This is a genomic window from Acinetobacter sp. PFS20 (genome assembly GCF_052261015.1).
GTDB lineage: Bacteria > Pseudomonadota > Gammaproteobacteria > Pseudomonadales > Moraxellaceae > Acinetobacter.
Window position 1 is genome coordinate 2,998,183 of the sequence record NZ_JBPVZE010000001.1, and the last position, 115,343, is coordinate 3,113,525.

The 115,343-nt window shown below is 38.9% G+C and carries 112 protein-coding genes; 41 read left to right on the plus strand and 71 right to left on the minus strand.

Features of this window, described 5'->3' with window-relative positions; all coding sequences use genetic code 11:
- Positions 1 to 105 precede the first annotated feature (105 nt).
- The gene (locus tag ACS125_RS14080; protein WP_443272826.1) at positions 106 to 936 is read right to left on the minus strand and encodes an alpha/beta fold hydrolase; all 831 of its coding nucleotides are present in this window, start codon (positions 934 to 936) and stop codon (positions 106 to 108) included.
- Between the two features lie 328 nt (positions 937 to 1,264).
- On the opposite strand from ACS125_RS14080, the gene ACS125_RS14085 reads away from it, so the two are divergent.
- Positions 1,265 to 2,161 carry a hypothetical protein gene (locus ACS125_RS14085; protein WP_004792095.1) on the plus strand — a complete coding sequence of 299 codons (897 nt, stop codon included), beginning with the start codon at positions 1,265 to 1,267 and terminating at the stop codon, positions 2,159 to 2,161.
- Positions 2,162 to 2,214: 53 nt separating this feature from the next.
- Here the strand turns inward: ACS125_RS14085 and ACS125_RS14090 are convergent, their stop codons facing one another.
- The 3 genes from ACS125_RS14090 to abaQ are packed head-to-tail and all read right to left on the minus strand — an operon-like array spanning position 2,215 to position 6,114.
- Entirely contained in the window at positions 2,215 to 3,789 is a 1,575-nt protein-coding gene (locus tag ACS125_RS14090) for an aldehyde dehydrogenase (NADP(+)) (protein ID WP_443272828.1), read from the minus strand.
- A gap of 11 nt (positions 3,790 to 3,800) precedes the next feature.
- On the minus strand, positions 3,801 to 4,799 hold the full coding sequence (gene araD1 / locus ACS125_RS14095) for an AraD1 family protein (protein WP_443272830.1): 999 nt from the start codon (positions 4,797 to 4,799) through the stop codon (positions 3,801 to 3,803).
- 10 nt (positions 4,800 to 4,809) lie between these two features.
- A complete protein-coding gene (gene abaQ, locus ACS125_RS14100) occupies positions 4,810 to 6,114 on the minus strand; it encodes a multidrug efflux MFS transporter AbaQ (protein ID WP_443272832.1) in 1,305 nt (434 codons plus the stop codon).
- Between the two features lie 169 nt (positions 6,115 to 6,283).
- On the opposite strand from abaQ, the gene ACS125_RS14105 reads away from it, so the two are divergent.
- The gene (locus ACS125_RS14105; RefSeq protein WP_443272834.1) at positions 6,284 to 8,017 is read left to right on the plus strand and encodes an IlvD/Edd family dehydratase; all 1,734 of its coding nucleotides are present in this window, start codon (positions 6,284 to 6,286) and stop codon (positions 8,015 to 8,017) included.
- Between the two features lie 83 nt (positions 8,018 to 8,100).
- Positions 8,101 to 8,817: a FadR/GntR family transcriptional regulator gene (locus tag ACS125_RS14110; protein WP_002113901.1), complete on the plus strand. Its 717-nt coding sequence runs from the start codon at positions 8,101 to 8,103 to the stop codon at positions 8,815 to 8,817.
- Positions 8,818 to 8,885: 68 nt separating this feature from the next.
- Here the strand turns inward: ACS125_RS14110 and ACS125_RS14115 are convergent, their stop codons facing one another.
- A complete protein-coding gene (locus ACS125_RS14115) occupies positions 8,886 to 9,680 on the minus strand; it encodes a TorF family putative porin (RefSeq protein ID WP_443272836.1) in 795 nt (264 codons plus the stop codon).
- A gap of 81 nt (positions 9,681 to 9,761) precedes the next feature.
- Positions 9,762 to 10,676 (minus strand): LysR family transcriptional regulator, encoded by a 915-nt coding sequence (locus ACS125_RS14120; RefSeq protein WP_130119255.1) that lies wholly within the window; start codon positions 10,674 to 10,676, stop codon positions 9,762 to 9,764.
- A 100-nt stretch (positions 10,677 to 10,776) separates the two neighbouring features.
- On the opposite strand from ACS125_RS14120, the gene ACS125_RS14125 reads away from it, so the two are divergent.
- From ACS125_RS14125 to pcaD (ACS125_RS14155), 7 genes are all read left to right on the plus strand, one after another.
- Positions 10,777 to 11,883 (plus strand): muconate/chloromuconate family cycloisomerase, encoded by a 1,107-nt coding sequence (locus ACS125_RS14125; RefSeq protein WP_238611486.1) that lies wholly within the window; start codon positions 10,777 to 10,779, stop codon positions 11,881 to 11,883.
- Between the two features lie 23 nt (positions 11,884 to 11,906).
- Entirely contained in the window at positions 11,907 to 12,197 is a 291-nt protein-coding gene (catC, locus tag ACS125_RS14130; RefSeq protein ID WP_003651954.1) for a muconolactone Delta-isomerase, read from the plus strand.
- A gap of 160 nt (positions 12,198 to 12,357) precedes the next feature.
- Positions 12,358 to 13,278, plus strand: coding sequence for a catechol 1,2-dioxygenase (gene catA, locus ACS125_RS14135; protein WP_061875030.1), 921 nt, complete (start codon positions 12,358 to 12,360; stop codon positions 13,276 to 13,278).
- A gap of 134 nt (positions 13,279 to 13,412) precedes the next feature.
- Positions 13,413 to 14,084: a 3-oxoacid CoA-transferase subunit A gene (locus tag ACS125_RS14140; protein WP_004792078.1), complete on the plus strand. Its 672-nt coding sequence runs from the start codon at positions 13,413 to 13,415 to the stop codon at positions 14,082 to 14,084.
- 18 nt (positions 14,085 to 14,102) lie between these two features.
- The gene (locus tag ACS125_RS14145) at positions 14,103 to 14,756 is read left to right on the plus strand and encodes a 3-oxoacid CoA-transferase subunit B (protein ID WP_004792017.1); all 654 of its coding nucleotides are present in this window, start codon (positions 14,103 to 14,105) and stop codon (positions 14,754 to 14,756) included.
- Between the two features lie 419 nt (positions 14,757 to 15,175).
- Entirely contained in the window at positions 15,176 to 16,390 is a 1,215-nt protein-coding gene (gene pcaF, locus ACS125_RS14150; protein ID WP_443272840.1) for a 3-oxoadipyl-CoA thiolase, read from the plus strand.
- A 10-nt stretch (positions 16,391 to 16,400) separates the two neighbouring features.
- On the plus strand, positions 16,401 to 17,180 hold the full coding sequence (gene pcaD / locus ACS125_RS14155; RefSeq protein WP_443272842.1) for a 3-oxoadipate enol-lactonase: 780 nt from the start codon (positions 16,401 to 16,403) through the stop codon (positions 17,178 to 17,180).
- A 62-nt stretch (positions 17,181 to 17,242) separates the two neighbouring features.
- Here pcaD (ACS125_RS14155) and ACS125_RS14160 read toward each other — a convergent pair whose 3' ends face one another.
- From ACS125_RS14160 to ACS125_RS14220, 13 genes are all read right to left on the minus strand, one after another.
- Positions 17,243 to 18,730, minus strand: a complete 1,488-nt coding sequence (locus ACS125_RS14160) for an NAD-dependent phenylacetaldehyde dehydrogenase (protein WP_443272844.1) — start codon at positions 18,728 to 18,730, stop codon at positions 17,243 to 17,245.
- 33 nt (positions 18,731 to 18,763) lie between these two features.
- Positions 18,764 to 19,981: a hypothetical protein gene (locus ACS125_RS14165; RefSeq protein WP_443273989.1), complete on the minus strand. Its 1,218-nt coding sequence runs from the start codon at positions 19,979 to 19,981 to the stop codon at positions 18,764 to 18,766.
- A gap of 143 nt (positions 19,982 to 20,124) precedes the next feature.
- Positions 20,125 to 22,440 (minus strand): primary-amine oxidase, encoded by a 2,316-nt coding sequence (gene tynA, locus ACS125_RS14170; protein ID WP_443272846.1) that lies wholly within the window; start codon positions 22,438 to 22,440, stop codon positions 20,125 to 20,127.
- 209 nt (positions 22,441 to 22,649) lie between these two features.
- Positions 22,650 to 23,564 (minus strand): transcriptional regulator FeaR, encoded by a 915-nt coding sequence (gene feaR / locus ACS125_RS14175; RefSeq protein ID WP_443272848.1) that lies wholly within the window; start codon positions 23,562 to 23,564, stop codon positions 22,650 to 22,652.
- Between the two features lie 198 nt (positions 23,565 to 23,762).
- Complete coding sequence (locus tag ACS125_RS14180; protein ID WP_443272850.1) at positions 23,763 to 24,719, minus strand: p-hydroxyphenylacetate 3-hydroxylase reductase component; 957 nt, start codon at positions 24,717 to 24,719, stop codon at positions 23,763 to 23,765.
- A 45-nt stretch (positions 24,720 to 24,764) separates the two neighbouring features.
- Entirely contained in the window at positions 24,765 to 25,718 is a 954-nt protein-coding gene (locus tag ACS125_RS14185) for a PDR/VanB family oxidoreductase (RefSeq protein WP_443272852.1), read from the minus strand.
- Positions 25,719 to 25,752: 34 nt separating this feature from the next.
- A complete protein-coding gene (locus ACS125_RS14190) occupies positions 25,753 to 26,490 on the minus strand; it encodes an SDR family NAD(P)-dependent oxidoreductase (protein WP_443272854.1) in 738 nt (245 codons plus the stop codon).
- A 10-nt stretch (positions 26,491 to 26,500) separates the two neighbouring features.
- Entirely contained in the window at positions 26,501 to 26,986 is a 486-nt protein-coding gene (locus ACS125_RS14195) for an aromatic-ring-hydroxylating dioxygenase subunit beta (RefSeq protein ID WP_443272856.1), read from the minus strand.
- A 10-nt stretch (positions 26,987 to 26,996) separates the two neighbouring features.
- Entirely contained in the window at positions 26,997 to 28,274 is a 1,278-nt protein-coding gene (locus ACS125_RS14200) for an aromatic ring-hydroxylating oxygenase subunit alpha (protein ID WP_443272858.1), read from the minus strand.
- Positions 28,275 to 28,303: 29 nt separating this feature from the next.
- Entirely contained in the window at positions 28,304 to 28,831 is a 528-nt protein-coding gene (locus ACS125_RS14205) for a nuclear transport factor 2 family protein (protein ID WP_443272860.1), read from the minus strand.
- A 10-nt stretch (positions 28,832 to 28,841) separates the two neighbouring features.
- The gene (locus ACS125_RS14210; RefSeq protein ID WP_443272862.1) at positions 28,842 to 29,201 is read right to left on the minus strand and encodes an IacB protein; all 360 of its coding nucleotides are present in this window, start codon (positions 29,199 to 29,201) and stop codon (positions 28,842 to 28,844) included.
- A gap of 25 nt (positions 29,202 to 29,226) precedes the next feature.
- Complete coding sequence (locus ACS125_RS14215) at positions 29,227 to 30,375, minus strand: acyl-CoA dehydrogenase family protein (RefSeq protein ID WP_443273991.1); 1,149 nt, start codon at positions 30,373 to 30,375, stop codon at positions 29,227 to 29,229.
- 36 nt (positions 30,376 to 30,411) lie between these two features.
- Positions 30,412 to 31,521 (minus strand): amidase, encoded by a 1,110-nt coding sequence (locus ACS125_RS14220; RefSeq protein ID WP_443272864.1) that lies wholly within the window; start codon positions 31,519 to 31,521, stop codon positions 30,412 to 30,414.
- 149 nt (positions 31,522 to 31,670) lie between these two features.
- On the opposite strand from ACS125_RS14220, the gene ACS125_RS14225 reads away from it, so the two are divergent.
- The 3 genes from ACS125_RS14225 to ACS125_RS14235 all read left to right on the plus strand — a co-directional run bounded on the left by ACS125_RS14225 (position 31,671) and on the right by ACS125_RS14235 (position 35,270).
- The gene (locus ACS125_RS14225) at positions 31,671 to 32,138 is read left to right on the plus strand and encodes a MarR family winged helix-turn-helix transcriptional regulator (RefSeq protein WP_009392094.1); all 468 of its coding nucleotides are present in this window, start codon (positions 31,671 to 31,673) and stop codon (positions 32,136 to 32,138) included.
- 417 nt (positions 32,139 to 32,555) lie between these two features.
- A complete protein-coding gene (locus ACS125_RS14230; RefSeq protein ID WP_100193540.1) occupies positions 32,556 to 33,905 on the plus strand; it encodes a spinster family MFS transporter in 1,350 nt (449 codons plus the stop codon).
- A gap of 108 nt (positions 33,906 to 34,013) precedes the next feature.
- The gene (locus ACS125_RS14235; protein ID WP_443272868.1) at positions 34,014 to 35,270 is read left to right on the plus strand and encodes an OprD family outer membrane porin; all 1,257 of its coding nucleotides are present in this window, start codon (positions 34,014 to 34,016) and stop codon (positions 35,268 to 35,270) included.
- 36 nt (positions 35,271 to 35,306) lie between these two features.
- On the opposite strand, the gene ACS125_RS14240 is transcribed toward ACS125_RS14235, so the two are convergent.
- Genes ACS125_RS14240 through ACS125_RS14255 form a run of 4 tightly spaced genes read right to left on the minus strand, consistent with a single transcriptional unit; the run spans position 35,307 to position 39,144 of the window.
- On the minus strand, positions 35,307 to 36,050 hold the full coding sequence (locus ACS125_RS14240) for an SDR family oxidoreductase (RefSeq protein WP_336002680.1): 744 nt from the start codon (positions 36,048 to 36,050) through the stop codon (positions 35,307 to 35,309).
- Between the two features lie 15 nt (positions 36,051 to 36,065).
- Positions 36,066 to 36,764 carry a histidine phosphatase family protein gene (locus tag ACS125_RS14245; RefSeq protein ID WP_443272870.1) on the minus strand — a complete coding sequence of 233 codons (699 nt, stop codon included), beginning with the start codon at positions 36,762 to 36,764 and terminating at the stop codon, positions 36,066 to 36,068.
- Positions 36,761 to 37,882: a phosphotransferase family protein gene (locus ACS125_RS14250; RefSeq protein WP_443272872.1), complete on the minus strand. Its 1,122-nt coding sequence runs from the start codon at positions 37,880 to 37,882 to the stop codon at positions 36,761 to 36,763. The genes ACS125_RS14245 and ACS125_RS14250 overlap by 4 nt, the downstream gene beginning before the upstream one ends.
- Before the next feature lie 17 nt (positions 37,883 to 37,899).
- Positions 37,900 to 39,144, minus strand: coding sequence for an acyl-CoA dehydrogenase family protein (locus tag ACS125_RS14255; RefSeq protein ID WP_443272874.1), 1,245 nt, complete (start codon positions 39,142 to 39,144; stop codon positions 37,900 to 37,902).
- Positions 39,145 to 39,232: 88 nt separating this feature from the next.
- Here ACS125_RS14255 and ACS125_RS14260 point away from each other — a divergent pair, with 88 nt between their 5' ends.
- Together ACS125_RS14260 and pcaU are read left to right on the plus strand one after the other, a co-directional pair.
- On the plus strand, positions 39,233 to 40,153 hold the full coding sequence (locus tag ACS125_RS14260) for a LysR family transcriptional regulator (protein ID WP_004792040.1): 921 nt from the start codon (positions 39,233 to 39,235) through the stop codon (positions 40,151 to 40,153).
- Positions 40,154 to 40,195: 42 nt separating this feature from the next.
- A complete protein-coding gene (gene pcaU, locus ACS125_RS14265; RefSeq protein ID WP_004792039.1) occupies positions 40,196 to 41,008 on the plus strand; it encodes an IclR family transcriptional regulator PcaU in 813 nt (270 codons plus the stop codon).
- Positions 41,009 to 41,102: 94 nt separating this feature from the next.
- Here pcaU and ACS125_RS14270 read toward each other — a convergent pair whose 3' ends face one another.
- The 20 genes from ACS125_RS14270 to ACS125_RS14365 form a co-directional block, all read right to left on the minus strand.
- The gene (locus tag ACS125_RS14270) at positions 41,103 to 41,969 is read right to left on the minus strand and encodes an MBL fold metallo-hydrolase (RefSeq protein WP_443272877.1); all 867 of its coding nucleotides are present in this window, start codon (positions 41,967 to 41,969) and stop codon (positions 41,103 to 41,105) included.
- Between the two features lie 4 nt (positions 41,970 to 41,973).
- Positions 41,974 to 42,387: a DUF6691 family protein gene (locus ACS125_RS14275; protein ID WP_034596192.1), complete on the minus strand. Its 414-nt coding sequence runs from the start codon at positions 42,385 to 42,387 to the stop codon at positions 41,974 to 41,976.
- 4 nt (positions 42,388 to 42,391) lie between these two features.
- A complete protein-coding gene (locus tag ACS125_RS14280) occupies positions 42,392 to 42,805 on the minus strand; it encodes a YeeE/YedE family protein (RefSeq protein WP_004792036.1) in 414 nt (137 codons plus the stop codon).
- A 134-nt stretch (positions 42,806 to 42,939) separates the two neighbouring features.
- Positions 42,940 to 43,398, minus strand: a complete 459-nt coding sequence (locus ACS125_RS14285) for a DUF6438 domain-containing protein (protein WP_080645698.1) — start codon at positions 43,396 to 43,398, stop codon at positions 42,940 to 42,942.
- Positions 43,399 to 44,049: 651 nt separating this feature from the next.
- Positions 44,050 to 46,479 (minus strand): glucose/quinate/shikimate family membrane-bound PQQ-dependent dehydrogenase, encoded by a 2,430-nt coding sequence (locus ACS125_RS14290; RefSeq protein ID WP_443272880.1) that lies wholly within the window; start codon positions 46,477 to 46,479, stop codon positions 44,050 to 44,052.
- 81 nt (positions 46,480 to 46,560) lie between these two features.
- Positions 46,561 to 47,880, minus strand: coding sequence for a carbohydrate porin (locus tag ACS125_RS14295; RefSeq protein WP_238611504.1), 1,320 nt, complete (start codon positions 47,878 to 47,880; stop codon positions 46,561 to 46,563).
- A gap of 69 nt (positions 47,881 to 47,949) precedes the next feature.
- Positions 47,950 to 49,404, minus strand: a complete 1,455-nt coding sequence (locus ACS125_RS14300) for a NosD domain-containing protein (protein ID WP_443272882.1) — start codon at positions 49,402 to 49,404, stop codon at positions 47,950 to 47,952.
- A gap of 19 nt (positions 49,405 to 49,423) precedes the next feature.
- Positions 49,424 to 50,251 carry a type I 3-dehydroquinate dehydratase gene (gene aroD / locus ACS125_RS14305; protein WP_443273993.1) on the minus strand — a complete coding sequence of 276 codons (828 nt, stop codon included), beginning with the start codon at positions 50,249 to 50,251 and terminating at the stop codon, positions 49,424 to 49,426.
- A 69-nt stretch (positions 50,252 to 50,320) separates the two neighbouring features.
- Positions 50,321 to 50,950 carry a protocatechuate 3,4-dioxygenase subunit alpha gene (gene pcaG, locus ACS125_RS14310; protein WP_443272884.1) on the minus strand — a complete coding sequence of 210 codons (630 nt, stop codon included), beginning with the start codon at positions 50,948 to 50,950 and terminating at the stop codon, positions 50,321 to 50,323.
- 14 nt (positions 50,951 to 50,964) lie between these two features.
- A complete protein-coding gene (gene pcaH / locus ACS125_RS14315) occupies positions 50,965 to 51,690 on the minus strand; it encodes a protocatechuate 3,4-dioxygenase subunit beta (protein ID WP_016137964.1) in 726 nt (241 codons plus the stop codon).
- A gap of 10 nt (positions 51,691 to 51,700) precedes the next feature.
- Positions 51,701 to 52,114, minus strand: a complete 414-nt coding sequence (gene pcaC / locus ACS125_RS14320) for a 4-carboxymuconolactone decarboxylase (protein WP_005306044.1) — start codon at positions 52,112 to 52,114, stop codon at positions 51,701 to 51,703.
- Positions 52,115 to 52,129: 15 nt separating this feature from the next.
- Positions 52,130 to 53,485 (minus strand): MFS transporter, encoded by a 1,356-nt coding sequence (locus ACS125_RS14325; protein ID WP_443272887.1) that lies wholly within the window; start codon positions 53,483 to 53,485, stop codon positions 52,130 to 52,132.
- A gap of 42 nt (positions 53,486 to 53,527) precedes the next feature.
- A complete protein-coding gene (pcaD, locus tag ACS125_RS14330) occupies positions 53,528 to 54,313 on the minus strand; it encodes a 3-oxoadipate enol-lactonase (RefSeq protein WP_216984962.1) in 786 nt (261 codons plus the stop codon).
- Positions 54,310 to 55,668: a 3-carboxy-cis,cis-muconate cycloisomerase gene (gene pcaB / locus ACS125_RS14335; protein WP_443272889.1), complete on the minus strand. Its 1,359-nt coding sequence runs from the start codon at positions 55,666 to 55,668 to the stop codon at positions 54,310 to 54,312. Before pcaB ends, pcaD (ACS125_RS14330) begins: the two co-directional genes overlap by 4 nt.
- A 2-nt stretch (positions 55,669 to 55,670) precedes the next feature.
- Positions 55,671 to 56,882 carry a 3-oxoadipyl-CoA thiolase gene (gene pcaF, locus ACS125_RS14340; protein ID WP_443272891.1) on the minus strand — a complete coding sequence of 404 codons (1,212 nt, stop codon included), beginning with the start codon at positions 56,880 to 56,882 and terminating at the stop codon, positions 55,671 to 55,673.
- A complete protein-coding gene (locus ACS125_RS14345) occupies positions 56,879 to 57,547 on the minus strand; it encodes a 3-oxoacid CoA-transferase subunit B (RefSeq protein ID WP_443272893.1) in 669 nt (222 codons plus the stop codon). Before ACS125_RS14345 ends, pcaF (ACS125_RS14340) begins: the two co-directional genes overlap by 4 nt.
- An 18-nt stretch (positions 57,548 to 57,565) precedes the next feature.
- Entirely contained in the window at positions 57,566 to 58,237 is a 672-nt protein-coding gene (locus tag ACS125_RS14350; RefSeq protein WP_443272895.1) for a 3-oxoacid CoA-transferase subunit A, read from the minus strand.
- Positions 58,238 to 58,577: 340 nt separating this feature from the next.
- On the minus strand, positions 58,578 to 59,294 hold the full coding sequence (gene ispD / locus ACS125_RS14355; RefSeq protein WP_238611511.1) for a 2-C-methyl-D-erythritol 4-phosphate cytidylyltransferase: 717 nt from the start codon (positions 59,292 to 59,294) through the stop codon (positions 58,578 to 58,580).
- Positions 59,260 to 59,649 carry a cell division protein FtsB gene (gene ftsB, locus ACS125_RS14360; protein WP_004643028.1) on the minus strand — a complete coding sequence of 130 codons (390 nt, stop codon included), beginning with the start codon at positions 59,647 to 59,649 and terminating at the stop codon, positions 59,260 to 59,262. The genes ispD and ftsB overlap by 35 nt, the downstream gene beginning before the upstream one ends.
- 315 nt (positions 59,650 to 59,964) lie before the next feature.
- Positions 59,965 to 62,157 (minus strand): TonB-dependent siderophore receptor, encoded by a 2,193-nt coding sequence (locus tag ACS125_RS14365; protein WP_443272898.1) that lies wholly within the window; start codon positions 62,155 to 62,157, stop codon positions 59,965 to 59,967.
- Positions 62,158 to 62,526: 369 nt separating this feature from the next.
- Between ACS125_RS14365 and ACS125_RS14370 the strand changes: the two genes are divergently transcribed.
- Together ACS125_RS14370 and ACS125_RS14375 are read left to right on the plus strand one after the other, a co-directional pair.
- A complete protein-coding gene (locus tag ACS125_RS14370; protein WP_443272900.1) occupies positions 62,527 to 63,207 on the plus strand; it encodes a hypothetical protein in 681 nt (226 codons plus the stop codon).
- A 308-nt stretch (positions 63,208 to 63,515) separates the two neighbouring features.
- Positions 63,516 to 64,193 carry a DUF421 domain-containing protein gene (locus ACS125_RS14375; protein WP_004792006.1) on the plus strand — a complete coding sequence of 226 codons (678 nt, stop codon included), beginning with the start codon at positions 63,516 to 63,518 and terminating at the stop codon, positions 64,191 to 64,193.
- Positions 64,194 to 64,269: 76 nt separating this feature from the next.
- On the opposite strand, the gene eno is transcribed toward ACS125_RS14375, so the two are convergent.
- From eno to ACS125_RS14390, 3 genes are all read right to left on the minus strand, one after another.
- The gene (gene eno, locus ACS125_RS14380; RefSeq protein ID WP_004792004.1) at positions 64,270 to 65,559 is read right to left on the minus strand and encodes a phosphopyruvate hydratase; all 1,290 of its coding nucleotides are present in this window, start codon (positions 65,557 to 65,559) and stop codon (positions 64,270 to 64,272) included.
- Positions 65,560 to 65,620: 61 nt separating this feature from the next.
- Positions 65,621 to 66,478 (minus strand): 3-deoxy-8-phosphooctulonate synthase, encoded by an 858-nt coding sequence (gene kdsA / locus ACS125_RS14385; RefSeq protein ID WP_003652054.1) that lies wholly within the window; start codon positions 66,476 to 66,478, stop codon positions 65,621 to 65,623.
- Between the two features lie 30 nt (positions 66,479 to 66,508).
- Positions 66,509 to 68,146 carry a CTP synthase gene (locus ACS125_RS14390; RefSeq protein WP_004792002.1) on the minus strand — a complete coding sequence of 546 codons (1,638 nt, stop codon included), beginning with the start codon at positions 68,144 to 68,146 and terminating at the stop codon, positions 66,509 to 66,511.
- 223 nt (positions 68,147 to 68,369) lie between these two features.
- Between ACS125_RS14390 and ACS125_RS14395 the strand changes: the two genes are divergently transcribed.
- Positions 68,370 to 68,843: an internalin gene (locus ACS125_RS14395; RefSeq protein WP_443272904.1), complete on the plus strand. Its 474-nt coding sequence runs from the start codon at positions 68,370 to 68,372 to the stop codon at positions 68,841 to 68,843.
- Between the two features lie 243 nt (positions 68,844 to 69,086).
- Positions 69,087 to 69,932, plus strand: coding sequence for a metal-dependent hydrolase (locus tag ACS125_RS14400; protein ID WP_217487284.1), 846 nt, complete (start codon positions 69,087 to 69,089; stop codon positions 69,930 to 69,932).
- Between the two features lie 63 nt (positions 69,933 to 69,995).
- Here ACS125_RS14400 and ACS125_RS14405 read toward each other — a convergent pair whose 3' ends face one another.
- From ACS125_RS14405 to ACS125_RS14420, 4 genes are all read right to left on the minus strand, one after another.
- Positions 69,996 to 71,090, minus strand: a complete 1,095-nt coding sequence (locus tag ACS125_RS14405) for an alpha/beta fold hydrolase (protein WP_443272907.1) — start codon at positions 71,088 to 71,090, stop codon at positions 69,996 to 69,998.
- A gap of 19 nt (positions 71,091 to 71,109) precedes the next feature.
- Positions 71,110 to 71,826: an SGNH/GDSL hydrolase family protein gene (locus ACS125_RS14410; RefSeq protein ID WP_443272909.1), complete on the minus strand. Its 717-nt coding sequence runs from the start codon at positions 71,824 to 71,826 to the stop codon at positions 71,110 to 71,112.
- A gap of 38 nt (positions 71,827 to 71,864) precedes the next feature.
- The gene (locus ACS125_RS14415) at positions 71,865 to 72,272 is read right to left on the minus strand and encodes a nuclear transport factor 2 family protein (protein WP_151962978.1); all 408 of its coding nucleotides are present in this window, start codon (positions 72,270 to 72,272) and stop codon (positions 71,865 to 71,867) included.
- Positions 72,273 to 72,344: 72 nt separating this feature from the next.
- Positions 72,345 to 74,369 carry an NADPH-dependent 2,4-dienoyl-CoA reductase gene (locus ACS125_RS14420; RefSeq protein WP_238611516.1) on the minus strand — a complete coding sequence of 675 codons (2,025 nt, stop codon included), beginning with the start codon at positions 74,367 to 74,369 and terminating at the stop codon, positions 72,345 to 72,347.
- A 135-nt stretch (positions 74,370 to 74,504) separates the two neighbouring features.
- Between ACS125_RS14420 and ACS125_RS14425 the strand changes: the two genes are divergently transcribed.
- Positions 74,505 to 75,065: a PadR family transcriptional regulator gene (locus ACS125_RS14425; protein ID WP_443273996.1), complete on the plus strand. Its 561-nt coding sequence runs from the start codon at positions 74,505 to 74,507 to the stop codon at positions 75,063 to 75,065.
- 2 nt (positions 75,066 to 75,067) lie between these two features.
- Positions 75,068 to 75,985 (plus strand): alpha/beta fold hydrolase, encoded by a 918-nt coding sequence (locus ACS125_RS14430; protein WP_267530542.1) that lies wholly within the window; start codon positions 75,068 to 75,070, stop codon positions 75,983 to 75,985.
- A 47-nt stretch (positions 75,986 to 76,032) separates the two neighbouring features.
- On the opposite strand, the gene ACS125_RS14435 is transcribed toward ACS125_RS14430, so the two are convergent.
- The 6 genes from ACS125_RS14435 to argC all read right to left on the minus strand — a co-directional run bounded on the left by ACS125_RS14435 (position 76,033) and on the right by argC (position 82,476).
- Positions 76,033 to 77,088, minus strand: coding sequence for a 3-deoxy-7-phosphoheptulonate synthase (locus ACS125_RS14435; RefSeq protein ID WP_005306109.1), 1,056 nt, complete (start codon positions 77,086 to 77,088; stop codon positions 76,033 to 76,035).
- Between the two features lie 423 nt (positions 77,089 to 77,511).
- On the minus strand, positions 77,512 to 77,874 hold the full coding sequence (locus ACS125_RS14440) for a YnfA family protein (RefSeq protein ID WP_005306112.1): 363 nt from the start codon (positions 77,872 to 77,874) through the stop codon (positions 77,512 to 77,514).
- A 3-nt stretch (positions 77,875 to 77,877) separates the two neighbouring features.
- Positions 77,878 to 80,154 (minus strand): ATP-dependent Clp protease ATP-binding subunit ClpA, encoded by a 2,277-nt coding sequence (gene clpA / locus ACS125_RS14445; protein ID WP_005306114.1) that lies wholly within the window; start codon positions 80,152 to 80,154, stop codon positions 77,878 to 77,880.
- 9 nt (positions 80,155 to 80,163) lie between these two features.
- Entirely contained in the window at positions 80,164 to 80,577 is a 414-nt protein-coding gene (clpS, locus tag ACS125_RS14450; protein WP_002121129.1) for an ATP-dependent Clp protease adapter ClpS, read from the minus strand.
- A 9-nt stretch (positions 80,578 to 80,586) separates the two neighbouring features.
- Positions 80,587 to 81,345, minus strand: a complete 759-nt coding sequence (locus tag ACS125_RS14455) for a DUF6776 family protein (RefSeq protein WP_081399502.1) — start codon at positions 81,343 to 81,345, stop codon at positions 80,587 to 80,589.
- 75 nt (positions 81,346 to 81,420) lie between these two features.
- The gene (gene argC / locus ACS125_RS14460) at positions 81,421 to 82,476 is read right to left on the minus strand and encodes an N-acetyl-gamma-glutamyl-phosphate reductase (RefSeq protein ID WP_081402179.1); all 1,056 of its coding nucleotides are present in this window, start codon (positions 82,474 to 82,476) and stop codon (positions 81,421 to 81,423) included.
- A 184-nt stretch (positions 82,477 to 82,660) separates the two neighbouring features.
- Here argC and ACS125_RS14465 point away from each other — a divergent pair, with 184 nt between their 5' ends.
- Positions 82,661 to 84,184 (plus strand): hypothetical protein, encoded by a 1,524-nt coding sequence (locus ACS125_RS14465; protein WP_174739011.1) that lies wholly within the window; start codon positions 82,661 to 82,663, stop codon positions 84,182 to 84,184.
- Here ACS125_RS14465 and ACS125_RS14470 read toward each other — a convergent pair.
- Together ACS125_RS14470 and rpiA are read right to left on the minus strand one after the other, a co-directional pair.
- Entirely contained in the window at positions 84,181 to 84,861 is a 681-nt protein-coding gene (locus tag ACS125_RS14470; RefSeq protein ID WP_443272913.1) for a YgjP family zinc-dependent metalloprotease, read from the minus strand. The two genes, ACS125_RS14465 and ACS125_RS14470, sit on opposite strands and share 4 nt — an antisense overlap.
- The gene (gene rpiA, locus ACS125_RS14475) at positions 84,861 to 85,532 is read right to left on the minus strand and encodes a ribose-5-phosphate isomerase RpiA (protein ID WP_004791976.1); all 672 of its coding nucleotides are present in this window, start codon (positions 85,530 to 85,532) and stop codon (positions 84,861 to 84,863) included. Before rpiA ends, ACS125_RS14470 begins: the two co-directional genes overlap by 1 nt.
- Positions 85,533 to 85,633: 101 nt before the next feature.
- Here rpiA and ilvA point away from each other — a divergent pair, with 101 nt between their 5' ends.
- From ilvA to ACS125_RS14490, 3 genes are all read left to right on the plus strand, one after another.
- Entirely contained in the window at positions 85,634 to 87,181 is a 1,548-nt protein-coding gene (ilvA, locus tag ACS125_RS14480) for a threonine ammonia-lyase, biosynthetic (protein ID WP_171293568.1), read from the plus strand.
- Between the two features lie 145 nt (positions 87,182 to 87,326).
- Positions 87,327 to 87,977 (plus strand): potassium channel family protein, encoded by a 651-nt coding sequence (locus tag ACS125_RS14485; RefSeq protein WP_004791972.1) that lies wholly within the window; start codon positions 87,327 to 87,329, stop codon positions 87,975 to 87,977.
- Positions 87,978 to 87,994: 17 nt separating this feature from the next.
- Positions 87,995 to 89,332: a TrkH family potassium uptake protein gene (locus tag ACS125_RS14490; RefSeq protein ID WP_443272916.1), complete on the plus strand. Its 1,338-nt coding sequence runs from the start codon at positions 87,995 to 87,997 to the stop codon at positions 89,330 to 89,332.
- Positions 89,333 to 89,370: 38 nt separating this feature from the next.
- Here the strand turns inward: ACS125_RS14490 and ACS125_RS14495 are convergent, their stop codons facing one another.
- From ACS125_RS14495 to ACS125_RS14505, 3 genes are all read right to left on the minus strand, one after another.
- Entirely contained in the window at positions 89,371 to 90,522 is a 1,152-nt protein-coding gene (locus ACS125_RS14495; RefSeq protein WP_443272918.1) for a phospholipase A, read from the minus strand.
- A 20-nt stretch (positions 90,523 to 90,542) separates the two neighbouring features.
- A complete protein-coding gene (locus ACS125_RS14500; protein WP_443272920.1) occupies positions 90,543 to 93,482 on the minus strand; it encodes an insulinase family protein in 2,940 nt (979 codons plus the stop codon).
- Positions 93,483 to 93,733: 251 nt separating this feature from the next.
- Positions 93,734 to 95,827, minus strand: a complete 2,094-nt coding sequence (locus ACS125_RS14505; protein ID WP_443272922.1) for a TonB-dependent receptor — start codon at positions 95,825 to 95,827, stop codon at positions 93,734 to 93,736.
- 237 nt (positions 95,828 to 96,064) lie between these two features.
- Here ACS125_RS14505 and ACS125_RS14510 point away from each other — a divergent pair, with 237 nt between their 5' ends.
- The 8 genes from ACS125_RS14510 (at position 96,065) to ACS125_RS14545 (ending at position 101,740) form a co-directional block, all read left to right on the plus strand.
- Entirely contained in the window at positions 96,065 to 97,069 is a 1,005-nt protein-coding gene (locus ACS125_RS14510; RefSeq protein ID WP_296517293.1) for an adenosine kinase, read from the plus strand.
- 16 nt (positions 97,070 to 97,085) lie between these two features.
- Complete coding sequence (locus tag ACS125_RS14515; RefSeq protein WP_003652095.1) at positions 97,086 to 97,394, plus strand: Rieske (2Fe-2S) protein; 309 nt, start codon at positions 97,086 to 97,088, stop codon at positions 97,392 to 97,394.
- 25 nt (positions 97,395 to 97,419) lie between these two features.
- Positions 97,420 to 98,028, plus strand: coding sequence for an OB-fold-containig protein (locus ACS125_RS14520; protein ID WP_004791961.1), 609 nt, complete (start codon positions 97,420 to 97,422; stop codon positions 98,026 to 98,028).
- A gap of 377 nt (positions 98,029 to 98,405) precedes the next feature.
- Positions 98,406 to 98,600: a cytochrome oxidase putative small subunit CydP gene (gene cydP, locus ACS125_RS14525; protein WP_003652097.1), complete on the plus strand. Its 195-nt coding sequence runs from the start codon at positions 98,406 to 98,408 to the stop codon at positions 98,598 to 98,600.
- Positions 98,600 to 100,186 (plus strand): cytochrome ubiquinol oxidase subunit I, encoded by a 1,587-nt coding sequence (locus ACS125_RS14530; protein ID WP_049836858.1) that lies wholly within the window; start codon positions 98,600 to 98,602, stop codon positions 100,184 to 100,186. The genes cydP and ACS125_RS14530 overlap by 1 nt, the downstream gene beginning before the upstream one ends.
- The gene (gene cydB / locus ACS125_RS14535) at positions 100,183 to 101,328 is read left to right on the plus strand and encodes a cytochrome d ubiquinol oxidase subunit II (protein WP_151962990.1); all 1,146 of its coding nucleotides are present in this window, start codon (positions 100,183 to 100,185) and stop codon (positions 101,326 to 101,328) included. The genes ACS125_RS14530 and cydB overlap by 4 nt, the downstream gene beginning before the upstream one ends.
- Positions 101,329 to 101,338: 10 nt before the next feature.
- Complete coding sequence (cydX, locus tag ACS125_RS14540) at positions 101,339 to 101,440, plus strand: cytochrome bd-I oxidase subunit CydX (protein ID WP_002120988.1); 102 nt, start codon at positions 101,339 to 101,341, stop codon at positions 101,438 to 101,440.
- Entirely contained in the window at positions 101,441 to 101,740 is a 300-nt protein-coding gene (locus ACS125_RS14545; protein WP_174741842.1) for a cyd operon YbgE family protein, read from the plus strand.
- 12 nt (positions 101,741 to 101,752) lie between these two features.
- Here the strand turns inward: ACS125_RS14545 and ACS125_RS14550 are convergent, their stop codons facing one another.
- From ACS125_RS14550 to ACS125_RS14575, 6 genes are all read right to left on the minus strand, one after another.
- A complete protein-coding gene (locus ACS125_RS14550) occupies positions 101,753 to 102,277 on the minus strand; it encodes a GNAT family N-acetyltransferase (protein ID WP_443272927.1) in 525 nt (174 codons plus the stop codon).
- Positions 102,278 to 102,356: 79 nt separating this feature from the next.
- The gene (locus tag ACS125_RS14555) at positions 102,357 to 103,028 is read right to left on the minus strand and encodes a YccT family protein (protein ID WP_443272929.1); all 672 of its coding nucleotides are present in this window, start codon (positions 103,026 to 103,028) and stop codon (positions 102,357 to 102,359) included.
- A gap of 220 nt (positions 103,029 to 103,248) precedes the next feature.
- Entirely contained in the window at positions 103,249 to 103,845 is a 597-nt protein-coding gene (locus ACS125_RS14560; RefSeq protein ID WP_004791948.1) for a nitroreductase family protein, read from the minus strand.
- A 188-nt stretch (positions 103,846 to 104,033) separates the two neighbouring features.
- Positions 104,034 to 105,146 carry a signal recognition particle-docking protein FtsY gene (ftsY, locus tag ACS125_RS14565; protein ID WP_443272932.1) on the minus strand — a complete coding sequence of 371 codons (1,113 nt, stop codon included), beginning with the start codon at positions 105,144 to 105,146 and terminating at the stop codon, positions 104,034 to 104,036.
- Positions 105,147 to 105,266: 120 nt separating this feature from the next.
- Complete coding sequence (locus ACS125_RS14570; RefSeq protein WP_005306180.1) at positions 105,267 to 105,593, minus strand: hypothetical protein; 327 nt, start codon at positions 105,591 to 105,593, stop codon at positions 105,267 to 105,269.
- Positions 105,594 to 105,697: 104 nt separating this feature from the next.
- On the minus strand, positions 105,698 to 106,057 hold the full coding sequence (locus ACS125_RS14575; protein WP_004791942.1) for a hypothetical protein: 360 nt from the start codon (positions 106,055 to 106,057) through the stop codon (positions 105,698 to 105,700).
- A gap of 216 nt (positions 106,058 to 106,273) precedes the next feature.
- Here ACS125_RS14575 and ACS125_RS14580 point away from each other — a divergent pair, with 216 nt between their 5' ends.
- The 3 genes from ACS125_RS14580 (at position 106,274) to ACS125_RS14590 (ending at position 107,789) form a co-directional block, all read left to right on the plus strand.
- On the plus strand, positions 106,274 to 106,507 hold the full coding sequence (locus ACS125_RS14580) for a hypothetical protein (RefSeq protein ID WP_003652111.1): 234 nt from the start codon (positions 106,274 to 106,276) through the stop codon (positions 106,505 to 106,507).
- A 332-nt stretch (positions 106,508 to 106,839) separates the two neighbouring features.
- Positions 106,840 to 107,214: a DUF2750 domain-containing protein gene (locus ACS125_RS14585; protein ID WP_004791939.1), complete on the plus strand. Its 375-nt coding sequence runs from the start codon at positions 106,840 to 106,842 to the stop codon at positions 107,212 to 107,214.
- 143 nt (positions 107,215 to 107,357) lie between these two features.
- Positions 107,358 to 107,789: a CBS domain-containing protein gene (locus tag ACS125_RS14590; RefSeq protein WP_004791938.1), complete on the plus strand. Its 432-nt coding sequence runs from the start codon at positions 107,358 to 107,360 to the stop codon at positions 107,787 to 107,789.
- Between the two features lie 51 nt (positions 107,790 to 107,840).
- Here ACS125_RS14590 and ACS125_RS14595 read toward each other — a convergent pair whose 3' ends face one another.
- Entirely contained in the window at positions 107,841 to 109,049 is a 1,209-nt protein-coding gene (locus tag ACS125_RS14595; RefSeq protein ID WP_191900197.1) for an aspartate aminotransferase family protein, read from the minus strand.
- Positions 109,050 to 109,276: 227 nt separating this feature from the next.
- Here ACS125_RS14595 and grxD point away from each other — a divergent pair, with 227 nt between their 5' ends.
- Entirely contained in the window at positions 109,277 to 109,618 is a 342-nt protein-coding gene (grxD, locus tag ACS125_RS14600) for a Grx4 family monothiol glutaredoxin (RefSeq protein ID WP_004643080.1), read from the plus strand.
- A 47-nt stretch (positions 109,619 to 109,665) separates the two neighbouring features.
- Here grxD and ACS125_RS14605 read toward each other — a convergent pair whose 3' ends face one another.
- A complete protein-coding gene (locus tag ACS125_RS14605; protein ID WP_443272936.1) occupies positions 109,666 to 109,989 on the minus strand; it encodes a hypothetical protein in 324 nt (107 codons plus the stop codon).
- Between the two features lie 244 nt (positions 109,990 to 110,233).
- Between ACS125_RS14605 and ACS125_RS14610 the strand changes: the two genes are divergently transcribed.
- Positions 110,234 to 111,133 carry a LysR family transcriptional regulator gene (locus ACS125_RS14610; protein WP_004791928.1) on the plus strand — a complete coding sequence of 300 codons (900 nt, stop codon included), beginning with the start codon at positions 110,234 to 110,236 and terminating at the stop codon, positions 111,131 to 111,133.
- 42 nt (positions 111,134 to 111,175) lie between these two features.
- Here ACS125_RS14610 and map read toward each other — a convergent pair whose 3' ends face one another.
- Positions 111,176 to 111,970, minus strand: coding sequence for a type I methionyl aminopeptidase (gene map / locus ACS125_RS14615; RefSeq protein ID WP_174730121.1), 795 nt, complete (start codon positions 111,968 to 111,970; stop codon positions 111,176 to 111,178).
- A gap of 354 nt (positions 111,971 to 112,324) precedes the next feature.
- Between map and brnQ the strand changes: the two genes are divergently transcribed.
- The 3 genes from brnQ to ACS125_RS14630 all read left to right on the plus strand — a co-directional run bounded on the left by brnQ (position 112,325) and on the right by ACS125_RS14630 (position 114,758).
- Positions 112,325 to 113,626, plus strand: a complete 1,302-nt coding sequence (gene brnQ, locus ACS125_RS14620) for a branched-chain amino acid transport system II carrier protein (protein WP_004791923.1) — start codon at positions 112,325 to 112,327, stop codon at positions 113,624 to 113,626.
- Between the two features lie 190 nt (positions 113,627 to 113,816).
- On the plus strand, positions 113,817 to 114,230 hold the full coding sequence (locus ACS125_RS14625; protein ID WP_004791921.1) for a GlcG/HbpS family heme-binding protein: 414 nt from the start codon (positions 113,817 to 113,819) through the stop codon (positions 114,228 to 114,230).
- Between the two features lie 273 nt (positions 114,231 to 114,503).
- Positions 114,504 to 114,758, plus strand: a complete 255-nt coding sequence (locus ACS125_RS14630; protein ID WP_004791919.1) for a hypothetical protein — start codon at positions 114,504 to 114,506, stop codon at positions 114,756 to 114,758.
- A 25-nt stretch (positions 114,759 to 114,783) separates the two neighbouring features.
- On the opposite strand, the gene ACS125_RS14635 is transcribed toward ACS125_RS14630, so the two are convergent.
- Entirely contained in the window at positions 114,784 to 115,239 is a 456-nt protein-coding gene (locus ACS125_RS14635) for a hypothetical protein (protein WP_004791917.1), read from the minus strand.
- Positions 115,240 to 115,343: the final 104 nt, after the last annotated feature.

The following is a 115,343-nucleotide window of genomic DNA, read 5'->3' on the forward strand; positions in this document are numbered from 1 at the left end:
CAATACCTTTTAGTATTTCTATATTTAATATTTTGAATTTATTAATTTTTTATATAAAAAAAGAGGCACTCATTAGGCCTCTTTTTTAAAGTTTAAAGCTTTAAATTATTCGCGAATAAATGCCAATAAGTCAGCGTTAATCACATCATGGTTAACGGTTAACATGCCATGAGAAAAACCTGGATAGATTTTGAGTTGGCTATTTTGAAGTAACTCAGCAGATTTCACGCCAGAAGTTTTATAAGGCACGATCTGATCATCGTCACCATGCAACACCAAAACAGGAACCGTGATTTTCTTTAAATCTTCAGTAAAGTCAGTTTGTGAGAATGCCACAATACCGTCGTAATGTGCTTTTGCACTGCCTGTCATGCCTTGGCGCCACCAGTTAGAAATGATGCCTTCAGATGGCTTCGCATCAGGTCGGTTAAAACCATAAAACGGACCTGATGGAAGGTCACGGAAAAATTGCGCGCGGTTTGTAAGAACTTGATTTTGCAGGTCATCAAAAACTTCTTTTGGTAACCCTTCTGGATTATTTTCAGTTTTAACCATAAGCGGCGGTACTGCGCTGACAAGCACAGCCTTTTTAACGTTTTCTTGGCCATGACGCGCAATGTAGTGAGCTACTTCACCACCACCCGTTGAGTGACCAATATGAATTGCATTTTTAATGTTCAGATGTTTAACCACTTCTGCGACATCATCTGCATAGTGGTCCATATCATGACCATCCCACACTTGACTTGAACGCCCATGCCCACGTCTGTCATGAGCAACTACACGAAAACCTTCTTTAAGGAAAAAAAGCAACTGTGTATCCCAATCATCTGAACTTAAAGGCCAACCATGATGAAAAAATAAAACTTGGGCATCGCGTGGTCCCCAGTCCTTATAAAAAATTTCTACACCGTCTTTTGTTGTTACATATCCCATCTTTGTTCTCCTGCTGAAAACTGTTTATAGATTCGTTATAAAAGTTTGAATATTTATACTAAGCTTGAAGTTAACTTTAAGGTCAATCATCTTAAATCATATTTTAAGAATAAAATTTATATGAAGACTCTACTCAACTTTGTATCTTTTTAATCTTGAATTGTTTTTATTTTATTTCTTCTAAATGTCAAAGATTTGACATATCAAAATTAAAGCCTTGACCTTAAAGCTAGCTTTAATCTTATAGTGCCCACATTGGCTATTAATTAACATGCTGGATATGGACAACAGTAGCTACTCGGTCATTAAATATTAAAGGTGAACTCTCATGAATATAAAACAACAGTTTACTGAGGTTGAGTTTGGGCAACAAAAAGTCAAAGTACCCAAAGATGGTTATTACGACCGTTTTAGAATGAACCCTGATCTAAACGAAGTCGCTCAAGACCCTGCTGCGGGCAACATCGATTTTTTCCGCCATATTCCTAAAAAAATTGTAGAGTCACGTGTAGGTCCTGTCTGGGCACCTAACTTTTATTATCGTAGTGCAAATGTACAGCTTTTAATGCTTGCTCCAATTAAGCTCATTAAGGCAAAACTTCCTGCGGCTTTAACTCCATTACAACCATTTCCGGGTTATGGGTTGGTCGCTGTTACGTTCTTTACCTATTCAGTTTGTGATAACGACCCTTATAACGAAGTGTCGATTGCGATTGTTGTACGTCAACCTAATGCTCGTGGACCACATATTGCAGAGTTGATGAAATCGATGCGTCAACGTCATTTTTATGCGCATGTTTTAGCTTTACCTGTCGATACGGAAATTGCCAGAGTTCGTGGTGTATATGGTTACCAACTTCCAAAATGGCTGACTAAAATTGATGTCAACATTAGTTCAAAAGAAGTTCAAGCGAAAATTTTCGATGTTAATGGAAAATTAGATTTAAGCTTGAAAACCTTAGTACCGACTTTAAAACATGTCGCTTCTGAAACACATATCAACAAAGCCACTATGTTACATGTTGTTGATGGGAAATGGCATCAAACAGAAGTTCAGTCCAACATTCTTTCTTTCGCGCAAAAGCTTTTTCCAAAGAATGTTCAACTCGAGAAAAATGAAGGGCCTTTAACTACATTGCTAAATGAGCTAGGTGCCTCAAGAATTCTCCGCTTAGATGTTATTGAAGATGCTCAAGTCGTGCTTAATTTGCCTACTCCGCTATAGATTTATTTTTAGGATATGAAAAGAGACCAACTAGTGGTCTCTTTTTTATTTTATTAGATCGCTTCTTTGGTCATCTCACCATTGACCAGTCTTAAAATCTGCAATGGGTTGCTGTCTTTTAAGGCTTCCGGCAATAAACTTTGCGGGTAGTTTTGGTAACAGACTGGGCGTAAATAACGGTCAATTGCTAAAGTTCCAACAGAGGTGCCTCTTGCATCAGAAGTCGCTGGGTATGGTCCGCCGTGTACCATCGCATCACACACTTCAACACCCGTTGGGTAGCCATTGATGAGTAATCGGCCTGCTTTTTCCTCTAGCACAGGAACCACATCTGCAAACTCGGTTAAGTCTGCTTCATCGGCAATTAAAGTTGCAGTGAGCTGACCATTCATGCTTTGTAAAGCTTGAAGAAGTTGGGCTTTATCTTCAACTTCAATTACCACTGTCGCTGGCCCAAAGATTTCTTCTTGCAGAAGCTGATCACCTGCAAGTAATAGCTCCACATCAGCTTTAAATAGTTGTGGCTGTGCCTGATTGCCTTGCTGGGTTTGACCTGCCAAGTGTTTAATACCTTGATGCTGGGTTAAATGCTCAAGACCTGCTGCATAGCTGGTTAAAGTACCTGCATTCAACATGGTTTGTGCAGGTTTACCACCCATAATTTCGGTTAGGTTACTAATGAGCTGGCTAAATTCAGCTGATTTAATACCTAAAATTAAACCCGGGTTGGTACAGAACTGACCACAGCCTAAAACAACTGAGTCGGCCAAGTCCTGCGCAATTTTATCGCCACGGTTTTTCAAGGCTTCGGGCAGCATCAGCATCGGGTTGATACTGCTCATTTCAGCAAACACTGGAATCGGTTGTGGACGGGCTGCGGCCATGTCACATAAAGCTCTGCCACCGCGAAGAGAACCAGTAAAACCCACAGCCTGAATTAAAGGATGCTTAACCAGTGGTTCACCCACACCATTACCATAGATCATGTTAAATACACCTTTAGGCATATTTGATTTTTCTACGGCACGTTCAATTGCCTGAGCCACAAAGTCTGCTGTCGCCATGTGACCACTATGCGCTTTCACCACTACAGAGCAGCCTGCGGCGAGTGCCGAAGCAGTATCGCCACCCGCAGTTGAAAAAGCGAGTGGAAAGTTACTTGCCCCAAAGACTGCCACAGGGCCAACACCGATTTTAATCTGGCGTAGGTCTGGACGAGGTAAAGGCTGGCGCTCAGGCAAAGCTGTATCAATACGTGCACTTAAAAAGTCACCACGGCGCAACACTTTAGCAAACAGGCGCATTTGCCCACTGGTACGGCCCCGTTCACCTTGCAAGCGTGCAAGTGGCAAAGCGGTTTCTTGCGAAATAGTCTCTAGAAAATCGGTGCCCAAGGCATCGAGCTCATCGGCAATATTTTCTAAAAAAACAGCACGCTGTTCAGGAGACGTATGGCGGTAAGTCTTAAACGCTTGACTTGCAGCTTCACAGGCTTGATTCACCTCTTGCTCAGTTGCATGGTGAAACTCATAAGGCAAAGCCTCGCCAGTTGTTGCATTCACACTTTTTAATAAAGTTGTACTTTGTGCACTACGTGAACCGCCAATAAAGTTGTGTCCAATGACCATTTTTATATTCCTTAGAGAGTAATAACTGAACCGATTGATAGCTCTGCTTGTGTATGAGCAAGTTTGTTTTTAAGAGGGAGACCGAACTCTTTCATCTCTATTTCAAACTCATCGTTGACTTGCGCTTGAATACCATCAGCAAAAGATAGAGTCGCTGTACCGAAATAATGGATATGAACATCCCCTGCTTTTAAGAATTGTTGATACTTAAAGTGGTGATATTCCAGATTTGCCAAGCTATGGCACATATTATCCTCACCCGACAAAAACTCTTTTTCCCAAATAATTTGTCCATCACGGCGCAAGCGGCTGGTTCCCACTAAATGTTTCGGTAATTCGCCTGTTCGTAAAGCTGGACCAAAACTACAAAAACGTAATTTTGAATGGGCCAGATATAAATAATTACGATGCTCCATTACATGGTCAGAATATTCATTACCCAATGCAAACCCGATTCGGTAAGGCTTTAAGTCTTCTCCAATCACATATAGGCCTGCGATTTCAGGTTCTTCGCCACCGTCTTCAGCAAATGGAGGTAAAGGTAATTCCGCTCCCGGTCTCACCACAATTGAACCGTCACCTTTATAGAACCATTCTGGCTGCGCACCGACCTGACCTTCTGGTGGACGACCCTTTTGTAGTCCCCATTGAAATATCCGCATAGTGTCAGTCACTGAGCTGTCATCGCTTAAATTTTGCTGATGCATTTTGTCGCGTGCTGATGCAGAACCTAAGTGTGTTAAGCCTGTGCCGGAAATTAAACAATGTGTTGGATCTGGATGGTCTAAAGGCGGCAGTACCTTTAAATCTGCTAATAAAGATGAATAATCATAGGTCTCTGATTCAAACCCTAATGTCTCAACTTGTTGCTCAAGTGAAACTTTATTGCGGATTGTCAAAAGTGCTAAATCACGAACCGATTGAATATTTTTAACCGGATATGCCATGTTGCCTTCTACTTTGGCAACGGCACGTTGATTTGCACGATTTTCAAATTGAATAATTTGCATGTTTTATTCCTTACAAAGGCTTTTGAATATTCACTGTTTGAGTTTTTTGACGTTCGAGCTTGGCATAGACGATGTAAGTCAAAATCAGACCAAAAAGCATGACGATAGATAAGAAATACAAGCCTGCAGCCATATTTCCTGTGTATTCTTTTAAAAGTCCGATGCCAAATGGCCCAACATAGCCACCTAAATTTCCGACAGAATTGATTAAGGCAATGCCAGCCGCTGCACTTGCGCCTGTTAGGAAACGGCCCGGTAATGTCCAAAACACAGCAGTTGATGAAAATAGGCAGAACGCAACCACAGCCAAAGCAGCCAACTGCATGACTGGAGAATTGAGCCAAGCACTTAAAAACATTGCACAAGCGCCCAGTGCGTAGAGAAAACTTAAATGTCCATAGCGATCATTTAGACGATCGGTACTACGTGGAATAATTAATAATCCAATAATTCCAAAAACGTAGGGAATGCTAGATAAGAACCCAATTTGAAGATCAGTACCGCCTCCAAACTGCTTGATAATAGAAGGCAACCAGAGATTTAAACCGTAAATACTTAAAGTCACTGGTAGGTAATACAATGCTAATAAAAGCACACGTTTGTCTTTTAAAGCATGAAGTGGATTGGCATGTCGAGTTTGATCGTATTCGGCCTCATCTTTAATAAGTTCATTTTTAAGCCATTGTTTTTGTTCAATGCTTAACCATTTCACTTTATCAATATTATCTGGTAACCAAAGAAAGGTAGGTAAAGCCAATAAAACCGCAGGTAATCCAACTGCCATAAATAACCATTGCCAACCATGTAAGTTTGCAATGCCATCCATTCCAAGTAATAGACCAGCTAAAGGCCCCGCAATCATCATGGCAATGGGTTGTGAAAGCACAAACATTCCCATAATTTTTCCGCGATGACGCACGGGATACCACTGAGTAATCAGGTATAAGACACCCGGAAAAAAGCCCGCCTCGGCTACACCGAGTAAAAACCGTAAGAGATAAAAGCTTTTTGGTCCCTCAATGAGCGCCATTGCCATGGTGATTAAACCCCATGTCAATAAAATGCGGGTAAACCATTTACGTGCACCAAATTTGTCTAAAAGCAAATTACTTGGAACTTCAAACAGAAAATATCCAATGAAAAATAAACCTGCTCCTAGACCATAGGCTGCATCACCAATTCCGACATCTGCACCCATGTGCAAATGGGCAAAACCAACGGCGGCACGATCAATGTAGGCCACTAGATATAGTATGACTAATGCAGGTATCAGCTTAAACGTGACCGTCCGTATTACATCCTTTTCGAAATCCATGTTCGACTCCATTTCCTATTATTTACTTATAGAGCATCTTGCTCGTAAATTATCCTTTCAATTTAAAATATAGTAATACTATTTAAATTTCAAACCTTTTAAAAATAAAATTTATGGTGTATTTTTGGTTTAATTAATTTAAATAGTAATACTATATAGGGAAATTTGTATGAATAACAAACAAGCTCTTCGTTCAGCTGCCTGGTTTGGTACAACGGATAAAAATGGCTTTATGTATCGTAGTTGGATGAAGAACCAAGGAATTCCAGATCATGAGTTTCAAGGTAAACCGATTATTGGGATTTGTAATACGTGGTCTGAACTCACACCATGTAATGCCCATTTTCGAAAAATTGCCGAACATGTAAAAAAAGGGATTTTAGAAGCTGGCGGCTACCCTGTTGAGTTTCCTGTGTTTTCAAATGGTGAGTCGAATTTACGACCTACCGCCATGTTTACCCGTAACTTAGCCAGTATGGATGTAGAAGAAGCTATCCGAGGTAACCCTATTGACGGTGTGGTGTTGCTAACAGGTTGTGACAAAACCACACCTGCATTATTAATGGGGGCCGCAAGCTGTGATATTCCTGCCATTGTAGTAACTGGTGGGCCAATGCTGAATGGTAAGCACAAAGGTAAAGATATTGGTGCTGGTACCATCGTTTGGCAAATGCATGAAGAGTTAAAAGCAGGCAAAATCGATTTAAATGAATTTCTTTCTGCCGAATCTGGTATGTCACGCTCGGCTGGTACATGTAATACCATGGGCACCGCTTCTACAATGGCGTGTATGGCAGAAGCTCTAGGTACTTCTTTACCACATAATGCGGCTATACCAGCGGTAGATTCTCGCCGTTATGTCTTAGCTCATCTTTCTGGCATGCGTATTGTTGATATGGTTCATGAAGATTTACGTCTGTCTAAAATCTTAACCAAAGAAGCTTTTGAAAATGCCATTAAAGTCAATGCAGCTATTGGTGGTTCAACCAACGCCGTGATTCACTTAAAGGCAATTGCTGGACGTATTGGGGTTGATTTACAACTTGATGATTGGAACCGTGTCGGCCGTGGCATGCCAACTATTGTTGACTTGCAGCCTTCGGGCCGTTTTCTCATGGAAGAGTTCTATTATAGCGGTGGCTTACCAGCCGTAATCCGTCGTATGGGCGAAGCCAATCTCTTACCACATCCACAAGCTTTAACCGTAAATGGTCAAGGCATTTGGGAAAATTGCCAGCAGTCACCTATTTATAACGATGAAGTGATTCGAAAAATAGACAACCCAATTCGCCACGATGGCGGCATGTGCATTTTACGCGGTAATTTAGCCCCTAAAGGTGCAGTGCTTAAACCGTCTGCTGCAACACCAGAACTAATGAAACATCGTGGTCGTGCAGTCGTATTTGAAAACTTTGATGATTATAAAACCCGCATTAATGATCCAGATCTAGATGTCGATGAAACTTGTATTTTAGTCATGAAAAATGCTGGTCCTAAAGGCTACCCGGGCATGGCTGAGGTTGGAAATATGGGACTACCTCCAAAAATTTTAGCCAAAGGCATTACCGACATGGTTCGTATTTCCGATGCACGTATGAGCGGTACAGCTTATGGCACGGTAGTGTTACATGTTGCCCCTGAAGCTATGGCTGGTGGGCCTTTAGCCGTAGTTCAAAATGGTGACTTTATCGAACTTGATGCTTATGAAGGGAAACTTCACTTAGAAGTCAGTGATGAAGAACTTAAGCAACGTCTTGAAACCTTAGCACCTCCAGCTCCACCAAGTTTTATTGGCGGCTACCGTAAACTCTATGTAGAACACGTTTTACAAGCAGACGAAGGTTGTGATTTTGATTTCTTGGTCGGCTGCCGTGGCTCTGAAGTTCCGCGTCATTCTCATTAATATTTGTTCTTGAAAAAGATGATCTTGTTAAAAGACAAGGTCATCTATACCATAGGATATTCAACGTGTCGTAATAGTAAAATATGAGTAAAGCTGACTATAAAAATCCTATTCCAAGCAAAAGCCAACATGCATTAATTGTTCAACAATTGGGATTAAAAATTGTTTCTGGAGAAATCTCGGAAAATGAAAAGCTCCCGAGTGAAGTTGATTTATGTGAGGAATATAAAGTCAGCCGCCCTGTCTTTCGCGAAGCAATTCGTGTTTTAAACGCTAAAGGCTTAACTTACTCAAGACCAAAAATTGGAACTGTAGTAAGGCCTAAAGAAGAATGGCATTTGCTCGATCCGGATGTATTGTTTTGGTTGATTCAAACGACGCCTGAACATGAGTTTTTTAAAACCCTTTCTACCGTACGACGCGTTTTGGAACCTGAGCTTGCTTATATTGCGGCAAGTACGGCAAACGAAGAAGATATTGAACGCATTAAACATGCCTATGATGGGATGGAAAAAGCGACAACAGTTGAAGAATTTATAGAGCCAGATATTCAATTTCACTTAGCAATTGCTAAAGCAACCCATAATGATTTGCTGGCTTATATGTCGAAAATGCTAGTTTTACCTTTACAACAATCAATTCAAGTCACCAGTCTACGCCCAAATTTACAAGGCCATTCGTTACCTAGACATAAAGCGATTTTAACCGCAATTGAAAATAAAGATCCGCTTTCTGCTCGCCATGCTTCACTTGTTCAGCTGGACGACACCAAAATGGCTTACGATTTAATTAAAAAATAATTTTTATATATTCATTACTTAAAGCCTGATAATTCAAAATAAAGCTATCAGGCTTTTTTATTTATAAATTAGAACACTTTTTTAACTGAGACAGTAAATGTCGAATCAATCGGGTTTGAAATGGGTGCATCGGGTTCACCATTACTATACTTCTTATAGAACCCATCTTTATCCCAAGCTTTGGTATAGGCTAAACTAGTAGTCCAGCCATCACCTAAATCTTTAATCAGCTCGACTTTCATATCCTGAAAATTAGCTTCCGAGAAATTTTTAATTCTTTCATAGCCATAATGAGCACCAAAAATCCAAGTCTCATTGATAGGCTGAGTAAAAGTTAGATCTAAATAAGTTGTTCCTCGTGAACGTTTACCTGCTGGGCCACCCATCGTATCGGAGTTATAGCCTGCATAATCTGGGGTATAGGTAATATAATATTTAAATGTCAAAGGTCCATAACCAATTTGAGGTACAATTTCGCCATAGTTATAACTGGTACTCCCCGTTTCAGGCGTGCTTTCAGCTCCCGGATAGTAGTAATAAAAAACCGTCATTCCGGCCGAAAACTTATCGAAAGTTTTGATATAACCTGTATAAAAATCCCACTCAACTGAAGCATCTCTAAGATAGTTAGAACTTACATTCGATGCCCAAGTTCCCACAAATAATCCATTTGGATTGGTATAATCGAAACCTATTTGTAATGCCGGCTTGCCCCAAGTTTGTTGAAAACCACGTGATATATATTGACTTGCGAAGGTGACATTAGCACTGTATGGAGAAATTTTTTCTTGTTCATTTAATTGTTCAGCATGTACAACACCAGTAGATATAATGAGAGAAGCTATCCCTAAAATTTTTCTCATTCAATAATTCCTTTTAAATATTACCTATAATCTTAAAGTTTTAAAATAACATGATAATTCAATTTAAAACGTATTAAAAAGTTATAAATTTAGATTTCTCGACACTTCTTCTTGGCTATAGATCTCTTCAATACAATCTAAAATTTTAGGAATATAAGAACTTTGGTCCATGTTGCGCATGGATAGAGAAATAGGACTATAAGCTTCTAAGTCCAAGATATTTAAATAAGTTAAATTCTTCATTCCAATGTCACAGGCGCTTTCAGGAATAATACAAATACCCTCTCCAGATGCCACTAAGCCAAGTGCCATATGAATTTCGCGGACTTCAGTCAGTTTGGCAGGAACAAGACCTAATTTGGTAAATAAAGCTTGAATAGTGGTCGAAAAATTCGGCTTAGGTGTGGTTGGATAAGAAAAAATTGTCTCATTAATAATTTGAGATAAATAAATTCCTGACTCTTGCAACTCACTTAAAGGATGTTTTTTATGAATCGCCAGTTTTAATTTTTCTTTTCGAAGTAAAAGTCTCTTAATGGCAGGATCACTAATTGGCAATCGGCCAAAACCTAAATCAATTTTTCCTAACTTTAAAGCCTCGACCTGATCTCGTGTACCACATTCAATAAGCTCGACATGAATATCAGGGTTTTTTTGTCTAAATAGATAAATGACCTGCGGTAATCGCCCATAAAGAAGCGAACTCACATAACCTACTTTAACGACGTTCTCGACTAACTTCATTTTTTTAGCCATCGAAGCAGCTTGAGCCGTATGCGTTAAAATCTGAACAGCATGTTGGTAAAAAAACAGCCCTGCCTCTGTCACTTTTAATGGACGTGAGCCTTTCACAAACAAATCAATACCCAATTCTTCTTCTAGTTTTTTGATTTGTCGCGTGAGAGGTGGCTGGGCAATAAAAAGCTTCTCAGCCGCTTTTGTGAGACTTTGTTCTTCCACAACGGTAACAAAATAACGTAGATGTCTTAATTCCATTAATATACCTTTTTAGTATCTTAAAATACCGTTCTATATCTATTTTAGGCTATTACATTCTTCTATGGTATGTAAACAAGTTTGAAATAGTTGAAACTTCATGTATAGAACCATAGAAACCATACTTGTGGATATTCCAACTATCCGTCCTCACCAGTTGTCTGTGACCACCATGCGCACTCAGACTTTAGTGCTCGTTAAAATTACGACCATGGATGGTATTGTCGGTTGGGGTGAAGCGACCACCATTGGTGGACTGAACTATGGTGAAGAAAGTCCTGAAAGTGTCAAAGCCAATATTGATACTTACTTTGCACCATTACTCGCATCAGTTAAAGATTTAAATGTGGCTCAAACACTAAAACTGATTCGTAAGAATATTAATGGTAACCGTTTCGCGAAATGTGCCATTCAGACCGCCCTACTTGATATTCAGGCAAAACGACTAGGCGTGCCATTAAGTGAAGTTTTAGGTGGCCGTCTGCGTAATAGTTTACCTGTACTTTGGACGCTCGCGTCTGGCGACACAGAAAAAGATATTGCTGAAGCTCGCAAAATGATTGAGCTAAAACGTCATAACACGTTCAAACTCAAAATCGGTGCACGACCTTTGCAACACGATGTTGATCATGTGATTGCAATTAAAAAAGCATTAGGTGCAGATATTAGTGTACGTGTCGATGTAAATCGTGCATGGTCAGAGCTGGAATGTATTCAAGGTATTCAGCAACTCCAAGATGGCGGGATTGATTTAATTGAACAACCTTGCGCTATTCAAAATACTGAAGCGCTTGCTCGTTTAACACGCCGTTTTGATGTCGCAATCATGGCTGATGAAGCTTTAACTGGTCCTGACAGTGCGTACCGTATTGCAAAAAGTCATGGTGCAGATGTATTTGCGGTGAAGATTGAACAATCAGGTGGTCTGATCGAAGCATGTGAAGTTGCCAAGATTGCAGGTTTGGCTGGAATCGATCTTTATGGCGGCACCATGCTTGAAGGTCCTGTAGGTAGCATTGCTTCTGCTCATGCGTTTGCAACCTTTGAAACATTAGCGTTTGGTACTGAATTATTTGGTCCATTATTGCTTACCGAAGAAATTTTGAAAGAACCGCTACGCTACGAAAACTTTGAATTGCACTTGCCAACGGCTCCAGGCTTAGGTATTGAAATTGATGAAGATAAAGTCGAGAAGTTACGTCGTTAAGGCAACAGGATAAGGAGTTTCCCATGTTATTTCATGTACGTATGGATGTGCATATTCCACTTGATATGCCAGCCGACAAAGCAAATGAAATTAAGGCCGTTGAAAAGGCTTATTCGCAAGATTTGCAACGCCAAGGTAAATGGCGTCACATCTGGCGAGTTACAGGCCAGTATTCAAACATCAGTATTTTTGATGTCGAGAGCAATGAAGAATTGCACAACATTTTACAGGGATTACCACTTTATCCTTACATGAACATCGAAGTGATGGCACTCAATCGCCACCCTTCTTCCGTTCGTGATGATGATTCGTAATCCAAAAGATTTTTTTAAATGTGATCCCTGAAGTCCATTTAAAAACCAAGCAGATTATTCAGAAGGTAACAAGGAATGTGGCGGCACTTATTCGCTAGCAAAACAAAATGCCCGCAACGCTGCCACCCAAAACCGTATTGCATACTTAAGGAGCTTTAGTATGAACCGTCAACAAATTGATGCGCTTGTAAAACAAATGAATGTCGACACTGCAAAAGGCGAAGTCGATGCACGTGTTCAACAAATTGTAGTGCGCCTTCTCGGGGATTTATTTCAAGCCATCGAAGATTTAGACATCCAACCTTCAGAAGTATGGAAAGGTCTGGAATATTTTACCGATGCTGGTCAAGCAAACGAACTTGGACTTTTGGCAGCTGGCTTAGGTTTAGAGCACTATCTTGATTTACGTGCAGATGAAGCGGATGCAAAAGCTGGTGTTACAGGTGGCACACCTCGTACCATCGAAGGCCCACTTTACGTAGCGGGTGCGCCTGAATCGGTTGGTTTTGCACGTATGGATGATGGTACTGAAACAGGCAAAATCGATACCTTAATTATTGAAGGTACTGTGACTGATACTGATGGCAATATCATTGAAAATGCTAAAGTTGAAGTATGGCATGCCAACAGTTTGGGTAACTACTCATTCTTTGATAAGTCACAATCTGACTTCAACTTACGCCGTAGTATTTTGACTGATGCTGATGGTAAGTATGTGGCATTAACCACAATGCCAGTAGGTTATGGTTGCCCTCCAGAAGGTACAACTCAGGCCCTTCTTAACAAGTTAGGCCGTCATGGTAACCGTCCATCTCACGTTCACTACTTCGTTTCTGCACCAGGTTACCGCAAGCTTACAACTCAATTCAACATTGAGGGTGATGAGTACTTGTGGGATGACTTTGCCTTCGCAACTCGTGATGGCTTAGTTGCAACAGCAGTTGATGTAACTGACCCAGCTGAAATCCAACGCCGTGGTTTAGATCACGCTTTCAAACACATCACATTTAACATCGAACTTGTTAAAGATGCTGCTGCCGCTCCTTCAACTGAAGTTGAACGTCGTCGTGCTAGCGCTTAATTGAAAGTATATGTGAGTTGAAAGTTCGCTTTTGACTCACAAAATTTATTCCATTTATTACTACCCTTAAGAATTTAAATAAATTTTTAGCGGTAGTAATACATCACGTTACCTCATGCTCTAAGGTTTCTCACATGATTGACAAAAGTAAGTCCTCACTAAGCGAGGCACTATCGCAGATTAAAGATGGTGCAACCATTCTGATTGGTGGTTTTGGTACCGCAGGACAACCCGCTGAACTCATTGACGGACTCATTGAACTGGGTATTAAAGATTTAACAATTGTCAGCAATAACGCCGGTAATGGCGATTATGGTCTGGCTAAACTGCTTAAAGCCGGTTCGGTTAAAAAAGTAATCTGTTCTTTCCCGCGTCAGTCAGACTCTTATGTGTTTGATGAACTGTACCGTGCCGGAAAGGTCGAGCTTGAAGTGGTACCACAAGGTAATCTGGCTTGTCGTATTCAGGCAGCCGGTATGGGATTAGGTGCTGTGTTTACCCCAACAGGTTTTGGAACACTTTTAGCTGAAGGCAAAGAAACCCGTGAGATTGATGGGAAAGATTACGTACTTGAATATCCGATTAAGGCTGACTTTGCCTTAATTAAGGCTTACAAGGGCGACCGCTGGGGCAATCTGGTTTACCGTAAATCTGCACGTAACTTTGGCCCGATTATGGCGATGGCTGCGGATGTCACGATTGTTCAGGTGTCTGAAGTGGTTGAACTCGGTGGCTTAGATCCAGAACATATCATCACCCCAGGTATTTTTGTACAGCATGTTGTACAAGTAGCGCCCGCACAATAAGCAATAAGGAGAAATAACATGAGCTACCAGAAACTCAGCCGTGACCAGATTGCAAAACGTGTGGCACAAGATATTCCAGATGGTGCCTATGTGAACTTGGGTATTGGTTTACCAACCAAGATTGCAAGCTACTTACCTAACGACAAAGATATTTTTCTTCATTCTGAAAATGGTTTGTTGGCTTTTGGTCCACCGCCAGCGGCAGGTGAAGAAGACCCTGAACTCATTAATGCGGGTAAAGAGTTTGTGACCATGCTTGAAGGCGGCAGCTTTTTCCACCATGGCGACTCATTTGCCATGATGCGTGGTGGTCACCTTGATATTGCCGTGCTTGGCGCCTTTCAGGTGGCAGCAAATGGTGACTTGGCCAACTGGCACACAGGTGCACCGGATGCAATTCCTGCGGTAGGTGGTGCGATGGATTTAGCTGTAGGTGCTAAAAAAGTATTTATCACTACTGACCATGTGACCAAGCAAGGTGAGCCAAAGATTGTGGCTGAGCTGAGCTATCCAGTTACGGGTAAACACTGCGTTGACCGTATTTACACCGACCTGTGTGTGATTGATGTGACCAAAGATGGTTTAAAGGTGATTGAGAAAGTGGAAGGTCTTAGCTTTGATGAGTTACAGGCTTTAACTGGTGCAACTTTGATTGATGCCACTCAAGGGTAAGGTTTGCATAGCCAAAAACTATTACACAGTATTCACTATGGTGACAGGCGACATGGATGTCGCCCGTTGGACAGGGAGGCAAGGAAGCCTCCTCTGTTCAACAAAGGTTTTTGTTACTTTTGACCTTTCAAAAGTAAGGTATCGCTTATGCAACAGACTTACGGATATCACAGTAGATTACAGCCGTGATGCTATTCGTTGATATGAAAACTTATAAATCATCACAACAGGGTCTTATCTGTTTAAGCCAGATGCCACCAGCTAATTCGTGTCACTTTTTTAAAAAAGTAACCAAAAACCTTTGTTACTCAGACACAACCTCCCTGTTGTGCTGAGCAACACGGCGACATCCATGTCGCCACCACGAAATACTTACGGAGAATGGCTAAAAAGGCCTGAAGTAAAGGACAAAAGTTAGAATGAAAAACGCTTATATCATCGATGCCATCCGTACTCCATTCGGCCGTTATGCCGGTGGTCTTGCTCCTGTCCGTGCCGATGACCTTGGCGCTGTACCGATTAAAGCTTTAATCCAGCGTAACCCGAATGTAGATTGGGAACAGGTCGATGATGTGATCTATGGCTGTGCTAACCAAGCCGGTGAAGACAACCGTAACGTGGGCCGTATGTCAGCACTGCTTGCAGGTTTACCGTATCAAGTACCAGCAACCACCATTAACCGTTTGTGTGGTTCTTCACTCGATGCAATTGCCATTGCTGCCCGTGCCATTAAAGCCGGTGAAGCAAACTTGGTGATTGCAGGTGGTGTAGAAAGCATGAGCCGCGCACCCTATGTGATGGGTAAGTCCGACAGTGCTTTTGGCCGTAGCCAGAAGATTGAAGATACCACCATGGGTTGGCGTTTCATTAATCCTAAACTTAAAGAATTGTATGGTGTAGACACCATGCCCCAGACTGCCGAAAACGTCGCTGAACAGTTCAACGTTAATCGTGCAGATCAGGATCAGTTTGCCTTGGTGAGCCAACAACGCACCGCAAGCGCGCAAGCCAAAGGCTTTTTTTCTAAAGAAATCGTGGCAGTTGAAATCCCTCAGCGTAAGGGCGATGCTGTTGTGATTGATACCGATGAACATCCGCGTGCATCAACCACGCTAGAAGCTTTAAGCAAACTTAAACCTGTTGTCAAAGCAGATGGTTCTGTGACTGCGGGCAATGCTTCAGGCATTAACGATGGTGCAGCAGCTCTGCTGATCGCTTCTGATGAGGCAGTTCAAGCTTACAACTTAAAACCGCGTGCCAAGATCGTTGCTTCAACAGCAGTAGGTGTAGAACCACGCATTATGGGTTTTGCTCCGGCACCAGCCATTAAAAAATTACTTAAACAAGCCAACCTGACTTTAGAGCAGATGGATGTGATTGAGCTGAATGAAGCCTTTGCTGCACAGGCTTTGGCAGTTACTCGTGATTTAGGTTTACCAGATGATTCTGACAAGGTAAATCCAAACGGTGGTGCAATTGCTTTGGGTCATCCACTTGGTGCATCAGGTGCACGCTTAGTCACTACAGCCCTAAACCAGCTTGAGCAAACAGATGGCCGTTACGCCTTGTGTTCAATGTGTATTGGTGTAGGTCAAGGTATCGCATTGATTATTGAACGTGTTGAAGCACTTTAAGGAGAAATAAATGCCATCTTTTCAATCTGCCGATGCACAAATTAACTATCAAACCTTTGGCGAACCGTCTTCCCCTGCTCTGGTGTTTTCCAATTCTTTGGGCACCAATTATGGTATGTGGCAAAAACAGTTTAATGAGTTAAAAGATCAATTTTTTGTGATCTGTTATGACACACGTGGTCACGGTTCATCATCTACACCTGACGGCCCATACACTGTAGAGCAATTAGGTGAAGATGTTGTCCGTTTACTTGATCATCTAAATATTACTAAAGCTGCTTTTTGTGGTATTTCAATGGGCGGTTTAACTGGGCAATGGCTTGCAATTCACTACCCTGACCGCTTTAGTCATGTCATTGTGGCAAATACTGCCGCTAAAATTGGGCAAGAACAGGCATGGCTTGATCGTGCAAAATTAGTGCGTGAGCAAGGTTTACAACCGATCGCAGCTACAGCAGCTTCGCGATGGTTTACAGATCCCTTTATCCAAAGTCATGCTTCAATTGTCAACAACCTGTGTAACGACTTAAGTGCTGGCAGCGCAATCGGTTATGCCAATTGTTGTGAGGCTTTGGCTAAAGCGGATGTCCGTGAGCAGTTAAAAGACATTAAAATTCCAGTACTGGTGATTGCTGGAACCCAAGACCCTGTAACAACCGTTGCAGATGGTCAATTTATGCAGCAACGCATTCCACAATCAAAACTTGCAGAAATAGATGCTTCTCATATTTCAAATGTAGAACAGCCCGAAGCTTTTAATAAAATCCTAAAGGATTTTTTATTAGGTTAATTTAATGATTCAAAAAATGGCCTATAAAGGCCATTTTTTATATCTGCATTTACTTCTTTAAATTAATACCGAATCATAACCGATTTTAATTCGGTGTAATCTTCAATAAATGCATCAGAAAACTCTCTGCCAATTCCTGAAGCTTTTACCCCGCCAAATGGAACAGATGGATCTAAGAACGTATGCATATTGACCCACAAGGTTCCTGCTTCAATCTTAGGAATTAAACGCAAAGCTTTAGATAAGTCATTTGTCCAGATACTAGCGGTTAAACCAAAGCGCGACTGATTCATCAGTTGAACGAGTTCTTCATCAGTTTCGAATGACATTACCCCAACTACTGGACCAAAAGTTTCCTCTGAAAATAAAGGATCATCCGTATTTTTAAAGGATATTAAAGTCGGCTGTACAAAATACCCTGTCTGATCTAAAGCCTCACCTCCAGCAATAATCTGGTTGTTGGCTTTAGCTATCTCTAAATAATGTTTCACTTTATTAAAATGTGGCTGATTAGAGAGTGGACCAAACATACTTTCCTCATCCATAGCCGAGCCAATTTTGAAACTAGAGAGTGCTTTAGAGAGTTTCTCGACAAGTTCATCATATTTTGTACGGTGTACAAAAAAACGCTCTGGGGATGCACAAACTTGGCCTTGATGTACAAAAGTTGCTTGCAATAAAGTCGGTAAAATCTCATCAATATTTGCATCGGCTAAGATAGCTATGGCATTTTTACCGCCCAACTCTAGACTAACACGGGTTAAATCGCTGCTCATCGCGAGTTTACCAATGGCAATGCCTGTTGGTACTGAACCTGTAAATGAGACTTTCTTAACGAGTGGCGACTCAATTAAATATTGTCCTGTATCGCCCTTACCTGTTACTACATTAATCACACCCGCTGGAATACCTGCTTCAATGGCAAGTTCAGCTAAACGTAATAAAGATAAGCTGGCAAACTCACTCGGTTTAAGCACAATGGTGCAGCCAGTTGTTAAAGCTGAACCAATTTTCCATACACCAATCATCAGTGAAAAATTCCAAGGCACAATCCCTGCAACCACGCCAATTGGTTGTCTTAAAGTAAAGGCTGTATATTTCTCACCTTGCATAGAAGGAATAGAAGGTTGCATGGTTTGACCATTAATTTTAGTTGCCCAACCAGCAAAATATCTTAAGAAAATAACAGATTGTGCAACTTCAAGATGACGGGAAATATTGATAAGTTTTCCTGTAGACAACGTTTCGAGCTGTGCAAGTTCTTCACCATGTTGCTCAATTAAATCTGCCAACTTATTTAGTTTAACGCCACGTTCATACGGCGTAGTTTCAGCCCACGCATTTTGAAAAGCATGTTCAGCACTTTTCACGGCATTTTCGACATCTTGTTGACTACCAATACTAATTTGAGCAACAACTTGTTCAGTCGATGGATTTACAATATCCACTTTATCTAAATGCTCGGCAGCAACTAATTTTCCATCAATAAAATGTCCATGTTGACGTGCCATAAATTGCTGCACATTTTGTAAAATCTGAACTTCACTCATTTTTATTTCTCTCAATTCATTTAAAAGGATCTATTAATAGATGTATTGCAGAATTAACTGTGCATACACATTAGTTTTGTCATCGTAGTTTTGAGTACCGCCACTATGGATATCGTGTTTCGGTTTATAGAGTCCTACTAAAGGAATAACATTGAATTTTTTATTAACAGACCAAACCGAAAACACATCTAGTTCATGTCCATCTACATTAGTTAAAGATTCATTAACTGTTTTGAACTTATAGGCCAAAGCACCTAACATAAAGTTTTCTTTTAGATTCATACTGTAAGAAACTTGATGAATATCTGCATTTTTATTGAATGGACTAGCATAGTTTCCGGCAACTTCGCCCTGAAACCATGTACCGAAGCCGACTGTATTTCCATAAAACATAGGGTCGTATTGGTCTGAAAAATGGCTAAAACGATAGCCTAATGAGGGGGTATATTTTGAAGATAAAAAGTTATAGTTCAGTGCTAAGTAACCAGCATTTTCTTGGCTATCTTTTTTGTCTTGAACCACAAACTCAGTTTTAACTTGTAGCTCTGGTAAAGGCTGATAATTAAAACGTAAAGCATAGTTTTTGAGATCTTGTCGCCCTGAAACGTGTTCAGCATCTTTAAGGTCTAATACGTTTAAGTAAGTGAACCCAACGCCCTTATCTTTAAGTTGATACATCAAATCAGTTACAAACAGTTCTGGTGAAAATTGTGCTTTGTTGTTTGATTTTAAATAAGCCAACTTTAGCGTTGTATTCTCTTGCGGTTTGTATTGAAGCAAAGTCGTAAAATCAAAGCTTCGACGAGCTGCTAGATAATATGCACCGCCCCGATCGAGTGTGCCATCCGCAGGCACTTTACCGAGGTTTAACGCATCACCCGCAATAAAGAACCCATCACCAATCATGATATTTTGCCGACCAATACTTAAATCATAGGTCGTTAACTCATCTTTATTGGTGCCGTCTTTAAAACCAATGATCCATTCATTCACATCTGTTTTACGTTCTTTGCCATTACTATTTTGGCCTGCGTCGCCATCACCAAATGTTGCCGAACTAATACCACTCAAACTTGCATAGAGCTGATTGTTTTTAAAGGTGTATTGTCCTTTAGCACCATATTTAAGATGACCTTCTTGCCAATTGACTCTTTCATCATCTAGGTTTTCGCCGTTATAGCTTTTACCGCTACTAAAGACCCCAAAAGTTGCTTCAAAAGTTGGTTTAATTTCAAACTCGCCAGCATGCACAGTTGAAAAAAATGAGACAAAGAGAGTCCCTCTCATAACTTGAGAAAGTAGAGTTTTCATACAAAATTCCTTTTTTGTGAATGGTCTACCAGACGCTAAGAGTGGGTAACCAATTCGTTACCCATCTCGCGTGATACACGTCTTTAGTGATGGTCGTGCTGCGTGTTTTGCTCTTCTTCACCCAAGTTCAAAGTCGGCGTATTGTCAAAAAAGTTCCACGGTTTGATCAGTGTATTCACCCACTCTGTCGGCATGATTGGCCATTCTTCTGCACGTGCCACATGGGTTGTGCCTGTTGTCATCCACACCACAAGATCTTTATTTTCAATATTTTCATTGTTGCCAATGAACTGACCTAAACCTGTGTCATGAGTCGAACGGTTTGAATATTTCCCTTCAGGGTAGCGTTCGTCTGGATTGTACTGAGTCACCCAAATTTGCTTATCCATAAAGTTCAAACGTTTAAATAACCATTCATCTTTAGAAAAATTAGCACCCTTCGCCACAGGGTGTGTTCCACCTGCAAAAGGAATGAGCTGGTAAGAAACCGGATTACCTAATTTATTTTCCTTGTTGAAATTCGTGAGTAAGCGAATGGTAGACGGATCAAATTTTTCAGCCGCATTCTGCTCATTGGTAATAACTTTACTGTCAATTTGCATTGTACTTGTACGCACACCGCCTCGATCATTGGTCTTCACCACAGGGTCCATATGCATGAAACTATTATTTTCGCCATCTACATCCATATCTAAGCGGAAGTTATAGATATGTTGATGTGTTGTACCCACAATATTATGGTCAATTAAGGTGCCATATTTGGTGTCTTCTTTCGCAGTACTGTCATGCATGGTTCGTGCTTTAACGCCTTTAACCGCTTCAATACCTGTAGCACCCGCATTAATGCCAATCACGCCATTTTGAGCAAATACCCAGTCAAACATGTAATCGTAGTTACCCACTGTACTAATCCAGCGCACTACAAGTTCACGGCGTGCTTCACTTGCATCTTGATCACCAAATATTTCTTGGTGTTTATATTCAGGGCCAGCATAGCGCTCAAAAATTGCAATCGCATTTGGAATAACTTGTGGCTGGCCTTTATAGTCTGCAATCACCGCATCAAGTAACACCGCATTTTCTGGTGCATCGGTCCCAAGTTGAATGGCTGATGTGAGTGTTCCCATTCCGTACTCACCAGAGTCCAGATAAGACTTAAAGTACCATCCCATGTCAGGGTCACCATATGGAACCACCATTCCACCAAGGTTACCTTCATACATGACTTTACGTTTTACACCTTTATCTTTATACGTCACGGTTGAAAGTTGCAGGCCAACACGTGAATCTAATGCAACATGGAAACACCAATTACCCCAATGTACTGTTTGTCCTGTAATAGAAAAGTTCTTGCCTTCGGGTTCACTAATATTCAACGGTTTGATTTTCGGTGGTTTGGTATTTTTAGTGGCATAAGGTCGATCCGTCATGGGAACTGGAATCATGGCTCCTTCTTCGATTTTAATAATTTTTTCTTTATCTAAATCAACCACAGCCACCAAGTTTTCAATTGGATGTGCCCAATAGTTACCATCACCAGTATCTAGATACGACACAACTTTTAAAACATTAAGTTGTTTATCCAAGCCATCTTTACCACCGAAATATCCCACGGTTAATGGATTGGTAATGACTTTCTTAACATCGGTTACACCACGTTTGCGTAAAGCATCCTGATATTCTTTACTCGCTTCAATCACACGCTGTACTGTTTCAAAGTTATCAAGCAAAACCATTCCATGAGTGTCTTTAAGTACATTCCATTTTGTGACTTGCTGAGTATTAAGATTAACTTCACCTTCAATCGCTTGTTTGCCTTTTAACAAAATGAAAGATGCAATTCGAGCGTCTTTATATTCTTTGTGATTAATAAAGTAATCCCAAACTTTTGCTTTTTCTGGCTCTTTTAGCTTTAACTCGGCAAAACGCATATTTTTATAGGCGTATTTTGAGCGGTTAATCACATCAAATGTCTTTTTAATTTCGTCAGAATTTAAACTATTGAGCGGATGAAACGTATTTTCAACTTTAAAAGTTTGATCTAAACCAGACTGAAATACTTCATTAAAGAAGTCTTTTCCGATCACAGGTTTATTATCTTTAATTAATAGTGGGACGCTTAATTTTAGAGGTTTTCCATTCACTAAAACCTGATTTGAATTTGGCTTAGCTCGAACCACCATAGAGCCTTTGGTAATCATATAAGTATTGGTAAAATCGTCTTTGACAACTTTAGCGCCTTGCTCACTCATGTTTTGATAAAGTGAGACCATTTCGGCATGTCCACCATGAGCAAACGCTTGAGTATTGAGTCCCCAAAAGCTTGCAGCGATTGATAAGTTAAGTGCCAATATTTTTTGTATATCATTCAATAATCGTTGTTTACGCATTGGTTTCATCCTTTTCATCTATCCCTGAACTATCTGAATCAGACAGTTAAAATGCACTTTCCTGTGAGTGAAATTCGTTAGACCAACTTAATAGTTTTATAGTTATTAAGCTTATCTAACCTGCTCTAATGAATTTAATTTCAACACAGTTACATAGGGCTAGCTTGTTCAAGAATGACGTCGAATTTGTCTAAAAATGACATTGAGAGATGAAAATTTTAAACCGACATACCCTCTCTAAATTCTTTAGGAGAAATACCATAAGTCTTTTTAAAAATTTTTGAGAAATGAGCGCCATCCCAAAAACCCCATTTCAAGGCAACTTGGGTAATTGAGCTTTGTTTATTTCTTTTATCAAGCAAATCTGCTTTGACTTTTTCTAGGCGTTTGAGCTGTATATATTTGTTAATAGATAAATTTTCTTGAAGAAATAGACGGTAAAGATGACGTAGTGATACACCGATATGCTCTGCAATTAATTTAGGGGTTAGATCGGGTTTTGCTAAGTTCTCAATAATATAACGCTCGGCTTTTTCCATCAGGTTATTGGAGCTATTAATATTTTTATAATTAATTGTGGGTTTGATTAAGGCAATTAGCGCATCTTCAAAAGCGTTACCATCTTCGGTTGCATACCAAAGTTTGATATTTTCAGGAGACATATTTTTCAAAATATTCTTGAGTAAAAAACCACTCATATTTTGCGTAATCAGTTTTCCAAAATATTCGGTACTAATATTTTCTTTAAGTAATTTTTCACGCGACAGGTGTACTGAAATCTGACTCACCAAGCCTTGCGGATACATCGAAATTGTTTCGACTGGGTCGACCAAGACAATATCGCCTTCATTCAGGCTTAGCGTTTCATTTTTATACTCGAGCAGCATTTTTCCCGAATACTGCAAAATCAAAAAACAAAAACGATTATTCACTCGATCGATTTCATCGGCTTTTCGGACAATTTTATTTGCATTGTTTTTGATAAAAGCAATTTCGGTATCACCCAATAAAAAGCATTGAACTTCACCAATGAATAAATTACGGGTTCCGTCAAAATCGGTTTCAAAATTGCCGCACACACTTTTAATATGGTGCGTCCATGTGAGTAATGCATCGCTTACATATTGGTTCATCCCTTACCTCTCTATACATGTGCAACCGCTCAAAATTTTGCGTTTGTGGTTGTGCACTGTCTTGGCTTATTTGCAATCATGTTTTATTGATAAACAAATTGTGTGCCAAAAATTCCTTATCCTTGGAATTGTTTTGATGATAGTCAGCTAGATGTGAAGAAGCTGATAAATCAATTCAATTTATCAGCTTAATGGGACTTATGCTACTCCTGCAAAATCTCGCAGCATGGTAATAAAAATATCCTTTTGTTCCTCAGAATACTTTTTAAACACCTCATTTTGGTGGCTATCGGCAATATCAAACAAATATTGTGCCGTTTGTTTACCTTTCTCGGTCAGTGCGTATAAATTATCGTGATCAACCAATAATCCTTCAAATTTTAGAATTTCAGCCGATCTTTCAACTTCTTGCATTGGCATAGCAATATCTCGCGGTAAATCTTCCTTACTTGAAGCAGTACCACTGGCTAAAACGAGTAAAAGACGTGATTCACTGGTACGAAAACCAGAAGCCATTTGCTTAGGGATATAGTCGGTTTGATACGCTTTAAAAGCACGACTCATCAAATAGCAGACATTATTATATAAGTGCCCATAATGTGTTTGGTCTACGCCGTTCTCTTCAGTTTGCTTAACTTGAAGGCTTGGATGCGGCATAACACAAGAATATGCACCTTGATGGTATACCAACGGGCTTCGGCCTTGGTCATGGAAACGAACCACTTTACCAACAATAATCCAGTGGTCACCACCTTCAATAACCTGATAACGTTCGCACTCAAACACTGCTGAACAATTTTCTAAAATTGGTGTATTTCCGGCACCTAGTTGAAAGTTTGTGTCTGCAAATTTATCAATATTGCGTCTCGAAAACTTATTAGACAGCTCAATTTGCGTACCCGATAAAATATTGACTGCAAAATGTGTTGCTTCTTCAAATACTGAAAAACTTGAAGATTTTTTATCAATGCTCCATAAAATAAGTGGGGGATCGAGTGATACCGAGTTAAAACTATTTGCGGTTACACCGACTTTCTCACCTTGTGCATTTTGTGCGGTAATAATGGTAACGCCTGTTGCAAAATTTCCTAATGCCCGTCGGAACTGTAGCGGATCGACCGTAAACTCATCTATTTGTTGTAATACATTCATCATCTTTCTCCTAAACCTTCTCTTACATCCATATAAATCGCGAGAGCATTAGATATCTAAAACTAGTCTCGGTGTTTTAGAGCGCGAACAGCACACCAATATTTGTTCATTGCTGGCTTTTTCTTCATCAGTAAAATAAACATCTCGATGGTCAGGTTCGCCTTCAATCACATCGCACATACAGGTTCCGCATACGCCTTGCTCACAAGACATTTCAATCTCGATGCCTTCTTTAGCCAAAGCCTGCAAAATGGTTTCACCTGCTTCAACCATAATGATTTTTCCACTACGCTCAGCCACCACCTCAAATGAATCTCCAGATGTGTCGGTTTCGACTTGGAAATATTCTTTGTGGATTTGCTGCTCAGGAAAATTGTGAGTCGTAGCAAGGTTAATCACCCAGTCCATAAAACCGACTGGACCACAGGTGTAAATATGGCTCTCAAGATCAATATCTTTAATGGCAGATTCAAAAAATGCTCTATGGCTTGCGCCTTCGGATTTAAAATGGAAAGTTGTGTATTTTGCTAACTCACCATTTTTAATTTCATCAACAAAAGCACAGTGTTCAGGGCTAGCACCACAGTAGTGAAGCTCAAATGATTCGCCTTCGTGTGCAAGTTGATATGCCATCGTAATTAATGGCGTAATCCCGATACCACCGCCAATCAATACACTATGTTTGGCTTTTAAAAGTGGAAATAAATTTTTTGGCTCACTCACCTGAATTTGCATGCCATCTTTAATTTCATCAAAAGCCGACACCGATCCACCACGAGATTCAGGGTCACGTAAAATTCCAAGGCGGAACTTACCTTCGTCATTTGGATTTTGGCAAAGTGAATATTGGCGCACCATGCCATTCGGTAAGTGCACATCAATATGCGCACCCGCTTCAACTTTTGGCAATGTGGTAGAAGTTGCAGATTCAAATTCCATAACTGCAATATTTCCACCTTCAACATGGCGATTTTTAACGACAACATCATAAAGTGTAGTCATGATTTAACTCCCTTTTCATGGTTAAGCTCGTGGCTTAACGCATGAATAAACCACCGTTAATATCCCATGTTGCACCAGTCACAAACCCAGCATTTGGACTCGCGAGCAAGCCACAAGTTTCAGCAATAAAATGCATACTTCCTAAGGCTTTAACCGGAATATTCTGGATGAACTGTTCCATTTTTTCGTCTGACACCACGCTATGAACAATCGGTGATTCCATTGGTCCCGGTGCAACCGCATTAACCGTTACCCCTTTTGCCGCAAACTCTTTGGCAAAGATTTTGGTTAAAGTCACAATGGCACCCTTGGTTGCCGCATAATGTGCACCCGTTGCAGTACCGCCATTTTGCCCCGCCAAAGACGCCAGATTAATGATGCGTCCATAGCCTTTTTGAGCCATATATTGGCCAATAATTTGACAAGCCTGAAAGGTGCCGCGTTGGTTCACTTGGGTCACCCAATCAAAGTCCGCTGCGGTAATTTCTAATACTGGCGTTGCTTTGGTGACGGTGGCATTGTTAATCAACACATCAAGTTTAGAAAATTTCTCTTCAATCCATTGCACCGCTGCGTGAAAATCTGTTTCGACCGAAATATCTAATTTCAAGGGAAACATATTTTGTGCATATTGACTTTGTGCCTTGGCGTTTTCGGCTTTTTCAAGCGTACTCGCTGACAAAACCACTTGATGGCCTTGGCTCGCAAAATATTCTGCAATGACATTACCGAGTCCAGAAGCAGCACCTGTCACTAAAACAACTTGTTTCATGTTACTGCTCCTAAAGAATGTAGCTAATACCGGCTAAGGTATCTGTTGAGTTAACCAAGTTAATGATTTTACGGTTAATCTTAAACCCAGTGGCAGCATCACGACTCAAATGGTAAGTAATATCTGCTGTGTAATGCTTGAGGTTTTCTTTACGGAACTCACGTAAATTTTGAGCACAGCGTAAAACGATTTCATTGTCTTGCTCTTGAATCACACGTACGCGTGAAATGCTGCGTACGGTATTTGCCTTAGGCGCTGTAGAAATTGCTTCACCATTTTCTAGACGCTCTACACGTAAAGTACGCATATGATTATCGTCATAGGCATAATTTAAGTTGTTTTCGTAGTCGGTTAGGTTTGGATCAATCGGAATGATATAAACGCCTTTTTCATTCCATAAGTTAAGCCATTCACGGTATTCACTGTGATCTAACATGTCAGCTTCAGCCCAAATGAAAGCAGTGACTTCATTTAATAATTGCAGATTCATATTCATTGCTCTCTCCTTAAGCCGTCATCATCTTTTTCCACTGCTGATAGGCTGCACGCATACCTGTTTCAGCACTGACATCACTTTTTAAGCCATCTTCGGTTTTGACTTCGCCCGGTAAACCACGGTTCAACATGATCCATAAATCATTACCTGCATTGGCGCCGTGTTGTACGCGTTCCCAAGCTTCAGAGTCATCTGGTGTACCAAAACCAAACGGACCTTGGAAATGTTCATGCAAACGTAGGCGGTATTGATTGGCAATTTGTGGTCCACCATCCATGGTAATCACCGAGTGATGAATTTCTGTTTCAGCAACTGAAATTGGCTGTAACACACGGAAGAACGCCATTGAACATGCAATATTCGGGAATAAATTTAAGTTAAAGCCAGAACCACCAACTGCACGAACAATACGGCGTACTTCTAATTCTTCATGACCTTCGTCACGCAAAGCTTGAGCCAAGTCTTCAAAACGCTCTTGAATTGGTCGTTCCATGAGTTCTTCGTCTAAATCGACCAGTTCAGGAATCATCACCATCACACTGTGGCCATTACCTAAGTCTTCAACAAAACCCGGTTGGTTTTCAAAGTTAAAGAGTTCTCCGGTTTTTTCATCGACAGAACTTAAGAATGACTTGTGTACCAACGGGAAATGATAGGCATCGGTCGTATTTTCAAGCTGGATTTTCCAGTTACCCGGGAAACGGAAACGGTGTTCACCCAACACTTTAATTGGATAACCCGCACCTTGTTTCATAAACAGGTCAATCCATTTTTTTGCTGGCCCAAGAAACTCTTCAAGCGGCTGAATGTCTTCTTTAAATGAAGCGAAGATCATGCCGTTATATTCTTCTACACGTAGGCTCACCAACGGTAATTCTGATTTATCTAAACAATCGCCGTAGCTTTCCGGTGATGGTACACCGCGTAAACTACCGTCAAGTGCATAACTCCAACCGTGGTACGGACATACAAAACTGTTGGTTTTACCTTTTTTATGTTCGCATACGGTTGCTGCACGGTGACGGCAACGGTTTAAAAGTACATGGACTTTCTTTTTACGGTCACGTACCGCAACAACAGGCTGTTTACCGATGTTGATGGTTTTATAGCTTCCACCTTCTGGAATTTCGCTGGCATGAGCAACCCAAACCCAAGTGCTATAAAAGATTTTTTCCATTTCTTCATCAAAAATGCGTTCATCTTTATAAAGAGAGGTATGGGCACGGTCACTTTGAACCAAAGCATCGTAATCAATGCCAATGTTATGCGTTGGGATAATACTGTTCATATCAATAGTCCTTTTAAATATGTCCTGGGTCATTCCTGGGAAGGTACCGGTAATTCAGCTTCACTGTGCCAATGCGATACGGGACGACTGAAAATATTCTGTGTCTGGAAATGTTTAATTTTCCATGTTGCATCTGCTTGCTTTTGAAACTTCACATTGAGCTTTGCTGCATTCAGATGACTACGGCCATCTTTAAACGTTGAAGTTTGCAACATGAGCCAAGAAGCATTTGCATAGTCTTGATTTACATAAATTTGTTCTGAATTTACAAAGTGTGCATTCATAACAAAGTGAGATTCTTTTTGGGTATAGCTTTTAAACATGTCGTAAATCGACTGCCAAGAATCATAACGGCCAAAAGATTTGGCATATTTCTCACCAATACCTTCCCAAATACAGTCTTGATCAAAAAGATTCATTAACTCATCAAGATCTGTATTTGCGTTTAGCTCGTCACAGATTTCCATATAACGGTTTAGACAGTTACGGATCGCGTTGTGCGCTTCTAACTGTTCTAGTCGCTCTAAGATTTCTACCATATTCACTTTGTCAGTCATTGCGGTCGCCTTAACGTTGGATAATCAATTCGCGTCCAACACGAGCTTCAACTTTGCAATATTTCCAAAGTTTGTATGGCCCTTCACCCACCACCGTCGTTCTAAACAAGTTACAAGCCGCGTGTACGGTTTCAATATCCGGAACATCTGCAAGCAAGTAGGTTGTCCAAGGCCAGCCCGCACTTGGGCCAACCATGCTTTGGTCATCATCAAGATTTCCAAAAACATGTACGCCCGGTAAGTCATGAATGCCATTCCACATTTCACCAAAAGCGGCCCAAACTGCTTTTGCTTCAGCTGGCTCTGCGTCAAAAAAGTTTTGGTTAATACCCATGCAGAACAAAACGCGTAATAATTTTTTAGCTTCCATCTCAATATCCTTTTAAAAATTAAACTTATAAATAACCTGGGGTTGGCTTTAACCCGAAACTGATTGAGCCTGCATTTTGTAAAGTCGCATCGCCCATAAAGGCATGCTGAGTCACCACGTTGGTGTCATTTACAAAACGGCTAAACGGATTGTTGGTATAGATTGCTGTCATACCCGCGAGCATTTGCATTTTTCGGGTCACTTTGGCGCAAACTCGAGCTGCATGGGTACATGCCAGACGCATATCGCTAATTTGTTCAGCAGTGGCTTCACGCCCAGCAATAATTTCATTCCAGACAATATCCATGGTTTGATAAAACCAAGATTTTGCAGCCTGAAACTCTGCATCAGCTTGAGCAAACTCATATTGAGTCACTGGGCGGTTTGCAATTTCTGACCCACCTGTAATAGATGCTTTGCCCGGCGCTAATTTTTCAAATTCTTCTAATGCAGCAGCAGCAACACCAATACCTACCACAGTTAATACTTGAGTCGCTAAAGACAGTGACGGATATTTAAAAAATGGCTCGCTGAGTTTTGAAGGTTCACCACGGACAAAGGTCCATTTCTTTTCGACCAATACATCTTCGACGACTAAGTCATGGCTTCCCGTACCTTTTAGGCCAACGGTGTCCCAAGTCATTTCAATTTTAGCTTTTTTCGCAGGCATCACTGCCATGCGTGGTAAGCCCTGCATTTCATTGTTTTTAAGTGGTGAAATCCCCACACCAACAATGTCGGCCCCCATGCAGCCACTTGAGAATTTCCAACGTCCACGAACCACAACACCTTCATCAGTAATTTCAGCAGGTTGTGGTGGAAAAATACCTCCAGCAAATACCACATCTGGTCCGTTTTGGTACAATTCTTTAAGCGTTTCTTCTGACAAACTTCCTAAATAAGCAGGGCTCATGCCGAAACTTGCTACCCAGCCCACCGAACCATCAGCTTTAGATAAAGTTTCGATCAATTCGCAAAACTGCCGTGGTGACCATTCTTCACCACCAAAACGTTTAGGCACCAAGGCACGGTAAACACCAATTTGTTTAAGTTTTTCGATAATATCTTGGCTCACGTAGGCCTGATTATCGAATTCACCTGTACAGGCACGCTCACGTATTTCTTGGCACAAAGCATCTAAGTCAACTGCTTTGTCTTGAGAAGCAAACTCCATTTTAGACAACTTATTCATCATCTAACTCCTTGTAATTTATTGCATTGCATCAACACAAAATTTAGCTATAGCGCATAATTGCTCATCTTTTTGATGCTTTGATACGATCTGTAGGCCCACAGGTAACCCTTCACTGGTTTCAAGTGGCACTGAAATAGCTGGATGTCCTGATAAATTAAATGGTCGAACTAAACCCGTAAGATTTAAAAAAGCGACTGTGTTTTCAGCTTCAGAAACTTTCGGTGGAATTTGTGGAAGTGTCGGTAAAACCAATGCATCATATTTTTCTAGTAGTGCATCAAGTTCTTGGATCAGCTGCGTTTTCACAACTTCTGCTTGTTTCACTTGCTCTAAAGTTGTTGCGGCAGCTTTTAATAAACGACCATTTACATCAGAACCAACTAACCCTGTTTGAGTTAACTCACCAAAAGCTTGCCAATTTTCATAATTAATAATCTGCATGCCTGCATCAAAAGCAGCTTCAAAATGTTCAACTTTTTCTAAAGTGGTCTGTAAATTGGCTTTTTGAAGTGCTTGATAAATACAGTTCCAAACAACCTCATCTGCTTGTACATCCAGCACAGCGAGTTTCGGTGTGCTAATACATGGGGTAGGGTTAAAAGTTGGATCAATAATTTGCATGGCTTTTTCAATCATCTCGACTGAATTTGCAAAAGGGCCAACACAATCTAAAGAACTTGACGGTGGATAGACGCCTTTTCTGCTCACGCGACCGAAAGTCGGCTTTAAACCAAAAACTCCACAACACGCAGCGGGCATACGGATAGAGCCGCCCGTGTCTGTTCCTAAAGTAAAGTCAGCTTGCTTTGCAGCAACTGCTGCGGCCGAACCACTCGAAGATCCACCAGGAATAAGTTCAGGATATTTAGGATTAACAGGTGTACCAAAAGCGTGGTTAATACCTGTAATACCAAAAGCCAATTCGTGCAAATTTGTTTTCGCAATAATTTCACAGTCAGCTTTTAAAATGTTTTTAACCACCTCAGCATCATCTTGAGCAGGTTCAACATTTAGTAAAGCTCGACTACCAGCAATGGTTTTTAGACCTTGAATATCAATTGTGTCCTTGACCATCACCTTGAGCTTGCCACTTCCTTTATGCACGCTTTGGCTAATAATATTCATTCACTTTTCCATGTATTTTTATATATTAATTAAAATATGAGAAAATTTAATGGAATTGTCAAGTATTTTTTATAATTTGTTCTCAAGGAAATATGCAAAATTTTGTTTATAATAGGATTACCCTTTTTTCACTAAGTTATTGCTTAGCTATGCTTGATCATTTAGAACAATTTCTTCCTAATAAAGAACCGTCGAGTATTCAAAACTTCCCTTTTTTTTGGGTTTCCCAAGTGAATGGAAAATATTCACAACTCATTGAAAAATCAATAAAAAAACTAGGTATTGATAATACACGCCGTAAAATCATTTTAAGTACTAATGCTTTGGGTGAAGCCAGTATTACCGATATCGCTAATCTTTCTACCTTAAAGTTAACGACAGCAACAAAAGCTGTATATCGATTAGTAGAAGATGGAATTGTCGAGGTCTACTCTTCTACCACCGATGAACGAATTTCGATGGTGAAATTAACGGCCAAAGGTGTTGAGCTGGTTGAACAGATTAATCAAATTAGTGTGGTCACCTTAGCAGGCATCCTGAATGCCTTTTCAGAAGATGAACTTCACAATTTAAATCACCAGTTAAAAAAATTATTTGACCTCATGCCATCAAGTTAATTATTTGACTTGATATCGGGTTAGATACGCTCAAGAGCAGCATGAAAATAGTTCTTCTTTTCTCGCTGCTCTTTATTAAAAATAAGTTTTAATATTAAAAAATAAATAAAAATCAGTCTCTTAATTTAATAAATTATTACTATCTGTTTACTTAACATACTTTTTAGGTATTCTAACATACTTAATAAGTAATGGAATTTTACATATAAAAAGAAAATAATAATTCCATGATCTTTAAAATCCCATTAACTCCTAATTGGGTTTAGACGCACTCTTCCGGTCTGAACGAGACCAAATTACTCATTTCTAGCCTATTTATTATTCTTATCTAAAAGGGGGAAATATCGAAAACTTCAGAGGAATAATAAAAGTTAGATATCAATTTTTTTAAGCGTTTTATACATAAGGATTAAGTGTATGAACCAAAGTAATATCGCTGTTGAAAGGACACAAAAGAAAAGCAATGCGTATGCATGGTATGTCGTCACACTTTGTATGTTGGCATATATATTTTCATTTATTGACCGCCAAATTCTGGCGCTGATGATTGAACCCATTAAAGCAGATCTCCAACTTTCAGATACACAATTTAGCCTGTTACATGGCCTTGCCTTCTCACTGTTTTACGCTGTTATGGGTTTACCCTTAGCTTATATTGCCGATCGTTTTTCACGACCAAAATTGATTTCAATCGGGATTATTGTTTGGAGCCTAGCAACGGCAACTTGTGGTTTAAGTAAAAACTTTATTCAACTGTTCTTGAGCCGTATGGCGGTCGGTGTGGGTGAAGCTGCGTTATCTCCAGCTGCTTATTCAATGTTCAGCGACATGTTTAGTAAGGACAAACTAGGCCGCGCGGTCGGGATCTATTCAATTGGCGCTTTTTTAGGGGGCGGTATCGCCTTTTTAGTTGGTGGTTATGTCATTAACTTGCTTAAAGGCGTGACACTCATTGAAGTTCCATTATTAGGGGCACTCAAGGCATGGCAAATTGCCTTTTTTGTAGTAGGTTTACCCGGCATCATTATTGGTCTGCTATTTATTCTGACCGTTAAAGACCCAGCACGTAAAGGCCAACAGCTCAACCAAAATGGACAAGTTGACCAAGTCAAATTTTCACAATGTCTTCAGTTTATTAAAAAACATTCGAAAACATTTGCTTGTCATTATTTAGGTTTTACCTTTTATGCGATGGCGCTATACAGCCTGACTAGCTGGACACCTGCATTTTATATTCGAAAGTTTCAACTTGCACCGACAGAAACAGGTTATATGCTCGGCACAATTCTGTTAATTGCAAATACCTTAGGTGTGTTTTGTGCAGGTTGGCTAAACGACTGGTTTATTAAAAAAGGGCGTCAAGATGCACCGATGTTCACAGGTGTGATTGGTATTGTTGGCCTGATTATTCCAATTGCATTTTTTACCCAAACAGATCAACTTTGGCTTTCAGTCAGCTTATTGATTCCTGCAATGTTCTTTGCGTCTTTCCCTTTAGTGATTTCAGCAACTGCTTTGCAAATGTTAGCCCCAAACCAATTTAGAGCACGCCTTTCTGCCCTCTTCCTTTTGGTGAGTAACTTAATTGGACTCGGTATTGGTACAACATTGGTAGCCATTATTACAGATAAAGTTTTTGGTAGTCCGTTAATGGTGGGTTCTTCTTTGTCTATTGTGGGTGGTCTGTCGTGTGTACTGGCTTTAATTCTGCTTTTTAAAGGCTGCAAATTTTTTAGTGAAAGTATGAAACTTGAAAAATTAAATTAATAGGTCTCACAAATTGCAAAATGTACTCTCTAACTAAACGCTTAGAGAGTACCGAAATATTCAAAATTACGTAGTGCCGAGGACTGGCATACATCTGGGAAATGGATTATGGAATTATTTCACCGTTTTAAACCACACACTTTAGCTGTTGCTACTTTATTACTTATGTGCAGCAGCTCATGGGCTGCAAATCCGAATCAGCAAACCGAAGATGAATGGAAATTCACTTTAAAAAATGCATATATCAATCGTGATTTTGATAATGATGCCTTAAAAGATACTGGCAGCTGGTCTCAGGCAGCATCTTTATTTTATAAATCAAAAATGCATGACACTCCGTTAATCATAGCAGATAAGCCAATCACGATTGGGGCCGATGCTTCTGTCCAATACGCCGTGCGCTTAAGTTCAGACAAACATGTAGCCGACACAGTTTTGCCTTTTAATAAAGAAACGCAATCTCAGGCATCGGACTATTTAAAATACGGTGCGACTTTAAAGCTGGGTTACGACAGAACTCTTTTAAGTATCGGTGAACTCTGGCTAGATTTACCTGTAACGGCAGTAGATGCCAGTCGTCAGTTACTCACTTCATATTGGGGAACTAATCTTAAATCGCAAATTTCAGACCAGCTTTACGCAGAAATTGGCCGAGTGGAAAAAGTATCTCCACGTAATGAAGAAGACTTTAAAAAGTTTTCATTTACTGCAAATGGAATTACCAAAGAATCTGATGGCCTTAACTACATTGACCTGCGATATCAATTCACGCCGTCTTTAAAGGGTGAATATTACTTCGGTAATTTGGAAGATCTGTATAACAAGCATTATGTTGGACTTGAACATACGTGGAAGCAGCCAACTTTTGCCCTCACCTCTAAGTTTAAGTACTTTAATGCAAAAGATGACGGCAATACCTTTGATATTGATGCGCAGAACATTGGATTACTTGAAACCGTTAAAGTAAAAAACCATACCTTTGGTTTAGGTTACCAACAAATTATTGGTGAATCGGCTTACCCCCTACCAGATGGTTTCTTGCCAGAAACCTATTTCATTAACTGGAATACAACCGGATTCTTTAAAGAAGATGAAAAGTCTTACCATGTGATGTACGGTTATGACTTTAAAGATTATGTACCGGGCTTAAATGCGATGGTTAAATATGTGTACGGACATGACTTCAAAGCAGCCAACGGTGAAAAGAACCATGAAACTGAATCGAATGTGATTTTAAACTATGCGTTCCAGCAACCTTTCTTAAAAGGCGTTGCTCTGCAATACATTCGTATTGATTACAACGTTAAACACGGCAATGACTTTGGTGAAGACCGCTTTTTTGTCAATTACACCAAAAAATTCTAAATAAAAATTACCCCCTAAAGTTTAGGGGGTAATTTTTTAACCTAATTTATTGACCAACTTTAGAGGTAAAACTTTCATAGCAATACTCATAGGTAACCATGGCCACTGCGGTACATACGCTTTCACTGGTTGTTTTTCAATGGCTTTGACCAAAGCTTTACATCCAGTTTTGGTATCGACTTCAAAAGGTAGATGTTTAGCACCCTCATTCATTTCGGTACGGATGTAACCCGGAAAAATTGTAGAAACTTTAATTGGTGTATCCAATAATTCAGCACGAATACCTTCGGCCAAGTGAGCAACCGCGGCCTTACTGGCTGCATAAGTCGATAAGTGTTTTGGTAATCCGCGCATAGCACTCATGGATGACATCACCACCAAATGACCGGCGTTTTGTGCTCTAAAAATTTCAACCGCTGCTTCACATTGCGCTAAAGCAGAAATAAAGTTCGTTTCAGCAGTTGCCTTATTAATTTCAAAATTACCTTTACCAATGCGGCGGCCATTTCCGACTCCAGCATTTACAATAATACGGTCCAAATAGCCAAATTCTTGTTTAAAGGCGCGAAATACTTCAAAAACCTGATCGTAATTGGTGACATCGAGACTTTTTGCAATGACTTTAATACCGTACTCATTTTCAAGTTCAGTTTTTAAATCTTCCAATCTGTCTAAACGGCGTGCACAAATTGCTAAGTTATAGCCTTTGGCTGCAAATTCATGAGCCATACCCGCACCCAAACCTGAACTTGCACCTGTAATTAAAATTGTCTTTGCCATGCTTTTATCCTTATTTTAAATCCATGTCAGTAAATCTGGACGCTCAGCTTTTATAAAATGATGTTCATTTAAACTTAAAACCTGAGCTTCATTTCCAACCAAACGCAAAGTGGTGAGGCTTGTATTAGCAATTGCCCAATTCAAAGCAAAAGTTCGATTGGGGCTAAGTTCAAGCAGTTTTCCAATTGCTACAGAAATCACACCACCAGAAGTAAAAACAACTGCATAGCGAGGCTTGGTTTTTGCCAATTCATCACAAAGTTGCTGTAATGCTGTTTCAACTCTTTCTTTAAAGTGCGGCCAAGACTCATCATACTCATGATGAAAATCACCATCTGTCCATCGTCCAATGGCACCTTCAAATATTTTGGCAAGATAAGCACGTGGGTTTTGTTCTTGTGCAACATCAGCTTTTAAAAGTTCAGGCTGTTCAAAACGCGGTTCATAGCGGGCAAAAACCTGCTGATGATTAAACTCATTCCATAAATTATTATGATGAATTACCGCATCTGGAAAGCATTCATTGAGTGCGAGCTTTGCAGTTTGTTCATGGCGCTGCATAGTTCCCGCAACTACATACGGTTGTTCTTTCAATATTTGCTTAAAATAACGACCTAACAAAGTTGTTTGAGCTTCACCATTTTCAGACAGTTCATCGTAGTTACTTTTACCAAATGATGCCTGTCCATGTCTTACCAGATAAATTGTGGTCATCTTCTTAAAATACCCTGTATTTTCTGTAGAGATTGCTGAGCAAATTCTGATTCTTGCAATTTTTGCTGCGCGATAAGTTTTAAAGCTCGGATATGTAGTGCATGAATGACAATCCAGAAATCTTTAAAAGCAGGATTTCGGGTTTGTTTATGGTAATAACGGTAATAGATTTGCTGAGCAATCACGGCTAAACGGAATACACCAAACACTTCATAAAAAGCCCAGTTTTGAGGCTCCAATCCTGTTTTTTGCAAATAATAGTCAACCACTTCTTTTCGAGAGAACATTCCCTTTAAGTGAGTCGGCTGACGGCGTGTTGATCTAAAAATCATGTTATCCGTAGGCTCAACCCAGTAAGCCAAAGCGCTGCCTAAATCCATTAATGGATCACCCAAGGTCGCCATTTCCCAATCGAGCACACCAATCACTTCTGTTGGATGCTCTAGATCTAAAATCACATTATCAAATCGCCAATCGTTATGAATAATACAAGTCGTAGAGTCTTGAGGGATATTATCGTTTAGCCATTTTCGAACATATTTAAATGAAGGAACGTTGATTGTGCGGACTTTCTCGTAACGTTTATCCCATCCTTCAACTTGTCTACGGCAATATCCTGTACCTTTGCCAAGTTCAGCTAAAGGCGTGTTCTCATAAGGAACTTGATGTAGCTCAATCAACTTATCAATGACATTTACACAAAGCTCATGAACATCTTCTTCATTAAAACCAAGTTCAGGCGGCAGTTTTGCACGAGGAATAATGCCTTCAATGCGTTCCATAACATAAAAATCACAGCCAATGACCGATTCATCCTGACAAAGTGCCACCATTTTAGGAAGCACTGGATAATAAGGCGCAAGATTTTTCTGCACCATATATTCACGGGCCATATCATGAGCTGACTTCGCTTTTGTTCCTTTTGGGGGACGCCGTAAAATTAAATCGGTATTTTCATACTTTAAACGATAAGTCCAATTCGACGCTCCACCTGTATATTGAGTAACAACTGCTGGACCAACCAACTCAACACCTTGGCTTTTTAACCAGTTTTCAACTGCCCCAATATCAAGCTCTTCACCTTCACGCACTTCACCGCCTATATCAATTACCGACATATTCACTTCCTTTAAACTTATACTTTCTTATGACGACCGAAATAACCACGTTTGGCCAACTCTAATTTGGCAATCATGCCTTTATGTACTTCATCTGGACCATCAGCTAAACGTAAACTGCGTGCTTGGGCAAAGAAACCTGTTAATGGTGTATCTCTTGAAACGCCTGCACCGCCATGTAGCTGAATTGCCATGTCGACTACTTTTTCTAAAACGCTCGGAGCGACCACTTTAATTGCAGATATTTCTGTTAAAGCAGCCATATTTCCTAAAGTATCCATTTTATAAGCAGCATACAAGGTTAAAAGTCTAGCTTGATCTATGGCGACTCGCGCATCGGCTACACGTTCGAGGTTTCCACCAAGTTTTAAAATTTCTTTGCCAAACGCCGTTCTAGACATGCCTCGATCAATCATGAGTTCTAGAGCTTTTTCAGCAGCTCCAATACAGCGCATGCAATGGTGAATACGTCCTGGTCCTAAACGACCTTGGGCAATTTCAAAACCTTGGCCCGCACCACCAATAAAGTTTTCGATAGGCACTCGAACATTATTAAAATGAACTTCACCATGTCCATGCGGTGCATCGTAGTCACCAAACACAGGTAACATCCGCTGAATTTCAACACCTGCCGTATCAATCGGTACTAAAACCATAGAGTGTTGATGATGACGGTCTTTGGTTTCATCTGGAGTATGCGCCATAAAAATAATGACTTTGGCATTTGGATCACCTAAGCCAGACGACCACCACTTTTTGCCATTTAAAACAATTTCATTACCGTCAATGAGTGCAGTCGCTTGCATATTGGTTGCATCGCTTGACGCAACATCTGGTTCAGTCATGCAAAAAACCGAACGAATTTTTCCGTCCAATAAAGGTTCTAACCATTGCTTTTTTTGCTGCTCACTGCCATAGCGCCATAACAATTCCATATTTCCCGTATCTGGTGCATTACAGTTAAAAACAGTGGGTGCCAATAAGCTGCGGCCTGTTAATTCAGCTATGTGCGCATATTCTTGAACAGTTAACCCTGCACCCAGCTTTTCATCGGGTAAAAACATATTCCAAAGACCAGCTTGCTTTGCTTTAGATTTCAAATTTTCTAAAAGCTCAGGCCATTGCCATTTTTTCCAGTTTCCATCTGGATTTAACTCGTGAACTTCTTCCCAAAATTTTGCTTCGATAGGTTCTATTTCTTCTAAAATAAATTTTCTTGTTCGCTCAGTAAAATCCTGAGCTTTCTTGGAGAGTTCAAACATTCTTTTTCCTTTACATCATTATTTGGTCTTTACATCAACATAACTTGAAATTTAATATGAATGAAATGATTTTATTAAATAACACCTCATGAATAATATTCATAACCTGCATGGCCTAGACTTAAGTTTTTTTCACCGGATTGATATCAATTTATATCCGCTATTTATCGCAATTTATGAGCAAAAAAGTATTTCAAATGCGGCAAGCAGTCTCAATATTACGCAGTCAGCAGCAAGTCATGCTTTACAACGACTACGCCAACAACTTGAAGATGATGTATTTATACGTGTAGGCAATAAAATGTCTGCAACGCCTTTTGCAGAACAGATTTATCCAACTGTTAAGCAAGCACTTTTAACGATTCAAAATATTAGCCAACAGAAACATGTCTTTGATCCAACCAGTTTAAAAAGCTTAAAAATCGCCGTTCATGATGAGATTGAACCGATTATTCTTCCAAGGCTTGCTCAACATTTTCAAAATCTTAATTTAGATTTGCAGTTTGTCAGTATGAAGCTAGATCGAAAACATATTATGGCTGACTTGGCAACGCAGCAGCTCGATTTCGTGATTGACCTAGAACAATATTTATCTCCAAAAATTACCTTTGATCATTTGGTAACAGATGAGTTCGTCATTTGCAGTCAACTTAAAGAAGTCGATTTATCGAGTTATATCAGTGGTCGACACATTGGGGTTTCGTCACGCCGTACGGGCGCTTTGCTTGAAGATATTTATTTAAATCAACACCAAAAAATTTCAAGAAATGTATTTATGCGCTGTCAAAATTACTCAACGGCACTACAAGTTTTGGGAGCTCAAGCCAACGCAATATTGACCATGCCTCGTATGATTTTGCAGCATTTATCCTATAGTCCTGAAATTTGCTTACATTCTCTGCCTTTTGAGATAACCAATATTAAAATGGGTATGTTTTGGCACGAAGATTTAAGGGATAATTTAAGACATCAATTTTTGCGACATGAAATTATTAAACTTTTTCAGTAAAGCAAATTGATTGACTAAGCTTCTATCGTACAAGGACCAGTAATGAGTAAAGATGAACGGATAATCCAGAATCAGGACAACAAAAAAACGATTCGTCATGAAGATTACATTGCTGGCATCGGTAAAGGCATGTCAATCTTAGATAGCTTTAGCAGTAATCAACATCGCCTAAATATTTCTATGGCTGCTGAAAAAACTGGACTTACCCGAGCGGCAGCAAGACGTCATTTATTAACTTTAGAATATTTAGGTTATCTTGAGTCAGATGGGCACTATTACTATTTAACCCCGAAAGTTCTTAAATTTTCAGGAGCTTATTTAGGTGCAGCTCAACTTCCAAAAGTGTCTCAGCCTTTATTAAATCTGTTAACTAACCAAACTTCACTTATTTATTCGGTGATGGTACTTGATGGTTATGAAGCCATTACCATTGCCCGTAGTGCTGCCCACCAACAAACTGACCGTGTAAATCCATATGGTTTGCACTTAGGTAACCGCCTGCCTGCTCATGCGACATCTGCGGGTAAAATTTTATTGGCACATTTAAGCCAACAAGAACAATTGGACTGGCTTCAAAAATATCCTCTCCAACGTTTAACTAAATATACGCATGTCGAAAATGATAAGTTTTTAGAGTTACTACAAGAGATTCGAGAACAAGATTGGTGTTACTCACGTGAAGAACACGAATTAGGTGTTCATGCGCTCGCTGTACCAATTTATGGACAAGACTTTAAAGTTGTTGCAGCTTTAAATATTGTCTCTCCGACCATGAAAACAACTGAAGAATATTTAGTTCAACATATTTTGCCGCTATTGCAAGAGACTTCGCGGGACTTAAGACAAGTTCTTTAAATTTTACTTAGGCTATTTTGATAGGATAAATTTCATTATTCGCTTAGGCTATTTAGAGCATGAATACGATTCAAAATAAATGCTTAGGCTATTTCTAGAAGTAGTTGAAAGGAATTTTCAAATAACGAATGCCGTTTGATTCTGACTCCGGAAAATTTCCACCGTTCATATTAATTTGAATTGAAGGCAGAATTAATTTTGGCATTGCCAAAGTTGCATCTCGTTCTTGACGCATTTTTATGAATGAGTCTTTGGAAACACGTCGGTTTAAATGAATATTGCTTTGCTTTTGAGTTTTAATATCTGTTTGACAGACATATTCATCACGGCCTTCGGGTTTATAGTCATGGCATAAGAACATACGCATGTTATCAGGAAGTGTATAAAGCTTTTGTACAGAATCATAAAGTGCAGCCGCACTTCCTTTCGGAAAGTCGCATCTCGCTGAGCCATAATCGGGCATAAATAGAGTATCACCCACAAAAACAGCATCATCAATTACATAGCTGAGACAAGCTGGTGTATGTCCTGGTGTAGGAATGTTATATGCTTCTATATTCCCTATTTTAAAGTGCTCATTATCTTCAAATAGATAGTCAAAAGGCTGATTTGCATTGATTTGTTTAAAGTCAAAATTATAGATAGCCGAAAATGTTTCCTGTACAACAGAAATTTTCTTGCTAATTGCAACTGTACCGCCCAATTTAGATTTTAAATATTGGGCTGCGGTCATATGGTCGGCATGGACATGAGTTTCTAAAATCCATTGCACTTTAAAGTTTTGAGCCAAGACATAATCGACAATCAGATCAGCATTAGTTGTTTTTGTAGTTGCTGAAGCTGCATCGTAGTCAAGCACACTATCAATAATAGCGCATTGACGAATCGCTAAATCTGCAACAACATAGCTAAAAGTATTGGTGTTTTCATCAAAAAAATCTTTTACTAGAGGTTGTTGCATAGGTTTAATTTCCTTTATTTAAGACTCGGTAAATAAACATTCCCGATAACATGGCCACAATAAAATAAAGCGCTTCAAAATGTCCTAATCCAACAAGCGTTAAAGCGGGCGCTGGACATATCCCTGCTATTCCCCAGCCTATACCGAAAATAAAAGCACCAACAATTAACCTTTGGTCAATCTGTGTATTCATTGGTAATTGAATTTTCTCATTAAAAAGCGTTTTAGGGCTTTTCATCGCCTTTTGAAATGGAATAAATGCCACAGCAATCGCGCCTAACATCACAAACATTAAGCTAATATCCCACTGCCCAAAGATATCTAAAAAACCTAATACCTTTTCAGGATTAGACATGCCAGAAATCATTAAGCCTAATGAAAACAAACCACCAAATATAAAAGCTAAAATGTTTTTCATAGGATTACCCCAGCACATGACGAATAATATAAACGGTTAACATGCCAGCAAACATAAAAACTGCTGTAGCTATCATGGAGCGTTTTGATAGCCTGCTCATCCCACAAATACCATGACCACTTGTACAGCCTGATCCTAGTCGTGTCCCAAAGCCAACAAGTACACCTGCTAAAATAAGTGCAAATGTATTGGCTTTAATTTCAATTTCAGGCTGATAAAAATAGCCATATATGAAAGGTGTAATGACGAGTCCGGCAATAAACCAGAATGCAGAATTTTTAAAAGTATCTTTAGTAGGATTAATGACTTGAGCAAGCAATCCACTAATTCCAGCGATACGGCCATTTATATATAAATAGCCAACTGTTGCGATTCCGAGTAACAAACCACCTAAAAAGGCATAGACAATATTTGACATATAACACTCTTAACAATATATGTTTTTATAATGTGTATTATACGCTTATTCCTTTAGAAATACTTAAAATAAAACTTTTGAGTTTATAATTCTTCTTAACAAGAAAAAGCCCCAAGGTTTTGGGGCTTTTGTCATTAAATTAGATCTTTAATGCCTAATTGTTCTGGCAGTTTTTCCATGACTTTATTTAATCTATTATTTGCAGGAGACATACAACCTGTGTAATGGCTTAATTTTGTTTCCGTGCCATTTGGTTGAATCCATGAAATGTAATAGCTAGACATATCAGTTGCTGTTTGCTGACAACCCGCAGTTTTAGATTGTGTGCCTGTTTCAGGACGATAAGCTTTTAGATCATCTGCAAGTTTTTTATAGTCTTTTACGCTACCTTGAATTTCTTTAACACCAATAGCTTTAGTGTATTGCTTGCCTTCAAAACGAATTAAACCTGTAGGTGTTACTTCTACAGAATAGATTGGGCATGCACCAAAGCATGGGCTAGAAGCATAACGAATTGTTTCTTGTGTATTCGGTGCTTGCTGAACAGAAGCACAACCCATCAAAGCTAAACCAGATAAAGTTGCAAGAACCAAAAATCTCATTACATCACCTATTATTATCAAGTAGGTTTAATTTAACAAATCATACACTTCTTGTCATTAAAGACTATTTTATGTGATTGTTTTCATAAATTTATATGTCTTAATGCTTAGACTATTTTTATAATAATCAAATATTACGATTTCAATCACATAAAAAAAGGCCCATCTTGCGATGAGCCTTAAGCCAATAAAAGCTTAAATTCCTGAAATACAAATTATTACTGGGTAGTAATAACCTGCGATGACTATTCTAACGTAATGCTATAAATTATATAAATATAATATAAATATATATTTACGCTTGTTTTTTCAGCAAAAAAATCCTACTTTTCAGGACTAAAAAGTCAATAATGTTTATTTCTAATTAAAATTCACAACTTTAAGTTAAACAAAACTTAACAAACAAAGAAGATTTATTTATAGGTAAAACATTGTGAAAAAACATCTAATCGTTCGGCTACATCTAGTGTTCAAGCATTATCAATCTGAGGAATATTTTAGGTTTTGCAATGAGTTAAAACACTTTTTTACTATTTGGTAAAGCTATCTAGTTAAAACAATAGAATTTACTCAATCATTTTAATATAAAAAATATATTAAAGTTAAAGGCAAAAGAAGAATGCTCTTCTTTTGCCCATTAAGTTACTTATCTAAACTATAAGCGATTACATAATCACCATGATCAGGAGACTGGCGAGCTCCGCCTGCCGTAACAACAACATATTGTTTACCTGTTTTTGGTGAAACATAGCTTATTGGGGTGCCTTGGCTACCTACTGGCATACGTGATTTCCACAGTTCATTACCTGTAGATGAATCAAACGCACGTAAGTAGTAATCTTGTGTTGCAGCAAAGAAAACCAAACCACCTTGAGTTGCCATCGGCCCACCAATTGTTGGCATACCGATCGGTGCTTTTAAGCCCATTTTGATGCCCATAGGTCCTGTGTCTTCAACCGTACCCAGTGGGACTTGCCATACGACTTGACGTGTTTTTAAGTCAATCGCAGTCATCGTACCAAATGGTGGTTTTTGACAAGGAATGCTTAAAGCAGACATAAAGCGGTTTTTATTTACTTTATATGGTGTGCCTTTCATTGGTACAGCACCCATACCTGTGTTTACTTTCTCTCCACCATTCGCCTGAATCTTAATATCTTCAGGAGTTTGTTCCATGAGTTGCACCCATAATCCAAGACGCATATCGTTTACGAACATGTAACGATGAGTTGGATCAAATGCAATACTTCCCCAGTTCATGCCACCTAAAGAGCCTGGGAAACTTAATGAAACGTCAGTACCAGGTGCAGTAAATAAACCTTCGTAACGCATTGACTTAAAGTTAATACGGCACATAAGTTGGTCAAACGGTGTAGCGCCCCACATATCTGACTCAGTCAAGGTTTGATTACCAATTTGAGGCATTTCAACTGAACGCGGTTGAGTTGCGCTGTATTGCTCATCCGGAATATTGGCAGGCTTAACTGGCTGCTCAATCACTTTAGTCAGCGGTTTACCAGTTACGCGGTCAAGCACAAAGAATTGACCTGATTTGGTTCCAATGACAACAGCAGGTTTAGTTGTCCCATCTTTTAACGGGAAGTCGACTAGACTCGGTTGCATTGGTAAGTCAAAGTCCCATAAATCGTTATGAACAGTTTGATATACCCACTTTTCTTTACCGGTTGTCGCATCAAGTGCCAAAACAGAAGTATTGTATTTATGATCTAACGGATTACGGTTACCACCCCAAATGTCAACAGATGAACTACCCATAGGTAAGAACACCGTATTCATTTGCGGGTCATATGACATTGCAGCCCAAGAGTTTGCCGAACTACGTTTATAGGTTTCACCCGGTTTAAGAACATAGTTAGGATCTGGATTACGTGCATCAAACGCCCAGCGAAGTTTACCCGTAATAACGTCATAACCACGGATAACACCACCCGGCATATCTGCTGCTACGTTATCGGCAATACGGCTACCCACCACAATGGTTGTCCCAGCAATAGTCGGTGCAGAAGTCACTTCAAAACGTGGAGCTTTAGTTCCAGCTCCCAGACCTTCTAACAGATCAACCGTTCCATTTACACCAAAATCAGCACAGCGCTGACCGTTATCTGCATTGACTGCAATTAAACGACCATCAGGTGTATTGGTATATAAACGGCGTGGACATGCTGTATTGGTTGCAACTGTGGTTACTGCATTTGCACCAGCCAAAGTTGGTTGTACAAGTGGCTTGGTCGAATCAAAGTATGCGACCCCACGGCAACGCTCCCAAGCATCGGCTTTAGAGTTCACTTCAGCTTTCCAGAGTTGTTTACCCGAGTCAGCATCTATCGCAAAAATGTTGTTATGTGGTGTACATAAAAAAACTTTATTTCCAACTTGTAGCGGGGTCATTTGGTCTTCTGCACCATTACCACTACCTGTTGTAAAATCACCTGTTCTAAAACGCCAAGCTTCTTTTAATTTATGAACGTTATCTCGGTTAATTTGATCGAGAGCAACAAAGCGACTACCACCTGCATCATTTCCATAATTTTCCCAATTCACCTGCTTTTTAGCAGGGTCAACTGGTACTAAAGGCAGCTTTTCACCTGAACTTGCTACTGTTGGATGCGGTTGGAACATTTGATAGAACGCAATCAACATACCGACAACAACTAACCCACCCACTGCATAAGATGAGGAGGCCAAACTAGTTTGAAATTGGTAACGTCGAATTGAAGGCAAGGTAAATAACAATGCGGCAAAAAGACCCGCAGGAAACATTAACCGCGAAAATAACGGCCAAAATTCCCATCCAGCATCAACAAATGACCAAATGACTGTGCCAACAAAAACAGCCGCAAAAATCCAGACACCAAGTGCCTTTTTACGAAAAATACTAAACGCAGAAATGGTAATTAACAGTCCTGCGACTAGGAAATACCAAGATCCACCTAATGAAACTAGCTTGCCACCGCCTACGATGTAAAAAACACCAGTAGCCAATAAAACTAGGCCTAATAGAAAACACCATATTTTGAATAAGATATGAAACTTAGAATCTGACTCAGACATAGATCCTACTCCACATATACTGAACACAATAGTTCAAGCATTTGGGCCAGTTAAACCATGTCTAACCAGCCATCAATATTGTTAAAAATTGACTTTGACACTTAAGCCCGCGACCCAAGCATCATCGACTGCTTTTACACCAGCAGGTTGATGGATATATTGAATGTTTGGACGTAACATAACGGCCGGAGACCATTGATAGGTATAGTTCAACTCAACATTTAGTTCGTCGTCTTGAATTGGAATATAGTCAGATGCAAGTGCATCGTAGTTATAATATCCACGACTTTCGTTTGTTGCGATCTGCTTATCTTTAGCGCGATCATTGACCACATAATTGGCAATACCAAAACCAATCGAGTCATTTGGACGGCTATCAAATGGCCCCTTATACCAAAGAGCAAGTTGTTGCGTACTTTGGACAAAGGTGGTCGCTTTATCGTTCACCACACCGTTCACACTGATATATAAACCACGCTTAGGGTCTTCGCCTTTATGCGTAAGTTGTTGTTGTGCATTAATCCAGAAACTTTGTTTCCCGTCATGAACTTTATCCGCAGTTTTAATATCATTCGCTTCTGCGGTTGAGTACAGCGCACCTACTTTATATTCACCCGGTAAGCCATTAAATGCAGCAAGTTTTGGTTTCCATGCAAGCTCAACGGGTATGGTTGCACCCTTCACGTTGTTCATATCCAGATTAAAACCATCACTATTTGATTCGGTTTTAATGTTATCTGGGTTTACTTCATACACACCAACACCCAGAGTCCACTCAGGGGCAAATTGATATTTAACGTTTGTCGCCCAAACACCGACTGGCGAGTTGTACCAAATTGAACCGATTGATTTTCCTAACTGCCCACCGCAAAGCAATAAATTCTGGAACTCGCATTGAGAACTATTAAAGTCTTCTGACATACCCATACGACCAAATTTGACCTGTACAGTATTATCAGCAAAGCCTTTTTTCACCCATGCTTGAGATAAACGCCAGATTTTACCTCGACCATAAATTTCTTGAGCATTGCCTAACTGGCTAGAACGTGGGTCTTTAATACGTTCTAGCGTAAGTGCATTACCGTCACGTTTAGTCACGACTAGGCTCGCTGTTGTATCTTTCCATCCAGCAATCTTTTCTAAATCGAAGTTTGCACCTAAAGAAAGCTGCGCAGCATTTTCAAAAGTATTACTGTCGTTGTATCCACCATCTAAATTTGTGGCGGCTTGGCTCATGATAGAAGCTGTAAATTTATAACCCTGTTGTTCTAACTGTTGGCGTTCACCATTCCAATCACCTAGCAACCATTGTCTGTCTTGTGACCATGGTTCATTCGCAAGCGCAAATTGGCTACCTATTACAGCGATTGTTAACACACTCAGTTTCATTACATTTGGCATTTCAAGTCCCTTTTATCATTTCTATATTTCTATGCTGCGCCTCGGTTTGAGGCGCTTCCCTTATTGTTGTTATTTAATTTGTACGGCCGAACTAAGTTCAGACGTCGCTCCAAAGCGATCAGTTACATTTGCTGTAATTGAGGCAACTTTTACAGTTGGCTTCCAATTCGCTTTTGCATTGCCTTCGGCATCTGTAGCAACGGTAACAGCTCCTAAATATTGCTCAGCTTCTTTTGATGCCGCATTTTGATTTCCAAAGAACTCCACTTGATAGCGTTGGTTTGGTAAACCATTAATTTCTACAGCCACTGAACCTTTATTAGCGGTTAACTTAGGTGTTTTAATACCCTGATTCGGCTGAGCATTACAGTTTTGTTGGTTTGGCTGCGTACATGTTTTTTGTTGTTTAGATGGATCAACAACTACACCACCACCACGAGAACCGACAAAACCTTCGTGTTCAAGTGCAGGCACACCAAATACAATGGCTCCTAAACGCTGATTAGGTACACATGAACCGCCAGCTTCACAGCGTTTAATATCTTTACCATTGTCCCAAATCAGGTTTTTAGTCAAAGTAATTTTTGCGTTTGCATCTTTTTCAGACCTGATCGCAACACCAATACGGTTACCATGCACTTTATTGCTATCGAGAATGTTTCCATCACCCGTCATGTTAAAACCAATCGAATTATTGGTCAGTTCGTTATAGGCAATATAGTTACGCTTACCCCAGTTAATCTGTAAGCCATCTGAATAGTTTTCAAATTTATTACCCACTACGGCATTGTCATTGCCCCACAAAATTTCAATACCTTGTGATGGCTCTGGGTTTGCTTTCGTTGAAACAAAATGGTTATTCGCAATTAAGTTAAACGCAGCACCACGTGTCATCTCTAGACCATCACCATTGTCTTGGAAGATGTTGTCTAGAACTTTGTTGTTATTGGTCGTGGTTGCAGTTGGGTTACCTTGCCCATCATCGCCAGTAAGCATGACACCAGCACCGCCATAGTTATTACTAATACGGTTATGTTGAATAAGGTTATTGCTTGAACGGTTAACCAAAACACCAATACAGAAACGATGAATGTCTAAACCTTTTAAAGTGACATTGTTAACGTCACGTAGTACCAACCCCGGTAAAGTCATGGTACGTACATTAGTTCCGTACTGTTCAGGGTTTGCACCTGGGCAAGCTTTTGCCCCTTCGCCTTTAATATAGTTTGAACCATCAATTGCGATATATTCACCAGTTTTATCCCATACGGTACCAATGATTTTGACGGGTGCTTTAATTTCAGGAAGTGCACTATTTAATTTAATCGCATAAGGTGCTTTGCCTACCGCCTGAATCAAGATCTCGCTTGCTTCGCTTGAATTTGCATTAGCTTGTTCAATTGCCCAGCGTAAAGAACCTTTATTGCTATCATCCTGATAACGGTCAACAACATAAGTTTGTGCCGCAGCCATTCCTGAAACCATCAAACCTAATGCAAGAGTAGTTAAACGTAATGTATTCATTTCATCATGTCCTTATGATTTATGGGTTTGTTGGTTGAACGGTTTTTAAAATCTGTTTGAGCTTAGTTACATCAATTTGACCCGGTGCAGATGCTTCACCAATCATGCCAAAACTATAACTTCCACCCATATTGGCAGTCGCAACACGAGAAATCGTACCAAGTTGTCCCATCGACATCGTTAACAATGGTTTAGTGGTTTGCTGACTTACTTTTAAAGTTGCGTTCATTAAAGTGAAAACGTCTTGTTTAGATTTTGGCATTACTGCTATTTTGAGAATATCTGCGCCCATTTGGTCTTGTTTTAACAAGCGTTTTTCAATTTCATCTTGGCTTGGTGTTTTTTGAAAGTCATGATTAGACATCACCACTAACACTTTCTTTTGATGTGCTTTTTGAACAATCTCTGAAACTACTTTTTGATCACGGAACATTTCTACATCCAACCAGTCCATGAACGGACTTTTTAAATAAGCCTGATAAGTCTTGCCATAATCAGCATCACTAATTTCAAGCTGTCCACCTTCGTTTTTAGTGCGAATTGTGGCAATCATCGGCTTATTGCCTAATATCTTTTTCAATTCATGACCCAAAGCAATCACTTGTTTTGTATCACTCGCAAAACTGAGTAAATCGATACGGAACTCTGCCAAATCAGCATCTGCTGTATTTGCAATGACTTGAGCTTGCGCTAAAGCTTGTTCTTTAGTTTTTGCTGTAATCGGAACAATCGTTTTAACAGCTGTAGTTGCAGGTTGTGTTTGAGTAGCTAAAGCAACAGGTTCAGCATTTGCCTGTGCTGTAAAAAATGGGAGTGCAAGCAAACTTAAGCTTAATAATGTTTTCATGTTCATATCATTCATCCTTAAAAAGGCTACACGCATCCATGGCCGATCATGTGTAGCCTTAGGTGCTTCTTAAATATCAAAAAATACTGTTTCGTTATCGCCTTGAATACGAATATCAAAGCGGTAAACAATTTCACCATTTTCTTCAAAGCGTTTTGCAATAAGCGTCTGACGACGCGGTGCCCACTCAATGCTATTTAGAATTGCATCATTGCCATTTGCTTTGGCTTCATCTTCAAAATAAACACGTGTGTGAAGACCTAAGTTAATACCGCGAGCGAAAATCACTAATGCAATATGAGGTGCCTGAGTTGAACCTTTGCGACCTGCTGTAGCACCCGGCTTAATTGTATTAAAGCTCCAGATACCTGTTTCAAAGTCAGCACCTGTACGGCCCCAACCCTGAAATGCAGGATCAGCTTTTTGCTCACGCGTATCTGCCTGACTTGGGTAAATACCATTCGCATCAGCTTGCCAAATTTCGATCAGCACGTCGCGCAGCGGTAAACCTAATCCGTCAAATACCTGACCTTCAAGACGAATACGCTCGCCTTTGGTTTGGTCTTGTACTAACTGGTTATTAAAGTTGTTTTCAAACACTTCAATATTTGCTTGTTGTGGCAACAAACCAATGTGAACGTAAGGACCACCTGTTTGAGATGGAGTTTCTTTTAATTCCTGAAAATTCCAGTTATTCATGCTCGTGCTCCCGATTAAGTCAAATCATTTTCGAAGTAAGTCGCTCGACGTCCACGTAAAGTGATGTCAAAACGGTAACAACGGCTATCTGCTTCGATAAAGTTGTTTTTATCTTCTAGTGCAATCAATGCACGACGTTGATCTTCAGAAGGAATCGTTTTTAAAATCGGGCAAGTGTCAATGAGCGTATCGCCTTCAAAATAAAACTGCGAAATTAGGCGCTGAGCCCAACCATCAGCAATTAAAGAGAAGTGAATATGAGCTGGGCGCCATTCATTAATACGGTTACGCCACGGATATGGGCCTGGTTTAATGGTACGGAAGATATAAAAACCATTTTCGTCAGTTAATGTACGACCACAACCACCGAAGTTAGGGTCCATTGCACCAATAAATTTGTCGTTTGGATGGCGATAACGACCAGAAGCATTGGCTTGCCATACTTCTAAAAGTGCATTTTTTACAGGACGACCAAACTGGTCACGGACATAACCATGAACAATGACACGCTCACCAATTGGTAAACCATCTTTGGCATAGTTCAAAATCAAATCATTATCTTTTGGGCCAAACAAATTTGAAGAAAAATGCGGTGAAGTAACTTCAGTTAAAGTCTCATTAATAGAAATCAATGCATTTTTTGGCGAACGTAAAACACTTGTCTTATAACCTTCCGCATATGCAGGTGGATGGTCTTCTGTATTACGTTGGGCGTAAGCACCCCAGCTATGTTGTGACATCTTTATCTCCTTAATCCTGTTCTTTTGCTGCAACTGAGTTGACTTCTATTCCCAACTCTTTAAAGACTTCTTCGGCCATATGCATTGCAGCATTTGCAGCAGGTAAACCTGCATAGAGTGAGCTATGTAAGATCAACTCTTTTAAATCTTCTTTGGTTACACCATTGTTGAAGCAAGCACGTAAATGCATGCGCAGTTCATCTTCACGGCCAAGTGCCAATAAAATTGCGATCGTCACTAAACTACGTGTATGACGCGGTAGGCCCGGACGAGACCACACCTCGCCCCATGCGTAACGGCTAATAAAGTTTTGAAAATCTTGGTTAAAGTCATTTAAGTTTTGCAAAGACCGACCAACATGCTTTTCACCTAAAACTTCAGTCCGAACTTCAATGCCTTGTTTATAGCGTTGTTCATCATTCATTGTGATAGACCTCTATTAAGTTGCATCGGTATGCGCAACAAGTGATTTAACAAATACAGCAACAGCCGCAGCAGTTGCTGGAATTAGTAATAAACTGAGAATGGCAGTAAAGGACCAATCATTGCCGAGTAATACAGCCCCAATCCAAGCACCAAATACCGCACCGAAACGTCCAATACCTGTCATCCAAGAAACACCCGTTGCACGGCACTGCGTTGGATAGAAACGAGCACTTAAAGCTGGCATTGAAGATTGCGCACCATTAATCGCGATACCTGCGCAAAGAACGAGTACAGCAAGCAATGTTGAGTTTCCTAAGCTTTGACCCACAGCAATCGCAAATAGACCCGCAGCAAAGTAGAAAATGGCAATGACTCGGTTCGGGTTAAATTTGTCCATCGCCCAACCAATAAATAGCGCACTTACCACACCACCGAACTGGAACAATCCACCAATAAATGCAGCACGCTCCATTGAAGCACCTGTTTCACGCATGAGTGTCGGTAACCAGCTTGTAAGCAAGTAAACAACCACTAAGCCCATGAAATAGGTCAACCAAAGTAAAAGTGTTCCTTTTGCATATGGTTTAGAAAACATAATTCCAAAGACATTTTTCTTTTGAGCTGTTTCAGTTTTCTCTTCAGGTACGTGAAATGCAGTCGCATTTTGAACTTGAGTTGGCGCGATATGATTTAAGATCTTGCGTACTTTTTCAGGGTTCTTACCTTTAACAATTAAAAAGCGGTAAGACTCAGGTAAGACAAAAATCACTAAAACCATTAAGATCAAAGGTGACCAGCCGCCAAGTAAAAATAGACTGTGCCAACCGTAGGTCGGGATGAGCCAGCTACTAATAAAGCCACCTGTTGCCATACCTAAGTTGTAACCACAGAACATACATGTCACGAGCAGTGAACGGATGCGTGTTGGACAGTATTCAGAGAATAATGTGGTGGCATTTGGCATCGCTGCACCCAAACCAATACCTGTCAAAAAGCGTAAAACGACAAGACTATCTAAGTTGGTTGAATAAGCAGACGCCAAAGTAAAACCGCCAAACACAAGCATCGAAAAAGCTAAAACGATTTTTCGTCCAAAACGGTCAGCTGTTGGGCCAGAAACCAAAGCTCCAATAATCATTCCACCAAGTGCAGCACTCATCACTGGGCCTAACTGAGAGCGATCAACACCCCAGTCTTGAGCCAAAGCTGGAGCGATAAAACCCATTGCAGCAGTATCGATACCATCAGTAAAAATAATTAAGAAACAGATGATTGCGATCATCCATTGATACTTACTGAGTGGAGCATCATTAATTAATGCTTGAGCATCGATACTTTTATTTGGTGCAGCGTAATCCTGAGACGCCATATTTGCCTCCTTAAGGCCAATTCCTTTTAAACGACTAAGCTATTAGATTTGCTGAATAAACCTAGTCAATTCCTGAGTAAATCTTTGCGGTTGCTCAATATTAGAAAGATGAGATGCTTCCAATTTAGCAATTTGACTGTTCTTAATAGCATTCTGCATAAACTCAGCATCTGCCACTGTTGTCACTGGATCTGCCGTTCCTGCAATGAGCAATACCGGCACTTGGATTTGTGTAATTTCATCTCGTAAATCAGCATGTGCTAAAGCACGACACGCATTGGCATAACCTTGTGCTGGTGTGTTTGCTAGACTTTGAATGGTCGTTTGTGCAACCACATTATGTTGATAGTCAAATTTTTCACTAAACCAACGTGTATGCGTGGTTTTAACCAATTCAGCCAGTCCATTTTGTTCTACTGATTCTGCGCGACTCAACCATGCCTCAGCCTGTCCAATTTTTGCCGCTGAATTTGCGACAGTAATGCTTAGAAAGCGCTCTGGGTAATGGATAGCTAACCAAAGCCCTGTAATTCCACCCATTGAAATGCCACAAAAATGAGCTTTTTCAATATCTAAGGCATCTAAAATATCAGCAACATCTTCACCTAAATTTTGTAAAGATGATTCAGCAATCACATCACTTTCGCCATGACCACGTGTGTCGTATGTAATGACATTAAAATGACTTTTAAGCTCATCTACTTGTGGCTGCCACATTCCATGATCTGTTCCTAACGAGTTAGATAACACAAGTGCTGGAGCATCTTTTAATCCGTCGGTATATACAGCGAGCTGTTTACCTTGTCGATTGGTTATAAGCTGTTTCACTTTATGTCTCCTCCTTGTGCTTCTTGCAGAACAGCATCAATTTGAGCTTGAATGTTGCCCAAATAGTTTTCTGCTTTAAATATTTCCAAAATTTCTGTTTGACTAAAATGTTCTTTTACTTCATCTAACTGATTAACAACCTCAGATAAATGCTGCTTTTGAGCCACGGCTGTTTTACAAGCTGCTTCAACAAGATGATGTGCATTTAAACGTCCAATTTTTGGAGCAAGTGCCATCATCACAGCTTCTGCCATAATCAACCCGTTGGTACAGTCAAGGTTCTGCTGCATATGCTCAGCATTAACTTCGAAACCTTGTAAAACTTCACCAGTGCGACTTAAAGCACCCGCACAAAGCTGAAAAATTTCAGGGATTGCCAGCCATTCTGCATGCCATGCGCCTAAGCTACGCTCATGTTCCTGCACCATGCTTTGATAGATACTAGACATAAGTGCTGGCACACGATTTGCTGCTGCAAGTACTGAAGCTGCTGCAACTGGATTACGTTTATGTGGCATGGTTGATGAACCACCACGACCCTTTGCAGTTGGTTCAAACAATTCTGCAATTTCAGTTTGCATCATGAGTGACCAATCACGTGCCATCTTGCCTGTATTCCCAACAATCATGCCAAGCACACTGGCGATTTCTACAATACGGTCGCGCTCACCATGCCATGTGCTTGTCGGTACAGTCAGATTCAATTGCTGAGCAAATGCATTTACCACAAGTGAACCTTGATCTTGCAAAGAAGCCAGTGAACCCACAGCTCCACCTAACTGAGCAGTAAGTACACGTGATTTCATTGCTTGGATACGGTCTAAATCACGTTTAAAAGCAGAAGCCCAACGAGCAAGCTTATGTCCTAAAGTAATTGGCAAAGCCTGCTGCAACCATGTACGCCCAATCATGACTTGATGACGATATTGCTTAGCTTGTTCTAACGCACTCGCATAGCATTGTTTAAGTTGTGCTTCCACAATATTCAACGCATCACGGCATTGCAAAATACAAGCTGTATCTAAAATATCCTGACTGGTTGCACCCCAATGCACATAACGAGAAGCATCTTCATCAACATCTTTAACAATTGCTGTAAGTTGTTTTACAAATGGAATTGCAATATTTCCAGCTAAGCCAGTTGCTACAGCCAAAGCTGAAAAATCAAACTTATCTAATGCCTGCTCAGCTACTTGGGCAATGGTATTAGCTGCATTTTGAGGAATCACGCCAACTTTTGCCTGTGCTTGCGCTAACGCAACTTCAACCTGAATCATGTATGTGATTAAAGATGAGTCACTAAAAATGTCAGTGACGTCTTTTTGATAAAACAAGCTGGCATATAACTGGCTCATAATTAGACTCTCTCAATAATCAAAGCAATCCCTTGGCCTACACCAATACACATTGAACACAAGGCATAACGACCACCTGTTTGTTCAAGCTGGTTTAAGGCTGTAGTCACGAGGCGTGCGCCTGATGCACCAAGCGGATGACCCAAAGCAATGGCACCACCGTTTGGATTTACCTTGTTGCTGTCGTCTAGCAAGCCTAAATGACGGGTGACTGCCAAAGCCTGTGCAGCAAAGGCTTCATTCAGCTCAATTACATCCATCTGCTCTAAAGTCAGGTTGACTTGTTTAAGTAGTTTTTTAATGGCTGGCGCTGGAGCAAAACCCATAATACGTGGTTCTACACCCACTGCTGTTGAAGCAATGATCTTGGCACGTGGTTTTAGGTTGTAGGCCTGAACTGCATCATCAGAAGCAATCAGCAGAGCGGCTGCACCATCGTTAATACCTGAAGCATTCCCCGCAGTCACAGAACCATCTGCTTTGACAACAGGTTTAAGTTTGCTTAAAGCTTCAAGCGTGGTTGATGCACGTGGATGCTCATCAGTATCAATCACAACAGCATCACCCTTACGCTGAGGGATTTCAACTGCCACGATTTCTTTAGAAAAAAAGCCTTTGGCTTGCGCGCTTGCGGTGCGTTGTTGGCTCACCAAGGCAAACTGGTCCTGATCTACACGATTAACGTTGAACTGTTCAGCCACGTTTTCGGCAGTCTGGGGCATGGTATCTACACCATATAATTCTTTAAGTTTAGGGTTAATGAAACGCCAACCCATGGTGGTGTCTTCAATCTTCTGGCTACGGCCAAAAGCACTGTCGGACTTACCCATCACATAAGGTGCACGGCTCATGCTTTCTACACCACCGGCAATCACCAAATTCGCTTCACCAGCTTTAATAGCACGGGCAGCAATAGCAATGGCATCGAGTGAAGAACCACACAAACGGTTAATGGTGGTTGCCGGTACTTGATACGGTAAACCTGCAAGCAGTGCTGACATACGGCCGACATTACGATTATCTTCACCAGCCTGATTGGCACAGCCATAGATCACATCATCGACCTGTTCCCAATCTACATTCGGGTTACGCTGCATGAGGGCTTTAATTGGAACAGCGCCAAGGTCATCGGCACGGACGGGTGCAAGGCCACCGGCATAACGGCCGAATGGAGTACGGATGGCATCGATGATATAAGCGTTTTTTAATGTCATTTCCCTACTTCCTTACCTTGAGTCGCATCAATCAAAGTTGCACCCGTTAAAGCCTGTAACTCATCAAAGCTAAGACCGTCTACTTTCTCAAGTACCTTTAAACCATCTTGGGTCACATCAATCACACACAGGTCTGTGTAAATACGGTCAACGCAGTTTTTTCCAGTTACTGGATAGCTCAGCTCAGCCACAATCTTCGGTTCACCTTGTTTGGTCACATGGTCTGTGGTGATAAATACTTTTTTAGCACCAACCGCTAAATCCATCGCACCGCCTACAGCAGGAATCGCATCTGGTGCACCTGTGTGCCAGTTCGCCAAGTCACCATTGGCTGCAACCTGAAAGGCGCCAAGCACGGCAATATCAAGGTGACCTCCACGCATCATCGCAAATGAGTCGCCATGGTGGAAAAAGCTGCCGCCTTCAAGCATGGTTACAAACTCTTTACCCGCATTAATCAGTTCAGGGTCTTCTTCACCCGCCGCTGGCGGTGGACCAAAAGCCAACAAACCATTTTCAGAATGAAGGAAAATGTCTTTGTCGTTCGGTAAGTAGCTTGCAATCTTGGTTGGTAAACCAATACCCAAGTTCACATAGGCACCATCTGGAATATCTTGTGCCACACGCTTTGCAATCTGGTCACGGCTGAGTTTCTGGTAGCTCATGTTATTTCTCCTTATTGCTTACTGTGCGGGTGCGACTTGTACAACATGCTGTACAAAGATACCTGGGGTGATGATGTGTTCCGGGTCTAATCCACCTAGCTCAACCACTTCAGACACCTGAGCAATGGTGACATCAGCAGCCATCGCCATGATCGGGCCAAAGTTACGTGCAGATTTACGGTAAATCAGATTGCCCCAGCGGTCGCCCTTGTAGGCTTTAATCAAGGCAAAGTCCGCCTTGATCGGATATTCAAGCACATAATCTTTCCCATCAATCTCTCGGGTTTCTTTGCCTTCAGCTAAAAGTGTTCCAAAGCCTGTTGGGGTAAACACAGCGCCAAGTCCCATTCCTGCTGCCTGAATACGGCAAGCCAGATTGCCTTGTGGCACTACTTCAAGCTCGACCTTTCCGGCACGGTACAGTTCATCAAACACATAAGAGTCAGACTGACGTGGGAAAGAGCAAATCACTTTTTTAACCGAACCAGCTTTAAGCAGTTTCGCCAGACCGTAATCACCGTTACCGGCATTGTTGCTGACAATGGTTAAATCTTTAATACCTAGTTCAATTAGTCCGTCAATGAGTTCAGCGGGTTGTCCTGCGGTACCAAAACCACCAATCAGAATGGTCGCGCCATCTTTAATCTGCGATAGTACCTCGCTAAGAGAGGACTTACTTTTGTCAATCATTAGACAACTCCATTGTGCTCATTCAGGAAGGAATAGATAAGAGATTTAGGCACACAGAGGCAGAATGAACAGATCGATATTTCACTCAATCCCGAGTGTTTCCCTTAGATTTCCTTTTAAACATTCTTGATAATTTTTGTAATTTGATCTAGTTATCAAATCATGGTTTTGTTCGGTATAAATATTTTTTGTTCGATGATCGAACATTATCTAGTATATTTGTACGATCTTGATAAATCCTAAAACTTATCAATGTAAAAGAATATGAGTGGTTATAAATAGATATGTAGAAAACTTGCTTAGATGAGCAAATCATTTAAGCAAGTTAAAAATAATAGAATTAAGACTGAGATTGCAGAATCAAACGTGCAAGTTCTAAATCATCGGGATAGGTAATTTTTATATTATCTGAACGCCCCATTACGACCTGTACAGTTTCACCCATATACTCGAGTGCGCTTGCCTCATCGGTAATAGTGACGTTATTTTCTAAAGCATATTCAATTGCTTTTTTAAGTTTACCGATTTTCGCAATTTGAGGGGTTTGTGCTTGCCATAAGAAATCACGGCTTACCGTTTTGTTAATATGATTATTTACTTCGACCTGCTTTAACGTGTCACGAACGGGAATCGCTAAAATAGCACTATGATTTGACTCAACTGCTGTTTGAACAAGGGTATTTAAACAGTCAATTGTTACACAAGGTCGTGCAGCATCATGAACAAGTACCCAATCATTTTCATCGGCAAAAGTTAAAAGATGATTTAACGCATTTAAAACCGAATGGACTCTCTCAGCTCCACCAATGCAAAAATGCGCTTTATCTATATTTTGAAATGCTAGAGTCTGGGCAAAGGTATCTTGTGTACCAATTGCCAAAACATAACCATTTAATGGAAGTTGGCTTATACGGCCAATCGTATGTTCTAAAACAGTTCTATTCTGAATATATTGATACTGCTTCAATTCAGTTTTAGAAAAACGACTTCCTGATCCTGCAGCTGGAATCACTGCCCACAATTTAGTCTGGGATATCTGGGGATGCAGGTGTCTCATTCGTTTCCAAATCAACTTTAGCGTTCGGGTCAATATAAATAGGTTTGTAATGGGTACTGATCGTACTCATTTGAACAAATGTCTCGTGAGGTTTAACCAAACCAAGATCAAGGCGGGCATGTTCTTCTATTGCTTCTGTACCATTTTTCAGGTCAAAAACCTCTGCTGCCAAAATACGGTTTCGTTCTTTAAGCTCTTCATTTACCTCAGCTTGTTGCTGAATTTGTTGCATGAGAGCTTGATGAGGGATATAGCCACCCTCACCTAACCAAAATTGATATTGCAGGATAGCTACTAAAACAATAACAAGTAGCAATATCAGTTTGCTTGAAGTGGATCGAAATACTTCTAACATATCATTAAGATTTTTAATTAAAAACTTTGATTAAGCTTTTGTATTGTATAACAATTTAAAAAGAGCATGCAAAATTCCTGCAAAATCAGTGCAAAACTATTAATGCGCATGTTACTTTAAATTGACCATTGTGACATGTTTCATTTTGTCAAAAATGAATGGAATTTGAAAGGGAAATCATATTTATAAGTACAACTGCTTATAAATCACTCTATGTATATAAAAGCTATTCTGCGTATCAAGAAATTATATTGAATAAATAGAAAAAAGTCCTCACAAGAGGACTTTTCGATAGAGACTTAAATGAGCCAATAATTAGAAATTATAACGAACACTCACCGTTGCATTTCTTGGTGTGCCCCAATTCATTGAGTTAGCACCAATACCTTCATAATATTTTTCATCAAAAATATTATCGATATTTAATTGAAGTTTGATATTTTTATCCACTTGATAGCCAAGCATCGCACTTGCTAAAACATACGCATCTTGCTCAATACGAGAGCTTCCACTTCCCGTATAGTATTTACTCTTATAATTTAAACCAAGCCCTGCACTCCATTGATCAAGTTTGTACTTAACAAATAGATTCGAGGTTGTTCGAGAGTTTGTCGTATTAACCTTTGTGCCTTGTGCATCTTTTGCTTCAAAATTAGCAATACCAAAGTTAATACCCCAATTGTCATTAATCTCGCCATCAGCTTCAAACTCAAAACCTTTACTTTTAACCCCATCTACAGCGCGATAGGCCTGCTCTGTAGTTTGTGTACCATTACGAACAATAAATACTCCCGGTATCGATTCAGCAAAATTAGATTGTTCTATTCGGAATATTGACAATGCTGTATTTAACCGCCCTCCAAACCATTCGCTCTTTAAGCCAGCCTCATAACTCTTACCTGTAATCGGATCTATATATTGATCATTTATATCTTTACGTTCTTGAGGTTTAAAAATTTCTGTATAACTCGCATACACAGAATGATCTTGGGCAAAATCATAAATAGCGCCAACATATGGTGCTAATTCATTGTTAAATTCACGGTTACCTTTATCATTTTCAGACTTATATTCCCAGTTAGATAAACGTGCCCCAGCAATAATTTTCAAAGGATCCAGAATCTGAAATTTACCAGCAACATAAGCAGCAGTTTGTGTGGTTTCATTCAGCGCATTTTTACCGTTTAAAACAACAGGCTGAAGCAACTCTTGAGCCATATCATTATAGTTAAGTGGTCCACCTAAATACTTTTCAATGTCTTGGTTTGTGTTAGATCCACCAAAAATATCTTTTGTCTTTTCATTCTTATTCCACGATCCACCAATAATGATTTCTTGCGGACGATTAAAAAGCGTAAATGGAGCATTGATAAAAACATCAATATTGTTTTCTTCATTTGCAGCTTTTGCGCCATATACAGAAACATAATCAGTTTTATTCAGCTGATTATCATTTGGATTTTCTAATGGACTTGTATTGGTTGCCTTGTCTACTTTTCCAGCTGTATATAACAACATAGAAGCTGTATCTTCTTTACGGAAGGTATAAGCAACATTTAAATTAACGTCATTAAATAAATTCTGCTTTAAGTTTGCAAATACTGCTGTTGTATTTACATCCCAATAAGTCCAAGGTGCACTTACTGTTAAACTTCTAGAGAAATTGGTACGAGTCCCATCAGTATAAAAAGCAGGTGTACCACCCCAACGGATACCATCACGATGTAACTCTTGATAAGTTGCACCAAGCGACATGCTTGTTTTATCACTCAAATCATAATCAACCGCACCATAAAATACATTGCGTTCTTTCTCATAGAAATCCATAAATGATTTTTCATCAGAATGTTTTACAAACATGCGTCCACGCAATGATCCATCTGCATTAAGTGGCGTGGAAACATCTGCTGAGCTACTCCAAGAGTTCCATGAGCCTAATGATGTACTGACATTGCCAGTAAGTTCTTTAGCATTAGCATGCTTACGAATCATATTGAGAGCCATTGCGGGGTTTCCCGCACCTGTAGTTAAGCCACTAGCCCCCTTAACGACTTCGACACGATCATAAATATCTAGATCAAGATCACCTATACTTAAGTTGGTTGTACTCGGCATTCCATCCAGCAAATAATAATCTACCTCAAAACCACGTGCATAAGCTTTTTGGCGCTCATCGGTACGTGAAGTTGAAACACCCGTAATATTGTTCATTAAATCTTGAAAAGAATCGATTTTTCGATCATCTAAATATTCACGAGTTAAAACTTTGACCGATTGAGGTGTTTCACGAAGTGATAAATTTAATTTTGTTGAAGTATTTGTGCTTTTTGCTGTATAGCTCCCTGAACCTTCAGTAACGGCCGGATTTTCTTGTTCTGCTTGTACTTTTATCGTTGCTAAAGTGGTTGTTTCGGTTTGTTCTGCATAAACAAATGAAGGTACCGTTAAAGCCATAGAAAGTGCTAAAGGGTGAACTCTAAATGCTTTTCTAAAGAGCGGATTGTACATAAGAAAATTCCATAATAACCAATGTGCTGAACCATATTTTTAGCCTTCCACTACCTTGTTCCTTGTTACACAGTAGTAAAAGTTCGGCACAAAAATTAACACGAATGATAATTGTTATCAACTTTAAGTTAATAATTATTATTATTTGTTTAGAACGAATTATCAATAGTTCTAATTATTTATATCCCTTATTCCCTAACAATCTTGCTTAATTACAAGATCTTTTAAATTTATTACCCCTCAAATTAATGAATACAATGTTAAGAACAGTCTTTGGACTAACTCAAAAATAACAAACTAAACAGTATTTTTTTTATATTTTATTATTCTTCTCAAATCTCATAAAAGAGAATAAAGGTATAAGTTGTAGTGTATAAAATTTTAGTATTTTCTTTAGTAAGCATAGGTTTAAGCGCTTGTAATAATCCTACAGATGATAGTCCATCAAAAATAATTTATATGGAGGATATTCAAAAACAATATAAACCAATTAACTCTTATATATATGAATATAATGATATTATTTATAAACTAGGTACTAATCAAGACCAAACCACAGCTCATTTAAAATTAAAAAATTTATTAAAAAAAATGCCATCTAGTGATGACAACTTAAATATTTTAAAAACTAAACGTAAAATACTTGTACATTTAGGTTGTCTAAATGAGGCTTATATCGTCACAGAAAAAATACTCGCTAAAACAGAAAGTTCAAAGCTACAAGAGATGCAATGTATTTTCTTGAGTAAAATGAAAAAAGATGCACATGAAATAAAAGCATGTTATGAAAAAACCGCTAATAATTACTTAAATGAGATAAATTTAATCCCCAAAGCTGCTTTGAGATATCAATATGCTTTATGGGGTCACTACGCAGCAATGTTCCATGCTGGGCATATAGAATATAAAGATAAACTCCAAGAAATTATCGATTATCACAACATAGAAGATCACAAAAAAACATATCAGCAAATGTATGAAAACGTTATGAACTCTTCTATTTTTCAGACACGTTTAGACGCGATCCCTTATACCTCTGATTGTCATTAATCTATCTTCTTATTCTTATGATCTACCATATTTATAGCTTGCACCGTTATTCCGCTTAATTTATTTAACAATAAGTAAGCACGCTTTGGAATATAGTTTCTAATGCGTCTCCCACTCTCTTGCAACTATTATCTCGCACAACTTTACAGCCTCCTTCATAAATCTTTTTTTAAACGTGAGATTCATACAAAATCACATATATTTCTAATTTTTAACTAATAACTACTTAAAATGTATATTTTTTTATTTTTTACTTTGGTAAAAATTTTACAAGGATTTCTTCTAACTATTTTAATAAGGAGAAAAAAATGGATTTTTTTAATATTTTCATCGGCGATACGACTTGGAAGTTTGTTTTAGAAATTTTAGTTCGCTGTTTCGTCATGTTTATCATTATTATTAGTTTCTTAAGACTATCAGGTAAACGTGGTATTCGGCAGCTTTCACTTTTTGAACTTGCCATTATTTTATGTTTAGGTTCAGCCGCTGGTGACCCGATGTTCACTAAGGACTTACCTATTGCCCATGCTTTAGTGGCTTTTACGGCTATTCTTTTTCTTTACCGACTTGTAACCTGGGCCATGGTGAAGAATAAAAAAATTGAAGACCTGTTGGAAGGAAGAGCTCTCTGTGTAGTCAAAGATGGACTTTTAGTTTACAAAGATTTCCAGAAACAATCATATTCACATGATGAGTTTTTCTCAGAGATGCGCCAACAAAATGTTGAACATCTTGGGCAAGTGAGAACAGCTTTATTGGAGTCTGACGGTATCCTGAGTTTACTTTACTATGAAGATGAAGAGGTAAAATGGGGACTCCCCCTATTCCCAGATGCTTATTGCAAAGCTGACGTACTTAAAATCAATACTTTTTATTCATGCATGAAATGTGGTGAAACTAAAATTCTAAATACACTCGATCAAGAATGTTCTCGTTGCAAACACCATAGTTGGGCTAAGTCATTAAAAACCCGTCGCCTAGGTTAATAAAAAAGGTGCTATTTTCTATTAAAAATAGCACCTTAAAATGTTAAAAAACTAATTTTAACTTTTTATTTAAAGATTAGTTTAAACCTTTAAACTCAGCTTTACCGCGGTAAGCAGCTTTAGTCAATTCTTCAATACGAAGTAATTGGTTGTACTTAGAAACACGGTCAGAACGGCAAAGTGAACCAGTCTTAATCTGGCCAGCTGCTGTACCTACTGCCAAGTCAGCAATAGTTGAATCTTCGGTTTCGCCAGAACGGTGAGAAATTACAGTCGTGTAACCATTTTCTTTAGCAAGGTAAATTGCATCAAGAGTTTCAGTCAACGTACCAATTTGGTTGTATTTGATTAAGATAGAGTTACCTACTTTCTCATTAATACCACGTTGTAAAATCTTAGGGTTTGTAACGAACAAGTCATCACCTACCAATTGGATTTTATCGCCAAGGATAGATGTCAAGTAAGACCAACCTTCCCAATCAGATTCATCTAAACCATCTTCAATTGAGATAATTGGATATTGGTTTACAAGACCTGCTAAATAGTCAGAGAACTGGTTGCTTGTGAATGCTTTATTGCCTTCACCCGCAAGAACATATTGACCATTTTTGTAGAATTCTGAAGATGCACAGTCAAGCGCCAACATAATATCAGAACCAGCTTTGTAACCAGTTTGACCGATAGCTTCAAGAATAACAGTGATTGCTTCTTCGTTTGAACGCAAGTTTGGTGCAAAACCACCTTCATCACCTACAGCAGTGTTTAAACCTTTTTTGTTTAAAACTGATTTTAGTGAATGGAAGATTTCAGCACCAGCACGTAATGCTTCAGCAAATGAAGTGAAGCCAACTGGCTCAATCATAAACTCTTGAATATCAACGTTGTTGTCTGCATGTGAACCACCATTGATGATGTTCATCATTGGTACAGGCATAGTTAAAATCGTTTGACCACGTAAGTCAGCGATGTATTGGAAAAGAGGAATTTTCTTTTCATCAGCAGCAGCGCGTGCAACAGCTAGTGACACAGCCAAAGTTGCATTTGCACCCAATTTTTCTTTGTTTTCAGTACCATCAAGTTCGATCATCGTATTATCGATGTCTTTTTGTTCAAATACTGATTTGCCCACTAAAGCGTCACGGATAATCGTGTTTACGTTGTTAACCGCAGTTTTAACGCCTTTACCTAAGTAACGTGATTTATCACCGTCACGTAGTTCTAAAGCTTCACGAGAACCAGTTGAAGCACCAGATGGTGCACATGCACGACCAACAACCCCAGATTCTAAAATTACGTCTGCTTCGATGGTTGGGTTACCACGAGAGTCCAAAATTTCACGTGCACGGATGTCAACGATTTGGCTCATGAACAATTCCTCTGTTGAATGAATATGAGCTGCGATTAAAGCAGCGTAAATGAGTAAAAACTCAATGGGTGTCTAACTTTTTGAATCCTTTAACCAAAGTATCCAATTCTTTTATTTGTGCCAAGAATGGTTCAAGCTGCGACATGCGTAATGCACAAGGTCCATCGCATTTTGCATGTTCTGGGTCTGGATGACCTTCCAAGAACAATCCAGCCAAGCCTGTTGCCATTCCAGCGCGTGCTAAAGTTGTAATTTGAGCACGACGACCACCTGCCGAGTCAGCACGACCACCAGGAGTTTGCAACGCATGTGTTACATCGAAGAAAACAGGAACATTCATTTCTTTCATGATGTCAAAGCCAAGCATGTCTACAACAAGGTTGTTATAGCCAAATGCTGAACCGCGCTCACAAAGAATTAGTTTATCGTTTCCTGCTTCTAAACATTTATTCAGGATATGACGCATTTCATGAGGTGCTAAAAACTGAGCTTTCTTAATGTTAATAATAGCCTGTGTTTTTGCCATCGCTTCAACAAGATCAGTTTGGCGACTTAAGAAAGCCGGTAACTGAATAATATCCGCTACTTCTGCAACTGCTTCAGCTTGGTGTGGCTCATGAACATCGGTAATGATAGGAACATTAAAATGTTTTTTAATATCGCCTAACCATTCAATACCTTTTTCAAGTCCAGGACCACGGAACGAATGCAGACTAGAACGATTTGCTTTATCGAAACTCGCTTTAAATACATAAGGAATGTCTAAGCGTTTGCAAATATCAACATAAGTTTCCGCAATTTCGAAAGCTAAGTCTTTTGATTCAAGTACGTTCATTCCGCCAAATAATACAAATGGCAAATGATTTGCCATTTGTATATCGCCTAAACGTACAACTTCTTGTGGTTTTAATTGTGACATTTAAACTTTCCCAGTTTATTTAAAATCGCATTATTTACTTTTTTGATGCTGTGTTTTCGCAGCGTCAATAAAACTAGCAAATAACGGATGTCCATCACGTGGTGAACTTGTAAATTCCGGGTGGAATTGTACAGCAATAAACCAAGGATGTTCAGGAATTTCTACAGTTTCAACCAAATGTTGTGCCGAAGAGTAACCAGAAATCTTCATACCAGCTTGTTCAATCGCCTCAATGAAACGATTATTCATTTCATAACGGTGACGATGACGCTCAGTAATTTCTGCTTTACCATAGACTTCACGTGTTTTAGTGCCTTCAACCAATTCAGATTTTTGTGCACCCAAACGCATAGTGCCGCCTAAATCAGACTCAACGCTACGTTGTTGTAACTCGCCACGCTCATCTAACCATTCAGTAATTAAACCAATCAATGGATACTTGGTAGAACGGTTAAACTCTGTAGAAGATGCTTCTGGCATTGCTGCAACATGACGTGCATATTCGATTACAGCCAATTGCATGCCTAAACAAATACCTAAGAATGGAACTTTGTTTTCACGTGCATATTGAATAGCTTTCATTTTGCCTTCAGTACCACGCTCACCAAAGCCACCTGGGACTAAGATTGCGTCAGCAGTTTGCAAAATAGAAACGTCTTGGCTTTCAAGCTCTTCAGCATTGACATAGTCAATCTGTACTTTTACACGGTTTTTGATGCCTGCATGTAACAATGCTTCATTAACAGATTTATAAGCATCTGGTAATTCAACATATTTACCAACCATAGCTACACGCAAAGTGTATTCAGGATTGAGTAATGCTTCAACTACATTGTCCCAATCTTCTAGGTTTGCTTCTGGAAGATCATTAAATCCAAAGCGCTCACAGATCAAGTCATCAACATTTTGTTCATAGAACGTACGTGGAATTTGATAAATCGTTTTCGCATCTTTACATACCACAACGGCACGTGCTTCCACGTTAGTGAACAATGCAATTTTGCGTTTAGTATCAACATCTACATCATATTCAGTACGGCAGATTAAGATATCTGGCTGAATACCAATTGAAAGTAATTCTTTTACAGAATGCTGAGTTGGCTTCGTCTTAAGCTCTGCTGCCGATTTAATATATGGCAACAAAGTTAAATGCATAAGCATGGTACGTTTATGACCAAGCTCAACCATTAACTGACGAACTGACTCCATAAATGGAAGTGATTCGATATCACCAACCGTACCACCAATCTCAACGATTGCAACGTCGTAACCTTCACCAGCGCGAAGTACGCGTTCTTTAATGTTATCTGTAATATGTGGAATAACTTGAACCGTACCGCCTAAGTAGTCACCACGACGTTCTTTATTTAAAACATCTTGATAAACACGGCCACTAGTAAAGTTATTCAATTTGGTCATTTTCGCACGACGTAAGAAACGTTCGTAATAACCCAAGTCTAGATCAGTTTCGGCACCATCCTCTGTGACAAAAACTTCACCATGTTGGAAAGGACTCATTGTCCCCGGATCGACATTAATGTAAGGATCCATTTTAACCATTGTGACTTTTAAGCCACGGGCTTCCAAAAGTGCAGCAACTGAAGCAGCAGAAATACCTTTACCTAGCGATGAAACCACACCACCAGTAACAAAAATAAAATGGGTCATTAAGTTTCTCGTACAATCAAGCCGAAATCGGCCTACAATGTTGGGCAATTTTACTGTACTCTGCCCCTATAAAGCAAAGTCAAACCGCACCAATTCAAAGATCATTAAACAACTGGCTATTCTATCAGCATTTTTAATAAAAAATTAGGTCAATCTCACATGATTTTTTCATTCTCTTTTGCTGTTATAATGCGAGCTCCTCAATTAAATGTTGTTTAGGACAATGGTAAATAAAAAACTTTTAATCTGTGCTGCTATTGCGGCTGGACTATTGTTAACCGCATGCGTCAAAAAAGAAACACCAGAAGAAGAGCAAGAAAAGGTTGAAACTGCTGTTTCAGAACCTAAACCTGCTGAACCTGCAAAATTTGAGTCTTTAGAAAGTGTTAAAACTGAAGAAACTCAAACTCAGGAACCAACGCAAGTCGAAGTTCATCACGAAGAAACAGCGAATACTACAACTGAAATTCGCCGTGAAACTCGTCCTGCCAATTCTGAGCAAAATTCACAAACCACTATTTCTGAACAACCTAAAGCAGAGCCGAAGCCTAAGCCAGAACCTAAACCTGAGCCAAAAGCAGAGCCAAAGCCTGAGAAAGCTCAGTCAAAACCTGCTAAGCCAGCAGAACCATCTCAAACTGAAGATGATGCTGTTGCCGCTGCAATTGCTGCTGCTACGCCAGCGCTTAAAAACTAAGTTCTCGTATGAATATGCCCAAATTAAACACTTGATTTGGGCTTTTTAAATATTATTAAAATTATCAATTCACTCATCAGTTTTACTTTTTCATTCCAATTTGTCTTTAAAGTTTTCCTAGATATCAATTTAGGACAACCTACCTCTTTCACTTGAAAAAGCATTGACGTTCCCTATTCTGATATGTAATTTTTAATCAAGTTCCTTTTTGGAACTTCAATTAAAAGAAGATTGGAGCTTAAAATGAATACCGTATCAAATCGCGTGCCTGCCTCATTTCCAGTCCGTCGTATGGACTATAATTTTGAAAATGTACCTCGCTATTGGTGTAATAACGAACCCACTTTTACACATTATTTTACGGGTTTATCTACATTGTTCCCCGAGGGTGAATCATATTTTGTTCGTTCAGTTCGAGCATTACGTGCAAAAGCAAAGTCGAATGAACTTCTAGATCGTGAAATTAGTGCTTTTATTGGTCAAGAAGCAATGCACTCTAAAGAACATCATGCTTTTCATGTGAGTGCACAGCAACATGGTTTAGATCCAGAATCTTTAGAAAAAGTAACGGGTCTTGTTTTAAAGAGTATTGAAAAAGTTTTTAGTAAAAAATGGAACCTACTTGTGACGGTAGGCCTTGAACACTACACCGCTGTACTTGTAGTAAGCATGATGCAGTCTGTTAATGAACTGATGACTGACTCAACTATTCGTAACTTATGGTTATGGCATAGTATTGAAGAAACTGAGCATAAAGCTGTGGCCTTTGACCTTTATGAACACTTGTATGGAAGTGGGCTAAGTGCATATCTCCCACGTATCACCGTCTTTACTTTAAGTTTATTTTTAATTACTGGCTTCTCAACAATCTATCAATTCGTTCTTATGAAACGTGATCGTCAACTACTTAATTTTAAATCTTGGCGTAAGTTTCTTGGTTTTATGACAACACAATATAAAGTTTTAACTCCGAAATTTTTTGACTATTATCGCTTTGATTTTCATCCTAACCAAACTGACGAAAAAGATCTGGTTGCCAGCACTAAAATCAAAATTGGACTAAAAAATTCAAAATTACTTTTATCCTGAACCAATAAAATCATAAAGCCCATCTATTGAATGGGCTTTATTTAATCAATTACGGCAACACGATCACTGTTTATGGTCAACCATAAAATAATTCGATATTAATTTGGCTGCCCATGAAGTACTTTTCCAACCTTCGTAAAAACCACAATGACTTCCCTTTTTAGTGGTTACCACTGCAATATTACTCATTTGCTGAATAGTTTCTTTATACGGCTCTAAATTTTTAATAGAACATACTGGATCATCTTCAGCATTAAGAATCATTAATGGAATTTTGACATTTTCAAATACATAAATTGGATTAATTGCCTGACAATAACTTTGATAGTCCTGAAAGCCTGCCATTTCAAAGTATTCTTTTTCAAACTCTTCGAGACTAGTCGTTGCAAGAACTTTTTCTAAAGAAGTAACCTGGTTCCAAGTACTTTGATAAGGATGAATAAAATATTTGAACAACTTTTTGGTCATCATTTTGCTATAAAACGGGTGAACATTTTTAAAGCCAATCTCAGTATTGTAGCCTGGACACATTGCAAAAGCAGCTTTAAATGGTGTGTCAGAGCCTTGCTCACCCAAATAACGAACTAACAATCCTGTGCCAGCAGAAGACCCGACTGCGTACAAATCAGATTCAGGAAACAAATTTTGAATATGCGTAAGCTGCTCTTTAAGATCACTGGTTGATCCGAAAAGAGAAATCTGTGGTACAGGCATAGGTAAACCCGCATGCCCACGGCGTAAGCATAGTGCTATTCTCCATCCCGTATATTGATGAATATCTCTCACTAATTCACGCATACTTTCAGGTGTCCCTGTAATGGTGTGCATGATAACCACTGTGGGAGTATCTGCAGGGAGATCATACCCATACCACGCGATGGCAGTTACGCCACCATCTTTCATGGTGAGCTGATCAATTCGATCATATTCAAGTTTAATGGTTTTTTTTCTAATAATATCAAAGTACAAAAGATGGACATGATTGTTAGTTAACCATGGTGTAGGACGATATTTCTGCTTAAGTTGGGGTAACTTATCCAAAACATCTTTAATTTTCCCTTGTGGGTCATAATAGATTTTTGGCTGTTCAGCACCGAGTACTGAGTCAAACAATTCTGAACCGAAAGCTTTAATTTTATTTAAAGTAGATATGCCCATATCCAATCACGACCTCTGATTATGAGTTAAATGATTGCCGCACTAATGCCGCAACCTGCTGTCCCCAAATTGCATAAATTTCTTTGCTTGGATGAAAGCCATCACTTGCCATAGGCAGATTCAAAGCTTGAAAACTTTCAATATCATATTGAATGAATTTAAATTGGTTTTGTGCTTCTACCCATTTATATAATACTTGATTCATTTGCTCCGCATATTTTCCAAACAACCAAGCCAATGGATTGGGTAAAGCTGGAAAATGTTGCATGGGCGGAACGCCTGAAACAATGATGAGTTTAGGCTGAAAACGTGCTTGTATATATTCAAATAATTGCTTTTGTTGTTTTATCCATGAATTTGCTGACGTTAATTTTGTCACATCATTAACGCCAATAGATGTAACAACAACATCATAATTTTGCGGCTCTAAATATTGTAAAGCTTGAAAAACCTGCTTAGTAGTATCACCTGTTTTTGCATGAAGCTTCCAACTTAGCAAATATTGATCTTGTAACTCAGAAATAATTGCGCCAGATAAAGCATTTTGTTGTGTTTCAACACCAACTCCCGCTGCGGCAGAGTCTCCTAAAATAAGCAGAGATAATGGTCTGCCCTTGCCAACCATGCCTTCTCTTTCACCACTGGCTTCTAGCAAGCGTGGTGTATTCTTACGAACCTTTGTTCCCTGCACAAACAGTACAGGTAACAATGCTAAAGTTGAAAGTTTTAACCACATTATATTAACCTCTATCGTACTTAGGCTATTTACTAAAATTATTGTGGTTGAAACTTGGCAATTCTTATACCCATTTGTTCAGCCAGCGCAGCTAAGCCACTCATTGGACGAATCATTACTTCAAAATCAACAATTTTGCCTTGTTCATTAAAACGAATCATATCAATACCTTTTAATGACTTGCCACTAACATTGGCACTAAATTCAAGCACTACATTCTCGCCATCTTCAGTATAAAACTCACGATGATAAGTAAAGTTTTCGAACACTTGGATGACATTGGTAAGAATGAAGAAAACGACCTGCTTTCCTTCATAAGGTTTATAGGCAACTGGTGAACGAAAAACTACGTCATCTGCCAGCAAATCATTTAGATCTGACAAATTACCGGCCTGAACCATTTGATGCCATTTTTCTAAAGACTGTTTTATAGTTTCAAGTGTCATTGTTTTTTTATCCTATAATTTGACGAGTGAATTAATGGACATTTCTCTTTAAAAGAAATGCCCATTTAAAATTTAGAGTACTGCTGCTAATTCAGCGCCTTGGCGTATTGCACGTTTTGCATCTAGCTCTCCTGCCTCTTTAGCACCACCAATTAAATGAACATTTTTTCCATCTGTTTTTAATTGATCATACATTGCAGTAAATGACTCTTGCCCCGCACAAATCACAACATGATCAACCTCAAGCACACTCGGTTGCCCATCTATAGTGATATGTAAGCCCTGATCATCCACTTTGTCGTATTGAACCCCTGCAAGCATTTTAACTTGGCGATTTTTAAGGCCCGCACGATGAATCCATCCTGTAGTTTTACCTAAACCTGCACCCACAACAGCAGTCTTACGTTGCAGTAAATAGATTTCTCGTTCAGAAGTCTCAACTTTTGGCTGTTTTAAACCACCTACATGCTCATATTGAGTGTCAATTCCCCACTCTTCGTAGAATTTTTCTGGATTTAAACTGCCACTTTCGCCTTCGTGAGTGAGATATTCAGCCGTATCAAAACCAATACCTCCCGCCCCAATAATGGCTACACGCTGTCCCACTGGCACACGTTCTTTTAAAACTTGTAAATAGCTAAGTACTTTAGGATGATCAATACCTTCAAATTGTAATTGACGAGGTGTTACACCAGTTGCAACCACAATTTCATCAAAATTTGCTTGGCTCAACTCTTCATAAGTTGCTTTATGGTTCAAAATTAATTCAATGTTTGGTCGTAACTCAATTTGGCGAGCAAAGTAGCGTAAGGTTTCATAGAACTCTTCTTTTCCAGGAACAGTCTTTGCAATATTAAATTGGCCACCAATTTGATGACTAGCCTCAAAAATTTTAACTTGATGACCACGGTCAGCTGCATATACAGCAAAACTTAAACCCGCAGGTCCTGCACCAATAACAGCAATATTCTTTTGAACTTGTGCATCTTTAAAAATAAGCTCAGTTTCATAACATGCACGCGGGTTCACTAAACAAGTTGCAATTTTCATTGAGAAAATGTGATCTAAACAAGCTTGGTTACAGCCAATACATGTATTAATTTCATCACTACGGCCTTCACTTGCTTTCAAAACAAACTCAGCATCAGCTAGCATTGGTCGTGCCATAGACACCATATCAGCATGACCCGATGCCAATACATGCTCAGCCATTTCAGGCGTATTGATTCGGTTAGAGGTAATTAAAGGAATAGAAACTTCACCTTTAAGCTTTTCTGTCACCCAAGTAAATGCAGCACGAGGAACTTTGGTCGCAATTGTTGGGATGCGAGCTTCATGCCAGCCAATCCCTGTATTAATAATAGTTGCACCTGCTTTTTCAATTTCTTTTGCAAGCTGAATCACTTCTTCAATACTTGAACCACCTTCAACTAAATCAAGCATCGATAGGCGATAAATAATGATAAAGTTTTCACCCACTAAAGCACGTGTACGCTTTACAATTTCAATAGGAAAACGAATACGGTTTTCGTAACTACCACCCCATTCATCATCACGATGATTCGTACGCGCGGCAATGAACTCATTAATTAAATAACCTTCAGAACCCATGATTTCCACACCATCATAACCTGCATACTGAGCAAGTTTGGCGCAGTTTGCAAAGTCATCAATGGTCTGCTGCACTTCGGCAGAACTTAAAGCTTTGGGCTTAATTGGGTTAATCGGTGCTTGAATTGCTGAAGGAGCAACGTTATTTGCCTGATAAGAATAACGCCCAGTATGTAAAATCTGCATTGCAATTTTACCGCCAGCTTCATGAACAGCTTGGGTAATCACTTTATGTTTTTCAGCTTCTTCAACTGTATCCAATTTCGTACCATGGCTAAATACAACACCATCATCATTCGGAGAAACACCGCCAGTTACAATCAACCCCACATCACCTTTTGCACGCTCAGCATAAAACGCAGCCATGCGCTCATATCCCTGCGGTGCTTCTTCTAACCCAATATGCATAGACCCCATAAGCACACGGTTTTTTAAAGTAGTAAAGCCTAAATCAAGTGGCTTTAATAAATGCGGATAAGCTGACATATTTTCTCCTTTGGCTAGCAATAAGCTTGCTAATGCAACTTGTTGCATAAATTTATAATCAAATTTTGACTTTTATGCAACATGTTGCATAATCTCATGAGTCACACTTTACTTTTGCTTACAAACTGGATTGCCATGTCACTTCCTCATGTTTTATTGACCAGCTTGCTTGAACGTCCAAGTACAGGGTTTGAACTCGCCCGCCGCTTTGACCGCTCAATGGGCTTTTTCTGGAATGCCACTCACCAGCAAATTTATCGTGAACTCAATAACATGCTTAAAAAAGATTGGGTTTCCACTTTAGAAAATGAAATGGATAATGGTCGAAAAAAAACCTATCAGGTTGAACAACTGGGACGTATCGAACTCGCTTCATGGATGACTCAACAAAGTGAACCTGCCCAGCTTCGTGATGATTTAATGGTTAGATTGCGTGCTGAAGCACAATTGAGCAATAATCAGATATTACCTGAACTTTTAAGGCATCTTGGTCTACATCAAGAGAAGCTCAAACTTTATCAAAGTATTTATGATAAAGACTTTAAAGACAGCAATGATCTAAATGACCGTGTGTTATACATCCATAAAATGATCTTAGAACTTGGAATTACAATGGAAAGTGAATGGATCAAATGGTTGGAACAAGTCATCCCTCAATTAAAACGCTTTGCTCAAGATAGCTTAGCCGGAGAATAGTCATGCCATATTACACCATGCCCGATCGGGAAAATTTATTTGTTCGTCGTGTTGGTCGTGGTGAACCAGTTTTGGTTTTATCTGGTCTTGGCATGCAAAGCTGGCAATGGCTCCCTTTTATTTATGCAAACCGTAAAGAATATGAATTTATCATTCCAGATTGGCGTGGTTTTGGGGGTTCAAAGAACTGTGCAATCCCTGAACAAGATGCAATTTCTAGTCACTGGCAGGATGTCGCCCATTTAATAGAACAATTAAAACTGGATAACTTTATCTTGATGGGTTATTCAATGGGTGCTACAACGGCCATGCATGGTATGAAGCATGCTCATCTGGCGCAGCAATTAAAAGCCTATTTGCATATCGATCAAACACCAAAAATATCTGTGGATTCAACATGGGAATATGGTCTATTCGGCCCTCTACATCCCCAGTTCAAACAATTATTAAATGATATCTATCAATTATTATCAAAGCATAAAAATGCCAAATATCTTTATGAATTATCGCTTCCAGATCGACAAGAACTGGTTCGTCTCTGGGTAGATTTTATTGAGTTACAAAGTAGCAATCCATTTAGCCCTTTAGTTTTTAAAACAGCACTCAAACAGCCATTTCTACAAAAATACTTATTACCAATTCAGCGTCTAGATTATTTATTTTGGTATGTCGAAAATTATCTTTATCACAATGAAGATTATCGTGAGGCCATTCAACAGTTACAATGCCCAACAACCTTCTTTATTGGTCGCAACTCGACGCTTTATCCAGAAACCGGACAGACACTTATTGCCCATAGTGTTGAACACGCAAAAGCAATATATTTTGAGCGCTCAGGCCATACACCTTTATTAACCGAGCCGAAAAAATTTGGGCATGAAATTACTACATTCTTATCAGAACTAAAACATGCTTCTTAAAAAATAAAGGGATCTATGAATAGATCCCTTTTTAAATCGACAAATGATTAAGCAGAATGAGCTAACTCTTTCACTTTTAATTGCTCAGAAACACTTAACAAAAGTTGCTCAGTTTTTTCCCAACCTAAACAACCATCAGTTACTGACTGCCCATAAGTCATATCACAAGAAATCTTTTGGCTACCATCAACCAAATGACTTTCAATCATGACACCCTTTACTTGGGTTTTTAAACGTTCAGCAACGATTTGCTGTAAAACTTCTGGCTGACGCAACGGATCTTTACTGCTGTTACCATGACTACAGTCAATAACTAATGCAGGAAGATTTTGTTTGTGTTTTTCTCGTATTGCTTGAATTGAAGCTAAATCGTAATTTGGCCCATGATTTGCTCCGCGCAAAATCAAGTGTGGTAATGGATTGCCAGCGCTCTGAATTACTGAAGGTAAGCCTTGTTGATTCATTCCTAAAAATTGATGCTCATTTTGTGCTGACTGAATTGCATCTAATGCAATCTGAATTGAACCATCCGTACCATTCTTGAAACCAATGCTGTATGGCATGTGGCTTGATATTTCACGGTGAATCTGAGACTCGCTGGTACGAGCACCAATTGCGCCCCAAGCCAATAAATCATCAAAATAACCTGTTGCCATTGGACTTAAAATTTCACTCGCAATGGGCAAACCCTTTTCAATAATTTGAAGGTAAAGTTCACGAGACTTTTCTAAACCAAGTTGTAAATTTGATGAACCATCTAAATTTGGATCATACATGAAACCCTTCCAACCTACAGTTGTACGAGGTTTTTCAATGTATGCACGCATTACGATAAAAATCTGATCTTTTACTTTTTCTTGTAATTTTTGCAATCTTTCAGCGTATTCAAGTACTGCAACCGGATCATGAATTGAACAAGGCCCTGTAATTACCATTAACCGAGGATCGTTGCCGTTAAGAATATTTTGAATAGTTTGGCGATGTTCGGCAATTTGACGCACGAAAGAATGTGCAAGCGGATATTTTGCTTTTAACTGGACAGGTAAACTAACTGGTGTTTCTTTTGTATTGCTTTGTGTCAATAAAGTATTTAGGGCATTCATTGGTTTTTCCTTGGGACTGCAATCTATTCAGTCCGATCATTTATTTGAGCGTTTTGGATCTATTCGTTGGTAAAGGTAAGCAAAAGTAAAACCAATAAAAGTTGCTAAAGTATGAATAAGTCATGTTGTTCATTTTAAGTTCCTCGATTCAAAAAAGATAAAGCATAAAAAAACCTGATCGGGGTTGCCGATCAGGTATTAACTGTGATGGGCAACTTTCTCATGCCCGAATACGCTCAGGCAACTATCTAAATTGCCAAAAGTAATAGTAAGCGTTAGTGTTCACAGATAGATTTAACATCTTTATCTCAAATATTAAAAAATGTTCCTTAAATCTAAAATACGCATTGTTGAGAGCTTTGACAAGTCTTTTTTAGAAAAAACTTCTTATTTTCACGCTTAAGATTTGATTCATTTATTGTGTTAACGAATCAGCCCTTGTGGTTGTAAAATAATTAAGCCAGCTCCACACAGCACGATTAGACCACCCAATATATCCCATCTTGTTAATCCAACCTGGTCCACAAAACGCAACCACATGAGAGCAGTAAAAATATAAATACCGCCATATGCAGCATAAATGCGCCCAGAAGCTGCTGGATGTAGAGTCAGCAGCCAGACAAAGACAGCCAAGCTCAAAGCTGTAGGTAGCCATAGCCAAGCAGACTTGCCTTCTCTTAAAATCAGATAAGGGAAATAACAACCAAGAATTTCAGCAATTGCTGTGATAATAAATAACCCGAATACACTCAGTATTCGGGTTATAGCAAGACTATCAATTAACATAAGTTACGCTGGTTCTGCCGTATGATGATCTTCAAAAACTTCAAGTTTTAAGCCTACAGCTTTGCCATCTTCATTTTTCACTGATACAGCCACATTACCACCATGATCTGCAAGTTCGCCAAACAGAATCATTTCAGCTAGTGGTTTCTTCAAGTGTTCTTGAATGAGACGTTGCATTGGACGTGCGCCCATCAAGCGGTCATAACCATTTGTTGCCAACCAATCACGAGCACTTTGATCCACATCAAGTACAACTTGTTTGTCATCTAGTTGTGCTTGCAATTCTGTTAAGAATTTATCAACCACAGACTCAATCACAGTTGTTGGTAATGACTTGAATTGGATAACACTATCTAGACGGTTACGGAACTCTGGTGAGAAAGCACGTTTCATTGCTTCTTGGTTATCAGAACTATGATCTTGTTCAGTAAAACCAATACTCGCACGAGAAATACTTTCTGCTCCAATATTCGTAGTCAGGACAATAATAACGTTTCTAAAGTCTGACTTACGTCCGTTGTTATCCGTTAAAGCACCATGATCCATGATTTGTAGCAACAGATTAAACACATCTGGATGTGCTTTCTCAATTTCATCTAACAATAAAACACAGTGTGGGTTCTTATGAATCGCATCAGTTAATAGCCCACCTTGGTCATAACCCACATAACCCGGAGGTGCACCAATCAAACGTGAAACTGCATGACGCTCCATATATTCAGACATATCGAAACGAACGAGCTCTACACCTAACAATTTTGCTAGCTGTTTAGTCACTTCAGTTTTACCAACCCCTGTTGGGCCAGCAAAAACAAAACTACCTACTGGCTTATCTGGTGATTTCAACCCAGCACGAGACAACTTGATCGCTGAGCCTAAAGCGGTAATCGCCTCGTCTTGACCAAACACAACGCGTTTTAAATCACGCTCAAGATTTTCAAGCACTGACTTATCGTCTTTAGAAACAGTTTTAGGCGGAATACGAGCAATCTTAGAAACGATATCTTCGATATTCTCTACCGTAATCAAACTATCATCGCTTTCAGCTTTCAAACGACGCTGAGCACCAGCTTCGTCAATCACATCAATTGCTTTATCTGGCAAGAAACGATCATTAATGAATTTAGCAGAAAGCTCTACCGCTGATACCAATGCCTTATCGTCATATTGTACGTGGTGGAAATCTTCAAATTTAGATTTCAAGCCACGCAAAATATCAATTGTTTCAGCAATACTTGGCTCATTGACATCAATTTTCTGGAAACGACGTGATAACGCATGGTCTTTTTCAAAAACCTGACGATATTCTTGGAACGTCGTTGAACCGATACAACGTAAAGTACCATTAGCCAAAGCCGGTTTGATCAAATTCGAAGCATCCATTGTGCTACCCATACTTGAGCCTGCGCCAATGATCATATGAATTTCATCAATGAATAAAATCGCATTTGGATTTTTCTTCAAAGCATTAAGCAATTGTTTTAAACGTTTTTCAAAGTCACCGCGATATTTGGTCCCAGCAACTAATGCACCAATATCTAAGCTATAGACTTCAGCCTGACTTAAAGGTTTAGGTGCCTTACCATTCACAATTAACCATGCCAAACCTTCAGCAATCGAGGTTTTACCAACGCCCGGATCACCGACAAGTAATGGATTATTTTTGCGACGGCGGCACAGAATTTGCGCTGTACGCTCAATTTCTTTTTCACGGCCAATAAGTGGATCAGTTTTGCCTTTTTGGGCTTCAACATTTAAGTTCAGCGTATAAAGCTCTAATGGTCCTGCATTGCCCGCGCTAGTTTCACCCTCAATATCTTCAACTTCTTCTTCAACTTGCACTTCATCTTTACGTGTCCCATGAGACAAGTATTGAGTCAATGTTAATCGATTGATTTGATGACGTTTAAGCAAATACACAGCAAAAGAATCACGCTCTGAATACATTGCGACCAAAACATCAGCGCCTTCAACAGTACGATCACCGCCACTTGATTGCACGTGGAAAATAGCACGTTGCAAAATGCGGTCGAAACTTTCTGTTGGATGAGGCGCTTGCTCGCTATTTTCGCCAAGCTTAGGAGTATGTTGTTCTACATATTCTTCTAATTCTTTACGTAAAGAAACGATATCAGCCCCACATGCTTTTAAAGCATTCACGGCCGAATCGTTATCGAGTAGTGCTAATAATAAATGTTCAACTGTAAGAAACTCATGTCTCTTTTGACGAGCCATGCTAACAGCCAAACGTAATGATACTTCTAATTGACGACTGAGCATGTAACCCCCTTATGCTTTAGGCTCAATCTGGCAAAGTAATGGATGACCTTGCGATCGAGCGTAATTATTAACAAGGTTTGCTTTGGTCTCCGCGATGTCTCTTGGATATACCCCAGCAATACCTTTACCTTCATAGTGTACTGTTAGCATTACTTGAGTTGCTTGGTCAAGATTCATTGCAAAGTATTGTTGTAAAATTTCAATTACAAAGTCCATTGGCGTGTAATCGTCATTCATTAATACGACTGCATACAATGGCGGACGCTTGAGTTCAGGAGGTGCTGTTTGTACAACAACCTCTCCGTCATGATCTTCGTTTTGCGAATCACTTAAGCGTGGATGGAAGTGCCAATCGACATAACCAGACTGCTGAAAAGAAGCCTTAATATCTTTTAAGTTTGTTTGACGCTTATTTGTTCGCATAGGATGTTACTATTGTGAATTTGCTTCAGCTTGAGGAATTTCTGCCACGAAAGCAGAAGATGTTTCGACAGGTTTACCACGCTGCCAACTAAAACGTTTAATAACTGGTGTATCAGAACCGCCTGTTAAACGTACCTCAATAAATTGAGGTGTAAAACCTTTAGGCATCGTCCAACGACCTGTTAAGCGCTCGAAGTCAGTAAAGTTAAAGCTTTTAGCTTCAAGTGGTACAACTAAAACTTCTGTATCTTTAATGAGTCTTATCTCAATTGATCCTGAAGCACGGCGCTTACTTGGGCTTACCTGTACTAGATCCAACTGATATTCATAAGCATTTTCAGGCAGAGGTTTGATTGCCAAATTTTGAATGGTCAAGCTTAAACCACCGCGCTGCCTCAAGATCTCACGGTAGATATTACTCATACCTTCTTGCTGCGTTTTATCAGCATTGGCCTGATTAAGAGCTTCAAACAGATCATTTGCATTTGTTACAGCAACATCACGCTCTTGTACCGCAGCGTTCAGACTTTTATTAACCGCATCTAAAGCTGTTTTCTGCTTTTGCACCACTTCAACCAATTGCTCTGCATCTGCATCGTAACCTACAACAGTTAAACCTTGACGGTGTCCAATTGTATAGCCGAGTGCAAGACAACCACTCATTAAAATAGCCGCACCAATAAACAAAGGTTTATTAGTATTTAAAAAATTTTTCTTTTGCAACGAACTTTCTGCCGAAGTCGTCTGTCCAGAGTTTTGCATCGTCATCTCAGTGTTTAAGATCAGAGTCAAGACACACATTTAAATCGAAATTTAAATGTGTGTGAAGCAAAAAAGAGTTTTTTATGGTAATAAACCAATCCCTTGTAAGCCTTCATCTTCATCAAAGCCGAACATAAGGTTCATATTTTGTACAGCTTGACCAGATGCACCCTTCACAAGGTTATCTTGTACCGCAAGAATAATAAGTTTATTCGGCTGCGGCTTATATAAAGCAATACGAAGCTCATTCGCACCGCGCACACTACGTGTTTCAGGCGAACTGTTAGCAGGCATCACATCAACAAATTTTTCATTTGCGTAAAATTGCTCATACAATGCCTGAATATCAGTTTGTTTTCCAGTTTCTGTCAAATCGACATAAATTGTGCTGAGCATACCGCGAATCATTGGAACTAAATGAGGAACAAATAAGAGCCCTTCGAAGCCACCTTTTTGTCCAGAAATATTTTCTAATGCTTCAACAATTTCCGGATGGTGACGGTGACCCGCAACACCATAAGCCTTGAAGTTATCAGCATTTTCACTATAGATCATGCCTAAGCTTGCTTTACGGCCAGCTCCTGAAACACCTGACTTCGCATCAATAATAATATTTTTTGTTTCAATCAATGCTTGCGCTGATTTCAAAAGTGGCGCCAAACCCAATTGAACGGTAGTCGGGTAACAACCAGGGTTACCAATAACTTGCGCCTGTTTAATTTTTTCGCGGTTTAATTCAGCCAAACCATATACTGAGTTTTCTAAAACGTCTGGGCAAGCATGCTCCATGCCATACCATTTCTCAAACTGCTCAAGATTTTGCAAACGAAAATCAGCTGCCAAATCAATTACTTTAGTGCCAGCCGCAATCAATTCTTTTGCATGTTGCATCGCAACACCATGCGGTGTAGCAAAAAATACAACATCACATTTTTTTAAATCATCAATATTTAAATCAGAAAATTGAAGATCAGTATGTCCACGTAAATTAGGGAACATATCTGCAACTGGTTTGCCCGCTTCTGTACGTGAAGTAAGAACTCGAACCTGCGCTTTAGGATGTCGTAATAAAATACGTAATAGTTCAACGCCTGTATAACCCGTTCCACCAACAATTCCGACAGAAATCACGTGCATTACCTCAATTTTTGAATCTATACTTGTGCTGTAGTATGACAGGATGTCCAAACTTACAAAACCATTTCATGCTTGGTAATTTTAATTTTTTTAATTTTAGCGACAATTAGATAGCACTTATTCAACTGTCAGAACTAAACAAATATCAGCAAATAAATATCAGATTTAATTTTGGAGAGCTAGGATGCTTCATCAATCAAAAGAAACAAAATTACGCACTTACCTTGGTTTAAGCACATTAATTTTAAGTGCTGCACTTGTAGGTTGCGGAGGTGGAGGCAGTAGTAGTGGTAGTTCATCAAGCACTCCAACACCTGTTGATCCTACTCCCGAGGCAACAACGGATGTTACTGTTAAATCCCCTGTAGAAATTCGTAATATCCAATTCAAAGTATATGACAACACCACCAACTCTGTTTTAGTAGATACTTCAATTGCGAGTTTAAACAGTTTTAATGTCAAAATTCCTACTGCTAAGTTAAGTCGTTTATATCGTGTAGAAATTACGACTCAAAATTCATCTCAAGTATTTGATCCGATTACTTCAACATACCAAAATTTCTCTGGTGTTTATCATGCTTTTATTACACCAAACAGTGTAAGTGGTAGAACCCTATTCATCAGCCCAAGCAGTGAAGCGGTTTACCAACGAGCTGTGATACGCTCAGGACAACTTCCTCAAGAAACGATTGACCCAACCCGCATTGAGCAATTGCATGTAGATTTAGCTTCTCAAGATGTTTATAGATCTCTTCTTAATGCATTCAAAGATGCCGATATTCCAAGTTTAAGTCCAGCCAACCCTCTTACAGTTTTAAATTTATTGCAGTATTCAACTAAAAAACCTAGTACATATGTGGATAGCTATCTTAGTTTCGGCTACTTACAATATTGGTCAACTTTTCACGCTGGAACAACCACATACCAAGAGCTCATTAAAAGTTTGGCAACCGATTTAAAAGATGGCTTTTTAGATGGAAAAAAACTTCAAGGTGATCAAACAACATTTACCCCTATTTTCGCATCTGCTCCAGATAATATTGATCCAGTCAAAAATACACTGTTAGATATCGCAGCTAATCAAAAAGCTACACGCGATAATTTCGCAACCAATTTAAAAGCAGCTACTTTTAAATTAGCAGATGCTCAAAGCCAATCCACTATAGATCAAACAGGTTATGACCTTCTGCAAAAGAAACTATATTCAGGGGTCGTACCTGTCGGAAATACGACTGACTATTTCCGCATAGATGGTGCTGGTGATTATCGTCGTGCTGTAGGTTTTAGCGGCATTACAGCCACCTGCAACGGTTCTGCATATCCTTGCAAACAAGGTTTGACCAGTATTAATCTTTCCGACCCTAAACTACCTGCTACAGACTATCTAGTGGGTCACTACGAAGACACCGCAACAGGTTGTCAACTTAATTTCCGTGCGAATGGTCAAATCGAACTTATTAAAGGATCACAGACTTATCGCTCTGCTTTAAGTGCGGACAGTACAGATAATTTATTGCAAACAGATGCTGCAAGCTCAAGTTATTTACTCAATTCAAGTTCCGCCGAACCCAATAACTCAACACAGCAATACAACTTTATACAATTATCGATTAAAGCAAATAAAATCGTGAGTGCTAAAGCAGGTTTAGACAGCCGAAAAGCACCAGATAACTTACAAACACCACAACTAGAATGTAGTTTTAGTTAATTTGAGACATACCACCATGCAGGCAACGGATTTGATTTAAGTTGTCTGCGGTGTTTTTGAAAATATGGATCGTATTTTTCAACTTCTGCCCAAAAAGCTGGGCTATGGTCAAAATGTTTAGTATGAGCTAATTCATGAATAGCCACATAACGAGCAATCTCGTGTGGCATCAACACTAATCCTGCATGTAGCATAATATTATGCTGACTACTACAACTTCCCCACCGTGTTTTCGGACGGCGAATTGTACATTCCCTATAAGCCAAATGAGTGTGTTCACTTAATTCGTTTAAAAGTTTTGGCAATTCTTGTTTTGCAAACGCAATCACTGCACTTTGTAATGCCAAATATGGCTGTGTGTCCTTAAGAAATAAATAACTACTTTCCCAATCGAATTGAAAAACTCGATGCTGCTTTTGAACAATGACCTGAAATGGTTGCTCTTTATTAAAAAAGTAAATCTCGGAAGGAATATCAATCGAAGCTGATTGGACGTTTTGTTGTTTATCCCACGTCTCGGTCAACCATTGTTCAGATTGAGCCAAAAATTGCTGAATTTGTTTTTTACTACAAAACAGAGGAACCGTGAGAAGGATTGAAGCAGGCTCAACACGTAAGCGCAATTTTCTTGCTCTTACGTGTCGAACGATTTTAATTTCTGGCATTTCCACCGGCATTACTGTGCAGTACGCTCTTCAATACCATTATTTGTTGCAACAATTGCAATCGTTGCTGGGTTTAAAGCAAAAATACCATTAGTCACAACACCCGGAATATTGTTAATGGTTTTTTCCAGATCAATTGCATTTAAAATATTAAGATTAAATACATCTAAAATTACATTACCGTTATCTGTTACTACACCTTCACGATAAACTGGGTCACCACCTAAACTCACCAACTTACGAGCTACAGCAGAACGAGCCATTGGAATAACTTCTACTGGAAGTGGAAAATCACGTCCGAGTTGATCAACCCATTTTGAATCGTCAACAATACAAACAAATTTCTTAGCAATTGAAGCTACAATTTTTTCACGTGTTAATGCAGCACCGCCGCCTTTAATCATATGCATATGACGATCAATTTCATCTGCACCATCAACATAGGCATCTAAACCACCCACATGGTTCATATCGACAACTTCGATGCCTAATTTTTTAAGGCGATCAGCAGTTGCTTGAGAACTTGCCACAGCAGCTTCTAATTGTAATTCAGGTAATAAATCAATTAGAAAGTTTACTGTACTTCCAGTCCCAACCCCTAAAATGCCACCTTTGGGTAAGTGTTTTAAAGCAGCTTTCGCAGCTGCTTGTTTCTTTTCATCTTGGGTTGCATATAGACTCATGACATCACTCAACTATTTTTTGACATTTATGCACCAATAATCGGCGCAAATGCACAAGGGTTTGCTACAATAATTTCCTATTTTAAACTGTTATAGGGAAGATGAACATGCTGTCTCGTGTGGTACGACAAATTTTACAAGCAACGGTTTATGATGTTGCAATTGAAACGCCTCTCGAAGCAGCTCCACGAATTAGTCAAAAATTAAATAATACAATTCGTTTTAAGCGCGAAGATTTACAGCCTGTTTTCTCTTTTAAATTACGTGGTGCCTATAACCGTATTAGCCAGTTACCTAAAGAACAACTCGAACGCGGGGTAATTTGCGCCTCTGCTGGTAACCACGCTCAAGGTGTAGCATTGTCAGGTCAACGCTTAGGAATTCCAGCAATTATTGTTATGCCAAGTACCACTCCTGACATTAAAGTTCAAGCAGTTAAACGCTTGGGCGGACAAGTTGTGTTACATGGTGATAGTTTTGATGTAGCAAATAAATATGCACAACAACGTGCCGAAGTTGAAGGCCTTGTATTCATTCCACCCTATGACGATGAACTTGTTATTGCTGGTCAAGGCACAATTGCAAATGAAATCTTACGTCAATGGCGTGATGTAGAATATGTGTTTGTTGCTGTAGGTGGTGGTGGCCTAATTTCAGGCGTAGCAGCTTACCTTGGTGAAGTAGCACCCCATGTGAAAATTATTGGTGTTGAATATGAAGAGTCTGCATGTTTAAAAGCAGCTTTAGAAGCCAATGAGCGCGTAATCTTGCCGCATGTAGGCTTGTTTGCAGATGGTACAGCTGTTGCACAAATTGGTGCTTTACCATTTGACATTATTCGTCTGCGCAAATCTGATAACTCAGGCCCAATTGTTGATCCAGATATTGTGACGGTAAATACAGATGAAATCTGTGCTGCCATTAAAGATACGTTTGATGAAAACCGCAGCATTGTTGAGCCATCTGGTGCAATGGCCCTTGCTGGGATCAAGAAATATATTACCGAACATAAAATCAGCAATAAAAATATTGTATCGATTGTATGCGGCGCCAATATGAATTTTGACCGCCTACGTTATATTGCTGAGCGTACCGAGCTAGGTGAACAACGTGAAGCCATTTATGCAGTGACCCTACCCGAAGAAAAAGGTGCATTCTTAGGCTTCTGCCGTGCTTTACATGGACGCAACATTACTGAGTTTAACTACCGCGCAAACAATACAGATGAAGCGCAAGTATTCGTCGGTATTAGCTTAAAAGGTGGTGATGCAGAACGTCATGAAATTTTAGAACAATTAAAGCAACAAAATTATGTAGTAGATGACCTCTCTGATGATGAGGTTGCCAAACTACATATTCGTTATTTAATTGGTGGTCATGCAAATATAGATGATGAAAGATTGTTCCGTGTTGAGTTCCCAGAACGTCCAGGCGCCCTTTTAACCTTCTTAACTCGTTTAGGCCCAACCCATAATATTACGTTGTTCCACTACCGTAATCATGGCGCAGCAGAAGGACGTGTTTTAGTAGGTTTACAAGCAACCGATGCGAAACAGAACCCTGATGGTCTAATTGAAACTCTTGAGCAGATTAGTTATCCGTATGCAGAAATTACGAATAATGTCGGCTACAAACGTTTCTTGAAATAATTTTCAATTTTGATGAATAAGCCGACAAATTTGTCGGCTTATTCATCTAATTCTTTTAATATTCCTCTCATATTTACATTGCCTCTCTTTATCTCAAAGAAAATTTCCTTAAAAATAAACGTCTAATCAGGAAACAAGGATCAATATGGCACAGTTTGCAGTCATTGGCTTAGGAAGTTTCGGAGCAACTGTTGCTCAAGAGCTCACAAAATTAAATCATGATGTTATTGGCATTGATACGGTAAAAAAGAATGTTGAAAATCTTGCCGACGTTTTAACTCATGCCGTCATTGCCGATGCGACTGACGAACACGTGCTTGACGAACTTAACATTCAAAATTGTGATGCAGTTGTGGTCGCAATTGGTGAAGATATTGAAGCAAGTATTTTGTGTGTACTGAATTTAAAAAATTTAGGTATGGATAAGATTTGGGTAAAGGCAAAAACCAAAGCACATCACACCATTTTGTCTCACCTCAATATCAATAAAATTATTCACCCTGAAGAAGATATGGGTGTACGAGTTGCTCAAGCACTGAACTATCCAATGGTTAGTCGCTATATGTCTTTAGAAGACGATCACTACATTATAAAAATTGAAATACCTGAGAAACTTAATGGCATTAACTTATATGGCATTATGCAGCAAGCATCACAAGTTAAAACATTGCTCGTAAAAAGACAGCAGCAAATTTTGTTTGAGACCGAAGAAAATTTCACCTTGCAAACGAATGATATTCTTATTTTAGAAGGTCATTTACCGCAGTTAAAGAAACTTTCTAATTGCTTCATATAAGAGGCGAAATCTAGAATATGTCTATATATCCCAAGCCCCATAAAACATTAAATTTAAGCCCTCCTTCACTCTTGGCCCTGGGGTTTCTAGGCTTTATTATTTTTGGTACTTTACTGCTTAAATTGCCATTTGCGAATACAGGCAATGTCAGCTGGATGGATGCACTTTTTACAGCCACCTCAGCAGTTACAATTACTGGCCTATCTGTTTTAAATATTCATGAGTCTTTTACCCTCTTTGGGCAAACCATTATTTTATTGTTGATCCAGTCTGGCGGTTTGGGTTTTATGACCTTTGCCATCTTAGCTGCATTAAGTTTGTCACCCAAAGTTGGTCTTAAACAACAAATGATGGCTCAAGATAGTCTAGGTCAAACGAGCCTATCAAAAGTTACTTTTGTTGCTAAAGGAGTTGTCACTTACACCCTTATTTTTGAGCTTATTGGTGCAATTATTCTCACTACTGCTTTTACACCAACAAATGGGTTTGCACGTGGTCTTTACTATGCAGTTTTCTATAGTATATCCTCGTTCAATAATGCTGGTTTTTCACTATTTTCCAATAGTTTAATAAGTTTCCAAAGCAATTATATGATTTGTATAACTGTTAGTGTACTTTACACTTTGGGTGGTCTTGGCTTTTTAGTTCTCATGGACATTAAGCAAAATAAAAAATGGAAAAAACTCACCCCGAATAGCAAGCTGATTCTTACAACCATTACAGTGATTAATCTAGTTGCCTTTATTTTAATATGGGCTTTAGAGGCTCAAAATCCTCATACACTAGGAATGCTCAGTGTAGGTGATCAAGCATTAAATGCTTGGTTTCAAGCCACTGTTCCGCGCTCATCAGGGTTTAATACTATTGATACAGGCGCAATGACCAATAGCAGTTCTTTACTCATGATGTTACTGATGTTTATTGGTGGCGGTTCACTGAGTACAGCAGGTGGAATCAAAGTTGGAACCTTTGTCATTTTAGTGCTGAGTGTAATTTCATTTTTACGCCGTACAGATGAAATTAGAATATTTAATTATTCAGTCGCACACGAAACGACTTACAAAGCATTAGCAGTGACTGCTATTACGAGCATACTCATCTTCATGGGCTTCTTTATTCTTTTACTTTTAGAGCCTAAAGCAGATTTTATGAATTTGCTTTTTGAAGTTGTTTCAGCAGCATGTACCGTGGGTCTCTCGCGCGGAATAACACCAGATTTACATAATGGTAGTTTATTTATTTTAAGCCTCCTCATGTTTGCTGGACGGCTTGGTCCTTTAACACTGGCTTATTTAATCGCTACTCCTAAAAAAAGTCGACTCAAACACCCTCAAGCCAACATTCAAATTGGATAATAAAAAAGCCGCTTCAAAAGCGGCTTTTTTATAGCTGTTTAGTACCAATTCAATAGTGATACACCCAAACCAGCATAAGTTGCTCGATGGTTATAATCAATTAAGCTTTCCCCATAACCATTAAACAATTGGAAGTGTCCACGTAGTTTGCCACTGATTGGAAAAGCCCAATCAAATTGAACAGCACCATGAGAGTCATCACCACCTTTCAATGAATGACGCAGCATTAAAGAGAAGTCATTTTCCTTCCACTTATAAAATGCTGTTAAATCACCACGTCCGATGTAATCTTCAATATCTGGATTATTGTCATCTTTGCTGTCTTCTTCGAGACGAATCCAGGGACGTAACATTAAAGCAAAGTTACCGCGCTCTAATCCGACATTAAAAATTACCCGGTTCCAGCTACGCGATAAAGGATCTGAGCGCCCATTTGACTGGTGGTTTAAAGTAACCCCAAGCAAACGACCATCTAAACCAAACAATTCATAGTTCGTTCTAAACATTAAACTTGCTTCAGGCTCATAATTCGTTTCACGGAAAGGACGAGACTCTTCTGCATTGAATGTTTGCCAACGTGAAGATTGTGTATACCCTAGCCACAAATCGCCATTATTGCCAAAAATATTTTCCCAAGCTTTGGTTTTCAAAGAAATCTGAAATTTACTTTCTGTTGATTTCAGATTTTGATCTTCTGTCACCGTATTATTTGGGTTAGGACTATGTGGAAATTCATTTTTGTCACTGGTCCAGAATACAGGGAGCAAATAGACTGGCTGATAAGCACGAATGTTCCATACACCTAGTTTACTTTTTTCAGACAACTCCCAACGTTGATCTAACAAAGAAGTAGTAGGTTCAATTTTTGGTGCTTTACCAATGATTTTGATATTACTCACCGTATCTACCACCTTTTCTTTAAAGGTTTCAGGTGGCACAGCAGGTGTATCAATTTTTTTAGCAGGCTCAGTTACAACCGCAGCTTGAATAACTGGTAAAGCTGACGGTTTAAATACAGAGTCATAACAAGCCAGACGATCGGCATTCGAAGCAAGAGCAACACATGCATCTACTGTCGCGGGGGTTACAGGTGCCAAGGTGTCAGCATATGTCACAGACGCACACAAACAGCTAAGCACGATTCCCATGCTTAGCTGTAAAGATGTGCGTTCAAATTGTCTGAACGCCATGTTCATCTCCAATTTTTATTTTAATTAACTTGTTGAATGGTAAAACCTAATTGCTGCAATTCATCACGTTTGGCAAATGGCGCAACTACAGCTTTTACAGGAGTTTGCTCAACCAAATATTGACGAGCAACACGTTGTAAATCATCTAAAGTTACATGCAACAATCTCTCACGCAAGAGACGGCGGAAAGCTGGTGTTCTTGCATGCAATAATGCATAACACGCAGTAATCGCCTCGCCCGCTGGTGAACCTGGCTTATCCATACTTGCAACTAATCCAAGAATCGCTTCTTCAAGCTGATGAGGCTGTTGTTCCGCATTTAATAGCCATTGCACACTTGCTTCAAAGTCTTTAAAAGTTTCTGCTAAACGTGGGTCACGGTAACTATAGAAACGGAATGAACATGCATTCCCATCATAACTTGCTCCACCACCGTACGCACCGCCTTTCTCACGAATGGCGCTGTGTAAGAAACCATTACGTAAATAAGCTGCCAATACCATTAACGAAGCTGCATCTGGATGGGATACATCCACCGCCTGATAGGCTGAAGCACAGAACTGAACATTTGCCTGAATTAACCATGCTTCATGATTATTGTCATTTGCCTGTTCTACGTGAGTTAATTCTGTTGCAGTTGCATCAACGTTTAGTTTATCCCAAACATTTTGGATTTCTTCAACCAAACGTTCAGACTGATGTTCTTCACATACAAGCAAGAACTGTTTAGGTGCTTGCAATAATTTACGATGAATACGCTTTAATTCTGCAATCAAATCATCATATGCAGCAGAGTCTTGAGTAATCTTAGTAACAAGCTCGCCTAACCAGTTTAATGCACCTAAACCAGTGTTTTGATAGTCGCGTTGAGCCAATGCACTCATATTACGTGATGCGATTTGCATTGCGTAACTATGGCCCGCTCCAGACAAGCGCGATTGCCAACGTGTTTTACGTTGTTGCAATAACTCAATAATTCGCTCTTTCTCATCAAATCGAAGCTGTTCAAATGCTAATTTTAATAAATGAATTGCATCAAACTTCTGAGTTAACGATTTAGTCGTTAAGGTTAACCAAGCACTAATTTTATCTTTGTCGTCAACTTTACTACGCAATGAAGCGCCCATTCCTAAACCACCACTTACAGCTGTTTGTAAGTTTTGTAGTTCAAGATAGTCATATTCACCTGCACCTACTTCACCCATTAAGATAGAAAGCAAATTGAAATAAGGTGACTTCACAATATCATCAGGAATCTGAATGAGTACTTGTTGATAGTAAATACCGTTCGTACCAGCATGGTACAGATTCAACGGCGTATCCATACGATTACAAAGAATTTCGCGTAACTGACCCTGCACAATATGTAAGTCAGCAGGTACATCTTCCAAACCTACTTTTGGTAATAGTTCAAGGTTGTCTGGAGTATCCTGACGTTCCTCTAGCGCCTTGGTATTAGCAACAATTTCAGCCTTATCAGCATCTGTTAACTTTTCACCAATAGCAGCTAAACGTGCTTTTTCTGCTTCTTGCTCTTTTACAGACTTAGTTGGGTCTGGAACTAGAGTCATTTGCACACGATGTGGGTTGTCAAGCAAATGTGTTTGAATCAGATTTGATAACCACATTGGGTCTTTCAACTCCTCTTTAACTTGTGCAATTGCGCTATCAACATCCCAAATTTGAATTGGGTCGTTGTGGTGAATCGCACCACTTAAGCCATTTAAAATTAAACTTAAGCCATAAGGTGTACCGTCACCATTAATTTCACGCTGATGCAACTCAATCTGATGCAAGATTGCATCGACTAAATTACTATCAATTGGTTTTGCAGCAACATCACGCAGAATATTTAAAACACCCTCTCTAAAGCTTTGTGCATGTTCAGGATTTGAACCTTGGACACCACAGTAGAAAGTCATTTCAAAATTACTGTCGTCTACGCCCATTAATGGACCTGTGGATTGAGCATAACCACAAGTTTCTAGGTAATGACGCAGTGGTGAAGCTGAATTCTCTAACAAAATTCCTTCAACCAAACGCATTCCCAAACGCAATTTCACATCATTTGCTTCTGGTAATAACCAAGATAGAACATGATAAGTTTTATCTTTTAAATCATCACTATCAACACCATAGTTTTCTGTTACTTCAATTGGTGCTGCTAAACGTTTTTCCGGCTTAGAATATAGAGTTGTTCCAGCAGAAAATTTATGCAGAGCTAGTTTTTCAAATTGCTCTTGCAGCTCATATGCAGTTTGATTACCAAAGGTCATGAAAACAGCATTACTTGGATGGTAATGTACTTTATAAAAATCGACTAACTGCTCATACGTTAAATCAGGAATATCTTTAGGGTCACCGCCTGAGTTGTAATGGTAGGTCGTTTCAGGAAATAAATGATGAGCCAACTGATGATAAAGTTGGTCAGACGGTGCACTCATCGCACCTTTCATTTCATTAAAAACAACACCTTTATAAACAGGTTGCCCATTTTCTAGTTCGATACGAATACCTTCTTGAGCAAAATCAAGCGGATTCAAATTAGCAGCAAATGCTGCATCAAGATAAACAGAGAGTAAGTTTTGGAAATCTTTTTTGTTTTGAGTAGCAAATGGATACGCAGTCCAATCTGCTGCTGTAAATGCGTTCATGAACGTATTTAAAGAACGGCGAATCATCAAAAAGAACGGATCACGTACCGGAAACTTTTCAGATCCACACAAAGCGGTATGTTCTAAAATATGTGCCGTGCCTTTAGAATCCATAGGCTGTGTTCTAAAAGCAACAAGAAATACATTTTCATCATAGTCAGTTGCCAAGTGATAATGCACCGCGCCTGTGACTTTATGCTTATATTCAGACACTAAAATATCTAGTGCTTCTACATGGTGCTGACGTAGCAACTGAAACGCAGGGTGAACAGTTTGAGAAATGGTTTCAGTGACATCTACAGTCATGTGATCTCCTAACATATCGGATAAGTGAATAAGTCTCATTATAGCCTGAGTCAGCTTGAGATTGGCGAACAAAAGCCAAGTAAAATACTATGTTTTTGTTGAGTATTAGTTTTCATTGGCACGGCTTTGATATCAAGCACATAGCCATGAACGTTTTATCCTACCAGAACAAAAGCTTTTAATTCTATTTATATATTAACCAATAAATAAAAAAGCCCATCAAGTCGATGAGCTTTTAGAAAAACTTTTACTTAAAAACGATAACGAAGCGCAATTTGAGCATTCAGTGGATCGCCCATCATATTTGAATCATTAGCTCCACTATGTCCTGAAACAAAGTAATCACGATCAAACAGGTTATTTAAGTTGAAGTTCACATCGTAACGTTCACTTTGATAACCTAGCGCAGCATTTACAACAGCATAGCCTGGTAACACGTTTTTGTTGTCTGGCGCACTAAAACGTGATGATTCACCACGACCACCTACAGCAGCATACCAATGATCATTAATTTGATATTTTAACCATAGGTTAGCAGTATTGTTTGGCGTAAGGGCAGAACGATTGCCTGTCAGTCCAATAGCAGATTTTTCAATCTTACCATCCATATACGAATAGCCTGCCAATACCGATAATTGATCAGTTAATTGACCTGTTAATGAAAGCTCAACACCCTTGGTTTTTTGCTCACCTGCTAATACTGCTAGTGTTGAATCTGTAGGGTCTTGATTTTGAATATTTGTTTGGCTCATTTCAAACAAAGCCAGTGTCACATTCAATTGATCATTCACATCCCACTTCGCACCGACCTCAATATTTTCGGTTTTTGTTGGGCTCAAATCATCACTATTTTTATATAAAACAAATGAGTCAGCTAATGGCTGGAAAGATCGATTATAAGAAGTATAGAGTGAAATATTGCTTACTGGCTGATAAACCACCCCGATACGTGGAGAATAGGTGTTATCAGTTCTATTTAATATTTGAGACTTCACTTTATCATTGCGATCTTGTGACAAATTATCATAGCGCATACCAACTAAAACTTTCAGCTGATCTGTAACTGTCATTAAGTCTTGTAAATAGATACCGTAGTTTTCAAAGGTATTACTATTATTATTACGTGCAGTTGTTGAGCCTGTATTAATCGGAGCCCAATACTCTAATTCAGGATTATACAAATCAGTTGTGGTTTTAGCTCCTTGCCAAAGTATTTCATCTTTGTGCTGCTTACTATACTCCGCGCCAATCAAAGTATTGTGCTTTAAGAAACCAGTATTAAATAAACTACTTAATTCTTGCTGAACATATACGCCATCTTCATTACGCAAACGCTTATTTTGAGTCAAAGTAATTTGTAACTTATCAGCGGGATGTGAATCAACACTATACTGGCGGTCTAATGAATAGTTATAGTGACGAACTGCGCCATGATATTTTAGATTATCGTTAAACTCATGATCTAAGCTTATGGTTTGGCTTGAAATTTCAGTATCAACATCACCAACCTCTTTACCGTTTAACGCACCATAAAAAGTTTTAGGGTTTGTTTTAACTGGTTTACCTGTAATTGGATCTGTCGTCGGAAAACCTTGATCTGCTAAACGGTCATCATGCAAATAGTCAGCCTGAATTAAAAGCTTCGTCTTATCTGAAATATCCCATTGTAAAGATGGAGCAACCGCTTGGCGTTTTAAAAAGGCCTGATCACGATAGCCATCTGAATCTTCAACTGCACCAGTTAAACGAACCTTAACATTCTCTGCTACTTTTTCATTCACATCGACTTCTGCACGGCGTTGCCCTGTTGTGCCGCCAATAAGACTGACTTCACGCAAAGATTCATCCATTGGTTTCTTATTAATTTTATTAACTAATCCACCCGCAGAACCACGTCCATATAATACAGAAGCAGGCCCTTTTAATACTTCAATACGCTCAACATTCGACATGTCGCGAAAATACAATGCATCGTCACGAATACCATCTACATAGTTATCTGTGATTGCAGAGAAACCACGAATCATGACCTGATCACGTTGCCCATCACCCACACTAAAGCTTAGACCAGCAACGTTTTGCAAAGCACCTTGCATAGAGGTCACAGTCTGCTCTCTTAAAACTTGTTTAGGCACCACATTTACGATTTGAGGAACATCTTTTAATTGCACAAGTCCTTTCGTTGCAGTTGATGCTTGTCCCACTTCTTGTTTTAAGCTTTGTTCCTTTTCAGCTTTTACTGAAATTGTTGGAAGATTGGTTACAGCCTGTTGCTCTGCCTCGACGGCATATACATGGCTCGTCATAACCCCAACTGATGAAATAAATAAAATAGAACGCTTCATGTAAGTTCGCTACGAAAAATTTCATTCGAAGTTTCAATGAAATACACTGTATTTGTAAATATTAGCAAGAATCATTATTAATTGATAATATTTATTAGAAGTAGCTTTTCAATAGCTTAGTCAAACAATAATTTTCCATTAATCGCTGAATTAACTGAATTTTATTCAACAAACTACAGCAAATCCAAGCAATGGTGTAAACTTAGCAACCTGATTTTTTTATTTGTGACAACACATATGGCAACTGTAGATCTTTTTGCAATTGGTAATGCATTAATCGACCAAGAATTTAAAGTGTCTGATGATTTTCTAAATCAACAAGGCTTGCAAAAAGGCACAATGCAGTTGTCCGATGGTGACACTCAATCCGCTCTTTATGCAGAGTTAAGACAGCACCAAGACTACAAAGGTCAAGCGAGTGGCGGTTCAGCAGCAAATACGACCGTGGCCTTTAGTGCATTAGGCGGAACTGCTTTTTATGGTTGCCGTGTGGGTAACGATGATTTAGGTTCAATTTATCTGCAAGGTCTAAATGAAGCTGGCATTAAGACTACTCCAAAATCGATCAGTGAAGGTGTGACAGGTACTTGCATGGTACTCATTAGCCCTGACTCTGAACGTACAATGCACACCTATTTAGGTATCACTGCTGAACTCTCTCAAGATCAAATTGATTTTGAACCATTAAAAACAGCGAAATGGCTTTATATTGAAGGTTATCTTTCTACAAGTGAAACAGCGCGTAAAGCTGTAAAACAAGCAAGAGAAATTGCAAAAGCAAATGGTGTTAAAATTGCCCTATCTCTTTCAGATCCTGCAATGGTGCAATACGCTCGCGAAGGCTTGGAAGAACTTATGGATGATGGCGTAGATTTACTATTTTGTAATGAACAAGAAGCCTTAATGTATACAAATACAACATCTGTAGAAGATGCTCTTGCCCAATTACGTTTTAAAAATCATACAGTAGTCATTACACAAAGTGCTAAAGGTGCTCTAGTTTCTAACCCTACCCAATATTTCCATGTGGCAGGCCGTCATGTAGAAGCCGTTGATACAAATGGTGCAGGAGATGCATTTGCAGGCGCATTCCTTTATGCCCTCAACCATCATCAAGATTTAAATGCTGCTGCACAGTTAGCTGTCTTAATTTCGAGTGAAGTTGTTTCTCAATTTGGTCCACGTTTAGCAATTAATGACTATGCTAAACTTCTTGAAAATTTTCAGAAGGAATGTGCTTGAAATGGAAAGGATCTGTATGACGGAAGAAGTTCCTGAGCGTGAAGCTAGAGCTTTTGACACTTTACAAGGAACAACTATTTTCGTTACGCAACGTGACGGCGCATTCTATGCTTATCAGAATTTATGCCCTCATTTGCAAACTGAGCTTGAATATTTAGAAAATCAATTTCTTGATCAAGATCAAGAATACATCCAATGCTCTACTCATGGTGCTTTATTTACCGTGGAAACAGGTGAATGTATTTCTGGACCATGTTTAGGCGATTTTTTAAATAAAGTTGAGCTTAAAGTACATTCAGATGGCGGTATCTATATCGTAGACTGAAGCTATAAACATTAGAGTTTCTGCCATGGCTGATTTCTTTTTCAATTATTATCTTATGCCATTTCACTTAAGTGTAGTGGCTTTGATATTGCTCAGCGTGGTAGAAACCATTGGTATGTATATTGGACTCCGTCCAAGTCAATTACTCAAAAAAATTGCGCCCCATTGGCTTTCTAATTCACCGCTACTTAATGTTAAATTTTCTAAAGCTCTAATTTTCGTTTTTTTACTCATCAATTTCAGTTATGCAGGCTACTTTTTACAACTCTCTTTCTTCGCAATACAGCATTATTTTATTTCCCCATTTTATTTAATCGTCCCTGCACTTGTGATCGCAATCTTTTTTACTGTGTTCATGATCCACTGCCTTGACCAAGTGATTAAGCCCAAGCTCACTCATACCAACTATAACCTTTTAGGGCGATTAGCGACGATTTCCAGTGGTAATGCCAGACCTGGATTTTCTGCCCAAGCCCGCGTGCGTGATGAATTTGGTCAACTCCACTACGTTCAAGTAGAACCAGAATACGGCGAACTCGAATTATACTCCCAAGTTATTCTTGTCAGAGTACATAAAAGCCATTATGTAGCTAAGAAAATTTCTGTATCCAACGATCTTTTTGCACCCGATTAACTCTTAATTATTCTCGTAGTTTCCTATCACTTTTGCGGGCTTCATTACGCCCTGATTTTATTATTCTCTTTTTAATTAATCATTTATTATTCCGACTAATTTAGTTAGAGATAAGATTACTAAATATTATACTCAACCATTTTAGTTGGTATTTAATTAAAACAAACTATTTTAATAAACTTTAGAATTTTATTTACAAGTGTTTTAGTAGGAATTAATAATCAATTCAAACTATTTTAGTATGTTATTTATTTTAAATTAATAAGTAATTGTTTTATAAAGGTTAATAATTTAAATATTCATTTTAAATATATTTAATGTTTATTTTTATTATATTTTGATTAATAATAAAATTAATATCAAATGAGGTTTAATTAATGAGCCTTAATTTTCAAAATCTTAATAGTCGCTTAATTAAAGAAATCACTATTATTCTAATAATAAAAATAGTGCTTCTTTTAACGATTAAACATATTTGGTTTGATGCTCCCACCATCCCCAAAAATTTCGACAATCAGGTCGCCGAGCATATTGCTGGCGATAACATTTCCAACATTAAGGAGACACGTTGATGATTTCTGAAAGCGTGGTTGATCTTTCGCGGTTTCAATTTGCAATGACCGCAATGTATCACTTTCTTTTCGTCCCTTTAACTTTAGGTTTGGCATTTATCCTTGCCATCATGGAAACCACCTATGTCATTTCTGGTAAAGAAATTTACAAAGATATGACTAAATTTTGGGGAAAATTATTTGGTATTAACTTTGCTTTAGGGGTTACGACTGGCTTAACAATGGAGTTCCAGTTTGGAACAAACTGGGCTTATTACTCACACTATGTAGGTGATATTTTCGGTGCACCATTAGCAATTGAAGGCCTTATGGCGTTCTTCCTTGAGTCGACATTTATTGGTCTATTTTTCTTTGGATGGGACCGGTTAACTAAAGTTCAGCATCTAGGTGTAACATGGTTAGTCGCTCTAGGTTCCAACATGTCAGCGCTCTGGATTTTAGTGGCGAATGGTTGGATGCAAAACCCAGTAGGTGCCGCATTTAACTTTGAAACGATGCGTATGGAATTAGTTGATTTCGGCGCGCTTATCTTTAACCCTGTAGCTCAGGTTAAATTCGTCCACACTGTATCTGCGGGTTATGTAACTGGTGCAATTTTTGTACTTGCTATCTCAAGCTACTACTTGCTTAAAAAACGTGATCTACCTTTCGCACGTCGTTCATTTGCAATTGCTGCAATTTTCGGTCTTGCATCTACACTTTCAGTGATTTTGTTAGGTGATGAATCTGGCTATGAGCTAGGTGATGTTCAAAAAACTAAACTCGCTGCGATTGAAGCCGAATGGGATACTCACCCTGCTCCTGCTCCATTTACCTTGTTTGGCGTACCAAATCATGAAGAAATGCGGACAGATTACGCAGTTAAAATTCCATATGCATTAGGTTTAATTGCAACTCGCTCAACAACCAAAGAAGTTACTGGTCTTAAAGACCTCATGCAGCAGCACGAAGTTCGTATTCGTAACGGTATGCTTGCCTATGCTGAACTTGAAAAATTACGTGCAGGCGATCGCTCACCAGAATTATTGGCTTCTTTTGAGAAAAATCAAAAAGATCTAGGTTATGGCCTACTTCTTAAGAAATATGCACCAAATGTAGTTGATGCAAGCGAGCAAAATATTAAAGCTGCTGTAAAAGATACGGTTCCAAATGTTACAGCGCTATTTTTCTCTTTCCGCGCAATGGTTGCCTCTGGCTTCTTAATGCTATTGCTTTTCATTTTAGCGACTTGGGCGGTAGCAAAAAGAAATGCTGAAAACAAACCTTGGTTACTTAAATATGCATTGTTTGCACTGCCACTTCCTTGGATTGCTGCACAAACTGGTTGGTATGTAGCTGAAGGCGGTCGTCAACCATGGTCAATTGGTGAAATCTTACCAACCCACCTATCTACTTCTAGTTTAAGTACTGGTGATGTATGGGGTTCGATTCTTGCCTTAGCAGCGTTCTATACAGCTCTTTTAATTATTGAAATGTATTTAATGATCAAGTTTGCTCGTTTAGGGCCAAGTTCTCTGCACACTGGCAAATATCATTTTGAAAAGCAAGAACCAAAAGCAGCTGTTAATGGGGAGGCCTTATCATGATTGAATATGAATTATTAAAAATCATTTGGTGGGTGTTAGTTGGTGTACTACTGATCGGCTTCGCTCTGACCGATGGTTTCGATATGGGTTCTATGGCTCTCATGCCTTTCGTTGGAAAAACCGATAGCGAACGCCGTGCTGCAATCAACACGATTGCACCACACTGGGATGGGAATCAGGTCTGGTTTATTACGGCGGGCGGTGCACTATTTGCCGCTTGGCCAATGGTCTATTCAGTTGCCTTTTCTGGCATGTACTGGGCACTATTGTTGGTTTTATTCGCACTCTTCCTAAGACCGGTCGGTTTCGATTATCGCTCTAAACTAGATAATACAAAATGGCGTAATTCTTGGGATTGGGGCCTTTGCATTGGCGGTGCCGTTCCAGCACTTGTATTTGGTGTGGCATTTGGCAATTTATTCTTAGGCATTCCTTTTAGTTTAGATGACACATTACGCTCTGAATATTCAGGTAGCTTTTTTGCCCTTCTCAATCCATTTGCTCTAGTTTGCGGTGTTGTGAGTCTATCTATGCTTTGTGCGCATGGTGGTGCATGGCTCATGTTGCGCACAGATGAAGCTTTAAAACAACGCTCTGCCAAAGCTACTCAAATTATGGCAATTGTATTTTTAATTTGCTTCCTTGTGATTGGAGCATGGCTCTATTTCGGACAAGTGCCAGGTTATAGCTATGCTGTTGCCATAGATCCAAATGCTGCGCTTAATCCTTTAGCTAAAGAAGTGGTGACTAATAGCAATCCAGGTTGGATGAATAATTACAGCACTTATCCAATTACTAAAGTTGCCCCAGTTCTGGCAATTTTAGGTGCAATCATCGCAATTTTCTCATCTTCAAAAGCAAAAGCGGGCTTAAGTTTTACTGGCACAAGTTTAATGATTGTAGGGGCAATTTTAACTGCTGGTTTTGCCCTATTCCCGTTCCTACTTCCATCTAGTATTAATCCTAACTCTAGTTTGACGATGTGGGATGCTGTATCAAGTCACCTTACTTTAGGCGTTATGACTGTCGCAGCCTGCATATTTGTTCCTCTTATTTTGATCTATACCAGTTGGTCTTATTACAAAATGTGGGGAGTCATCACTAACAAACATATCGAGTCAAACTCGCATAGCTTGTATTAAGGAGAAGTCAATGTGGTATTTCGCATGGATCCTAGGCATTTTGATGGCATGTTTTGCGGGCGTACTCAGCGCGCTTTATATCGAACATCATCAAGATTTAGATGAGGAATAAATGATGGCAAAAGCAATGACAGCATCAAATCATCGAAAAGCTCAAGCACTTGCAATGGCCCTTTCTTTTCTGTTGGCATTGCCTCTTGCTGCAATTTTGTTGGTTTACCCTTCGCTCATGCTAGATGCTAACGGACACTACAATCACAGTCAGCTTATGTTGGTAATGATTGGTATTTCTGGTGGCTTTATTTATGGAGTGGGTTTCGTACCCAACTTCTGGCTATGGAAATGGCTATTTAGCCCCTGGGTGGCTTGGCCTCTCATGCTTTTAGGCTATTACATCTGGTTTCTAACATAAATCAAAAAGACCTCAAATGAGGTCTTTTTTCATTTCAACCAGCTTAATAGGCACCCTTGGCACACCTACATTTGCCTCAACTGAATATGGCTGTTCATTACCCGTTTTCACATATCCACGTCTTTCATAATAAGCGATCAATTCAGAACGGACATCTAGTACATGCATTACGGCGTTAGTCAGATGTGGACCTTCTTTCAATGCATATTGCTCTGCATATTCTAAAACAGACCGACCCACTCGCATATTTTGAACTTGAGGATCCGTACAGAATGTTCCAATCTCAACCTGACTATTTTCAAATGTAAGCCCTACACACGCAATAATTTTAGAAAATTCAGTTTCTGCTACCAATAATTTTGAATTCCTAAGTTGCAGTTGTTCTTCTAATTGATGCTCTGTAATACGTAGTCCTTTTACCCACTCGAGCTCTGTTGTCCAACTTCGACCCAGCTGTTCCCGATAAGACTTATTAATTAAATCTACAAGTTGTAGAATGTCGGCAAATGAAGATAAACGAAATTTTAAATTATTCATAAAGTATACTTAGGCTATTTATAAAAATTCTAAAAATAAAGCCGATATTAAATCGGCTTTATTTTAAATAGCAATTAATTTAATTCGTTTGTTCAGCTAACCATGCCATGAATTTTTGACGCTCAGCTTTAGAAGCCTTCTGCCAAGTTTCAACTAAACGTTGATCATTCGTTTGTGCTCCACCTGTTACTGCCATAGATGTTGCAGTTGGCACAACAATTTGAGCGGAAGTAGGTTTAGCCGATGCATACACTGCTTCAGGCTGTGGTTTAGTTGATTTAGTTGTAAAGTCGGTTACTTTACCCAACAAGCCAGTTGCAAACCATGGTTTTGCTTCATTGTTTGCACCAGTTTGTTTTACGATTAATTCATTATTTGCACTATACAAAGCCACTGTTGGCTGCTCCGCATATTTCTTAGCTTGTTCAAATTGTTTTGGTGCATCTACCATTGCGAGCTTATAAGTTTTCCCATCTTGCAATGCAGGCGTTTGAATTGTGACTACACCAGACTTAACAATGTCATGCTCACCATTTAAATGTTCAAAATATTCTTGATAGCGCACGCTTAAGCTAGTTTCACCCGCATCAACTTTATAATTATTTTTAGATGAACGAAATAACCCAGAATTGACTTCTTGACCATTCACCGCAAGGATTACAATTTCCTCTGGCGCTGTAATTGTAACTGCTGAAAATACCGAACTACTGAGTAATAAACCTATTGCAGCAACACCTAATCTTAAAGTCATCTGTCTCTTTCTCTATATTTGATAAGCTATGAAATCATGAGCAATATGCAATATGATTGTGACTATTTTATGACAATGCAGTGATCCGCTAATTTTTCGATTTATTATTATTAAATATACATTTGAATTTTATCAATTTCCGTTGGTTTAACCTTTTTATTAATTCAAAAAACACATAAAAAAAAGAGTACCTAAATAGGTACTCTTTTTTAACTTTCAATTAGTTGAAAGTTTTGAAACGATCAGCATCATTAATAAATGCTTTTTCGCCTGCTGGCGCTTCCACTGAACCAAATACCAATTGAGCACGTAATTTCCAATTTGCTGGCACATCAAATGCTTCAGCAGCATCAGCATCAACAATCGGGTTATAGTGCTGTAAAGAAGCACCTAAACCAAGCTCTGAAAGTGCTGTCCAAGTCGCAAACTGTGCAATTGCAGTTGAATGCTCAGACCAAACTGGGAAGTTGTCTGCATATAATTCAAATTGCTCTTGTAAGCTTTTAATAACAGCTTGGTCTTCATAAAATAAAACCGTACCAACGCCAGCAACAAAGCTATCAATTTTTGCATTTGTACCAGCAAAAGAATCTGCAGGAACAATTTTACGTAATGCTTCACGAACTAAATTCCAGAATTTAGCATGTGATTCACCGTATAGTGTCACCACACGTGAAGATTGTGAGTTGAATGATGATGGACTATGTTTAACCGCTTCACGAATTGTTTCTTCAATTTTAGTGCGATCTAATGCAACATTTTTACCAATTGCATAAATAGTACGACGATTTTTAATTTTATCTAAGAAAGTAGACATTTTGTTATTTCCTACCTATTGATTGACCAAGGGCCGTTGTTTGGGAATGAATACAGTGTATTAAAGTCATTTTTCATAATCAGCATTAAAAATATGACAGTTCGTTTTATTTTCGCAACAATAAAAAAAGATATACATATAAAAAAAGCTTCACGTTTTAGTGAAGCTTTTGGATACTAAGAACCGCTTTACTTATCAGTTTCAAACAGTGCAGCAACAAATGATTTCGCCGAGAAAGGTCTTAAATCATCAATTTTTTCACCAACACCAATAAAACGAATTGGCACATGGGTACGACTTGCAATATTAAAGAGCACACCGCCTTTCGCAGTTCCATCCAGTTTGGTAATTGTAATACCAGTTAAACCTACAGCTTGGTCAAACTCTTGCACTTGGTTAATCGCATTTTGCCCTGTACCCGCATCTACTACCAACATAATTTCATGAGGTGCAGTTGCATCAATTTTTTGCATCACACGTTTAACTTTTTTGAGTTCTTCCATCAAGTTACTCTTATTATGTAAACGACCTGCCGTATCTGCGATTAATACGTCAATTCCTTTAGCACGAGCACTTTCAAAAGCATCAAAAATAACAGAAGCACTATCAGCTCCGTGACCTTGAGCTACCACAGAGATATCGTTACGCTCACCCCAGATCTGTAATTGTTCTGTCGCTGCGGCACGGAATGTATCTCCAGCAGCCAACATCACTTTTTTACCTTCACCCTGTAAACGTTTCGCTAATTTACCAATAGTTGTGGTTTTACCAACACCATTTACCCCAACCATTAAAATCACATAAGGCGATTTGTTAGGATCAATATGCAAAGGTTTAACACGTGGGGCCAACAAAGCAACCAACTCTTCTTGTAACGCTTTATATAAAGAGTGGGAATAGATCAAATCACCACGAGCTGTACGCTCTGTTAAATTGGTAATGATCGTTTTAGTAGCTTCAACACCAATATCTGCAACTAATAATTGCTCTTCGACTTCTTCGAGTAACTCATCGTCAATTTCTTTTCCGCCAATCAAGATATTGACCATACCATCAGCGAAATTACGACGAGTTTTGGTTAAACCCTCTTTCATCCGGCCAAAAAAACCGGTTTTTGGTTGTTCAACCGCAACTTCTGTAGAAGCTAATTCAACTTTGGCTACTTCAATATTTTCTTGCGATTTAACAGGAGATTCAACGATGGGAACATCGATAGCAGGTAAATTAGGTAATGTGACATCGTCATCACCGATCTCAGCATCTATCAAGAATTTATTTTGCATATTCGATTGTTGCTCCATGCGGATTCCTTGAAAAGCAGCGCGTTTAAAAAGATAAAGTTTAGCATAAATTCAAAATTTTGCCTGCCACAATAGTACTCAAAAAGCTTTGGAAACCAAGATTTAGCCTGATTAATCCAATTACTGGGTATCTTCCTGAGCGAGTGCCGGATATTGCTTAATATGAGCACCCTCAAATTGGTAAGCATGCATCAACTTTAAATAATCTGCCCGATGAATTTCTGACTGAGCTATAAGCAACTCAGCCATGTCTTGAGTTCTTGGATAAGTAGCCTGATGAGAAAGTTGTATAATTCGTTGATATTGATCCGGACTAATAGGCCGAAGTAATGCTAAATATGACAGCACAAAAATACAGCCAATGACAATAACCACAAACAGGTTAAAACATTGATCAACTTTTAACTCAGACTTTAATTTAAGAAAATTTTGTTTGAATATGAGCATGACCTACCTCGAATTAGTGTAGTGTAGGGTTCAATACTCATAAGTACAAGATCAAACATCCAGTAAGGTTAATAATCATACCTTACTGGATAGTATGAGTATGCTTAACTTATTAGTGAACGAATGACGGAAAAGTATAAAATTGCCGCAATAATCACCAAGACTAGAAACATAGCAAAAATACTTAATCCTTCTTCTGCATCTGCTGGATGCAATTCATCTTCATCAGCAATTTTTCGAAGTTCCCCATCATAAACTTGATAAAACCAGTTTTTTTGGGCCGGTTCCAAATGACCAGCAAAATCAAAAACCCTTTTACGCTGTGCTAGACAGTAATCCCCTAAATGGATTTCCTCATGAAAGATAGCTTCATCTAATAATTTACGGTGATAATGGGCTAGTTCTATGATTTGTTCCTCTTTAGGAGGCGTGTCAAAAACAAAGCCGTCGATTGTATTTGTCATATTTTATTCTCCTTGTCTTTTATTCTCATATTGATTTTAATCAAAATTATTTGTGAATAATGTTTAATCATGTATCCTAACAGTGAACTAAATGAAATGACAAATAGTTGACAAATCCATCAATTTGTAATATTAGTTTAATAATTCTAAGTTAAATTAATTTAAAGGCATTAGCCTTTAGAAAAAAGTAATCATAATTACAATAAGGAGTTTTATATGATTCAACGTATCTCTCATCATGATTTAGAACATGTATATGCAACTGCAGTAAACACAATTCATTCTCAAATGAACTTTCAAGATGCAGTTACACAGTTAGAAGAAGTTGCTCGCGCTGGGCATGGTAAAGCCGCTCTATTCTTAGCAGAATTGTATTATCAAGGTTTCCGTGTTGAACGTGACTCACTTAAAGCACAATATTGGCAAAAGTTAGCCACAATGCAAGCATAAAGAGACGTCACCTAGGTGGCGTTTTTTTATGTCTGTAAAAATTTGATATAAACCAATTCATCCCTTATCTCTTCTTGCGCTTCACCAAAGCTTTAATCGCTTTGTTTTGCTCAGGTGGCTTTTTTTAGGGCTGTAAAAACATTCTATAAATATAATTCGGTACGCACTTCGTTTGTATTAAGCGACTGTCAAAGTCCTAATCATATTGACGTTCTCATGTGACATTTTTTATAGCTGGGAATATTTGTTTACGATTTGATACCTGTTTAAACTGAAATGTCATCTGATTTTTCTATAATAAGCAAGATAAGTTAAGAACCATTAAATTGACAATGAATAGTTTAAGCAATCTGCAACCGGTTTCAAAAGACTTGATGATTAAAATTTATATTTTAAGAACGATGATGTATTGCGGAGTTCTCTGGGGATTATTTCATCAGGGCTGGGCAATTAAATCAGATCAAGAAGACTTTATTTTTCCCTTCTGGCTCAATGGATTGCAAGCTCATCGCTACGCTAAAGAACATTGGCCACATTACAAACCAAGAAGAATTACTCCTAAAGATTTTCACGAGTCTTTATTACCAACCTTAACTCGACTCAACGTTACACCAGCTTTGTTTAATTCTTCTCATCGCAAGTTGAAATTATCTACCCAACAAATGCAACATTTCTTTTTTAAACATCCGCACTGGCAAGGAGCCTAAAGTTTCTTTAGGTTCTTAACCTCTATTAGAATGCTTTTTGAACGCTTGAGTGTAAAACTTGTATTTGAATGACTACCAAGTCTTTGCATTTTTATAAAATCAGGCTAATTTAAAACAAAATGATAAAACACAGGACAGAAGAAATGACAATCGTTGCACAAGTAATCAAAAACAAATCAGAGCAAGATATTTTTACAATTTCTCCTGAAGCCACTGTCCTTGAAGCGATTAAGATCATGGCTGATAAAGGAATTGGTGCGTTAGTGGTAGCCGAAGGTGAAAAAGTTGTCGGAATTTTATCTGAACGTGACTACACACGAAAAGTGACACTGATGGAACGTTCTTCATATAGCACTACAGTTGCTGAAATTATGACATCTAAGGTGCTTACCGTAAGCCTAAACAACACAGTTGAAGAGTGTTTACAGCTTATGACAGATCGCCACTTACGTCACTTACCTGTATTAGATAATGAAAAATTAGTTGGTTTTATCTCTATTGGTGACTTAGTAAAAGCAGCAATGGAAGACCAGAAAAATTTAATTGAACAGTTAAAGCAGTATATTTCTGGTTAATCATTCGGAATAAAAAATGGGCATATAAATGCCCATTTTTAATACCAAAACTTAAAGATAATTATTAATCAAAGCGACTAAACGCTCTAATAAGTCATCAGCCTGTGCTTGAGTCATATTAATAGGCGGTAAAAGACGAACCACTGAACCTGCTGTAACGTTGATAATAAGCTTGTGTTGATCACGAGCAATCGCAACGAGTTCAGCACAGTCTTTAGGTAATTGAATACCTATCATCATCCCAAAACCACGCACCTGAACATTCTTGTCAGCTAACTGTGTACGAAGTTGATCAACAATATAGCGTCCTACTACCGCCGCATTTTCTACAGCATTCTCTTTTTGAATTGTATCAATGACTGTGTAAACCACACGAGAACCTAATACAGTACCGCCATAGGTGGAACCATGACTACCAGGTCCTAATAAACCAACAGCTTTACCTTGTGTCATTACTGCTCCCACTGGAAAGCCATTTCCAAGTCCTTTCGCAGTCGTCAAGACATCAGGCACAATGTTGGTATGCTGATATGCAAAATATTTACCTGTACGGCCATTACCTGTTTGAATTTCATCCAACATCATTAGCCAGTTGTGCTGATTACAAATATTACGGACTTCTTCAAGATAGCTAAAGCCTTGAGGAGCAGTATTAATACCACCCTCACCTTGAATTGGTTCAATCAAAATTGCAACAATATCTGGATGCTGCAATGCAGCTTCTTGAATTGCTTCTACATCACCAAATGGCACACGAATAAAATCATTGGTTAAAGGAGCAAAGCCATCTTGTACTTTCTTATTACCAGTTGCTGAAAGTGTTGCTAAAGTACGACCATGAAAAGATTGTTCTGCCACAATAATCTTTGGTAAACGTATGCCTTGTTGAGTACCAAATTTACGAGCAATCTTAATCGCACCTTCATTTGACTCAGCACCACTATTTGAAAAGAAGATTTCCTCCATACCAGAAACTTCTGCAAGCTTCTGGGCAGCAGCAGTTTGCCAAGGAATTTCAAATAAATTACTTGTGTGCACAAGTGTTGCAGCTTGTTCTGCAATTGCTTCTGCAATAACTGGGTGTGCATGACCTAAACCACATACAGCAATACCCGTTAAAGCATCTAGATATTCTGTACCATCTTCAGTATATAGATATGCCCCTCGGCCTCGTACAAAACTGATCGCTTGGCGACCATAAGTAGCCATTAAGTGTGATGGTTGATCAGGTTGTATTGGAGCTAGGGTAATATCAGTCATAACGAACTCTGTCTGTATGAGGTTTTTAGAAGGGTTTATATAAACAAAAACTGGCTCTGATGAAAAGTCTCATCAATCATTTATCTAAAATTTCGTCTGCTTTTCGCTATCACTTCGGTTTATACAATAAAATATTGAATATTCAATGCAACTTTAAGCATTAAGGTGGTTTGCAAAGCAACATAAACACCCCCTATAATGCTGCTAGATTAGTTGAGGATCTATTTATGACTGAACAAGCACGTGATACTGAAGCGTTAATCCGCGATCAAATTGCGAAGCATCCCGTTTTACTTTACATGAAAGGCACTCCACAGTTTCCACAATGTGGTTTCTCTGCACGTGCTGTAGAGGCGCTCAGTCAAATTGGTCGTCCATTTGCATATGTAAATATTCTGGAAAATCCTGATATTCGTGCAATCTTACCAGCAATTGCGAATTGGCCTACATTCCCGCAACTTTGGGTAAATGGCGAACTTATTGGCGGTAGCGATATTATGCTAGAGATGTTCCAAAATGGTGAATTAAAACCATTAGTTGAACAATATAGCGCTGCACCAGAAGCGTAAATAATAAAAAAGCCAATCAATAGATTGGCTTTTTTATGCTCTTAATTTTAAAGATCGCTTACCCCAACATAGCGAAACAAACCTTCCACACCTAAATCAGATTTTAAAACAATCAAATTTTCATAAGCTGTTGTCGTTAGAGCTTCAAAAATATTCATGTTTGGATCTTCGTGTAACTCATCCACGCTCTGGTTCATGCACTCTTCAAATCGATCTGCAACAAATTCAAAGCCCAAGTCCATCGCAATAAATAAAGTATGTTCACATGGCTGAACATACTGTTCTTGTGCCCAGTCAATTATCCCTTGTTTGCAAAATGGACACTCAATATTTGCAGAGGCATCGTTAAGTTCTATCAGTTGATAAGGCATTAGATTTGAAAAGTAGAGAAAAATATAGTGTAGAAGAAAATGATGAACACTTCTATAGACAATCTCTAAAGCTACTTGAAATGCATACGTTAAAATTACAACGTAATTACAATATAATTTCAAAAAGCCATTTCTACCAATGAGTAATGAATTTATCCCCCACTTACAAAAAATTTAGTATAAGAATTATCGTTGCAAAAATAATAATGTAAAATCATGGTTGTTGCAGAAATAGGATATTTTAATGCTCACCGATCTTGATGATTTTTATTGTTTTGCTCTTGTTGTTGAGCATGGTGGCTTTAGTGCTGCTGAGCGTGTAACGGATATTCCAAAATCAAAATTAAGTCGTCGCGTTTACAGCTTAGAAGAAAACTTAGGGGTTCGCTTAATCCAGCGCAGTTCTCGTCATTTTGCTGTTACAGATATTGGGATGGATATTTACAGACATGCTCAAGTCATGATGAATGCTGCTCAAGCTGCCCATGACTTAGTTGATCACTTAAGTATTCAACCTAGAGGTGTTGTTAAAGTTAGTGTTCCTGTTGATGTTGCTCAAAATCAACTTCCAAAAATCCTACCTGCTTTCTTAAAAAAATATCCAGAAATTCGTTTGCAACTGATGGTTAGTAACCGTCGAGTAGATGTGATTAATGAAGGGATTGATATCGCATTACGAGTTCGCTCAAAACTAGATGATGACCCGAGTTTAGTACTTAGACAATTTGCTGTTATAGAACAGAGCCTATTTGCAAGTCAGGCTTATTTAAATGAGTTTGGTGATATAAAAACTCCTGAACAGCTAAGCGAACATCGTATTTTAAGCCTTTCTGAAGAGCACCTTGATCAGCAATTCCTTTTGCATGGACCAGACAATGAGCAGAAGAAAATCAAAGTTAGCCCTATTGTGATGGGTACAAACATACATATGTTGGCGCAATTGGCGAGTCAAAATTGTGGTATCGCTTTACTACCAGAGAGTGCAGCAGAAGATTTTCTGAAGTCTGGACAACTTTTACAAATCTTACCTGAATGGAAAGCTCCTCATGGAATATTACATGCCGTATATCCATCACGCCGAGGTTTGCTACCCGCTGTTCGAGTATTCATTGATTACTTAGTTGAACATCTTTCTGAGCGTTAAAATAAAAAAGTTCGATAATTTATCGAACTTTTTTTATATTTTTCAAATTGCAGGATAGTTCCCCACACCTTCAGGCCATGGGGTCAATAGTTCAAAACCAGTATCTGTTACTGCAACCATATGTTCCCATTGAGCAGATAATGAATGATCTTGAGTAATGACGGTCCACCCATCATTTAACTCTTTCACTTGCGGTCTACCTGCATTTACCATTGGCTCAATGGTAAAAACCATTCCTTTCTTTAAGACCAAGCCTTGCCCGCGCTGCCCATAGTGCAAAACATTAGGTTGTTCATGATAGATCTTACCAATCCCATGTCCACAATATTCTCGAACAATACTATAGCCTTCTCGATGAGCAACCGACTGAATAGCATAACCAATATCACCTAATGTAGCTCCTGGCTTAACAGTGTGAATACCAGCAACCATCGCTTCATAAGTTGTATCAACTAATTTTTTTGCTTGTGGATTTACATTACCCACAAAATACATGCGGCTCGTATCACCAAAATAACCATCTTTAATAATTGCAACATCAATATTAATAATATCGCCATCTTTTAAAATTTTATTCGGCGATGGTATGCCATGGCAAACAACTTCATTGACTGAAGTACATATCGTTTTTGTAAAACCGTGATATCCCACATTAGCAGGAATAACTTTTAAATTATTTACAATATAGTCATTACAGAGGTGATCTAAATACTCAGTAGATACGCCCGGTTTAATATAGGCCTCTATCATTTCTAAAACTTGTGCAGCCAAGCGTCCAGAAACTCTTAACTTTTCCAGATCTTGTTCAGTTTTAATGGTAACAGTAGAAGCTCTCATTCAATTCTATCCTCGCAGACAAGAAACATGCCCTTCCCTACAAAAACCTAAGGTAATTCAAAATATTTTAGGATGAATATAAGTCAGACCAAAAGCCTAAAATGCTTAAATATTCGGCATTCACAATAAAAATTTATGTTTTTATTCTTACATATTTTTTATAAAAAGTCAGAATTTAAAAAGAAGTTCTTTTCTCCTTTTTATGGGTTTTCAAGTACATACTTTAACCAAACAAACGCTTATAACACTATATATAGTTTTAACCACCTGAAAAAAAGCTTTTTCACATAAATTAGCGCTTGATCATGATTACTTTTGCTCTAAAATTCCTTCTTTTTTTATTATCTTTAATTTATGCAACATCTTCGTACTGGAGATATTATTGCCTTAGGTTTTATGACCTTTGCCCTTTTTATTGGGGCTGGCAATATTATCTTTCCTCCCATCGTTGCTCAACAAGCTGGTGAGCACGTATGGTTAGCTGCACTAGGCTTTTTAATTACGGCTGTCGGCTTACCTGTAATTACCATCATGGCACTCTCTCGTATGCAGGGTTCCATTGAAATTATTAGCTCTCCCTTAGGTCGAGTAGCAAGTCTGATTTTAACTGTTGTTTGTTATTTATCAGTCGGCCCTCTATTTGCTACCCCACGTACAGCTACTGTTTCTTATGAAATTGGTTTTTCCTCTTATTTTGGAACCTCAAGTAGTAGTCTTTTAATCTATAGCGCAATTTATTTTTCATTTGTAACTGTAGTTTCACTTTATCCAAACAAGTTATTGGATACTGTAGGACATGTACTTGCCCCACTAAAAATTATTGCTTTAGCAATTTTAGGTATTGCAGCAGTGATGATTCCTGCGGGTTACGTACCAGCTCCGATCAACCATTACGTCACATCTCCGGTTTCAGAGGGCTTCGTAAACGGTTATCTCACTATGGATACGTTAGGTGCACTAGTATTTGGTATCGTTATTATTCAAGCGATTTACTCTCGCGGCGTTACTGATAAAAAGTTAGTCACCAAATATGCAATTATTGCCAGTCTCATTTCAGGTGTTGGCCTTACTTTAGTTTATTTAAGCTTATTCAAATTAGGTTTAGGTAGCCATGAAGTAGCACCAAATGCAGCAAATGGCGCAGTAATTTTACATGCATATGTACAACATGCTTTTGGAAATATGGGTTCATTATTCTTAACTGGACTAATCTTTTTAGCATGTATGGTTACAGCAATTGGCTTAACTTGTGCGTGTGGTGAGTACTTTGCTCAGTTAACGAAATTACCATATAAGCTTTTAGTATTTATTTTAGTTGGTTTCTCTTTCGTTATTTCGAATCTTGGCCTAACTAAACTGATTGCTATTTCAGTACCTGTCTTAAGTGCAATCTACCCACCAGCAATTGTGGTGATTATGCTGAGCTTCTTCTGGAAATTTTGGCATAAACCTTCTTTCATTGTCGGTTCAGTAACAAGTATTGCTTTAATTTTCGGTATTATCGATGGCCTTAAAGTTGCAGGCTTCAGCAATTATTTACCTGAATTCCTTCAGCATTTACCATTAAATGAACAAAACTTAGCTTGGTTGATCCCATCTTTAGTTGTTCTTGCAGTTACCGTAATTATCGACAAAGTTAAATTCAAAAGCATTTAATCTAGTGACTTTTTTGAAATCGAGTTTTATCCAAACATGATTTTATATATTGAATAAAATGCTGTGTTTACCCAACCAGCATTTTATTTCCCCACTAGTTTTTAATGACAAATCAACTATAGATATAATTAATTTTTACTGTAAAATTACACTAAAATAATTTTTAGCTACTCAGGAAAGAAGAGCAACAATGAAAACTAAATATTACCTAACATTAGCAGATGCAGAGTTTTTAATGGAAGAAGCTCAAAAATATGCAATTGAACACAACTTTAAAGTCAGCATTGCAATTGTTGACGAAACAAGCTCTCTATTATTCATGAAACGATTAGATGGTGCTTCTCCTCTAACTACACATCTATGCCTAGAAAAAGCAAAATGCGCTTCAATATCAGGTAGACCGTCAAAATTTTACGAAGAACTTCTAAAAAGTGGGCGTCTTGGTTTCTTAAGTATGCCTAGTGCTCAAGGGATGTTAGAAGGTGGAATACCGATTATTTATGAAGGTGAAATTTTAGGTGCTATTGGTGTATCGGGTGTTCAATCTTTTGAAGATGCAGAAATTGCTCAACATGCGATCGATAGTTTTTTTAAAAAAATATAATAGCTAAAGCAAAATCCCAGGAAAGAGAAATTAATGCACTTTTCATTTAAATAATTTCTCTTTTCTAAAAGAATAAGTATTTCATACAAAAATATTAAACATTTACTTTTTTGATACGTTAAACCTTTATAAATATAGAGGTTTTTATAAAACTGCTCAAAAAATTTTCTATTTGCTATTGAACTGAATCAAAAATAGCAGTACAACATTAAACTTAAAACTTATTCTTGACTAAAACATTAGGTTTTAGCGCAACCACAAGGAGGGATGGAGATGTTATCATTACATTTCAACAAACAAGTCTTCATTAACACTCTGAACAGCAAAGATTCAGTTGTTTATGGAGTAACACCGCTTGCTCTTATGCTGACTTTACTGTTTCAAGGTATGATTAAAGGAAATCTGAAACCCGAATACTTTATGTATGCGATGGTCGTTTCTTTCATATTTTGTGTGTGGGCCTTTGTCGATCATAAGATGCGAAAACTAGCTAAAAGACGTCTTAGTCAACAAAATTTGAATTCTTAAAAAATGGATGAGCAATCATCCATTTTTATACACCTACAAATAAAAAAATTGTTCCAATAACTAAAATAGCTGTAGCCAATAGTTCAGTCACAATTAATCCCACCATCATAAAAGACATCATCCACGAAGGTAAATTAAATCTGCCCAAACGATGGGGAGTTTTAAATTGATTTGTCGTGTCCTGTAAACATCCATGTATGATATAAACCAATATTGAAAAGCTAAAAAAGAAAATATTAGCTAACACACACCACAAAGCAACATTTTCATTTAAAACAGTAAAATAGCTTAATACAGCAAGAATGAGACTAGCAGCCGCATATAGCAAGCTACTGCGATGAGCAATGTCAACATAATAGTGGGCACGATGTAACTCTGAACGGCGTATTTGCCAATACTTCCACACCCCTGTGAACATTCCTACCCATAAAAATATGCCACTAAACACAATTGCTAACTGTACAGCTTTCGGTAAATCCATCTTTTTTCCAATTATTCGTTTTATTAAAATTTGATGAGTTGTATAGCACAAATCTTGACTTTATAGTCACATTTTAATCAAGTATCGTTTTGGAACTCATGTAA

Bases quoted from the DNA above. Each gene is read 5' to 3' on its own strand.
- ACS125_RS14080 (WP_443272826.1), bottom strand. From the start codon at position 936: ATGGGATATGTAACAACAAAAGACGGTGTAGAAATTTTTTATAAGGAC.
- ACS125_RS14085 (WP_004792095.1), top strand. From the start codon at position 1,265: ATGAATATAAAACAACAGTTTACTGAGGTTGAGTTTGGGCAACAAAAA.
- ACS125_RS14090 (WP_443272828.1), bottom strand. From the start codon at position 3,789: ATGGTCATTGGACACAACTTTATTGGCGGTTCACGTAGTGCACAAAGT.
- araD1 (WP_443272830.1), bottom strand. From the start codon at position 4,799: ATGCAAATTATTCAATTTGAAAATCGTGCAAATCAACGTGCCGTTGCC.
- abaQ (WP_443272832.1), bottom strand. From the start codon at position 6,114: ATGGATTTCGAAAAGGATGTAATACGGACGGTCACGTTTAAGCTGATA.
- ACS125_RS14105 (WP_443272834.1), top strand. From the start codon at position 6,284: ATGAATAACAAACAAGCTCTTCGTTCAGCTGCCTGGTTTGGTACAACG.
- ACS125_RS14110 (WP_002113901.1), top strand. From the start codon at position 8,101: ATGAGTAAAGCTGACTATAAAAATCCTATTCCAAGCAAAAGCCAACAT.
- ACS125_RS14115 (WP_443272836.1), bottom strand. From the start codon at position 9,680: ATGAGAAAAATTTTAGGGATAGCTTCTCTCATTATATCTACTGGTGTT.
- ACS125_RS14120 (WP_130119255.1), bottom strand. From the start codon at position 10,676: ATGGAATTAAGACATCTACGTTATTTTGTTACCGTTGTGGAAGAACAA.
- ACS125_RS14125 (WP_238611486.1), top strand. From the start codon at position 10,777: ATGTATAGAACCATAGAAACCATACTTGTGGATATTCCAACTATCCGT.
- catC (WP_003651954.1), top strand. From the start codon at position 11,907: ATGTTATTTCATGTACGTATGGATGTGCATATTCCACTTGATATGCCA.
- catA (WP_061875030.1), top strand. From the start codon at position 12,358: ATGAACCGTCAACAAATTGATGCGCTTGTAAAACAAATGAATGTCGAC.
- ACS125_RS14140 (WP_004792078.1), top strand. From the start codon at position 13,413: ATGATTGACAAAAGTAAGTCCTCACTAAGCGAGGCACTATCGCAGATT.
- ACS125_RS14145 (WP_004792017.1), top strand. From the start codon at position 14,103: ATGAGCTACCAGAAACTCAGCCGTGACCAGATTGCAAAACGTGTGGCA.
- pcaF (WP_443272840.1), top strand. From the start codon at position 15,176: ATGAAAAACGCTTATATCATCGATGCCATCCGTACTCCATTCGGCCGT.
- pcaD (WP_443272842.1), top strand. From the start codon at position 16,401: ATGCCATCTTTTCAATCTGCCGATGCACAAATTAACTATCAAACCTTT.
- ACS125_RS14160 (WP_443272844.1), bottom strand. From the start codon at position 18,730: ATGAGTGAAGTTCAGATTTTACAAAATGTGCAGCAATTTATGGCACGT.
- tynA (WP_443272846.1), bottom strand. From the start codon at position 22,440: ATGAAACCAATGCGTAAACAACGATTATTGAATGATATACAAAAAATA.
- feaR (WP_443272848.1), bottom strand. From the start codon at position 23,564: ATGAACCAATATGTAAGCGATGCATTACTCACATGGACGCACCATATT.
- ACS125_RS14180 (WP_443272850.1), bottom strand. From the start codon at position 24,719: ATGATGAATGTATTACAACAAATAGATGAGTTTACGGTCGATCCGCTA.
- ACS125_RS14185 (WP_443272852.1), bottom strand. From the start codon at position 25,718: ATGACTACACTTTATGATGTTGTCGTTAAAAATCGCCATGTTGAAGGT.
- ACS125_RS14190 (WP_443272854.1), bottom strand. From the start codon at position 26,490: ATGAAACAAGTTGTTTTAGTGACAGGTGCTGCTTCTGGACTCGGTAAT.
- ACS125_RS14195 (WP_443272856.1), bottom strand. From the start codon at position 26,986: ATGAATATGAATCTGCAATTATTAAATGAAGTCACTGCTTTCATTTGG.
- ACS125_RS14200 (WP_443272858.1), bottom strand. From the start codon at position 28,274: ATGAACAGTATTATCCCAACGCATAACATTGGCATTGATTACGATGCT.
- ACS125_RS14205 (WP_443272860.1), bottom strand. From the start codon at position 28,831: ATGACTGACAAAGTGAATATGGTAGAAATCTTAGAGCGACTAGAACAG.
- ACS125_RS14210 (WP_443272862.1), bottom strand. From the start codon at position 29,201: ATGGAAGCTAAAAAATTATTACGCGTTTTGTTCTGCATGGGTATTAAC.
- ACS125_RS14215 (WP_443273991.1), bottom strand. From the start codon at position 30,375: ATGGAGTTTGCTTCTCAAGACAAAGCAGTTGACTTAGATGCTTTGTGC.
- ACS125_RS14220 (WP_443272864.1), bottom strand. From the start codon at position 31,521: ATGAATATTATTAGCCAAAGCGTGCATAAAGGAAGTGGCAAGCTCAAG.
- ACS125_RS14225 (WP_009392094.1), top strand. From the start codon at position 31,671: ATGCTTGATCATTTAGAACAATTTCTTCCTAATAAAGAACCGTCGAGT.
- ACS125_RS14230 (WP_100193540.1), top strand. From the start codon at position 32,556: ATGAACCAAAGTAATATCGCTGTTGAAAGGACACAAAAGAAAAGCAAT.
- ACS125_RS14235 (WP_443272868.1), top strand. From the start codon at position 34,014: ATGGAATTATTTCACCGTTTTAAACCACACACTTTAGCTGTTGCTACT.
- ACS125_RS14240 (WP_336002680.1), bottom strand. From the start codon at position 36,050: ATGGCAAAGACAATTTTAATTACAGGTGCAAGTTCAGGTTTGGGTGCG.
- ACS125_RS14245 (WP_443272870.1), bottom strand. From the start codon at position 36,764: ATGACCACAATTTATCTGGTAAGACATGGACAGGCATCATTTGGTAAA.
- ACS125_RS14250 (WP_443272872.1), bottom strand. From the start codon at position 37,882: ATGTCGGTAATTGATATAGGCGGTGAAGTGCGTGAAGGTGAAGAGCTT.
- ACS125_RS14255 (WP_443272874.1), bottom strand. From the start codon at position 39,144: ATGTTTGAACTCTCCAAGAAAGCTCAGGATTTTACTGAGCGAACAAGA.
- ACS125_RS14260 (WP_004792040.1), top strand. From the start codon at position 39,233: ATGAATAATATTCATAACCTGCATGGCCTAGACTTAAGTTTTTTTCAC.
- pcaU (WP_004792039.1), top strand. From the start codon at position 40,196: ATGAGTAAAGATGAACGGATAATCCAGAATCAGGACAACAAAAAAACG.
- ACS125_RS14270 (WP_443272877.1), bottom strand. From the start codon at position 41,969: ATGCAACAACCTCTAGTAAAAGATTTTTTTGATGAAAACACCAATACT.
- ACS125_RS14275 (WP_034596192.1), bottom strand. From the start codon at position 42,387: ATGAAAAACATTTTAGCTTTTATATTTGGTGGTTTGTTTTCATTAGGC.
- ACS125_RS14280 (WP_004792036.1), bottom strand. From the start codon at position 42,805: ATGTCAAATATTGTCTATGCCTTTTTAGGTGGTTTGTTACTCGGAATC.
- ACS125_RS14290 (WP_443272880.1), bottom strand. From the start codon at position 46,479: ATGTCTGAGTCAGATTCTAAGTTTCATATCTTATTCAAAATATGGTGT.
- ACS125_RS14295 (WP_238611504.1), bottom strand. From the start codon at position 47,880: ATGCCAAATGTAATGAAACTGAGTGTGTTAACAATCGCTGTAATAGGT.
- ACS125_RS14300 (WP_443272882.1), bottom strand. From the start codon at position 49,404: ATGAATACATTACGTTTAACTACTCTTGCATTAGGTTTGATGGTTTCA.
- aroD (WP_443273993.1), bottom strand. From the start codon at position 50,251: ATGAAAACATTATTAAGCTTAAGTTTGCTTGCACTCCCATTTTTTACA.
- pcaG (WP_443272884.1), bottom strand. From the start codon at position 50,950: ATGAATAACTGGAATTTTCAGGAATTAAAAGAAACTCCATCTCAAACA.
- pcaH (WP_016137964.1), bottom strand. From the start codon at position 51,690: ATGTCACAACATAGCTGGGGTGCTTACGCCCAACGTAATACAGAAGAC.
- pcaC (WP_005306044.1), bottom strand. From the start codon at position 52,114: ATGAATGATGAACAACGCTATAAACAAGGCATTGAAGTTCGGACTGAA.
- ACS125_RS14325 (WP_443272887.1), bottom strand. From the start codon at position 53,485: ATGGCGTCTCAGGATTACGCTGCACCAAATAAAAGTATCGATGCTCAA.
- pcaB (WP_443272889.1), bottom strand. From the start codon at position 55,668: ATGAGCCAGTTATATGCCAGCTTGTTTTATCAAAAAGACGTCACTGAC.
- pcaF (WP_443272891.1), bottom strand. From the start codon at position 56,882: ATGACATTAAAAAACGCTTATATCATCGATGCCATCCGTACTCCATTC.
- ACS125_RS14345 (WP_443272893.1), bottom strand. From the start codon at position 57,547: ATGAGCTACCAGAAACTCAGCCGTGACCAGATTGCAAAGCGTGTGGCA.
- ACS125_RS14350 (WP_443272895.1), bottom strand. From the start codon at position 58,237: ATGATTGACAAAAGTAAGTCCTCTCTTAGCGAGGTACTATCGCAGATT.
- ispD (WP_238611511.1), bottom strand. From the start codon at position 59,294: ATGAGACACCTGCATCCCCAGATATCCCAGACTAAATTGTGGGCAGTG.
- ftsB (WP_004643028.1), bottom strand. From the start codon at position 59,649: ATGTTAGAAGTATTTCGATCCACTTCAAGCAAACTGATATTGCTACTT.
- ACS125_RS14365 (WP_443272898.1), bottom strand. From the start codon at position 62,157: ATGTACAATCCGCTCTTTAGAAAAGCATTTAGAGTTCACCCTTTAGCA.
- ACS125_RS14375 (WP_004792006.1), top strand. From the start codon at position 63,516: ATGGATTTTTTTAATATTTTCATCGGCGATACGACTTGGAAGTTTGTT.
- eno (WP_004792004.1), bottom strand. From the start codon at position 65,559: ATGAGCCAAATCGTTGACATCCGTGCACGTGAAATTTTGGACTCTCGT.
- kdsA (WP_003652054.1), bottom strand. From the start codon at position 66,478: ATGTCACAATTAAAACCACAAGAAGTTGTACGTTTAGGCGATATACAA.
- ACS125_RS14390 (WP_004792002.1), bottom strand. From the start codon at position 68,146: ATGACCCATTTTATTTTTGTTACTGGTGGTGTGGTTTCATCGCTAGGT.
- ACS125_RS14395 (WP_443272904.1), top strand. From the start codon at position 68,370: ATGGTAAATAAAAAACTTTTAATCTGTGCTGCTATTGCGGCTGGACTA.
- ACS125_RS14400 (WP_217487284.1), top strand. From the start codon at position 69,087: ATGAATACCGTATCAAATCGCGTGCCTGCCTCATTTCCAGTCCGTCGT.
- ACS125_RS14405 (WP_443272907.1), bottom strand. From the start codon at position 71,090: ATGGGCATATCTACTTTAAATAAAATTAAAGCTTTCGGTTCAGAATTG.
- ACS125_RS14410 (WP_443272909.1), bottom strand. From the start codon at position 71,826: ATGTGGTTAAAACTTTCAACTTTAGCATTGTTACCTGTACTGTTTGTG.
- ACS125_RS14415 (WP_151962978.1), bottom strand. From the start codon at position 72,272: ATGACACTTGAAACTATAAAACAGTCTTTAGAAAAATGGCATCAAATG.
- ACS125_RS14420 (WP_238611516.1), bottom strand. From the start codon at position 74,369: ATGTCAGCTTATCCGCATTTATTAAAGCCACTTGATTTAGGCTTTACT.
- ACS125_RS14425 (WP_443273996.1), top strand. From the start codon at position 74,505: ATGTCACTTCCTCATGTTTTATTGACCAGCTTGCTTGAACGTCCAAGT.
- ACS125_RS14430 (WP_267530542.1), top strand. From the start codon at position 75,068: ATGCCATATTACACCATGCCCGATCGGGAAAATTTATTTGTTCGTCGT.
- ACS125_RS14435 (WP_005306109.1), bottom strand. From the start codon at position 77,088: ATGAATGCCCTAAATACTTTATTGACACAAAGCAATACAAAAGAAACA.
- ACS125_RS14440 (WP_005306112.1), bottom strand. From the start codon at position 77,874: ATGTTAATTGATAGTCTTGCTATAACCCGAATACTGAGTGTATTCGGG.
- clpA (WP_005306114.1), bottom strand. From the start codon at position 80,154: ATGCTCAGTCGTCAATTAGAAGTATCATTACGTTTGGCTGTTAGCATG.
- clpS (WP_002121129.1), bottom strand. From the start codon at position 80,577: ATGCGAACAAATAAGCGTCAAACAAACTTAAAAGATATTAAGGCTTCT.
- ACS125_RS14455 (WP_081399502.1), bottom strand. From the start codon at position 81,345: ATGACGATGCAAAACTCTGGACAGACGACTTCGGCAGAAAGTTCGTTG.
- argC (WP_081402179.1), bottom strand. From the start codon at position 82,476: ATGCACGTGATTTCTGTCGGAATTGTTGGTGGAACGGGTTATACAGGC.
- ACS125_RS14465 (WP_174739011.1), top strand. From the start codon at position 82,661: ATGCTTCATCAATCAAAAGAAACAAAATTACGCACTTACCTTGGTTTA.
- ACS125_RS14470 (WP_443272913.1), bottom strand. From the start codon at position 84,861: ATGCCGGTGGAAATGCCAGAAATTAAAATCGTTCGACACGTAAGAGCA.
- rpiA (WP_004791976.1), bottom strand. From the start codon at position 85,532: ATGAGTCTATATGCAACCCAAGATGAAAAGAAACAAGCAGCTGCGAAA.
- ilvA (WP_171293568.1), top strand. From the start codon at position 85,634: ATGAACATGCTGTCTCGTGTGGTACGACAAATTTTACAAGCAACGGTT.
- ACS125_RS14485 (WP_004791972.1), top strand. From the start codon at position 87,327: ATGGCACAGTTTGCAGTCATTGGCTTAGGAAGTTTCGGAGCAACTGTT.
- ACS125_RS14490 (WP_443272916.1), top strand. From the start codon at position 87,995: ATGTCTATATATCCCAAGCCCCATAAAACATTAAATTTAAGCCCTCCT.
- ACS125_RS14495 (WP_443272918.1), bottom strand. From the start codon at position 90,522: ATGGCGTTCAGACAATTTGAACGCACATCTTTACAGCTAAGCATGGGA.
- ACS125_RS14500 (WP_443272920.1), bottom strand. From the start codon at position 93,482: ATGACTGTAGATGTCACTGAAACCATTTCTCAAACTGTTCACCCTGCG.
- ACS125_RS14505 (WP_443272922.1), bottom strand. From the start codon at position 95,827: ATGAAGCGTTCTATTTTATTTATTTCATCAGTTGGGGTTATGACGAGC.
- ACS125_RS14510 (WP_296517293.1), top strand. From the start codon at position 96,065: ATGGCAACTGTAGATCTTTTTGCAATTGGTAATGCATTAATCGACCAA.
- ACS125_RS14515 (WP_003652095.1), top strand. From the start codon at position 97,086: ATGACGGAAGAAGTTCCTGAGCGTGAAGCTAGAGCTTTTGACACTTTA.
- ACS125_RS14520 (WP_004791961.1), top strand. From the start codon at position 97,420: ATGGCTGATTTCTTTTTCAATTATTATCTTATGCCATTTCACTTAAGT.
- cydP (WP_003652097.1), top strand. From the start codon at position 98,406: ATGAGCCTTAATTTTCAAAATCTTAATAGTCGCTTAATTAAAGAAATC.
- ACS125_RS14530 (WP_049836858.1), top strand. From the start codon at position 98,600: ATGATTTCTGAAAGCGTGGTTGATCTTTCGCGGTTTCAATTTGCAATG.
- cydB (WP_151962990.1), top strand. From the start codon at position 100,183: ATGATTGAATATGAATTATTAAAAATCATTTGGTGGGTGTTAGTTGGT.
- cydX (WP_002120988.1), top strand. From the start codon at position 101,339: ATGTGGTATTTCGCATGGATCCTAGGCATTTTGATGGCATGTTTTGCG.
- ACS125_RS14545 (WP_174741842.1), top strand. From the start codon at position 101,441: ATGATGGCAAAAGCAATGACAGCATCAAATCATCGAAAAGCTCAAGCA.
- ACS125_RS14550 (WP_443272927.1), bottom strand. From the start codon at position 102,277: ATGAATAATTTAAAATTTCGTTTATCTTCATTTGCCGACATTCTACAA.
- ACS125_RS14555 (WP_443272929.1), bottom strand. From the start codon at position 103,028: ATGACTTTAAGATTAGGTGTTGCTGCAATAGGTTTATTACTCAGTAGT.
- ACS125_RS14560 (WP_004791948.1), bottom strand. From the start codon at position 103,845: ATGTCTACTTTCTTAGATAAAATTAAAAATCGTCGTACTATTTATGCA.
- ftsY (WP_443272932.1), bottom strand. From the start codon at position 105,146: ATGGAGCAACAATCGAATATGCAAAATAAATTCTTGATAGATGCTGAG.
- ACS125_RS14570 (WP_005306180.1), bottom strand. From the start codon at position 105,593: ATGCTCATATTCAAACAAAATTTTCTTAAATTAAAGTCTGAGTTAAAA.
- ACS125_RS14575 (WP_004791942.1), bottom strand. From the start codon at position 106,057: ATGACAAATACAATCGACGGCTTTGTTTTTGACACGCCTCCTAAAGAG.
- ACS125_RS14580 (WP_003652111.1), top strand. From the start codon at position 106,274: ATGATTCAACGTATCTCTCATCATGATTTAGAACATGTATATGCAACT.
- ACS125_RS14585 (WP_004791939.1), top strand. From the start codon at position 106,840: ATGAATAGTTTAAGCAATCTGCAACCGGTTTCAAAAGACTTGATGATT.
- ACS125_RS14590 (WP_004791938.1), top strand. From the start codon at position 107,358: ATGACAATCGTTGCACAAGTAATCAAAAACAAATCAGAGCAAGATATT.
- ACS125_RS14595 (WP_191900197.1), bottom strand. From the start codon at position 109,049: ATGACTGATATTACCCTAGCTCCAATACAACCTGATCAACCATCACAC.
- grxD (WP_004643080.1), top strand. From the start codon at position 109,277: ATGACTGAACAAGCACGTGATACTGAAGCGTTAATCCGCGATCAAATT.
- ACS125_RS14605 (WP_443272936.1), bottom strand. From the start codon at position 109,989: ATGCCTTATCAACTGATAGAACTTAACGATGCCTCTGCAAATATTGAG.
- ACS125_RS14610 (WP_004791928.1), top strand. From the start codon at position 110,234: ATGCTCACCGATCTTGATGATTTTTATTGTTTTGCTCTTGTTGTTGAG.
- map (WP_174730121.1), bottom strand. From the start codon at position 111,970: ATGAGAGCTTCTACTGTTACCATTAAAACTGAACAAGATCTGGAAAAG.
- brnQ (WP_004791923.1), top strand. From the start codon at position 112,325: ATGCAACATCTTCGTACTGGAGATATTATTGCCTTAGGTTTTATGACC.
- ACS125_RS14625 (WP_004791921.1), top strand. From the start codon at position 113,817: ATGAAAACTAAATATTACCTAACATTAGCAGATGCAGAGTTTTTAATG.
- ACS125_RS14630 (WP_004791919.1), top strand. From the start codon at position 114,504: ATGTTATCATTACATTTCAACAAACAAGTCTTCATTAACACTCTGAAC.
- ACS125_RS14635 (WP_004791917.1), bottom strand. From the start codon at position 115,239: ATGGATTTACCGAAAGCTGTACAGTTAGCAATTGTGTTTAGTGGCATA.